The sequence below is a fragment of the Nonomuraea sp. NPDC001636 genome, from assembly GCF_040298265.1.
Taxonomy (GTDB): domain Bacteria; phylum Actinomycetota; class Actinomycetes; order Streptosporangiales; family Streptosporangiaceae; genus Nonomuraea.
The window spans coordinates 169,602-282,977 of sequence record NZ_JBEOZT010000005.1 but is presented as its reverse complement, the minus strand read 5'-3'; the positions used below and the strand labels follow the sequence as shown (position 1 = coordinate 282,977).

Below are 113,376 nucleotides of genomic sequence, written 5' to 3'. Positions count from 1 at the left end.
GCCGCGCTGGATGCGGCGGGCCGGGCTGGAGTGGGCGTTCCGGCTGATGAGCGAGCCCGGCCGGCTGGCGCGGCGCTACCTCGTGGACGACCTCCCCTTCGCGGTACGCCTGCTCGCCGGCTGCCTGCTGACCAGGCTCAGGCGGTGAGAGCCCGGACCCGGGCCGCCTCCGCCGGGGTGAGCCCCCGGGCCGCCGTGGCCAGCGCGTGACGGGAGTCCATCGGACGGAAGGCCGTACGGGACAACCCCGACCAGGCGAACGCCGGCGACCGGCGGGACGGCGTGGTGCAGGCCCGGACGATCCGGCGTTCGGCGGACGGTGACCACGGCAGCCCCGCATGGGCGTAGAGACGCCGGAAACCGGCGACCGGATCCTCGGCCAGCGACTCGTACGAGGCGACCAGGACGCCGGTCGTGGCGGCCAGCACCGACCGCGCGGCCCGCCACAGGGCGGCGGTCGTGGCCAGATCGTCGGCGGAGCCGAGCAGCCGATGCAGGCCCAGCAGCCCGGGATGGTCGCGGACGAGCAGCGGCTGGCCGAGCAGGTCGCCGACGTCGAACCGCCACCCCAGCCGGCGCCAGCTCGCCACGAACGACACCGGTTCGCGGACGAGGACGATGACCGCGCACCCCAGCCGCCGGGCGAACCAATCCGCCGACAACACCGCGAACGGGTCGTCGAGCAGCGCCCGGCGCCCGGCCAGGCGGCCGAACGCGAACGCGGTGCCGTAGCGCGCCAGACGGGCCAGGTCGTAGGGGGAGCGGTTGGCGCGCAGCTCGGCGAGCCAGTGGTAGCGCAGGGCGACCGTGTCGCGGAAGGCGGGCAGGAAGTCGGCGGCGTTGTCGTCGCAGATGTACTGGAACCGGTGGGCGACCTCGGCCCGCAGCACGCCGGGGCAGCGGCCGGGCGGGTGCTGCGGGTTGAGCGGCTCGTTGACGTAGACCAGGCCGCCCCCGGCGGTGAGCATCTTGCCGGCCCAGCTCGTGCCGCTCCTCGGCAGGCCGGTGACCAGGACGGGCGCGCTCACGCGGCCGCCGCCCAGGTGCGCGGGCGCAGGGCGGGCAGGGTGTGGCGGCCGAACGGGCGCAGGCCGTAGCGGTGGTGGAGCTGCCACAACGGCAGCAGGTTCTTCACGATCACCCCGCCCGACCAGCCGACGACCGCGCCGAACGCCCCTTGCGAGGGGATCAGGGCCAGGTCGAGCACGACCGTGCAGGCGACCGCGGCCAGCAGGTTGAGCAGGCTGGCCAGGGTGTGGCCGGCGGCGGTCAGGACGACGTCGACCATGCCGCAGGCGGAGGCCACCAGCATGGTCCCGGCCAGGACCAGGGCGATGGGGGCGGCGGCGCCGTACGCGGGGCCGAAGACGCGCAGCAGCCACGGCGCGAGGACGGCGTAGCCCAGCCACACCGGCCAGGTCAGCAGCACCAGCCAGATCGTGGTGGCCTGGTACAGCTCGCGCGCCCGGCCGAGCTCCCCGTCGGCGAGCGCCCGGACCAGCCGCTCCTGCACGGCCTGCGCCAGCCCCTGGTTGGCGAGCTGCCCGACGACCCGGAACCGGGTGGCGGCGGTGTAGACGGCGGCCTGGGCCGGCCCGCCGAGCAGGGCGACGACCACGATGTCCAGCCGCTGGAACACCGCCTGGATGGCGCCCGCGGCGGACCGCGGCGCGGTGTACCGCCACAGGTCACGCCCGGTCCCCGGCAGGTACGGCGTGCGCGGCGCCCGTCCGCGCAGGTCGGCGAGGGCCAGGACGAGCAGCGGCAGGAAGGGCAGCGCCCAGGCCGCCGGCAGCCACTGCGGCGCGTGCGCGAGCGCCGCCCAGGTGACGAGCACGAGCTGCGCGGCGGGCAGCAGCACGCCGTCCAGCAGCACGGTGGGCCGCATCGAGCCGAACCCGCGGGTGGCGGCCAGCGCGATGTCGCCGAGCACGATGACCGGCAGCGCCCAGGCCAGCAGCCCGATGCGCGGCTCCAGCAGCACCCCGGCCGCGCAGGCGGCCAGCGCGCACGGCACCATGGCCGCCCGGAAATAGCCGGAGATACCGCGATAGCCGTACGTCCTGGCCCGCGCGATGAAGTACACCAGGCCGTTGCCGGCGTCCAGTTTGGCGATGCCGGCCGCCATCAGGGCCAGGGCCGTCACGCTGAAGAACGCCCCCGCCTGCGCCGGGCTGAACGCCCTGGTCACCACCACGGCCATCAGGAACTGCGCCAGCGCGCTCACGCCGGCCCCGGTCAGCCCGGCGATCCCGCGCCGGACCATCACCGGCGCCACGACGGCTCACCGCCCAGCCAGCGCGTCAGCCGCGCGTCGTAGGGCTCGAAATGGTCCCTGAGCGCCTGTTCCAGCACCTGGGGCACGGGCCGGGGCAGCGGTCGGCCGTTGTGCCGCTCGAACGCCGGATAGCCCAGGTGCGGCACCGTCAGGAACTCCAGCACGCGGTCGTAGGCGGTCTCGGGCTCGGCGAAGAACCGATGGCTGTCGAGCACCAGGATCCGGTCGCGGCCGAAGAGCGGTTCGAGGCGGTCGAGCTGGTCGGCGTACCGGCCGCGGGCCAGGTAGGCGTGGTGGCGGTGGGAGTGGTGCTCGGAGAACGGCGACACGCGCAGGCTCTCCTCGGCCCCGGCCAGCCGCTCGGCCTCCAGCTCAAGGGCGGATTCGAGGTGCGACTCGGACTCGAAGCCCCTGGCCAGCTCGTGGGCGTGGGCCGAACAGGCCCGCTCGACCGGGTCGCGGACCAGGACGATCAGCTTGACCCCGGGCAGGTCGGCGGCGATCCGCTCACCGGCCAGCGGATGGAACAGGTAGTAGGGGGACGACTCGAACGCCTGGGTGCGGCCGCCGTACCGGTGGGCCAGCAGCGCCGCGCCCGCCCGCAGCGGGAAGTGCGCCTGGTACCAGGTCATCGGCCGGTGGTAGCCGACGTCGAAGTAGTGGACCCCCTTGTGCAGGACGGGCTTGAGCAGCAGCGGGTGCTGGGCCAGCGCCCGGTAGAGCGAGGTCGTGCCGCACCGCTGCGCCCCCACGATCAGGAACGACGGCAGCACCCGCGCGCCCGACGTGAACCGGCCCGCCAGGCGCGAGAAGGACAACACCGGCCGCTTCATCGTCCTCATGGCAGCAGCTCCTCGTGGTCGACGGCCGGGTTGAGCCAGGTCTCGGGCGGCCCGAGCGGGCAGTGGCCGTCGGCGGCGTGCCGGTCGGCCAGCACGATGAGGTAGCGCAGCGCCGTCCGCCTGGCCTCGGCCGACGACAGGCCGAGCGGGGCCAGCTCGCGGGGCGCCCTGGCCACGCAGGCGCGGGCCGCCGTGGGCGGGTCCATCCTGCGCAGGGCGCGCTGGAAGAGGTGGTGGGCGGCGTCGAGGCCGTAGGGGACGCCGGTCTCGTACCGCTCCCAGTCCCAGACGAGCAGCCGGCCGTCGGCGGAGGGGCAGATGTTCCACGGGGACAGGTCGCCGTGCCAGGCCGGGACCGGGCCGCCGGTGGCGGCGATCTCCATGATGGCGGCGTTCAGCAGGGCCGGCGGCACCCGGCCGCGCCGTACCGGCAGCGGCGAGAGCGCCAGCACGGGCAGGCCGCGCCACTCGCCGTGGTGCAGCACGTCGGGCACGACGACGGTCTTCAGCGGCGCCGCGGCCAGCCCGCGCAGCGCGGCCGCCTCGCGGCCGACCAGCTCGCGGGCGAGCGGGCTGTCGCCGACCTTCACGTACGCCAGCAGCCGCCCCCCGGTACGGGCCTCCAGGACGGGCTTGCGGTTGGGCCGCAACGCCGGACGCACGTGGAGCACGACCTCCACGGGCGCGTCGAAGACCTCGCCCAGATAGGCCGCGACCGACCCCTCCAGCGGCACGGTGACCGCGCCCCCCACGTGCCACCAGCGCCGCGGGGCCAGCCGGCGGGGCAGCACCCGGTGCGGCAGCACCGAGTACGGCCGCGGCGACCCGGTACCGGGGAACAGCAGGCGCACGGTCTCGCGGAGGTATCCGAGCCGCGCGGAGGCGTCCTTCATGCGTTTCTCCACAGCAGGGCGAACGAGATGAGATAGAGGCTCAGCGGCGTCACCAGGCCGTCGTAGACGAACATGTAGAGCAGCACGAGACCCATCACCAGCACCCCGGCCAGCCCGATCGGGGAGCGGTCGGCCCAGTGGCGGCGGATGGCGCCGAGGAAGAAGGCCACGTAGAGTGCGGCCCCGGTGAACCCCTGGGTGATCAGCAGCAGCCAGAGCTGCCCGTCGCTGCCGAGCGGCGGGTGCCCGCAGGCCGCGCACCACTGGGTCTTGCCCGTGGTGATCGAGCGGTGGTTGCCGAGCGAGTTGCGGGTGTTGCCGTAGCCGATGACCGGCGAGTGGCGGGCCGCGGCGACCGTGGCGGTCATCGTGAAGGCCCTGACGTCGTTGGAGTGCGGTTTGTCCAGCCGCTGGGCGAACACCGAGGCCAGCGGGCTGAGCGCGAACGCCACCAGCCCGGCGGCCACCGCCCCGCACAGCACGACCCTGGTCCGGCCCGCCACCCGCACGATCAGGTACGCCACGGCCAGCCCGAGCCCGATCCACAGGCCGCGGTTGAGCGAGTACACGACCGGGACCGCGGCCAGGGCGATCACCAGCACCGCCAGCACCCGGCGCCATCGCCCGCCGTACGTCCACCAGCCGACGACGAACCAGATCAGCAGCACCGACGCGTTGCTGCCCCACGCGTTGGCCCACTCGAAGGGCGCCTCCGGCCTGGGGGAGGAGTAGCCGAGCACCTTCTGGGTCTGGGCGGCCGTGGGATGGATGAGGTTCTGGACGAAGGAGTTCTCGCTGATCCAGCCGGGCAGCAGCAGCTCGACCGGCGAGGTGAAGGCGAAGTGCGGGACCAGGACGCCGAGCAGGCCGCCGGCGACCGTGGTCAGGAACAGCACGCCGAGCCAGCGCACCAGGCGCAGCTGCGGCAGCTCGCGCTCGGTCAGGTTGCCCAGGTAGAGCACCATGACCAGGACGGCCACGTACAGGGCCAGGCGCATGGCCCAGCCGATCAGGCGGCCGGCGCTGAACCCGCCGTACGTGCCGGGCGGCAGCTCGTCCAGCATCATCACGCTCAGCAGGTAGCCGGCCAGCAGCAGCAGCCACAGGCCGAACCCGTGGGGGACCCGGACCGGCCGCCGCCGCCACAGGATCACCGCCATCGGCACGGCCAGGACGATCACCGACAGGCCGCCGAACCCCAGCGCCCACCAGATCGGGTAGCCGAGCAGGAGCGCCGCGATCGGCCAGGCTGGTCCTGTCACGGCTGCTTGCGCTGCCGGTGGTGGAACGACTGCATGGGCGTGGTCTCGGCAGCCAGGCTCACCTCCAGCTCGCCGGTGGCGACGAGCTTGCCGAGCGAGGTGTGGGTGCGCGGCTCCAGCAGCGGGACGAACTCCGGCACCGCGTCGGTCGCCGTCACCACGCCGACGACCGGCACGTCGTGCCGCTCCAGATGGCGGGCGGCCGCCGTCACCTCCGAAGAGGTGACCCGGCCCAGCCCGACCAGCAGCAGCGCCGCGTCGGCCCGCGCCAGGTCGCGGACGTCGGAGCCGTCGAGCACCGACAGCGGCGCGCTGATGGCCAGCGGCTCGGCCAGTGAGGAGGCGTAGAGGTCGGCCGGCAGCGACCGGACCAGCAGCCGCTTGCCGGGGCAGGCCGCGACCACGGCGCAGGCCAGCTCGTGCAGCACGCCGTGCTCGCGGGAGGCGGACAGGTCGGTCAGCACGGGCAGCCCGGTCAGCCGCTCGACGTCGGCGGCCGTGCGCAGCCGGGTGTCGAGCCGGTCGCGGGCGTAGGCCGCCGCAGCGCCGAGCAGCAGGCCGGCCATCAGGCCGGTGCCGAGGTAGAGCGGCAGGCTGGGGGAGCTCGGCCGGGTCGGCGGCAGCGCCTCGCTGATGACCGAGCCGGGGGTCACCGCGACCGTGCGCAGCGCGTCGTACTTGAGCGTCAGGCTGGCGAGCTGCCGGTTGAGCACGCTCTGGCGCTGGGTGGCGATGGTGTGCTCGGCGCTGCCCTTGGGCAGGCGGCCGACCTCTTTGATGGCCGCGTCGAGGCCGGTGTTGACCTGCTTGAGCTTGGCCAGCACCGCCTGCTGCCGCTCGGCCATCGCGGCCTGCGCGCTCTCGCGCCTGTTGGCCAGGTAGGCGTCGGCGTAGGCCCGGGACTGCGCGGCGGCGGCGACGGGGTCGGCGTCGGTCACCGAGACCCACAACACGGCCGAGTTGGGCGGGACGGAGACCTCGACCGGCTGCGGCGCGGTGATCCGCAGGGCCTGGGCGACCCGCGCCGAGACGACCGCCGACTGGGCGATCTGGGCCTCGGTGTCGAGGTTGAGCGGCTCGCGCTGCCGGTTGCTCACCTGGTTGCCCTGGTCTTGACCGTCGACGGGGGTGACCAGGACCTGGGTGATCGCGGTGTAGGCCGGCGGGGTGGCCCGCAGCAGGGCGAGCCCGGCGGTGCCGCCGACCACGACGCAACCGACGAGCAGCAGCCACCGCCTGCGCAGCAGGGAGAGGTGCTCGTCCAGGTCGGCGCCCGGACGGCGCGCCTGGAAGTCCGGCGACGGGCTCATGGGGACGGTCTCCTGGAGGGGATGCGCGCTGTCGCGGGTGGGCAACGCTGCGTCACTCGGCGCAGTGTGCGCCCACTATAGGCCGGACGGATATTACCCAAGACGAATACTGAAGATTTTTTCCGGTACGGCCGCGAAGATGCCCCTTTTTAAATGGATATTTCCGCAAAATGTGGGTGGCGGGTCGGGTGCCATGAGCTGGGCAGACGAGCACACTGGCTGAAGTTCGAGGAATGGCATGGCAAGGTTCAGGTTTGATAGGCGGGGGTCCGTCGACAAGGGGGTTGGAAGGCGTTGCAGCTTCGGGGCTTTTCTCATTTCGCGTCTTTCGCGATGAAGTGTCACTTCGCGTCTTTCGCGACGAAAACCGCAATCACCTGCGCGGTGCTCGCCCTCCTGGCCGCCTGCTCGACGGCCGAGGGCACGCCCGCCCGGGTCGACACCAGCACGGCCGAGCTGGCCGGCGCGCCCTCCTGCGCGGTCACCGCCAGGCTCATCCCCTCCTGCGGCGCCTGGTGGGGCGTGGCGCCCGAGGTCTTCACCGGTGCTCCGGTGGCCGAGGCGCTGCGCGGGGCCGAGTCGCGCATGGGCGCCGGCGCCGACGTGCTGCACGTCTACCATCGCGGCAGCGAGCTGTTCCCCACCCCGCAGGAGATCGGCCTGGCCCGCGACCCGGGCCGTCCCCGGCTGCTCATGATCAACTGGAAGCCGTCGCTCGACCGCACCTGGGCCGACATCGCCGACGGGGCCCTCGACCGTCGGATCGACCGCCTGGCCGACCACCTGCGGCGCACCTTCCCCGAACGCTTCTTCCTCACCCTCCACCACGAGCCGGAGAACGACGTCGACGCCCGCTCGGGGTCGGGCATGCAGGCCGGCGACTACGCGGCGATGTTCCGGCACGTCGTGCTCAGGCTGCGCGAACGCGGCGTGAAGAACGCCGTGACGGTCATGACGTACATGGGGGCGCCCAACTGGGCGGCCAAGCCCTGGTTCGAGGATCTCTACCCCGGTGACGACGTGGTCGACTGGGTGGCCATGGACCCGTACGCCGACGACCGGGTGCGCGACTTCGACGGGCTGGTGAACAAGACCCGCAAGGAGTACGGGAGCTGGCCGGGCTTCTACCGGTGGATGCAGGCCCGCTTCCCCGGCAAGCCGGTCATGGTGGCCGAGTGGGGGGTGTTCGAGCGGCCCGCCGACCGGGCCTTCAAACGGCACTTCTTCGAGTCGGTGCTGAGACAGATCAAGCGGTATCCGCAGATCAAGGCGTTGCTGTACTTCGACTCGCCGCAGGCGCCGCGCGGCAACACGAGCTTCGACTCCGATCCGGGCGCGGCCCGCGCCTTCACCCAGCTCGCCCGCGACCGCTACTTCCGCTCGACCCGCGTGCCGCGGCCCTAACGCCGCGCTTCCTGGGGAGCCTCGACGGCCGTGGCCACGTCGCCGCGCCGGGCCAGGCCGCCGGCGCGCAGCCGCCAGCCGGCGAGGGTGACCGCGCAGGCGGCGACGAGCAGCCAGGCGGTGACGGCGTTGCCGACGTCCAGGAGCTTGAGCGCCGAGGCGAGCAGCACGATCGCCAGCAGGGCTCTGATCAGTCCGCCCGGGGCGCGTGCGGAGATCCGCGCGCCGAGGTAGATGCCGGGGATCGAGCCGATCAGCAGCGAGAGCGTGAGCTCCAGCTTGAAGTCGCCGAACATCAGGTGGCCGAGCGCGGCCGCCGCGACCAGGGGCACGGCCTGGACCAGGTCGGTGCCGACGAGCTGGTTGGCCTTGAGCGCCGGATAGAGCACGAGCAGGGCCACGATGATCAGCGAACCCGATCCCACGGAGGAGACGCCGACCACGAGCCCGCCTACCGTACCGACCAGTAGGGTCGGAATTGGGCGCACGACGATCTCGTGGGCGCTCGACGAGCCGCCCCGCGCGCCGAGCCAGCCCTTGACCGCCATGCCGACGACGGCCAGCAGCAGCGCCACGCCCAGCGCGTACTTGACGGCGTCCGTCACGGCGAACGCGCGGGCCAGGAACACCCCGCAGAACGCGGCCGGCACCGACCCGGCGCACAACCAGCCGACCAGCCGCAGGTTGACCGTGCCCCGCCGCAGGTGGACGACGCTGCCGACCGGTTTCATGACGGCCGAGGCGACCAGGTCGCTGGAGACCGCGGCCAGCGGCGGCACGTTGAAGAACAACATCATCATCGGGGTCATCAGGGCCCCGCCGCCCATGCCGGTCAGGCCGACCACGATCGCGACGACGAAGGACCCGGCGACCAGCGCGAAGTCGATCAACGTACCCACCCTCCGGACTGCAGCGCCCCCAGGACCTGGGAGACGGCCGCCTCGATCGAGATGTGCGTGGTGTCGATCACCAGGTCGGCGTCGTCCGGCTCCTCGTAGGGGTCGGAGACGCCGGTGAACTCGGGGATCAGGCCGGCGCGGGCCTTGGCGTACAGGCCCTTGCGGTCGCGCCGCTCGCACTCCGCCAGCGGCGTGGCGACGTGCACGAGCAGGAAGTCGGCCCCCACGGACTCGACCGTCTCGCGCACCTCCTCGCGGGTGGCGGCGTAGGGGGCGATGGGGGCGCAGATCGCCAGGCCGCCGTGGCGGGCGGCCTCGGCCGCGACGAAGCCGATGCGCCGGATGTTCAGGTCGCGGTCGGCCTTGGAGAAGGTCAGGCCCTTGGACAGCAGGTGGCGCACGACGTCGCCGTCGAGGTAGGTGACGGTGCGGGTGCCGAGCTCCAGCAGGGCGTCGCGCAGGCCGCGGGCGATGGTGGACTTGCCCGAGCCGGACAGGCCGGTGAAGAAGACGACCAGGCCGCGGCGGTGGGGCGGGCCGGGGAGCGTGACGGGCTCGGGGCCCGCGTAGTGCTCGGTGGCGCCGTAGGCGGTGGCGACGTGCTCGCGCAGTTCGAGGTCGATCTCCGGCTCCGCGCGCGGCGCCAGGGGGACCGGGACCACGAGGGTGCCCTCCGGCAGGTGCGCCTTGGCGCGCAGCGCGGCGCGGACGACGCCGGGGCCCGCCTCGCCGTACGAGAGGGGCAGCAGCACGATCACCGCGTCGAGCTCCTTCGCGGTGGCGGTGATCTCGGTGAGGTCGTCGAGCGGCCCGCGCATCGTGACGGCCAGCGCGGGCCGGCCGCCGAGCTCGGCCCTGACCTCGGCGGGCGTGCGGCGCAGCCGGGCGAACGGGCCGTGCTCGGGCGCGCCGAGCGCCTTGAGCGGGCCCGAGGTCAGGCCGTCGGCCTCGCGCGCGGTCACGGTGAGCACGGCCAGCGGCAGGCCCTCGGGGTCGAGCAGCCGCACCTCGTCGCCGGGCGAGACCTCGGCGGGCAGGTGGAGGGTGACCGGCGCGGGCCAGGGGGTGCCGTCGGCGAGGGTGCCGCGCTCGTGCACGGCGTGCACGTCGTCGTGGCCCAGGAAGCCGGTCAGCGGCTCGAACGCCCCGGACAGCAGCAGCTCAAGGTCGGCCAGCTCGTGCGCGTCCGGGGTCCACTCCACGGTTCCGACATCCCAACTATTCCGATTGAATTGGTAGGAAAGGAGTCTAGTCGCTCGGACCGTCCCGTCGCTAGAGCAGCCGGGCGAAGTGATGCTGGGGCTTCCTGATCACCATCGTGATCTCGTCGTGGGAGGCGGGGTAACGCCCGCCGCTCAGCCGGTCGACCAGCGCGACGGCGGCGGAGCCGAGCCGGCCGGCGCGGGCCGGGCCGCTGATCCGGCGCTCGTCGTCGGTGATCATCAGGCCGCGGCTGAGACAGAAGGCGTGCATGCCGTCGCTGGAGGCCAGCGGCTCGTAGACGACGGGCAGCGGGCCCGGCGTGCCGGGCGTGACCAGCGTGCGCCACAACGCCCGGCGCAGCCACGACGGCGTGAGGCGGTCGAGCAGCCCGTAGGCCGACTTCCTGTCGCGCATCCGCAGCAGCACCAGGCCGCCCGGCCGCAGCGACTGGAGCAGGCGGTCGAACACCAGCTCGGCGTGCTGGACGCGTTCGAGCAGGAACGACAGGTGGATCACGTCGTAGGCGCGGTGCTGGAGCGGCACGCAGCGCAGATCGCCGAGCGACCAGGCCACCAGGTCGGCGCGCTCCTCCACGACGTCTCTGATGACCGGGTGGTCGACGTCGGCGCCCGTGGCCCTGGCCTCCAGCGGCTCCACGTCGAGCGGCTCGTCGTGGGCGCACCCCGCGACGAGTATGTCGAGCCGCCGGCTGAACCGCCCGGCCCAGTGCTCGCGGATCCGTTGACCGAAGAGGTCGCCTCGCTGGGCGACTGATCGCACCTCAGACATGTCACCTACAGTAATCAATCGAGCCGTCTCGGTTAGGCACTTCCCTGCTAGCGTCCTGCCCCGTGGACGGGCAGGTTTACGTGGGGAACGCCAATATCGACGCGGCCGGCGACCGGGGCTGGGTGCTCGGTCACTTCAAACCCTTCGGCGACCCACGACACAGTGAAGAAGTCGAGATCAAGTGGGGCGTGCACCCGGCGGGCGACGAGCGCGCCCAGTGGGTCAGGGGCGAGGAGCGCACCGCCCTGCTCGTCCTGATCAGCGGCCGGTTCCGGGTGGAGCTGCCGGGGCGCGGCGTGCTGCTGACCGAGCCGGGCGACTACGTGGTCTGGGGCAAGGGCGTGGACCACTCGTGGGTCGCCGAGGCCGAGTCGGTGGTGCTCACCGTACGCTGGCCGTCGGTCCCCGGTTACCGGGTGCCGCACCCCGAGTAGGCTGGGTGGAGACCCCCGCGACCTGACCCGGCCGGGGGTAGTTGTGTTGCCGTCGTGGGGCTGTGGGCGTATCTGATGAGTCTTTCCGGATTGCTTGACCTTGTGGCCCTGGGGGCCGGGGCCGACCCGAAGCTGACCGCCGCGCTCGAAGAGGGCGGCGACGTCTCACTGATCGCGCCTTCGGCGTTGCGGCCGTTCGGCGTGGCCGCGCTGGCCGCGCACGATCAGCGCACCGTGCTGGCCGTCACCGCCACCGGCCGGGAGGCCGAGGACCTGGCGGCGGCGCTGACGAGCCTGCTCGAACCGAGCTCGGTCGCGGTGTTCCCGGCCTGGGAGACGCTGCCGCACGAGCGGCTCTCGCCGCGCAGCGACACCGTGGGCCAGCGCCTGGCCGTGCTGCGCAGGCTGGCGCACCCGGTCAAGGGCGACACCGCCGCCGGGCCGCTCGGCGTGGTGGTCGCCCCGGTCAGGGCGCTGCTCCAGCCGATCGTCAAGGGGCTCGGCGACCTGGAGCCGATCAGGCTGCGGGCGGGCGACGACGCCGACCTCGACGAGGTGGTCGAGCGCCTGGTCACCAACGGCTACCACCGGGTCGACATGGTGGAGAAGCGCGGCGAGGTGGCCGTGCGCGGCGGGCTGCTCGACGTGTTCCCGCCCACCGAGGAGCACCCGCTGCGGCTGGAGTTCTGGGGCGACACGGTCGAGGAGATCCGCTGGTTCAAGGTGGCCGACCAGCGCTCGCTGGAGGCGGCCGAGGACGGCCTGTTCGCGCCGCCCTGCCGCGAGCTGCTGCTGACCGGCGAGGTCAGGGCGCGGGCGCGGGAGCTGGCGCAGCAGCATCCGGCCCTCGCCGAGGTGCTCGACCAGCTCGCCGAAGGCATTCCGGTCGAGGGCATGGAGGCGTTCGCGCCGGTGCTGGCGGGGGAGATGGACCTGCTGCTCGACCACCTGCCGGCCAGGTCGGCGGTGTTCGTGTGCGACCCCGAGCGCATCAGGGGCCGGGCGGAAGAGCTCGTACGCACCTCGCAGGAGTTCCTGGAGGCGTCCTGGATCAACGCGGCGGCCGGCGGCGAGGCGCCGATCGACCTGGGCGCGGCGGCCTTCCGCTCGCTGGAGGAGATCCGCGACCACGCCGACGCGCTGGGCCAGCCGTGGTGGACGATGGCGCCGTTCGGCAACGGCGTCGAGCTCGACGCCCAAGACTCCGAGGCCTACCGGGGCGACACCGCCAAGGCGCTGGCCGACATCAAGGGCTGGCTGGCCGAGGACAAGGCGGTCGTGCTGCTCAGCGAGGGCCACGGGCCGGCCGAGCGCATGGTCGAGCTGCTCAAGGGCGTCGACGTGCCCGCGCGGTTGCAGCGTTTCCTGGACAAGGCGCCCGAGCCCAAGGTCGTGCACGTCTCGACCGGCCTGATCGAGCACGGGTTCATCACGCCGCGCCTGGCCGTGCTCACCCATCTCGACCTGGTGGGCCAGAAGGCGTCCACCAAGGACATGCGCCGGCTGCCCTCGCGCCGCCGCAACATGGTCGACCCGCTCCAGCTCAAGGTCGGCGACCACGTCGTGCACGAGCAGCACGGCGTCGGCCGCTACGTCGAGATGGTCCAGCGCACGGTCCAGGGCGCGACCCGCGAGTACCTGGTCATCGAGTACGCCAAGGGCGACCGCCTCTACGTGCCCACCGACCAGCTCGACGAGGTCACCCGCTACGTCGGCGGCGAGGCGCCCACGCTCAACCGCATGGGCGGCGCCGACTGGGCCAAGGCCAAGTCCAGGGCCAAGAAGGCGGTCAAGGAGATCGCCGGCGAGCTGATCAGGCTCTACTCGGCCCGCATGGCCTCGCCGGGCCACGCCTTCGGCGCCGACACGCCGTGGCAGCGCGAGATGGAGGACGCCTTCCCCTACGCCGAGACCGGCGACCAGCTCGAAGCCATCGACGAGGTCAAGCGCGACATGGAGCGCGGCGTCCCGATGGACCGGCTGATCTGCGGCGACGTCGGCTACGGCAAGACCGAGATCGCGGTGCGGGCGGCGTTCAAGGCCGTCCAGGACGGCAAGCAGGTGGCCGTGCTGGTGCCGACCACGCTGCTGGTGCAGCAGCACATGTCCACCTTCACCGAGCGGTTCTCCAGCTTCCCCATCGCGATCAGGCCGATCTCGCGCTTCCAGACCGACGGCGAGGTCAAGGGCACGATGGAGGGGCTGCGGTCGGGCGCGGTCGACGTCGTCATCGGCACCCACCGGCTGCTCAGCCCGGAGGTCAGGTTCAAGGACCTCGGGCTGATCATCATCGACGAGGAGCAGCGCTTCGGCGTCGAGCACAAGGAGGCCATGAAGCACCTGCGCACGCAGGTCGACGTGCTGGCCATGTCGGCCACGCCGATCCCGCGCACGCTGGAGATGGGCCTGACCGGCATCCGCGAGATGTCCACGATCCTCACGCCGCCGGAGGAGCGGCACCCGATCCTCACGTTCGTGGGGCCGTACGAGGAGAAGCAGATCGGGGCGGCGATCCGGCGCGAGCTGATGCGCGACGGCCAGATCTTCTTCGTGCACAACCGGGTGGCCTCGATCAACCGGGTGGCGGCGCGGCTGCGCGAGCTGGTCCCCGAGGCGCGCATCGCGGTCGCCCACGGCCAGATGAACGAGCACCAGCTCGAAAAGATCATGGTCGGCTTCTGGGAACGCGAGTACGACCTGCTCGTCTCCACCACGATCGTCGAGTCCGGCCTCGACGTGCCCAACGCCAACACGCTCATCGTCGACCGGGCCGACAACTACGGCCTGTCCCAGCTCCACCAGCTCAGGGGCCGGGTCGGGCGAGGCAGGGAACGCGGTTACGCGTACTTCCTCTACCCGCCGGAGAAGCCGCTGACGGAGACCGCGCACGAGCGCCTGGCCACCATCTCCCAGCACACCGAGATGGGCGCGGGCATGTACGTCGCGATGAAGGACCTGGAGATCCGCGGCGCGGGCAACGTGCTCGGCGCCGAGCAGTCGGGCTTCATCGCGGGCGTCGGCTTCGACCTCTACGTGCGCCTGATGGCCGAGGCCGTCCAGGAGCAGAAGGCCAAGCTGTCCGGGGCCGAGGTCCAGCAGGAGCAGCAGGACGTCAAGGTCGAGCTGCCCATCAACGCCCACATCCCGCACGACTACGTCACCTCCGAGCGGCTGCGGCTGGAGGCGTACAAGCGCATCGCGGCCATCACCGCGCCGATCCACATCGACGAGGTCCGCGACGAGCTCACCGACCGCTACGGCAAGCCGCCGGTGGAGGTGGAGAACCTGCTGGAGGTGGCCCGCTTCCGGATCAAGGCGCGCTCGGCCGGGCTGACCGACGTCACGCTTCAGGGGCAGAACATCAAGTTCGGCCCGGCGCGGCTGCGGGAGTCGCAGCAGGTCAGGCTCGACCGGCTGTACAAGAAGGCGGTCTACAAGCAGGCGGCCGAGACGCTGCTCGTGCCGGTGCCCAAGACCAAGCCGCTGGGCGGGCAGCCGTTGCGCGACCTGGATCTGCTCAAATGGTGCGGCGACCTGGTCGAGGCGATGTTTCTTGAGCCCGCGCGGGTAAGCTAAGCGCGGTTTTTGTTCGGAAAGGGACGCATGTGAAGTCGATTCGAGTGGCTGTGGCCGCCGGTGCGGTAGGACTCGCCGCGCTGACCGCCTGCTCTTCGCCCATGGAGGCCGGAGCCGCGGCCGTGGTCGGGAGCGAGCGCATCTCGGCCCGCGACCTGACCAAGAACGTTCAGGAGTACGAGGCCGCACTCAAGCGCGCCAACGTCTCGGCCGAGCAGCTCGGGGTGCCCGTCACCCAGTTCGTGCTCTACCGGATGGCGAACGAGAGCGCGTTCAGGCAGCTCGCGGCCAAGCACAACGTGCAGGTCAGCGAGAGCGAGGTCGACAACGCGCTCAAGGACCCGGGCCAGTACCAGTCGCCCGAGATCAACCTGATCGCCAGGGGCGTCAGCCCGGCCGACGCGCGTGGCTACCTGCGCGCGGAGCTGGGCGCGGTCAAGGTGCGCAACCAGCTCGGCGGCGCCCAGGACCAGGCCGCGCAGGAGAAGTTCGTCAAGGAGCTGACGAGCATCAAGCCGATCTACAGCCCGCGTTACGGCGAGTTCAGCCAGCAGGGCTTCGTCGATCCGGGCCGGTTCGGCAAGTCCTCCCAGCAGGCGCAGCAACAGCAGCAGGGCTAGCCCGATGCCGCTGATCGTCGTCACCACCTCGCCCAGGGTCGCGCCGGGCCTGCTGAGCGACCAGGCCTGGCAGGCGCTGCGCTCAGGGCCCGTGCTGACCGGCTCCGCCGGCCATCCGCAGCTTCCCTATTTGGCCGCCGCCGGGATCGAGGCGGAGGTCGTCGTGCCCGACGCGGTCGCGCTGTCAAGGCGGGCGGTGCGCGAGCGGGTGGTCTGGCTCGCCGGTGACGACGAGGACTTCATGCGCGCGATCGGGCGCGCGGCCATCGCGCTCGACGAGCCGCCGCTCATCGAGGTCGTGCCCGGTTCGTACGATCTGCCCGGCTCGCGGGTGCTCGACCTGGTCGCGGTGATGGACCGGCTGCGCACCGAATGCCCGTGGGACCGCAAGCAGACGCACGAGTCGCTGGTGCCGTACCTGCTGGAGGAGTCGTACGAGGTCCTGGAGACGATCGAGCAGGGCGACTACCCGGCGCTCCGCGAGGAGCTCGGCGACCTGCTGCTCCAGGTGGTCTTCCACGCCCGCGTGGCCGAGACGTTCGACATGGACGACGTCGCCGCGGGGATCGTCGAGAAGCTCGTCCGGCGGCACCCGCACGTGTTCGGATCGGTGCGGGCCGAGAGCGCGGACGAGGTCAACGACAACTGGGAGGCGATCAAGGCGGCCGAGCGGGCGGCCAAGGGCGGCGAGTCGTCGGTGCTCGACGGCGTCCCCATGGGCCAGCCCGCGCTCGCGCTGGCCGCCCAGCTGCTGCGCAGGGCCGAGCGGGCCGGTGCGCCCGAGGCGCTGGCGGCCGCGATCGGCCAGGGGGTGGCGCGCGAGCTGTTCGACCTCGTACGCCGGGCGCAGGAGGCCGGGCTGGACCCCGAGGCCGAGCTGCGCGCCGCGGCCCGTGCCTACCGCGACCGCGTACGCGCGTGGGAGTCCAACGCCTGACCGCCCTGGTTGTCGGAAGAAGTCACCCGATGCCAGGATCCTCGGGGGCTTGAACCGGCGAGCCGAGGGGGACTGGTGGTGGAGCTGAGACCGCTGCGCTCGGGGGAGCCGCGGGAGGTGGCGGGCTATCGCCTGCTCGGCCGGCTGGGCGACGGCGGCCAGGGGTCGGTGTTCCTGGGCCGCGACGCGGGCGGCGGCCACGCGGCCGTCAAGGTGCTGCATCCGCGCCTGCTCGGCGACGAGCGGGCCACCCGCCGGTTCCTGCGGGAGAGCACGACCGCCGCCAAGGTGGCCGGCGCGCGCACGGCGCGGATCTACGGCAGCGGGCTGGCCGAGGGGCGGCCGTACATCGTCAGCGAGTTCATCGACGGGCCGTCCCTGCACGACCTGGTCCTCGACGGCGGCCCGCTGACCGGCGGCGAGCTGGACCGGCTGGCGGCCGGCACGATCACGGCACTGACCGCCATCCACGGCGCGGGCATCGTGCACCGGGACTTCAAGCCGAGCAACGTGCTGATGGGCCAGGACGGCCCCCGCGTGATCGACTTCGGCATCGCCAAGGACCTGGACGTCTCCACCACGGCGAGCAGCATCGTCGGCACGCCGGGGTACATGTCGCCGGAGCAGATCGCGGGGGAGAGCGCGACGGCCGCCTCCGACGTCTTCAGCTGGGCGGCCACCGTCGGGTTCGCCGCCACGGGCGAGCCGCTGTTCGGCCGGGACTCGATCCCGGCCGTGCTGAACCGGATCCTGCACGCCGAGCCGGACCTGCGCGAGGTGCCCGAGCCGCTGCGCGGGGTGCTGGCGGCGTGCCTGGCCAAGGAGCCGCAGGCGCGGCCGTCGGCCGACGACGTGCTGGCGCGGCTGCTGGGCCGTACGGCGCCGCGCGGGCACGTCCGCGGGGACGTCCGCGGGGACGTCCATGGGCACGTCCGCGGGCGGGCGCGGCCTGGGGCGGGTGAGGTGCGGAGGGCGGCGGCACGCGGCGCGCGTCCGGTGGCGCGGCGGAGGTGGGCCGCCGCCGGGATCGGCGTGCTCGTCGCCGTCGGGGTGGTGGCCGGGGCGCTGTGGCGGAACGCCGGTCTGCCCTCCGGCGGCGGGGACGGCGGGCAGGCGGGGACGTTCGGCGTCGAGCTCGGCCCCGAGTTCGGGCCCGAGCCGGGAGCCCAGGTGGCGGCGCTGGCCATCGGTCACCACAAGGGCGCGCCCGTCGTCGTCTACGCCGAGCGGGCGGGCAACTCGATCGAGGTGTGGGACCCGCGGGCCGGCGAGCCGCTCGACCGGCTCGCGGACGCCGGCCCCACGCCGGTGCGCTCGCTGCTGCTGGTCCCGGTGGGCGGCCGGCAGACAGCGGTCTGGACGGGCACGGACGGGGCCGTGCGGCGCTGGCGCATCGGCGACGCCCGCCCCGGCACGTGGCACAAGGTGTGCCCGTCGGAGGCCCGCCTGGCGCCCGGCCAGTGGCGCAAGCAGCCCGCGGTCCTGATCGGCTGCCGCGACGGCCGGGTCGTGACGCTCGACCTGGCCTCCAACCGCGTCGTCGCCAGCGCCAGGCCGGCCGCCGGCCCGGTCACCGCCCTGGCCTGGGACGAGTCCGGCGGCAAGGCCCTCGTCGGCACCGGCCGGGGCCTGCTGGGCGCGGCCGGCGGGCTGCTCGGCGAGGGCAAGGGCGAGGTGCGCTCGGTCGCCGCGTTCGGCGACGGCCACGCCGCCGTCACCACGGGCCGCTCGACCGCCGTGTACGACCTGGCCAGCGGCGCCTACGTGCGCGGCTTCAGCACGGGGGCGGCGGGCGCCGGCGTCACGGCCGCGGGCGGCCGCCGGATGATCGCCGGCGGCGGCGACGGGGTCACCGTGTGGAACGCCGACCGCGGCGAGCGGCTGGGCGGCCTCGCGCCGGGCAGGAAGGTCACCGCCCTGGCGGTGGGCGACGGGCTGCTGGTCGCCGCGACCGGCGGCCGCCTCCGGGCCTGGAGCCTGTCCTCGACGGGCTGACCCACGACGGGCCTGGAGACTGTCCTCGACGGGCTGACCCGCTCCCGACGCCTCCTTCGACGGGCTGACCTGCTCCCGACGCCTCCTTCGACCGGCTGACCCGCGGCGGGCCCGACGCCCGGCAGTCAGACCGTGCCGTAACGGTGGCCCGGGGTACCGATAGGCTCTGATGGCATATTGCCTTTCGATTTAGGAGCGCAACCCGTGGCTACCATCGAGGTCGTTTACGCTCGCGAGATCCTCGACTCCCGGGGCAACCCCACGGTCGAGGTCGAGGTCGTGCTCGACGACGGCAGCAGCGGCCGCGCCGCCGTGCCGAGCGGGGCGTCCACCGGCCAGTTCGAGGCGGTCGAGCTGCGTGACGGCGGCAAGCGCTATGGCGGCAAGGGCGTGGAGAAGGCCGTGCTCGCCGTGACCGACGAGATCTTCGAGGAGATCAACGGGGTCGAGGCCGAGGACCAGCGCATCATCGACCAGATCATGATCGACCTCGACCGCACGCCCAACAAGGCCAAGCTGGGCGCCAACGCCATCCTGGGCGTCTCGCTCGCCGTCGCCAAGGCCGCGGCCGACAGCGCCGACCTGCCCCTGTTCCGCTACGTCGGCGGCCCCAACGCCCACGTCCTGCCCGTGCCGATGATGAACATCCTCAACGGCGGCGCGCACGCCGACACCAACGTCGACATCCAGGAGTTCATGATCGCGCCGATCGGGGCGGAGACGTTCCGCGAGGCCGTGCGCATGGGCACCGAGGTCTACCACGCGCTCAAGGGCGTGCTGAAGGAGAAGGGCTACGCGACGGGCCTGGGCGACGAGGGCGGCTTCGCCCCCAACCTGCCCTCCAACCGCGACGCCCTCGACCTGATCCTGGTCGCGATCGAGCGGGCCGGCTACGTGCCGGGCGAAGACGTGGCGCTGGCCCTCGACGTGGCCGCCTCCGAGTTCCACAAGGACGGCGTCTACACGATCGACGGCAAGGGCGTCTCGGCGCAGGAGCTCATCGCCTTCTACGCGGACCTGGTCGCCAACTACCCGCTCGTCTCCATCGAGGACCCCCTCGACGAGGAGGACTGGGCGGGCTGGAAGGCCATCACCGAGGCCCTCGGCGACAAGGTGCAGCTGGTCGGCGACGACCTGTTCGTCACCAACCCCGAGCGGCTGGCGCGCGGCATCGACGAGGGCACCGCCAACGCCCTGCTGGTCAAGGTCAACCAGATCGGCACGCTGTCGGAGACCCTCGACGCCGTCGACCTGGCCCACCGCAACGGCTACCGGTGCATGATGAGCCACCGTTCCGGCGAGACCGAGGACACGACGATCGCCGACCTGGCGGTGGCGGTCAACTGCGGCCAGATCAAGACCGGCGCCCCGGCGCGGTCCGACCGCGTGGCCAAGTACAACCAGTTGCTGCGCATCGAGGAGCTTCTCGACGACGCCGCCCGCTACGCGGGTCGCGCGGCTTTTCCGCGGTTCCGGCGCTAGTTTCGACTGACGGTCCGCGGCCTGGGAAGGTCTGACGGCCGCGGGCCGTACGTCGAAGGGGGTGTGCAGCATTGGCGAAGAGGCCGCAGCTGACCGGGCGGGCCGCCATCCTCGCGGTCGTGGTGTGCGCGATCGCGATGAGCCTGGCCTACCCTGTGCGCGAGTACATCAGCCTGCGCCGCAGCATCGCCGAGCTGCAGGCGGAGAAGGCCAGGGTCGAGGCCGAGCGGCAGACGCTGCTGGCCCGCGACCGGCAGAGCGACGATCCCAACTGGATCAAACGCACCGCCAAGGAGCGGCTGCACTTCTGCGGCCCCGGCGAGAAGTGCTATGTGGTGATGGAGCCCGAGCAGGGCAAGGAGCAGACGGCCGTGAAGCAGCCCGTCGAGGTGCCGCCGTGGTACCAGACGCTGTGGGAGTCGGTGGAGGCCGCCGACAAGGGCACGGGCCGCAGAGCGGTGGAGAGCAGCAGTGGAAAGTGACGACGTCGAGGCGGTCCAGCGGCAGCTCGGCCGGCCGCCCAGAGGGCTGCGCGGGGTGGCACACCGCTGCCCGTGCGGCAATCCCGACGTGGTGGAGACCGCGCCGCGGCTGCCCGACGGGTCGCCGTTCCCGACTTTGTACTACCTGACCTGCCCCAAGGCCGCCTCGGCCATCGGCACGCTCGAAGGCTCCGGCCTGATGCGCGAGATGCAGGCCAGGCTGGCGAGCGACCCCGACCTGGCGGCCGCCTACCAGGCCGCGCACGACGACTACGTCGCCAGGCGCGACAAGGCGGCCCACGATGAAGGCATGGAGCCGCTGCCCCGCGACATGCAGAGCACCGGCGGCATGCCGCTGCGGGTGAAGTGCCTGCACGCCCTGGTGGCGCACGAGCTGGCGGTGCCGGGGAGCAACCCGTTCGGCAGGGAGGCGCTCGACGCGCTCCCCGACTGGTGGAGTGACGGACCATGCGTGTAGCGGCCATCGATTGCGGCACCAACTCGGTGCGCCTGCTCATCGCCGACGTCCGCGACGACACGCTGCACGACGTCGAGCGGCGGATGGAGATCGTCCGTCTGGGGCAGGGGGTCGACCGCACCGGCATGCTGGCGCCCGACGCGCTGGAGCGCACGTTCAAGGCGATGCGTTCCTACCGGGAGCTGATCGACCGGCACGGCGCGGTCGCGACCAGGGTGGTGGCCACGAGCGCGACCCGCGACGCGGGCAACCGGCAGGAGTTCGCCGACGGCGTCCGCGAGATCTTCGGCGTGACGCCCGAGGTCGTGACGGGGGCGGAGGAGGCCGAGCTGTCGTTCAGGGGGGCGACCAGGGGCCTGCTGCGCATCTCGCCGGAGACCGAGATGCCGCAGGGCCCGCTGCCGCCCTACCTGGTGGTGGACATCGGCGGCGGGTCCACGGAGTTCGTGGTCGGCTCCGAGCACGCCGAGGCCGCCCTGTCGGTGGACATCGGCTGCGTACGGCTGACCGAGCGCCACCTGAGGGACGCGGGCGACCCGCCGCCGGCCCCGGCGCTGGAGGCCGTCGTCGCCGACATCGAGGCGGCCCTCGACCGGGTCGAGGAGGCGGTGCCCGTCGAGCGGGCGCACACGCTGGTCGGCCTGGCGGGCTCGGTGACCACGATCGCGGGCATCGCCCTCGACCTGCCGGCCTACGACTCCGAGCGCATCCACCACTCCAGGATCACCGCCGAAGAGGTTCACGAGGTGACGCGGCGGCTGCTGGCGATGACCCATGGTGATCGCGCGCGGGTGCCGGTGATGCATCCTGGGCGGGTTGACGTCATTGGCGCCGGTGCGCTAATTCTTGACCGGATCGTGCGCCGTTTTGCGTTTTCGCAGGTCGTCGTCAGCGAACACGACATCTTGGACGGAATCGCCTGGTCCCTCGCCGGCCGAGATAGCCAAATCCAGACATTTCAGGTCTATGACCCGTGTTGAGCGTGCAATCACTATTGTGATTAGGTAAAGGCGCAAAACGGGGGCTTTGCCATATTGCTGTGCACGGAAGGTGACGGCGTGGCGACCGTTCCCGAGCGCGTCTTTTCCCTCACGGAATGGAGCACTCTCACATGATGTCTGTTGGGTTGGCACGTAAGGCGGCGGCGTTCGGCGCCTCCGCCGCCGTGCTGGCCGCCATGGCAGCGGGCCTGGTAGCCAGCCCCGCTCAGGCGGCGACCTCGGCCGCGGCCGGCAAGTCCGGCACGGCCACCGCGGCCAAGTCCTCCAAGGTCTCGGTCACCGCACCGAAGGCCGCCGACCAGGACTACCAGGGTTCCTGCCCGGTCAAGGTCAACTTCTCGGCCAAGATCAAGGTCCCGGTCAAGGGCAAGACCGAGCTCGCCTACCGCTGGCTCCACGGTGACGGGTCCAAGGGCAAGGTCCAGGTTGTCAAGCTCAAGGGCCACGGCACCAAGTCGGTCACCGTCAAGGAGTCGGTGACCTTCAAGGGTGACGTCAAGGGCTGGGAGGCCGTCCAGGTCCTCGGTCCGAAGAAGGTCACGTCCAAGAAGGGCTACTTCTCGGTCTCGTGTGTCGACCTCGGTGGCGTCCGTACGGACAAGGACGTGTCGGTCTCGGCTCGCGCCTGGGCCAGCCCGTCGTCCTACGAGGGCCCCTGCACCCCGGGTGACAAGATCGACTTCACCGGTCTGATCAGCGTCAACCACCCGAGCTGGGTCCGCTACCGCTGGATCCTGAACGGCGAGGTCGTCGACCACGGCAAGGTCAAGGTCTGGAACAAGCGTAAGGTCGGCTTCGGCATCTCCCCGCGTCACAGCCAGCGTGGCTGGGCGCAGCTGGAGATCGTCGGCCCCGACGACGCCCTGTCCAACCGCGCCTACTACAAGGTGTGGTGCAAGGACTCGACCCCCGCTCCCGCGGTCAAGGTGTCGGCCACCAACCTGGTGACGGCCACCAACAACAACGGGTGCAAGGTCGGCGCGCACGCCACGGTCAGCGCGACCGGCGCCGCGCGCGTCCAGTACACCTGGGCGGTCAACGGCCAGTCCGTGGCCAAGGGCGAGAGCGTCTTCTCGGACAGCGGTTCCAAGACCGTCGAGCTCTCCGAGCAGGCGCTGACCGGCGAGGCCGCCAAGGGTGGCAAGATCACCCTGACGGTCACCGGCCCGAACAACAGCGACTCGATCACGCAGTCGTACGCGGCGTGCGAGGCTCCCAAGCCCACCGCGTCCGTGTCGGCCGTGTCGGTCTCCGGCACCCGTAACGACATGTGCAAGGACAACCGTGGTCCCGGCGTGGACTTCTCGGCCACCCTGCACAGCACCGGCCCGACCACCGTCAAGTACTACTGGGTGGTCGACGGTGTCAAGGACGTCAACGTCCTTGAGCGTCAGGTCAACGGCGACCTCGCCGTGACCTGGGGCGTCGGTGGCACGCACAACAGCAAGGAGACGAAGGGCACCATCGAGCTCGTCGTCGTCAGCCCGAACGCCGCCTCGTCGGGCGTCGCCAACTACTCGGCGACCTGCCCCCCGAAGGCCGACGCCTAAGCTGATCATGTGACCGGGCGGCACCCTTCCGGGAGCCGCCCGGTTCTCTTGTTGCCACTACTGCGCATAGCACAGTACTCTGCTTCGCGTGGATAGCAGCCAACTGCTCAAGGGCGTGCTCGACCTGGCCGTGCTGGCCGTGCTCGCCGAGCGCGACGGCTACGGCTACGACGTCGTGCGCCGGCTCAGGGAGGCGGGTTTGGAAGAGGTGGGCGACGCCTCCGTCTACGGCACGCTGCGCCGCCTGTTCAAGGCCGGCGCGCTCAACTCCTACGTCGTGGCCTCCGACGAGGGCCCCCACCGCAAGTACTACGGGCTCAACGAGGTCGGCCGCACCCTGTACGCCACCTCCGCCAAGCGGTGGGCGTCGTTCGCGGCCACCATGGATTCCCTGCTCAAGGAGGGCCACGCATGACCACGCCGGAACAGTACGCGCAGGCCGTCCGCGACGCCCTGGCCGGTCACCCCGACCGCGAGGAGCTGATCGAGGACCTCGACGACCATCTGGCCGAGATCGCGGCCGAGTCCGACCTGCCGCTGGAGGATCGGCTCGGGCCGCCCGCCGCGTACGCGGAGGAGCTGGTGGCCGCCTACGGAGGGCGTCCCCAGAGCCGCCGGAGTCGCCGTCCGCGGCCGCGCGCGTGGGCGGCGCGGGCCCATGCCGGGCTGCTGCGGCACAAGCCGTACCGGAGCTTCGTGGGCTTCCTGCCCGAGCTGCGGCCCGGCTGGTGGGTGCTGCGCGGCTACCTGCTGGCCATGCTGCTGCTGGCGATCACGGCGCGCGGCGGCGTCGTCCCGGGGAACCTGGCGGAGTGGGCGCTCGTGGCGGTGGCCGTGTGGGTCTCGGTGTGGTTCGGCCGGGCCCGCGGCGGGCGCTTCGCCGCGCTGCTGGCCACGGGCGTCAACCTGGTGGCGGGGCTGGCGCTGCTCGTCGGCATGGCGGCGGTCTCCGACCGGGACGACCAGTCGGTCGCGATGGCGGCGCCGGCCGACGTGATGCTGGTCGGCGGCGGCCTCGACGTCTACAACATCAAGCCGTACGCCAAGGACGGCAGCCCGCTGACCGACGTCTACCTCTACGACCAGGACGGCAAGCCGATCACGGTCAGCCCCGAGGAGCACGGCTACATGGTCGACCGGTCCTGCGGCGAGCCGGTGCTCAACCGCTACCCGCTGCCGCTGGTCCAGCAGCAGGAGATGATGGCCGACAACGGCATGCCCACGGCCGCGCCCACCGCGCCCGCCGCGTGCCCGACGGCCTCCACGGCGCCTCTGACCCCGTCGGCGACGCCCGTGCCGACCGCCACCGCCACGCCCGTGCCTGAGAGGACGAAGTGATCGGGCACCATCGGTGTCATGAGCTTCGTACCACCCGGCACCGGCTGGCCCGGCGATCCCGCCACCCCTGACACCCCGGTGGCCCACGACCCCGCGGACGTGCGCCGCCTCGCCTCCACCAGCGGCACCCTCGCGGAGCTCACGGCCGCGCAGTCCGTCTGCCGCGCCTGCCCGCGTCTGGTGGAGTGGCGCGAGGAGGTGGCGCGCGTGCGGCGGCGCGCGTTCGCGGACGAGACGTACTGGGGCCGTCCCGTCCCCGGGTGGGGGGCCGAGCGGCCGAAGGTGCTGCTGGTCGGCCTGGCCCCGGCGGCCCACGGGGGCAACAGGACGGGCCGCATCTTCACCGGCGACCGCAGCGGCGACTGGCTGTTCGCCTCGCTCCACCGCTGCGGCCTGGCGGCCAAGGCGACCAGCACGTACGCCGGCGACGGCCAGGAGCTCATCGACACCAGGGTGGTGGCGTCGGTGCGCTGCGCGCCTCCGGCCAACAAGCCCACGCCGGAGGAGAAGGCCGCCTGCTTCCCGTGGATGGCGCGCGAGGTGGCGATGGTGGCCGAGAGCGTACGGGCGGTGGTGGCGCTCGGCGGGTTCGCCTGGCAGGCCATGTGGCCCGCGCTCAAGGACGCCGGCTACGAGCTGCCGCGCACCCGTCCCCGGTTCGGCCACGGCGTCGAGGTCGAGGTCCGGCACGGCGCCGCCCCCGTCACCCTGATCGGCTGCTACCACCCCAGCCAGCAGAACACCTTCACCGGCCGCGTCACCGCCCAGATGCTGGACGACGTCTTCCTCCGGGCCAGGTCACTGGCGGTGTGACGCGTCCCACCATCCCCGGGTTGGACTCTGTGGAAGGGCCGGACGTAAGCTTGTGAATGCTTTCACAAGCATTCCACGAGGGATGGGGCCTCAGGATGAACAAGCACATCTTGATCGTCGGCGGCGGGTACGTCGGCCTGTACACCGCGCTCAGGCTGCAGCGCAAGCTCCACCGCGAGCTGCGCGCCGGCGAGGCGCGCATCACGATCATCGACCCCCAGTCCTACATGACCTACCAGCCGTTCCTGCCGGAGGCGGCGGCGGGCAACCTCTCGCCCAGGCACATGGTGGCCCCGCTGCGCCGGATCCTCCCCAAGGTGCGCATACTCAACGGCACGGTCACCAAGGTCGACCACGCCGAGCGCGTCGTCACCTTCCAGCCCGCCGAGGGCGAGCCGCGCCAGGTGGCCTACGACGTGATCGTGATGGCCGCCGGGTCGATCTCGCGTACGCTGCCGATCCCCGGGCTGACCGACATCGGCATCGGGTTCAAGACCGTCGGCGAGGCCATCGCGCTGCGCAACCGCGTGCTGCACCTGCTCGACGTGGCCGAGTCGACCGTCGATCCCGAGGTGCGGCGCAGGGCGCTCACGTTCGTCGTGGTCGGGGCCGGTTTCGCGGGCGTGGAGGCGCTGGCCGAGCTGGAGGACATGGCCAAGGACTCCACCCGCTACTACCGCAACATCACCCCGGCCGACCTGCGCTGGGTCCTCGTCGAGGCCACGAACCGGGTGCTGCCCGAGGTCGGCCCCGAGATGGGCAAGTGGACGCTGGAGCAGCTGCGCGAACGCGGCATCGAGGTCAAGCTGGACACCCGGCTGGAGTCGTGCGAGGGCGGCCACGTCGTGCTCAGCGACGGCACCGAGTTCGACGCCGAGACCCTGGTGTGGACGGCGGGCGTCAAGCCGAGCCCGGTCGTCAACGACAGCGACCTGCCCCTGGACGAGCGGGGCCGGATCAAGACCACCGCCGCCCTGACCGTCGCCGGCACCCGCGACGCCTTCGCCGCCGGGGACGCGGCCGGAGTGCCCGACGTGACGAACCCGGGCCAGTACTGCGCCCCCAACGCCCAGCACGCCGTGCGCCAGGCCAAGGTGCTGGCCGACAACATCGTCCGGCATCTGCGTGGCGAGCAACTGGTCGATTACCGCCACAAGTATGTCGGATCGGTCGCCGGACTGGGCCTGCATCAGGGCGTCGCCAATGTCTACGGCGTCAAGCTGCGCGGTTTCCCTGCGTGGTTCATGCACCGCACCTACCATCTGTCGCGGGTGCCGACGCTGAACCGCAAGGTCCGTGTCGTCGTCGACTGGACCCTGGCCCTGTTCTTCAAGCGAGAGACCATCTCGCTGGGTGAGATGGAGCATCCGCGCGACGGGTTCAGGGCCGCGGTGGCGACGACCCGCCGCTAGCCCAGGTACGGCAGCGCCCCGGCGAGCATCGCCGGGGCGTTTTCGGCACCCCTGGACGAAATGCGGAAGGGGTACCACGGGTGGGGCTCTCAGCGGTGACCGTGCTCGGCGTGGACCGGCCCGGCGTGATCGCCGCCGTCACCGGTTCGCTGGCCGACTGCGGCGCGAACATCCAGGACTCGACCATGACCCTGCTCGGCGGGTACGTGGCGATGATGCTGCTGGTCTCCGGCGACCTCGACCCCGCCGAGCTGACCAAGCGGCTCGGCGCGCCCGAGCTGGTGGTCTCCGCCTCCGCGATCGAGGCGCGGCGGCACTTCTGCGACGACGGCGGCGGCCTCGGCTACGTCCTGACCGTGCACGGCCCCGACCGGCCGGGCATCATCTCGGCCGTCAGCGCCGTGCTGGCCGCCGACGGCGGCAACATCACCGGCATGAGCACCCGGCTCACCGGCCGCCTCTACGTGCTCATCGCCGACGTCGAGCTGCCCAAGGACGTCGACGTCGCCGCCCTCATGCGCCGGCTGGCGGCGGTCGGGGCCGGGCTCGACTCGGAGATCACCTTCCGTCCCGTCGAGCCGGACCTGCTGTGACGGGCGCCAGAGGCACCCCGCGCCAGGTGCTCGGCGCGCCGCACCCGGCGCTGTCGGCCAGGGCCGAGCCGGTCGATCCGGCGGCCCCCGAGACCGTGCGGGCCGCGGCCGACCTCCTCGCCACCCTGCGCGGCGAGCCGGCCATGACGGGGCTGGCCGCCCCGCAGATCGGCCTGAGGTGGCGGCTGATCGCCTTCAACGCCTGGGCCCATCCTCGGGCCCGGTCATGGGCCGGGGAGCTCGTCCTGGTCAACCCTCGCCTCACGAGCGCCTCCCACTGGGACGGCGGGCGCGAGGGGTGCGCGTCCATCGCGGGGCTCACGGCCGACGTGCGCCGGGCGACGCGTATCACCGTACATGGGCATTTGCCGGGCACAGGGGAGCCGGTCGTCGTCGAGGCGGACGCCTTCGAGGCCCGCTGCATTCAGCACCAACTGGACCATCTGGACGGTCTACTCTTCTTGGACAGAGTGCCAGGGGCGCTATCACTTCACCGCAGACTTCACAGTTGTGACGCCTGATGCGAAGTTGTGCTCCTCGGAAGCATGGTCCGTTTCGTATGATTGCGGCGCCCCCGTAGCCCAATGGCAGAGGCAAACCCCTTAAAAGGGTTGTAGTGCGGGTTCGAATCCCGCCGGGGGCACCATTCTTAAGTGTCCCCGACCTGGGGTTTTCTCCGAGTGAAGCGCCTTGTCGCATCCGGTGGTTCACTACTGCTGTCAACCCGTCACACAATGCTTCCAGTCGTTTGCCGGGAAGACCCGGTGTGGTGAGGCATCGGGAAGATTCCGTTTTCATCACGAAACCCAACAGAAGCCGGTTTCCATTGGTTGCGACGCAGTTACTCGCCGCCCGGCCCCCGGCCCCGGACGGCCGTCCCGGCCTCGGGAACTCGTGCGGGGTCACGTTCGTTGTCCTCGCTGCCGAAGTCCCCCCGACGAACTTCGATCTGAGCGTGAGTTGACCTAGGTGCCGCCAGGCCCCGTAGGCTCGGCGCCACAGGAGGCAGCGATGGAGAGCAAGAACCCCGTATTCGGCAGGGCGCGCCAGCAGCGCGCGGGTTGGGCCGGCCCGGCGCCGTCCCCCGACACCCTGCGGAACATGTACGACGCCCCGTCGTACGCACCCCCGGCCCCGCCCGCCTACCGGGCGATGACCCTCGACGACGTCGTCGTCCGGGGCTTCCTCACCCTCGGCGCGCTCGTCGTGGCCGCCGCCGCGACGTGGGTGCTCAACGTCCCCCCGATGGTGGCCGTCGGCGCCGCCGTCGTGGCCCTCATCCTCGGCCTGATCGCCTCGTTCACCCAGAGCACCAACCCGGCGCTCATCCTGGGCTACGCGGTGTTCGAGGGCGTCTTCCTCGGCAAGATCAGCCAGCTGTTCGAGGGCGCCATCAGCGGCATCGTCTTCCAGGCGGTGCTCGGCACGGCCTTCGCCTTCGGCGCGGTGCTGACCGTCTACTCGCTGCGGGTCGTCCGGGTCACCCCCAAGCTGGTCAAGTACGGCATGGCGGCCGCCATCGCGGTGGTCGGGCTGGTGCTGGTCAACCTGCTGGTCGGCATCTTCAACGGCGTCGGGCTCGGCCTGCGCACCGACAGCCCGCTCGGCTACGTCTTCAGCATCGTCATGATCCTGATCGGCTGCTTCTTCCTGCTCCTCGACTTCGACTCGATCGAGCAGGGCGTGCGGCAGGGCGTACCGGACAAGTTCGCCTGGCAGTGCGCGTTCGGCCTCATGCTGAGCCTGGTCTGGATCTACCTTGAGGTGCTCCGCCTCATCAGCTATTTCACCGGCGACGACTGATCGTTCATCTCCTGGGGGCCTCGCCGTAACCGGCGGGGCCCTCTCTTTGTGCGACCGGAAATCTACCTGCCGTCACAGAATGATGCCTGGCCGGGGGGTTGCCATTCGCAGCGCGGTGTTGCAGTGTCGAGCAAAGGACCTTAATCCGCGGAGGTGCCCATGTCCTTGAACCACTCACCGGAGACGCAGACGAAGCTCATCGCAAGGGTCCCCACGATAACGGGACGCGAACTCCCCGAGTGGTTCCAAGCCATCGACAACGGCCCATCCTTCCTGAGGTGCGACGAGCGGGCCAACTGGCTCGCCGACGAGCACGGGCTGTCCCACGGCTACGCCGCCGCGATCGTGCTGGAGCACGAGCGGCACCGCCGTACCCGAATGGGCTTGATGTAGAGCCCTTCCCCCCCCGCGCCCGTGCTCCGAGCACGGGCGCGTCATCATGAACACATGGATCTGGACAAGGCGCTCGGCTTCATCGAGACCCACCACCACGCAGTCCTGCTCACCAGCCGTCGCGGAGGGCACCCGCAGATGTCGCCGGTGCTGGCGGGCGTGGCCGGCGGGCACATCGTCATCAGCACCCGCGAGACGGCGATGAAGGTGCACAACATCCGCCGGGATCCCCGCGTCTCGCTCTGCGTGCTCGCCGACGGCTTCTTCGGCGAGTGGCTCCAGGTCGACGGCACGGCCGAGATCGTCTCCCTGCCGGAGGCGATGGACCAGCTCGTCGCCTACTACCGGGACATCTCCGGCGAACACCCCGACTGGGACGCCTACCGCGAGGCCATGGTCAGCGAGCGGCGCGTCATCGTGCGCGTCACCCCGCTCCAGGCCGGCCCCGACCGTCAGGGCTGACGTCCGGGACGCGAACGGCCCCGCGCGGCCTGGAAGGCCGGACGCGGGGCCGCCGAGCACGATCTAGGACAGGCGCTCCAGCACCATCGCCATGCCCTGGCCGCCGCCCACGCACATCGTCTCAAGGCCGAGGCTCTTGTCGTGGTGGCGCAGGCTGTTGATCAGCGTCGAGGTGATGCGCGCCCCGGTCATGCCGAACGGGTGCCCGACGGCGATCGCGCCACCGTTGACGTTGAGCCGGTCGAGCTCGATCCCGAGGTCCTGGTACGACGGGATCACCTGCGCCGCGAACGCCTCGTTGATCTCTACGAGGTCGATGTCCTCGATCGCCATCCCGGCCCGGGACAGCGCCTGCTTGGACGCCTCCACCGGCCCGAGGCCCATGATCTCGGGCGAGAGCCCGCTGACGCCGGTGCTGACGATCCGGGCCAGCGGCGTGATGCCCAGCTCGGCCGCCTTGACGTCGCTCATGATGACCAGAGCCGCCGCGCCGTCGTTGAGCGGGCAGCAGTTGCCCGCGGTGACCGTGCCGTCGGGGCGGAAGACCGGCTTGAGCCCGGCCACCCCCTCGTACGTGGTGCCGGCCCGGGGGCCGTCGTCCTTGCTGACCACGGTGCCGTCGGGGAGCGTGACGGGGGTGATGTCCTTCTGCCAGAACCCGTCGGCCAGCGCCTTCTCGGCCAGGTTCTGGGAGCGCACGCCGAACTCGTCCTGCTCGCGGCGGCTGACGCCCTTGAGCTGGGCCAGGTTCTCGGCGGTCTGCCCCATGGCGATGTAGATGTCGGGGACGGCGCCGTCCTGGCGGGGGTCGTGCCAGGTGTGGCCGCCCTCGGCCGACTGCTTGGTGCGGGCCGTCGCGTCGAGGAAGAGCGGGTTGTGGGTGTCGGGCAGCGAGTCGGAGTTGCCCTTGGCGAAGCGGGAGACGGTCTCGACGCCGGCCGAGACGAACACGTCGCCCTCGCCCGCCTTGATCGCGTGGAAGGCCATCCGCGTCGTCTGCAACGAGGAGGAGCAGTAGCGCGTGACGGTCGTGCCCGGCACGGTGTCGAGCCCGAGCAGCACCGCCACCACCCGGGCCATGTTGAAGCCCTGCTCACCGCCCGGTAGGCCACAGCCGAGCATGATGTCGTCGATCGTGTTCGGGTCGAGCTGGGGCACCTTGGCCAGCGCCGCCTGGATCATCTGTACGGTCAGATCGTCGGGACGGATGTCCTTGAGCGACCCCTTGAAGGCTCGTCCGATCGGGGAACGCGCGGTTGCGACGATGACTGCCTCGGGCATGGCCCCTCCTTGTGTCCGGCGCTGATATTAGAACTATATTCCAGTCCTCCTCGCAAGCACCCCGGGGTCCCGCGTCAGCCGTACATGCCGGGGGCGGTGGCGGTGTGGTCGTTGACGGCGTGCACGGCGCCCTTCTCGTCGCGCCACAGGCGCCAGCCGTCCTGGCTGCCGGTGAACCAGGGCGGCGGGGCGTTCATGGGGGAGACGCGGGTGCCGGTGCCCAGGTCGTACTCGCAGACGGCGGCCGTGGAGTAGAAGCCGGGGGCCTGGCCGCGCAGCGGCAGCGGCTTGGGGTCGGTGACGCAGAAGGACCAGCCCCGCTCCTCGCCCACCTGCGCGGGCTTGCCCGAGGCCAGGTCGAAGGCGCTGCCCTTGGCGTCGTGCTTGAGGAAGCCCAGTTTGTCCATGCGGTCGGGGAAGGCCAGCCACCAGCCCGAGCCGGGGACGTCGGAGGCGGTGATCTGGCCGACCACCCGGCCGGTCTCGGAGTCGAGCCTGGCGAAACCGCCGTAGGCGCCCTGGCGGTCGACCGGGCGGACGACGGGCGCGTAGCCGGGGCTGCCACTGGGATAGACGCGCACGACCGAGGGACGCATCCAGTTGACCGTGCCGTCGCTGATCCTGATGGAGAACAGCCCGAAGGTGGAGACCTTCTTCGTCTGGGGGTTGGTGTAGGGGGCGACGTAGCCGACCAGGTTGTCGCCGGTCGAGCCGAACGCCCACCCGCCCGACAGGTCGATGCCGGGCCCGAGCGCCTGCTCGATCGGCTGCTGCCACTGCAGTTTGCCGGTCTTGACGTCGTAGGACTCGATCATGGGGTTGGCGGCCATCCGCAGCAGCAGGACCCGGGCCGGGTCGGACCACTCGACCTCGGAGATGCCGGGCAGCCGCCACATCACCCGGCCGGTCGCCGGGTCGAGCACGACCATCCGGGCGTGGGTCAGGGCGGTGTGCTCCGACACGCACACGTAGGGGCCGCAGCGCTGCGGGCCGAACGTGGAGTGCATGGGCCTGGCCCACTTCTGCGCCCCGGAGCGGGCGTCGCGGGCGATGAGGGTGGCGTTCCAGCGGCCCTTCTTCGCCGGGTCGAGGGCCACGACCACCCCCTGGCCCTTGGCCGTCTCCACGATCGCGGGGGCCGAGACGCCCATGCCGGGCAGGCGGCCCGCCATGGTCGCCGGGTACGCCCACAGGCGCCGGCCGTCTTCGAGGCCGAGCGCCACGGTCTCCAGTGTGCCGTCGGGCTTCATGGAGGTGGTGGTGACCACACCGGCCGCGGACACGATCCGGCTGACCGCGTTGACCTGGGTGTTCTGCCAGGAGGGGAAGTTCGCCGTGGCGGCGTCGCTGCCGGAGCAGGCGGTCAGGGCGAGGGTCCCCGCGAGGGCCAGGGAAGGTTTCATGAGGGGCCGGAGCACAGGCAATTCACTCCAAAAGAGGACGAGGAGTGACGGCTAAGGCTCGGAGGGTGACCGGATCAGGCGTCAGCGAACCCTCCGGCGCGCACGATCACGCGTCGGTGGGATCGTCGAGCCGCCCGCCGGGCGCGCTCACGCGTCGGTAGGCGTCTCGCCGAGCCGCCGGCGGAACAGCGTGGCCCACTTGCCGTGGAGCCCCGTGGCCCGCCCGTCGACCCGGGTCGCGGTGACCTCGGTGCCGGGCTCCTCCGCGGCCGTTGCCGCCGCAAGGTAGATCGGTTGCAGTCCTTCGCCCCGCGCGGGCCGCGGCTCAGGCCACAGCCCCAACGCAGCGCACACCGACGGTAGCACCGCGTAAGCGGCCTGCGCGTAACCTCGGTCAGATGGATGGAAACGATCCGGTCCGAACATTTCTGTCGGATTTGTATCGAATTCCGGCCCCAAGACGTCCGCGAACGCCACCGTACGGCCGCCCGCGTCGACCACGGCGACGGTCTGGGCCGCCGCGAGCTGACGGCTCCACCGCCGGGTCACCCAGCGCAGCGGCTGGGCGATGGGCCGCACCGTGCCCAGGTCGGGGCAGGTGCCGACGACCACCTCGACGCCCGCCTCGCGCAGCCGCCGCACCGCCTTGGCCAGATGGCGCACCGCCACGGCCGGCGGCGTCTGGGTGATGATGTCGTTGGCCCCCACGAAGATGACCGCCACGTCCGGGCGCATGGCGAGGGCGGCGTCCACCTGCTCGGGCAGCTCGGCGGAGGGGGCGCCCGACTTGCCCGCCACCAGCAGGTGCACCGGCCGCTCGGCCACCGCCGCCACGCCGTTGGCCAGCAGGACGGCCGGGGTGTGGCTGGGGTCGGTCATGCCCAGGCCCACCGAGGTGGAATCACCGAGCATGGCCATCTTGAGGGGTTTGCCGCGGAAATCGCCGTAGACGCCGTCGGAGGGCGGTCCGTCCAGACCGTGGGGGCGGCCGATGGCCTTGCGCGCGAGCAGCCCCTCGGCGATCAGCAGGCCGTACGCCGTGGCTCCCAGAGCCGTGAGCCCGCCACCTCCGAGCGCCGCCGCCATCGCGATCCGCCTGGCCGCGCGTGCCATGCCTGCTGCCCAGACCACGTAGTGTCCTCCCGGTCGAACTCGGCGGTAGCGTTTGCTTGAAAACTAGCCGAGGGCCTGCCACCCCCACTGGATCTCGGCCTCGGGCAAGCTGATCAAGCTTCGGCAAAGAAGGTGAACACCTCGGTGCGCGTTTACGATTCCCTGGTCGACCTCATGGGGAACACTCCGCTCGTCCGCTTGCACAAGGTCACGGCGGGGATCTCCGCCCAGGTGCTGGCCAAGGTCGAATATTTCAATCCGGGCGGCTCGGTCAAGGACCGCATCGCGCTGCGCATGATCGAGGCCGCCGAGGCCTCCGGCGCGCTGCGGCCGGGCGGTGTCATCGTCGAGCCGACGTCCGGCAACACCGGGGTGGGCCTGGCCATCGTGGCCCAGCAGAAGGGCTACCGGTGCCTGTTCGTGGTGCCCGACAAGGTGGCCCAGGACAAGATCGCGGTGCTGCGCGCGTACGGGGCCGAGGTCGTGGTCTGCCCCACCGCCGTCGCGCCCGACCACCCGGAGTCCTACTACTCGGTCTCCGACCGGCTGGCCCGCGAGATCCCCAACGCCTGGAAGCCCGACCAGTACTCCAACGTCAACAACCCCGACTCCCACTACCACTCGACCGGTCCCGAGCTGTGGGAGCAGACCGACGGCCGCATCACGCACTTCGTGGCGGGCATCGGCACCGGCGGCACGATCAGCGGCACCGGCCGCTACCTCAGGGAGGTCTCCGACGGCCGGGTGAAGATCATCGGAGCCGACCCCGAGGGCTCGGTGTACTCCGGCGGCTCCGGCCGTCCCTACCTGGTGGAGGGCGTGGGCGAGGACATCTGGCCGGCCACGTACGACACCGGGATCTGCGACGAGATCATCGCGGTGTCCGACAAGGACTCCTTCAACATGACCCGCCGCCTGGCCCGCGAGGAGGGGCTGCTGGTCGGCGGCTCGTGCGGCATGGCCGTGGTGGCGGCGCTGCAGGTGGCGGCCAAGGCGGGCCCCGACGACGTGGTGGTCGTGCTGCTGCCCGACGGCGGCCGCGGCTACCTGTCGAAGATCTTCAACGACGACTGGATGGCCGACTACGGCTTCCTGACCACCAGCTCGGACGAGGGCCTGGTCGGCGACGTGCTGGCGCGCAAGGGGCCGGGCCTGCCGGAGTTCGTGCACGCCCACCCGCACGAGTCGGTCGGCACGGCCATCTCGATCATGCGCGAGTACTCGGTGTCCCAGCTTCCGGTCATGAAGGAGGAGCCGCCGGTCATGGCGGCCGAAGTGGTCGGCTCCATCGTCGAGCGCGACCTCCTGGAGGCCCTTTACCACGGCAGGCTCGCCTCCGACGACCCGATCTCCGACCACATGTCGGCGCCGCTACCCACGATCGGCAGCGGTGAACCCGTCGCGCGCGCGGTCGAGGCGCTGGAGAAGGCCGACGCGGCCGTCGTCCTGGAGGACGGCAAGCCCGCCGGGCTGCTCACCCGGCAGGACCTGCTCGCCTTCCTCGCCAACCACTGATCAGGGTTTCCTGATCGACTCGATCACGGTGCCGAGGCCCTCGTGCCCGCGTCCCTCGGCGTCGGCGCGCTCGAACAGCTCCTTCAGCGCGTTCGGCACCGTGGTCTCCACCCCGGCCTCGGCCAGCGCGTGCACGACGTGGCCGAGGCCCACGGCCTGCATGTGCAGCGAGTTCAGCTCGCCGGGGTAGGTCCCGGCGGCGAACTCCTCGGCCAGGATCTTCGCGAACCCCATCACGCCGTCGCCGCCGAGCTGGGTGAAGGTCTCCCGCGCGTACGGCAGGAACTCCAGCGGGGAGACCCCGGCCGTGCTCAGCATCGCCATGGCGTGCATCTGGCCGGTCAGGCTCGACCAGAAGATCAGCAGCAGCGACTGGTAGTACATCATCGCCAGGCCCTCGTCCGCGCCGACGTGGACGACGTCGCCGAGGGCTTTGAGCGTCGCCGTGTGCCGGTCGAGCACGTCCTCGGGGCCGCTGTAGAAGGAGTACGCACCCGGCTGCCCGATGCCCGGGGGCGGGACCATGATTCCGGCGGTGATGAGCGTGCCGCCGCGCCCGGCCACCCAGCGGGCCGCCGCGCGCAGCTCCTCCGGGGTGCCCGAGCTGAGGTTGACCAGCACCTTCCCGTCGAGCCCCGCCTCGCCGAGGCTGTCGTACATCGCCTGGTAGCTGATCTGGCTGAACACCAGCAGGTCGCCGTCCGCGGCCGAGGCCGCGCGCCGGGCTCCCCGGGCGACCAGCGGTTCGGTCTTGCTCGCCGTACGGTTCCACACGGCCACGTCGAAACCCGCGCCGAGGAACGTCTCGGCCATCTTCGACCCCATCGGGCCGAGTCCCGCAACTGTCACCTGAGTCATGACAGGGAGCCTGCGGCACCGCCCTACGGAAATCCTTATGACCGGCTACGGGTTAGTCTCTGCATGGTGCGATTCGGGGTGCTCGGCCCGCTGACCGTCCGGACGGACGGCGGCGAGGAGATCCACGTCGCCGAGCCCAAGGTCCGCGCGCTGCTCGCCGCCCTGCTGGCGGCCGGCGGCGGCCCGGTCTCCGCCGACCGGCTGATCGATGACCTGTGGGGCGACCGGCCTGGCCGCAACCCGCTCGGCACCCTCCAGGCCCGCGTCTCCCAGCTCCGCCGCGCGCTCGGCGACCCGGCCATGGTCGTCCACGGCCCGGCCGGCTACCGGCTGGCCGCCCACGACTGCGACGCCGTCCGGTTCCGCGCGCTCGTGGGCCGCCGCGGCGCCGCCCCGCGTGAGCGCGCCCGCGAGCTCGACCAGGCGCTCGCCCTGTGGCGGGGCGCGGCCTACGCCGACTTCGCCGACGAGGGGTTCGCCCGTCCCGAGATCACCCTGCTGACCGAGCTGCGCCTGTCGGCCCTGGAGGAGCAGGCCGAGGTGCGCCTCGCGCTCGGCCACGACGTCGACCTCGCCGGCCTGGTCGCCCGGCACCCCCTGCGCGAACGGCTGCGCGCCTCGCACATGAAGGCCCTGTACCGGGGCGGCCGGCAGAGCGAGGCACTGGCCGCCTACGAGGAGCTGCGTGTCAGGCTCGCCGAGGAGCTGGGGCTCGACCCCTCGCCCGAGCTGGCCGCGCTGCACCGGGCCATCCTGCGCCACGACCCCTCGCTGGCCGCCCCGCAGCCCGCCGCCGACCCGGGACCGCTCACCAACCTGCCCGCGCCGCTCACCCCGCTGGTCGGCCGGGACGCCGACCTCGCCGATCTCGCCGCCCTGCTGGCGGACTCGCGGCTGGTGACCCTGACCGGGCCGGGCGGCGTGGGCAAGACCCGTCTCGCCCTCGCCGCCGCCCGCCGTCTGGCCTTCCCCGAGGGTGCCGCCGAGCCGCGGCGGGGCGGGTTCGCCGACGGCGTGTGGCTGGTGGAGCTGGCCGGGGCCGGGGGCGCCGACGTGGCCGAGGCGGTGGCGGCCGTGCTGGGCGTGCGCGACGACGACTCCGTGCCGCTGGCGTCCAGGCTGGCCGGGGTGCTGGCGGGCAGGAGCGCGCTGCTGGTCCTGGACAACTGCGAGCACCTGGTCGAGCAGGTCGCCGGGCTCGTCTCGGCGCTGCTGCGGGCCGCGCCCGGCCTGCGCGTGCTGGCCACCAGCCAGGAGCCGCTGGGGGTGTCCGGCGAACGGGTCCGGGTCGTGCACCCGCTGGCCGAGGCCGACGCCGTACGGCTCTTCGCGGCCCGCGCGGACGTCGAGCCCGGCCCTGCCGTGGCCGTCATCTGCCGGCGGCTCGACGGCATCCCGCTGGCCCTGGAGCTGGCGGCGACACGGGTGCGTGCGCTCGGCGTCCAGGAGCTGGCCGCCCGCCTGGACGACCGGTTCAGGCTGCTCAGCGCCGGGATGCGGGACGCCCCGGCCCGGCAGCGCACGCTGCGGGCCACCATCGACTGGAGCTGGGAGCTGCTGTCCGGCGAGGAACGCGCGGTGCTGCGGCGGCTGGCCGCGCACGCCGACGGCTGCACCCTGGAGGCCGCCGAGGCGGTCTGCGCCGAGCCCGGCGTGGACGTGCTCGACGTGCTGGCCAGGCTCGTCGACCGGTCGCTGGTCGCCGTGGCGCCCGGCCCCCTGGGACCCCGCTACCGGCTGCTGGAGTCGGTGACCGCCTACTGCCTCGAACGGCTGCGCGAGGCCGGTGAGCACGACCTGCTGCGGGAGCGGCACGCCCGCTACTACACCGACCTGGCCGTCCGCGCCGAGCTGCGCGGCCCGCGCCAGCACGAGTGGCTGGACCGGCTGGACGCCGAGACCGCCAACCTGCGGCTGGCCCTGTCAGGGCCGGAGCCCCTGCGCCTGGCCAACGCGCTCGCCTGGTACTGGATCCTGCGCGGCAGGCTGCGCGAGGCCCGCAGGTCGATCGAGGCGGCGCTGGCGGCGGGCGGCGAGGACGGCGCCGCCGCCCTGGCCTCGGTCTGGCTGGCCGGCATCGGGCTGCTGCTCGGCGAGCCCACCCCGCCGGTACGCCGCGCCGCGCTCGACCGGGCGGGGGCCGCGCTGGCCGACTGGTTCCTCAGCTTCGTGCGCTGGGCGTACGGCGACCACGCGGCGCACCGGGACGCGGCCGAACGGGCGCTGGCGGCGTACGAGGAGCTGGGGGACCGGTGGGGGGTGGCGGCGGCGCTGTGCCTGCGGGCCAAGCTCGCGGTGGGCCGCGGCGACCTCGCGGCGATGGAACGCGACGGCGAGCGCGGCCTGGCCCTCTTCCGCGAGCTGGGGGACGAATGGGGGCAGGTCGAGGCCATGGACGTCCTCGACCGGCTGGCCGAGATCCGCGGCGACTACGAGCGGGCGGCCCGGCTGCGGCAGGAGGCGCTGCGGCTGGCCGAGGGGCTGGGGTTCGACGTGTCGTTCAAGCTGGCCGCGCTCGGCCGGCTCGCGCTGCTCACGGGCGACTACGAGCGGTCCGACGACTACCACGGGCGGGCCAGGCGGCTGGCGGTGGCGCAGTCGTACCGGTCGGCGGAGGAGAACGCGCTGCTCGGCCTGGCCATGAGCGCCCGCAGGCAGGGGCGGTACGAGGAGGCGGAGTCGTACCTGCTGTCCGCGCTCGACTGGCTGCGACAGGTGCGGGGGACGCCCGGGACGGCGTTCGTCATGGCCGAGTGGGGGTTCGTGGCCGAGCAGCGCGGCGACGCCGAGACGGCGCTGGCGCGCCAGCGCGAGGGGTACGCGAACGCCCGCGCGACGGGCGACCCGCGGGCCGTCGCGCTGGCCCTGGAAGGGCTGGCGGGCGCGTTGTCGATCGCGGGCCGCGAGCACCAGGCGGAGGCGGCGCGGCGGATGGGACGGGCCGCGGCGCTCCGGCGATCCGTCGGCGCGCCCCTTCCGGCCGGCGAACGCCATGACGTGGACCGGATCACCGCCCGCCTGCGCGCCGCCCTGGGCGAGCCGGAGTTCGCCGGCTCCTTCGCCGCGGGGGAGCGGGATCCCGAGGTCTCGGGGCAGCGCGAACCCGGCGAGGCCGCGGTCGGCCGGTCGGCGGGGGCAGAGGAGCGCGAACCCGGCGAGGTCATGGTCGGCCGGGCGGGCGGGTCAGGGGAGCGGGAACCCGGCGAGGTCGCGGTCGGCCGGTCGGCGGGGTCAGGGGAGCGGGAACTCGGCGATCACTTCCCAGGGGCCCTCGGGGGACGGGCCCGCGTAGAGCCTGCCGCCCAGCGCCTCCACCCGCTCGGCCATGCCGACCAGCCCGAACCCGCCGCCCAGCCGGGACACCCGTGGATCTGACGCGACCGAGCCGAAGTTCCGCACCCGCAGCACGACCACCCGCTCGTACCGCCGCAGGTCGGCCTCCACCCACGCGGCCCGGTGAGCGTGCTTGCGCACGTTGGTGAGCGACTCCAGCAGGACCCGGTGCAGCGTCGTCATCACCTCGGGCGGCAGCGTCCGGTCGTCGATGCCGGACCCGATCTCGAACGCCACCCTCGGCCCCTCGACCGAGAACCGCTCGGTCAAAAGCCGCAGGTCGGCCAGCGTCGTGCCGGGCCTACGGTCGGCCTCGTCCTCGGTGCGCAGGACGGTGACCATGCGCCGCATCGAGGTCAGCGCCTCCGACCCGGCCGAGGCGATCGCGTCGAGCGCGGGCAGCACGGCCTCGGGCTTGTGCTCGGCGACCGTACGCGCGGCCTGGGCCTGGACGACGATGCCGGTGATGTGGTGGGCGACCAGGTCGTGCAGCTCCCTGGCCAGTTCGAGGCGTTCGGCCCGGCGTACGGAGTGCACCGCCTCGGTCCGGCGCTCCTGCTGGAACCGCAGGTAGCCGCCGATGCCCGCGGCCGTCGACCACCCCGCGAACAGCAGGAACGCGAACGCCAGCCCCGCCGTGGGGTAGTCGCGCCTGGCCGACTCGGCCATCAGCACGCCCAGTCCCACGAGCGACAGCACCGCCGCCCGCCGTACCGGCTCCACGTGCCGCAGCACGCCGATGAGGAGGATCAGCAGCGACCCCGTCTCGGCCATGCCGGGCGCGCCCAGCGCGCCGACCGACCCGATGACCACCGACGCGGCGAAGGACAGCCCCAGCAGCGCGCAGAAGCCCTCAAGCCGGTGGCGGCGGCGCAGGACGACCGCCGCGATCCCGGCCGCGCCGCAGAACGGCACGAACCACTGCAACCCTCCGACGCTGACGGCGATGGCCAGGTCGAGCATCAGCATCAGGCCGAGCCAGCCGAGCATCGCGATCTCGCTCAGCCGCCGGACCCAGTACGCGATGCCTTTCGAATCCCCCACGCCACGAGAGTAGGCCGGAAGTCGGACAACTCGTATCAACCGATCGGCCGACCCGGTCGCCGCCGGACCAGCCCTTCAGCGGAGGCGGCGGCGACGGCCCCTCGGCGATGCTGGAACACGTCGGAAGGGGGACAGGACATGGTTGTCATCGGGTTCGTTCTGCTGGGGTTGGGACTGGTCGTCACGGCGCTGCTCGCGCTGGCCGACCCCGTGCTGCTCTCGCGCATCAACGGTGAGGAGGCGGAGGGCGCCAGCGGCCGCCACATCGACGTGGAGGTCGTACGGCTCAGCGCCCCGGCCGTGACGGCCGCGCCGGCCGCGTCGGCCCGCGAGCCCCGGGCGGCCTGAGCCTTCGAGAACGTGGCCCGCGCGGGCATGGCCGCGCGGGTCCGGGCGGGCGCCGTCGGGGGACGGGCCCCGCCACCGGCCCGCGATCCGCTGGGGAACGGATCGCGGGCCGCTTTCCGTTAACGTGGGGCCTATGACCAACGGTTTTGAGACCCTGGCGATCCACGCAGGTCAGGAGCCCGACCCGCTGACCGGCGCGGTCGTGCCGCCGATCTACGCCACGTCCACCTACAAGCAGGACGGCGTGGGCGGCCTGCGTTCGGGATATGAGTACAGCCGCTCGGCCAACCCCACGCGGACGGCGCTGGAAGAGGCGCTGGCCGCCGTGGAGGGCGGCGCGCGCGGGCTGGCGTTCGCCTCGGGCCTGGCCGCCGAGGACACCCTGCTGCGCACGGTGTGCCGGCCGCAGGATCACGTGATCATCCCCAACGACGCGTACGGGGGCACGTACCGGCTGTTCGCCAAGGTGCACGAGCGCTGGGGCCTGCACTACGACCCGGTCCCGCTGCACGACCTCGACGCGGTGGCGTCGGCCATGACGCAGAAGACGAAGATCGTGTGGGTCGAGACGCCCACCAACCCGCTGCTCGGCATCGCCGACATCGCCGCCCTGGCGCAGCTGGCCCACGAGAACGGCGCGCTGCTGGTCGTGGACAACACCTTCGCCTCGCCGTACCTGCAGCAGCCCCTGGCGCTCGGGGCCGACGTGGTCGTCCACTCCACCACCAAGTACGTCGGCGGCCACTCCGACGTGGTCGGCGGCGCGCTGATCGCGCGGGACAAGGGCCTCGGCGACGAGCTGACCTACCACCAGAACGCGATGGGCGCGGTGGCCGGCCCGTTCGACGCCTGGCTGACGCTGCGCGGGCTCAAGACCCTCGGCGTGCGCATGGACCGCCACTGCGACAACGCCGAACGCGTCGTCGACCTGCTGCTCGCGCACCCGCGCGTGACCCAGGTGCTCTACCCGGGCCTGGCCGAGCACCCCGGCCACGAGGTCGCCGCCAAGCAGATGCGGCGCTTCGGCGGCATGGTGTCCTTCCGCGTGGCGGGCGGCGAGGCCGAGGCCGTGGAGGTGTGCAACCGGGCCAAGCTGTTCACGCTCGGCGAGTCGCTGGGCGGCGTCGAGTCGCTCATCGAGCACCCGGGCCGCATGACGCACGCCTCCGCGGCGGGCTCGCCCCTGGAGGTGCCGAACGACCTGGTGCGCCTGTCGGTCGGCATCGAGACGGTCGACGACCTGCTCGCCGACCTCACCCAGGCCCTCGGCTAGGACGCCGCAAGCCTCATCAAGGCGGTCGCGACCACCGTCAAGGCGTCGGGACGACCGTCAAGGCGTCGGGACGACCGTCAAGGCGTCGGGACGACCATCAGGAAGAGGATCACCAGCCAGATCACGGCCAGCAGGCCGCTGATCGCCGCGACCCGTCCGGTCTGCACCTTCGCGTCGTCCTCCGCGTTCTCGCTTTCGAGCGCGCGGAGGGCGGTGCGCAGGTCGCGGTCGATGATGACGAGCAACACGATCGCCACGATGAACAGCGTCATCGACGCCGTCATGTACCAAAGGCCGAGCACGCCGTTCCCGACGACGATGCCCAGGGCCACGCCGAACACCAGCACACCCAGGCTGGCCAGGCTGTAGATCCTCGTGGTGCGCTGGATGTTCCGCAGGACGGGCACGTTGTTGGTGCGGATGGCCCGCGGAGCCGCCATCGTCGCGGCGGTCAGCGGGCCGATCGTGAAGATGGCGAAGCCGATGTGCAGCCAGAGAAGCAGGGACATGCGCCTGAGACTAGTCCCCGACGATCTCGGTCGGCGGCTCGACACTCTCTTTAACCTGCGAGGAGCAACGCATGATGAGCTCCGTGGCGGCCACCGCTACGGCCATCAGGGTGATCAGCAGGATCGTGGCAATCATGGGCTCCCCTCCTTCCCCGTGTCGGACGTAAATATCGTCCGTAATGACTAGACGGACGTGCAACGGAATAAGTTCGCCACGGGTATGGTTGGTCACCGTCGCTTTATTCTTACCTTCAGGGCACAAGGGGGTGCCATCCGTGGCCATCAGGCATGTCGAGCCGTACACCGACGAGTGGCTGCAGCAGCCGGTGGGCTATGTGGAGCGCGTCGTCGACCTGCTCGGAGCCGAGGTGGCCGACTGGTGGGAGGGCCCCTGCGATCCGCGGCACGCCACGGTCAAGCTGACCGACGGCCACGCGCTGGTGTGGGACGAGGAGAGCGGCTGGCGGCTCGGCCGCTTCGTCTCCGGCGGGGCGGGCGCGCACACCGAGCTGACCGGCGTCCGCTACCTGGGCCACGGGCTGCTGCCCCGGCCGGAGCGCGTGCCGTCGGCATTGGTGGACGCGCGGGCGGGGGTGGGGGCCAGCTCGGCCTGGCGGCCCTGTTACCGGTCGCACCGCAACTGCCGCGACGGGTTCGACGTGGCCCTCGACTTCTACGCCCGCCTGATCGAAGCCTGACAGACCCCAGGACGAGCCCCAAAGGGCCTCCGCCCCGGGGCGCTGCGCGCCGAAGGGCTCCGGGCTCCGCTTCATCGGGGGAGCCGAGCTCCCCTGAACCCCCTGGCCCGGGGTCTCCCGACCCCCGGACCCCCGGAGGTCACCTGCCTCCTTCCTGGTCATGTGTTGGAGCAGTGTTCCTGCCGCCTCCGAGACGGCTTCTCTGACCGTCGCCCGAGACGCCTGCGGCAACCTCCTCCGCCTATCCGCGGGAAGACTGTCGGCCTCCTCGCGGCAATCTGACGAATCACAACCGGTCGTCGGCGACTCCCGCCGGACGAGGGAGCGTGCTCGACGAAAGAGGCCCTGTGCGTTGTGCCTGGAGCTCCGCCTGACGGGCGAGTTGGCCCCCCAAGTGGTCGGGGTCCACACCGACGAGCGAGTACAGCCGCCCTTGCCTGAAGTGCTCAAGGGTGGGCGGTTGCCGTCTCCAGGCGGCAGCGCCGTAGGGCAGGGACACGATGTGCCAGTCGTGCCCGTACCGGTGGTGGAGGTCCGCAAGGTTCATGACGGGCCCGCGACGTGTCCGAGGATCAGCTCGGCGGCCTCCTCCGGCAGTGCGGCCAGGCGCGGGAGAGGTCCGTCGGGAAGCGGAAGGCCGCCCACGTCCAGCTCCAGCACGTACTCCCCTGAGCGAGGGGCCATGCGGACGGTCGCGACGCGTCCGCCTTGGTCGGCGTAGACCACGAGTTCGGGCGGGTGCCGTTCCAGCCGGCTGCCGCAGCCTCGGCCCGCAGCCTTGAGAGTGAGCCTGTATCGCTCGTCGATGGCCAGAGTGCGAACTCTCCGTTTCGTCAGCAAGCGACGGAGTTCGTGCAAGGCGATGATGTGCCTGCCTGCCGTTCTGTCATTGATGGGGACGTCTCCGTCGCCCGGCCTTTCGGGCATCCGTTCCAAGAGCCTGCGTTTCACTGGTCGTCACCGTTCAGCTGTGTCTCCCTGGGGTGCACGGCCATGTTTGCCCTTCGTTTTTCGGCAGACCAGGCGGGGTATTCCTCACAGGAATAAGGCCCTACTGGCCAATACCTCTGCCGCTATACGCTCGGCTGGTGGACGTTCGGTCACTGCCCGTAGCCCTTACGGCGATCATGAAACAGCGCGGCTGGACCCAGCAGCAGCTCGGCCGTGAGCTGGGAGTGTCGCAGGCGTGGATCTCGCGCGTCTGCAACGGTGTCGCCGACACAGGTCTGGCGCGGGCGAAGGAGCTGCTCGCGCGTGTGGGGTGGGAGGTACGGTTTACACCCTCCGTGGAGGAGCCTGTGGAACGCCGGGAGTTCTTGTCGGCAGCCGCATCGGTCGTGTTCGTCGCGTCCGCCGCCGACTCCGATCCCTATCTCGACCCCGACTACGTGCGTGCCCTGTCCGACAGCCTGGCGCGCGGGCGCTACGAACTCGGCGGGCTGCCTCTCGCGGCCCGCGCCCTCGGGCACGTGAAGCGCGTCGCCCACCTGCAGATCGGCTCTGCGGGCCACGAGCTCCGAGGTGCGGCGTCCGACCTGATGTACCAGGCGGGCATCGCGCTGTACGACGCCGGTCGGCTGGCCCAGTCCGAACACGCGGGCACGATCGCCCTTGACCTCGCCCACCAGGCCGAGGACGCGCCAGCGCGGGCCCAGGCGTACGACGCCCTGAGCCGGGTCAGCCTCTATCGCGGCGATCCGCTGCGCGCGGTACGGCATGCCCAGCGGGGTCTGCGCATCCCGGACCTTCCGCCGAGCCGCCTGTCGAGCCTGCACATGCGGCTCGGCCGTGCCCTGGCCTGCGTCAACGGCAGCCAGCGGGAGGCCCGCGAAGCCCTCGATCGCGCCTTGGGCACGTCCGGCCTGAGCCCGTTCGCCGAGGCCGCTCTCGGCGGGGATGTCGCGATCGGGCTGAGCAGGCTGGGCCACTACGACCAGGCCGACCGCCTGCTGCGGGAAGCGGCGGCGGCCATGGCCCAATGGTCTCCGCTCTTCCGGGCCCAATATCTCGGCAGGCAGGTTCAGACGGCGGTGCGCGCGGATGAACCGGCGCTCGCGGTGCACCACATGCACAGCCTCACCCGGGCGCTACCGTTCGTCGGCAGCGCTCGGGTGAATGCTCGCGTCACTGCAATCATCACCGTGACCGCCAAATGGGACCGCATTCCGGAGGTCCGCACCGCGCGGGAGAACCTGCGCGCGACGTTGCCCGCCGGATCCTCTTCTGCCTGAGGCGATCAGCCTTCTCTTTGACGGCTGTGGACATGCGCTACGGCTGGTGCACCCGGAAAAGGGGACTTCCTGTTCATCCCTCTGTGGGCGACGGGTCGAAGAGGACGATGTATCCGTCCCGCGAGAAGGCTTCGCGATAGCCACGCTGCCGCAGCAGTTCGACATCCGCGGCCTGGGCCTGGATCGAAGCGAAGTGCGGCTGCTTGTCCTTCAGGTCGGCCAGGATCCATGGCGCGCGCTCCGGTCGCGCCGCCGTCTTGGCGGCCCAGGCCACGACCTTGGTGCGAGCCGAAATATTCGGGCCGACGGCGTTGGCCGCTTCGACGAGCACGCCGTCCGGAATCCGGCGCATGGCTTCCATGGCCGCGGCGGATCGGGCGTCAGCCGGGTACCAGCTCGGTTTGAACAGATTTCCCAGGGCGAAGAACGGCACGATGGCCACCGCCGCCACCGTCGTGACCGCCGCGAGGACGGTTGCGGACGGGAGGAATCGCCACGGCCGTCGTCCTCGTGTCGCCCGGTGAAGCCGTACCGCGCCGTCGACGGCGGCGCAGAACAGGGCCATCACGATCGCGGCGTTGTAGTGGTAGCGCGTCCCCCACCAGCCGGCCGCGCCCGGGTCGGTGGCGAGCATGCGCTCCGCCAGCAGCGCGAGCGGGGCCAGAGCGTACGGCGACAGCAGCGGCAGGAAGCACAGCGGGGCGAAGAGCAGCAGGAGCGTCCACAGCTTCGTGTCGGGGGTGGCGAGAACGTGCAGGATGTCCAGCGGCCGTGACAGCAGGTGCGTCATCGCCTCGGCCGGGTCGGCGCCCCAGCGGGTGTAGTACCAGTACCGGCCCGGATCGGCGCCGAAGGCCGGCATGATCACGTAGGTCGCCAGGCAGAGGAAGGCGACACCGCCCGCCAGCATCGCCGCGCCGGCGCGGCGCCACTCGCGGACGAACAGCAACCCTGCGCCGAGACCGACCACGAAGATCGCCATGTCCTCCTTGACCAGAAGCAGCACGCCTGCCGCCGCCAGTGCCTGCCATCGCCGCCCGGCCTGGATCCGCTCGAACAGCACCGCGGTGATCAAAGGCACGAAGGCGTACTCGTGGAAATGGAAGTTCACCGCCTCGGCGATCGGCCAGGACAGAAGATAGGCGACGGCCAGTGAATACGCGGCCCCGGCGCCGAGCGCGCGTCGGACGTAGACCCAGAAGGGCACCGCCGCGGCGGAGAAGAGGGCGGCCTGGGCCACGATGAGCGTCTCAGGGCCGTCGTGGGCCCAGTAGAGCGGGGCCAGCAACGCGAGCATCGGCGAGAAGTGGTCACCGAGCAAGGTGAACGCTGAACCGAGTTCCTGCCAGTTGCCCTTCACGAACGAAAGAGGCGCACCGAGGTGCGCGTAGCCTCTTACGCCCTGATCGAAGATGACAAGGTCGTAGATGCCGGTCCGGAAGGTGTGGAGCTTCACTAATCCGAGTGTCGAATAGGCGGCGCAAGCGATTACCGTGAGGGTCGCTAATAAATATCTGTGGGGCATGCGCCCGAGGTGGCGATATAAAGGCATGGCCTGAACTGTGCCAGGAAGAGATGGCCGTCATGCCGGCATTGCACTTTTTCGCCGCCGCTGCCCGGCGACGGAAAGCGACCGCCCCGGCAGCGCTACTCTCGGTATTCATTTCGTCGCGTTGGCCGATGTCCCGTGGGCGGGGCGTTCCAGGATCCGCCGCCCGCGGTGACATCGGTTCGTCGTGCAGGGTCAAGCGTCTTTTGTGCGGGCCGAACCGGCCGGCAGCGACAGGGGAATGAGTTTGCGCGCGTGCCGGCGAGCGCCTTTCTTTGTCAACGGGAGCGGCGGAGGCGGAGGAAGTCGCTGACGACGTATTCGCCGAGCCGGTCGGCGCTCGGGGAGAACACCCGGCCGCCGTTCCTGCGGGCCACCTCGTCCACGAACTCCTTCAGCCGGTCGTCGGCCGCCAGCATGAAGACGTTGATCGTCGCCCGTCGTCGCGTCATCTTGTCCACCTCGGCCAGCGTCAGCTCCAGCGTCTCGTGCGACGGCGGCCACTCGAAGGCCGACCTGCCGTTGCGCATGAGGTGGGCGGTCGGCTCGCCGTCGGTGACCACCAGCACCACCGGCTCGAAGTCGGGGTGGCGGTCGAGGTGGCGGCCGGCGATCAGGAGGGCGTGGTGGAGGTTGGTGCCCTGGACCATGTCCCAGTCGAGGCCGGCCAGCTCGTCGGGCTGCAGGACCCTGGCGTAGTTGGAGAAGCCGATGATCTGCACGGCGTCCTGCGGGAACTTGGAGGCCACGAGCGCCTGGAGGGCCAGCGCCGTCTGCTTGGCCGCGGCCCACGTGCCGCGCAGGGCCATCGAGTACGACAGGTCGACCAGCAGGCACACCGCCGCCGCGCTGCGGCGTTCGGTCTCGGAGACCTCGAAGTCGTCGACGGACAGCCGCACCCGGGCCCGCCCGTCCTGCGGGGCGGTCGCCACGCCGCCGCTGCGCACGCCGTTGACCAGCGTGCGGACGACGTCGATCGGCTGTTCGTCGCCGAAGCGCCACGGCCGGGTGGAGCCGGTGAGCTCGCCGGCCGAGCCCGCGTCGTGCTGGTCGTGGTCGCCGCGCCGGCCCGCGTCGAGGGAGGAGAACACGCGTCGCAGCGCGGTCTCGCCGAGCCGCCGGACCGCCTTCGGGGTCAGCTCCAGCTTGCCGCGGCGGCGCAGCAGGTAGCCCTGCTCCTCCAGCTCGCGTTCGATGCGCTTGAGCGCCTCCAGGTCGTCGACCGCGGCACGGCCCAGGGCACGGCGTACGGCGGCCTCGTCGATGTCGTCGAGCCGCGCGCCCGGGTAGTCCTGGCGCAGGGCGGTCTCCAGCTGGGTGAGGTCGGCCAGCTCCTCCAGGGCAGTGACGGCGTCGCCCATGGCCAGGGGCTCCTCGCCGGTCAGGCGCTCGGGGGCGTTCCAGGCCAGGTCGGGACGGCGGGCGTGCAGGGCCTCGCCGAGGCGGCGCATCTGGTCGGACAGGCCGGCCTGGTCGAGGGTCTGGTTGATGAGGCTGGACAGCTCCTCGCGCTGGCGGGGGGTCATCGAGGCCAGCATGCGCTGGGTGGCGGCGGCCCGCCGGGCCAGGATGTCGACGAGCTCCTCAAGGTTTCGCGGCGTTTCTGGGAACAAATCGCCATATTTCGCCATAAAGGCGTCAAAATCTTCTTGGGTGTGCTCGCCCCGGGTGTCCCTGTCCAGCATGTCGTTCAGATCGGACATCATCTGCCGGACGCGGGCCATGGCCTCGGGGTCGGGGTTGGCCAGTGCGTCGCGGAGCCCTCTGAACTGGCTGTCGAGCACCTCGCGCCGCAGCAGGTCGCGCAGCTCCTCGAAGGTCTGGCGGGCCGCCGCCGAACGCCACTCGTACGTGCTCAGCTCCTGGATGGCGCTCGCGGTGTCCTCCGGCAACCCGTCGAGCCCGGCCTCGCGCAGCCGCGCGTCGTCGGACGGGTCGGGGAACAGCTCGGCCCGCTCCTGCCCGATCGCCTTGTCCAGCAATGCCCGCGCGCGTTCGAGGGTGCCGTCGAGCCGCCCGCGCTCGCGCAGGTCCCTGCGCCGCCTGCGGACCTCCTTGAGCATGTCGTCGAGCCCCCGGCGGTCCTGGCTGCCGGGCAGCCCGCGCTTGAGCAGGTCGCGCAGCGCGTGGACCGGCGTCGAACCGGACAGGATCGCGTCGCCCATCTCGTCGAGGGCCGCGCGTACGTCGTAAGGAGGGGCCAGGGGGTCGGGGCCGTCGTGGTATTCGCCGTAGCGGAAGGCCATCACGCTTCCACGCTAACCCCAACCCGCCCCCGCCCGTCTACGGACGCCTGGCCACTTCCCACACCTCGACCGCGCTGTTCGCGTCGGGCGTATAACTCACCTGCACCTGCACCGCGCGCCCGGCACCCTTGAGCGCCTTGGTCAGATCGGCCGACTCGCAGGACAGCGTGCCGAGCCCGCGCTTGTCGACGCGGGCCGGCTTCCCGGACACCCAGCGGTCGCCGCAGCGGGCGGTGGCCCGGTAGAAGGACGTCAGGTACGTGTAGCCCAGCTTGAGCTGCTTGCCGCCGGTGCTGAACAGGACCGTCGCGTCGTCGACGCGCTTGACCGAGCCGCGCGCGGTGACCGGCTCCGGCCAGGCGTCCAGCAGGAACTCCTGGGCCTTCACGGCCTTGTCACCCTCGTACTCCACGCGCAGCGGGACCGCGCCCTCCCGGAGCCCGACGGTGAGCTGGGCGGGCTTGCACGACGTCCGGCCCAGGCCGTCGCGGTCCAGCGCGACCCGCCCCTCGGTCTCCTTTAGGTCGCAGGCCGTCGTCACCCGGCTGTAGGCGGCTCGGGTGTAGTCGAGCTTGAGCTCTTCGGCCCCCGGGATCGCGGTCAGCTTGTAGAGCACGTTGCCGCCGCGCCGCACCTTGGCGGGCTTCATGGGCACGATCCGCAGGCTGCCCTTGCCGTCGGCCCAGGCGTAGCCGTAGGCGGTCTTGGCGGCTGTCCTGGCGGGGGCGGCCTGCGCGGGGAGCGCGAGGCCACCCAGGACGAGGCCGACGGCGGTGGCATGGATGAGCAGGCGCATGGGCGGTTCCCCCCGGAGTCGTGATCAACCAAACACTACGACGCGGGAAACCGCCCGTTTGTTCACGTGCGGTAGATCGTGACCCCGTCGAGGTCTTCCTTTGACAGCCGTCGCATCAGGTAGAGACCTTCCAGCGCGAACTCCAGAGCCGCCGCGGCGTGCCCGGGGGACTCCTCGCCGGCGCCCATGCCGAGCCTGGACATGATCTTGGCCAGGCCGCTGACCGGCCCGATCCGGTGCAGCAGCTCGGCCGCGGCCACCATGTCGCCGGACTCCACCTGGTTGCCCTCGGCGAACTTGTCGGTCACCGGGGCCAGGTCCATGCCGCCCAGCCTGTTCCTGAACGTCTCGGCCGTGGCCCGGCGCAGCAGGTGGGCCAGGATCTCGGTCTCCCTGCCCTCCTCGCTGACCTCGAACTCCACCTTGCCGCGCAGGCTGTGGACGACGCAGGCCAGGTCGCAGACGCGCGTGACGGCCTGGTCCTCGCCCTTGATCGCGGACCTGCGCACGGCGGAGGCCGCGGCGGTCTCGGCGGCGGCGATCGAGAAGCGCGCCGACACGCCGGAACGGACGTCGACGGCCGTGGACTCGCGGACCAGCCGGGTGAACCTGGCGATCACCTCGATCAGGTGCTCGGGCACGTCGGCCCCGATGTCGGGCACCGACTCCTGGCGGATGAGGGTGAGCTCGTCCTCGACCGTGAGCGGGTAGTGGGTGCGGATCTCGGCGCCGAAGCGGTCCTTCAGCGGCGTGATGATGCGGCCCCTGTTGGTGTAGTCCTCGGGGTTGGCGCTGGCGATGAGCAGGATGTCGAGGGGCAGGCGCAGGTTGTAGCCGCGCACCTGGATGTCACGTTCCTCCAGCACGTTGAGCAGCGAGACCTGGATGCGCTCGGCCAGGTCGGGCAGCTCGTTGACGGAGAACACGCCGCGGTTGGTGCGGGGGACCAGGCCGTAGTGGACGGTCTCGGGGTCGCCGAGGGTGCGCCCCTCCGCGATCTTGATGGGGTCGACGTCGCCGATGAGGTCGCCGACGGAGGTGTCGGGAGTGGCGAGCTTCTCGCCGTAACGCTCGTCGCGGTGCTTCCACGCCACCGGCAGCTCGTCGCCCAGCTCGCGCGCCAGGGTCTTGCAGCGCGTGCAGGCGGGTGCGTACGGATGGTCGTTGATCTCGCAGCCCTCGACCACCGGGGTCCACTCGTCGAGCAGGCCGGTGATCGTGCGGATGAGCCGCGTCTTGCCCTGCCCTCGCTCACCGAGCAGGACCAGGTCGTGCCCGGCGAGCAGCGCCCGCTCCAGGTGTGGCAGGACGGAGTCGTCGAAGCCCACTATGCCGGGGAACCGGGGCTCGCCGGCCCGCAGCCTGGCCAGCAGGTTTTCCCGGACCTCGGCCTTGACGCTGCGATGAACGTGGCCGCTCTCCCGCAACTCGCGGAGAATACGTGGCTGATGCACGGGATCGAGACTACGTCCCCCGCGAGAAATGCGGCAGAGAGTTTCGCATCTGGCGGAGATTTCGGATCTTGACCTATTGCGTGACGGTTCGTACGCGTGCTTGTCCCTTTAGTGGGGAGAATCGGCCCTAGGGAACATGCACATGTCGAGGGAGGCGAGACGCGTGGCCTTGATGACAAGCCGCTTCGCCGACGGCCTCGCCGTGGGTTCCGACCTGGTGGAGGCCGCGGAGAGCGCCGTCGGTCAGGCACTGTCGAGGCTCAGCGGCCAGGCCGACCTGGTCTGCTTCTTCATCTGCGGCGAGGACCCCGAGGACGTCGCCAGAGCCGGCCAGGCCGCGATGAAGCTGGCGCCCGAGGCGCACGTGATCGGATGCAGCGCCACCGGTGTGATCGGCGACGGGCAGGGGGTCGAGCTGACGCCCGCCGTGAGCGCGTGGGCGGCCACCCTGGAGGGGGCCAGGCTCACCACGTTCGCCCTGGAGACGCTGGCGGCCGAGGACCGGTTCGTGGTCGTCGGGCTGCCCGAGCGCACGGGCGACGACCACGTGGCGATCCTGCTGGCCGACCCGTACACCTTCCCGACCGACGCGTTCGTGGAGCGTTCGGTCGACGTGCTCGGCGACCTGCCGCTGATCGGCGGCCTGGCCAACGGGCTGCAGGGCAGAGGGTCCGTACGGCTGTTCGCGGACGGCAAGATCTACACCGAGGGCGCGATCGGCGTCCTGCTCAGCGGGCCGATCAAGATCAGTACGGTGGTCAGCCAGGGCTGCCGCCCGATCGGCCCCAGCATGGTGGTCACGGCCTCGGAGGAGAACCTGCTGCTCGAACTGGCCGGTCAGCCCGCGCTGGCCCGGCTGGAGGACATCGTCAGCGAACTGGACGAGGACGACCGCGAACTGGTCGCCGCCGGCCTGCAGATCGGCGTGGCCATGGACGAGTACGCCGAACGCCACGAACGCGGCGACTTCCTCATCAGGGGCGTCATCGGCATCGACCCCGAACGCGAGGCCGTGGCCATCGGGGACATCGTGGAGATCGGCCGTACCGTGCGCTTCCAGGTGAGAGACGCGGCCACCGCCGACGAGGACCTGTACGACCTGCTCGACGCCCACCGCGAGGAGCTCGGCAAGGTAGACGGCGCGCTGCTGTTCTCCTGCAACGGCCGGGGCTCGGCGATGTTCGGCACCGCCGACCACGACCCGGTCGCCCTGCGCGACACGCTGGGACCGATCGGCGTCGCGGGCTTCTTCGCCGCGGGCGAGGTCGGGCCGGTCGGCGGCCACAACCACGTGCACGGGCTCACGGCGTCCGTGCTGGTCTTCTCCAGCGCCGCGGAGCCGGAGCTGTCGTGATCCTGGCGATCGACGTCGGCGGCACCAAGATGGCCGCCGGGCTGGTGGCTCCTGACGGCACCGTGATCACCTCCCGGCGCGCCGCCACCCCCCAGAACGCCGACGCCGAGACGCTGTGGCACACCCTCACCACCCTCATCGACCCCCTGTCGGCCCGCGCCGAAGGCGTCGGCGTGGGCTGCGGCGGCCCGATGACCTGGCCCGACGGCGAGGTCTCGCCGCTCAACATCCCCGGCTGGCGCGGCTTCCCGCTGCGCGCCCGGCTGACCGGCCGGTTCCCCGGCTTACCGGTACGCCTGCACAACGACGCCATCTGCCTGGCCGTCGCCGAACACTGGCGGGGCGCCGGCCAGGGCAGCGCCGACATGCTGGGCATGGTGGTCTCCACCGGCGTCGGCGGCGGCCTGATCCTGGGCGGACGCCTGGTCAACGGCGGCACGGGCAACGCCGGCCACATCGGCCACGTCGTGGTCGAACCGGACGGCGGCCCCCGCTGCGGCTGCGGCGGCCACGGCTGCCTGGAAGCGATCGCCCGCGGCCCCGCCCTCACCACCTGGGCCCTCGCCCAGGGCTGGACCCCCGCCGCCGTCTCCGAGCCCGTGGAGGCGTCCGAGGGGCCTGAGGCGTACCTGGAGGATCGGGCGGTCACCGGGCGGGCGCTGGCGGCCGACGCGCTCGCCGGGGACCCCGTGGCCGTGCTGGCGATGCGGCGGGCCGGACGGGCGCTCGGGATCGCGATCGCCTCCGCCACCCACCTGTGCGACCTGGACCTGGTGACGATCGGCGGCGGCCTGTCACAGGCCGGCGAACCGCTGTTCGGCCCCCTGGAGGAGGCGCTGCGGGACCACGCCCGCATGGGTTTCGCCCGCCGTCTCAAGGTCGTGCCCGCCGCCCTCGGACAGGAGGCCGGCCTGGTAGGCGCCGCCGCCCTCCTCCTGGCCGGCGACGCCTACTGGCCCTCCACCCGCGACTGACCCCCGCGACTCGCGGGATGGGCGCCGGGCGGGCGCGAGCCGAGGGTGCGCAGGCCGCGACCCGCCCGGGTTCCTGACCGGGCCTCCTCGTCGGAGGTCGGCCCGAGCCGGAGGTCAGCCCTGCTGGGTGTGCACGCCCGAGCCCTCGTCGCCGCCCGTTTCGGTACGGGTGCCGGAACGGTCGTCGTTCCGGTCGCCCGGCGGCGGGACGGGCATCGCGACCGGTTCGCACCGGGCCACCGCCCCCTGGACGACCTGCAGCGAGGTGGACACCGGCGGAGCCTCGGGCCCGCTCCTGTCCAGGGTGACCGCCAGCACCAGGGTCTGCCCCGCCGGGACCTGGCCCTTCGCGATCCGGAAGGAGATCCCGTCCCCGCTCCTGCCGATGCTCGCCTCGAAGCGCCCCTCGCCGCCCCCCTGACGCCCCCGCGGCTCCTTGCAGGTCTGGCCGTACGGCAGGTAGTCCACCACCGCCTTAACCCCCGCCGCCGCCAGCTCGGCCGCCAGCCCGCCGGGGTCCCGGAAGGCGTTGATCTCCACCGCGACCCCGCCGTCGGCCGTCCCGGTCACCGCGTACGCGGGCCCGGTGCCGAACAGGCCGGTGGCCGCCACCGCGGCGACCACGGCGACCCCGGCAGCCGCGGCGGCGAGCCCTGCGACCCTGCGCCGGGACCGCCGGACGACCGGAACCGTGACGGGCCGCGTCCCGGCCGCCATCTCCGCCTTGAGCGCGCCCAGCAACCGCTCCTCGAAAGTGTTCATGCCTGTCCCTCCACGTACACGGCCGACGGCGAAGCGACGTTCTCCAGGGCGCGTCTGGCCCGGTGCAGGCGGACCCGCGCGGTCACCTGCCTGATGCCGAGGGCGGCGGCCGCCTCGGAGACGGTGAGCTGGTCGATCGCCACGAGCTCCAGCACCGCGCGTTCGCCCTCCGGCAGGCCCGCCATGGCCTCCAGGGCGCCGCGCATCCCGCGCTCGGCGTCGATCCGCTCCTCCATCCGGACGAGGTCGTCGTCGTCCATCAGCCGCCGCCCCGCGATCCGGCCGGCCGCCCGCGCTTCCCTGGCCGACCTGCGGAGCTGGGCCGACACCACGTTGCGGGCCACGCCGTACAACCACGCGGTCTGGCTGCCCCGGCCCGGCACGTAGGTGTGGGCCGAGTCGAGGGCCGCCAGGAAGACGTCGGCGGTCAGGTCGGCGGCCAGGTGAGGATCACTCACCCGCCGGACCACGAACCGCATGACGACGTCGACATGGCGGCGGTAGAAGGCCTCGAAGGCCGCCGGGTCCTCGTTGAGGCGCACTGGCCTCGCTCCCTTCGTCGTTCGCCCTTACACCTGTACTTGGACCGGGCGAAGGAAAGCGTTTCGGCGCAGGTCAGGCGAGGGTGGGGCGGCGCGGCTGGAAGAGCCACGCGTCGAAGAGCGGGTCGAGGTCCTTGCCGGACAGCCGCTCGGCCAGGTCGACGAACTGCCGCGTGGTGACGTTGCCGTAGCGGTGTTCGGCGGTCCAGGTCTTGAGCAGCTTGAAGAACGTCGGGTCGCCGACCGCCTTGCGCAGGGCGTGCAGCGCCATGCCGCCGCGGGTGTAGACCGACTCGTTGAACAGGTCGGCGGGCTTGGCCCGGCCCGGCGGGTAGGACCACATCGGGTCTTTGGCGCCGCGGTTGTAGAAGTCCTTGAAGATGGTGTCGGCGGTCTTCTTGCCCCGGTGCTCCGACCACAGCCACTCCGCGTACGTCGCGAAGCCCTCGTTGAGCCACAGGTCCTTCCACCGCTTGATGGTCAGGCTGTCGCCGAACCACTGGTGGGCCAGCTCGTGGGCGATGATGCCCTCGTCGGGGTCGAAGCCGCCGTAGAGGGGCTTGGTCTGGTTCTCCAGGGCGTAGCCGGCCGAGTAGTCGTCGACGATGGCGCCGGTCGAGGAGAACGGGTAGGGGCCGAAGACCGTGCTCCAGTAGTCGGTGATCTCGCCCGAGACGTTGTAGACGCGGTCGAGGCCGGTCCTGAACTTCGGATCGACGGCCGCGTATGTCGGGATGCCGCCCGGCGACCGGCCCTGACGCACCTCGAACTTGCCGATCGTGGCCGTGGCGAGGTAGGTGGCCATCGGGTGCCGCTCGCTCCACCGGTAGGTGGTGCGGCCGCCCGCGGTGGACGGCGACGCGCTCTGCTCGCCGTTGGCCACGACGGTCAGGCCGGTGGGCACGGTGACCGTGAAGTCGAACGTGGCCTTGTCGGCCGGGTGGTCGTTGCTGGGGAACCAGGTCTTGGAGCCGTTGGGCTCGGAGGCCACGAACGCGCCGTCGGCGGTGGGGATGAACCCGTACGTGCCCAGGTTGGCGGTGTCCTTGGCGGGCGTGGGGCTGCCGGAGTAGGAGATCTCGGCGGTGAACGGCGAGCCGGCGCTGAGCCGCGCGGCCGGGGTCACGGTCAGCTCGCCGCCCTTGCGGGAGAAGCGCGCGGGCGAGCCGTCGACGCTGACCTTGGCGACGTCGAGGCCGGTGAGGTCGAGGTTGAAGCTCGACAGGTCCTGGGTGGCCTTGGCGCGGATCTTCGTCAGGCCGGTGAGCCGCTTGGTCGCCGGGGTGTAGTCGACGGTCAGCGAGTAGTGGGCGACGTCGTAGCCGCCGTTGCCGTCCTGCGGGAAGTCGGCGTCGCCGATGCCCGGGGCGCCCGTGTGGCGGCCGGCGGCCGAGCGGGGCGGCGGTTCGTCGGTGGGCGCGCACGCGAGCACGCTGATCAGCGCCACCAGCACGGCCGCGCCGCGTCTTCTGATCCGCATGGGTGAACCAGCCCCCTTCAGCCCGTGACCTGAATCTTACGCAGGGTCACGCGCTCCCGACGACTCGTCACCGTGGAGGGGGAAGAGCCGGAGGCGCCGGCGGCTCCCCGCCGCCGGCGCCTCATCAGCCCAGAATGTGGTGGTGGTCCCATAAAATCCAGATCACCCCCACTAAGTCGGGACAAACTAAAGGTTGCCCCTGCGTTCCTGCTCGCGCTCGATCGCCTCGAACAGGGCCTTGAAGTTGCCCTTGCCGAACCCGAGCGACCCGTGCCGCTCGATCAGCTCGAAGAAGACCGTGGGACGGTCCTGGACCGGCTGCGTGAAGATCTGCAGCAGGTAGCCGTCCTCGTCGCGGTCGACCAGGATCTTGCGCTTCTTCAGCTCCTCGATCGGCGCCCTGACCTGCCCGATGCGCTCGCGCAGCTCGGGGTCGTCGTAGTAGGAGTCCGGCGTGTCGAGGAACTGCACGCCCGCCGCGCGCATGTGGTCGACGGTGGTGAGGATGTCGTTGGTGGCCAGGGCGATGTGCTGCACGCCCGGCCCGCCGTAGAACTCCAGGTACTCGTCGATCTGCGACTTCTTGCGGCTGATCGCCGGCTCGTTCAGCGGGAACTTGACCTTCCGCGTGCCGTCGGCCACGACCTTGGACATCAGCGCCGAGTACTCGGTCGCGATGTCGTCGCCGACGAACTCGGCCATGTTCGTGAAGCCCATCACCCTGCGGTAGAACTCCACCCACTCGTCCATCTTGCCGAGCTCGACGTTGCCGACGCAGTGGTCGACCGCCTGGAACAGGCGTCCGGTCTTCGTCGCGGGCGGCGCGACGAGCGGCTCGGCCGGCACGTAACCGGGCAGGTACGGCCCCGCGTAGTTGGACCTGTCCACGAGCGTGTGCCGGGTCTCGCCGTAGGTGGCGATGGCCGCGAGCACCACCTTGCCGTGCTCGTCCTCCAGCGTGTACGGCTCCACCAGGCCCGTGGCCCCGTGGGCGATCGCGTAGGCGTATCCGGCCTCCACGTCGGGCACCTGGATGGCCAGGTCGATCACGCCGTCACCGTGCTCGGCGACGTGTCTGGCCATGTCCGTGCCGGGCCGGATCGAGGCCCTGAACTCGAAGGTGGCGCTGCCCGAGGTCAGGACGTAGGCGACCGCGTCGCGGCTGCCGTTCTCCGGCCCGCGGTAGGCCACCAGTCGCATGCCGAAAGCGGTCGAGTAGTAGTGGGCGGCCTGCCGGGCGTTGCCCACGGCGAACACCACGGCGTCCATGCCGTTAACCGGAAAGACATCAGTCATACCCCCAACTCTCGATTTAGCTGGACGAGTTGTGCAACAGTTACTTGAACGAGTGCACAATCTGTCCACCCATCTCGGGTCAGAGTCGGAGAACTTGTACAGCATGACGATCGACGAACTGGACGCCCGCCTGATCTCGCTGCTGACCGCCGAGCCCCGGCTGGGCGTGCTGGAGTGCTCCCGCCGCCTCGGCGTCGCCCGCGGCACCGTCCAGGCCAGGCTCGACCGGCTGGTGGCCAGGGGCGTGATCACCGGGTTCGGGCCCGACGTGTCGCCCGTGGCGCTCGGCTACGACGTGACGGCGTTCGTCACCATGGAGATCAGGCAGGTCTCCGGGCACGACCCGGTCGCCCATCGGCTGGCCCACATCCCCGAGGTGCTGGAGGTGCACACCATCACCGGCGGCGCGGACCTGCTGTGCCGGGTGGTCGCGCGGACGAATGCCGATCTGCAAAGGGTCATCGACCAAATCGTGGATGTTCAGGGGGTGCTCAGGACTTCTTCGATCATCGCACTCGACACCCCGGTTCCTTACCGAGTGCTGCCTTTGGTCGCCGATGTTCCGCGCCGCGGAGGGCGCTAGACGTACCATCGCTTAGGGACGAGGCACCGTTATCGATCGTTTACCCTTGACATTCGCCCAGCTGGCGGGGGTTGGGCGAGGGTGTCTCAGAGGGGGGTCTCGGATGCGGGGCGGTGGTGGAAAAGGCATGCGGAAACGGCGCGTACTCCGAATAGTGTTGATCTCTTTCGGCGCCGGAATCGCCGTGCTTGCCGGTCTTTTCGCTATTGCGTGGGCGATGACTCCCATTCCCGACAGCACGCAGGAATCGGCCACCGCCGAAGGCTCGGTGATCTATTACCGCGACGGCAAGACGGTGCTCGCCCGGCAGGGCGTCGACCGCAGGAACGTCGAGCTGGCCAAGGTGCCCAAGCACGTGCGCGACGCCGTCATCGCCGCCGAGAACCGCTCGTTCTACAACGACGGCGGCGTCTCGCTCAAGGGCACCGCGCGGGCCGTCTGGTCCACCGTCACCGGGCAGCAGCTCCAGGGCGGCTCCACGATCACCCAGCAGCTCGTGCGCAACTACTACAGCGGCCTCAGCCAGGAGCGCTCGGTCACCCGCAAGTTCAAAGAGATCCTCATCGCGATGAAGGTCGACCAGTCCAAGTCGAAGGACTGGGTCCTGGAGCAGTACCTCAACACGATCTACTTCGGCCGCGGCGCCAACGGCGTCCAGTCGGCCGCGCGCGCCTACTTCGGCAAGGACGTCGACAAGCTCACCGTCGCCGAGGGCGCGTACCTGGCGGCGGTCATCCAGCAGCCCAGCCGGTTCGCCGACCCCGAGGGCGCCGACCTCGACGCGGCCCGCTCCCGGTGGCAGGCCGTGATCAACGCCATGGGCCAGACGGGCGCGCTGTCGCGCCAGCAGGCCGCCGCCGAGCGTTTCCCGGTGCTCAAGGCGCCCAAGAAGCCGTTCGAGCTCAAGGGCCAGGGCCAGTACATGCTCGACCAGGTCACCGCCGAGCTCAACCGGCGCGGCTACTCCGACGAGACCATCAACAGCGGCGGCCTGAAGATCGTCACGACGTTCGACAAGAAGCTCATGACGGCGGCCGAGCAGGCCGTCAAGGACGTGCTCCCGGCCTCTACGCCGAAGAAGGTGCGCACCGGGCTGGCCGCCGTCGATCCGGCCACCGGCGAGGTCGTCGCCTTCTACGGCGGCCGCCACGACCAGGTCGGCGACTACGACAACGCGTTCTCGGCCAAGCGGATGGCGGGGTCGACGTTCAAGCCGTACACGCTGGCCGCCGCGCTCGACAACGGCTTCGACCTGTCCACCAGGGTCGACGGCAACTCGCCGCTGCGCGTGGCCTCGGCCGACAAGCCCATCCCCAACGACAGCGGCCGCTCCTACGGCCAGATCAACCTGGTCAGCGCCACCCAGAACTCCGTCAACACGGCCTTCGTCGACCTCGGCCAGAAGGTCGGCCTGAACAAGGTCGCGGAGGTCGCCGAGGCCGCGGGCATCCCCAAGGAGCAGTTGCAGGGGCAGCAGGCGTACGCCACCTTCCCGCTCGGCGTGTCCTCGGTCAGCGCCGTCCAGAACGCCTCCGGCTTCTCCAGCTTCGCCAACAAGGGCGTGCACATGGAGGCCCACGTGGTGAAGTCGGTCACCGACGGCAAGGGCGAGAAGAAGACGGTCAAGCCCGTCGCCACGAAGGTGGTGAGCGAGCAGGCCGCCGCCGACACCGTCTACGCGATGCAGCAGGTCGTCAAGTACGGCACCGGCACCGCCGCCCGCCTCTACGACCGCCCGGTGGCCGGCAAGACCGGCACCACCGACGACTCCAAGAACGTCTGGTTCAACGGGTTCGTCCCGCAGCTCGCCGTCGCCGTGAACATGTTCCGCAGCGACGACCAGACCGTCACCATCCCCGGCTACGGCACGCAGTTCGGCGGCCAGCTGCCGGCGCAGATCTGGCGGGCGTTCATGACGGAGGCCATGGCCGGCGAGCCCGTCGAGGAGTTCCCCGAGCCCTCCCAGTACGGCTACGAGTCGTCCTACTCGCCGCCCGACCGCGGCCGCGACGTCCGCGACCAGCAGTCGACGCCGCCCCCCGACCAGAACCAGTGGAACAACCCCGACGCCGGCCCCACCGATCAGCAGCCGTTCGGCGACCCGTCGGTCACCGAGGCGCCCACCGACGACGGCTCCGGCGACAACGGCAGGACCGGCCGCGACCGGCAGGACGAACGCCCCCAGGACGCGCCCACGGCCCCCTCCGACCAGCCTCAGGGGCCCCCGGACGAGGGCCGCGACACCCAGCGCGACAACCTCGGCCGGCCGTCAGGCACCGGCTAGCTCGGCCCGCAGCTCCTCCACCGTGGTGACCGGCAGCCGGCAGGCGAACCCCCTGCATACGTAGGCGGCCGGCGCGCCGCCGACGGGCCCGCGCCCCTCCAGCAGCGCGGGGAAGGGCTCGCCGCCGGCCTCGCCGTCGCCGGGCGCGACCACCAGGCCCGGCACGTCGGCCAGCAGCGCCTCCCGGTGCAGGGCGGCCGTACGCGGGTCGGCGGGGCTGCCGACGACCGCCACCTCCACGGGCCCGTCGAGCGCCGCGCGGGCCACGGCCAGCCCCCAGCCGGCGAACCTGGCGTGCCGGTCGGCCAGCACCGACACCGTGGCGAGCGCGGCCGCGGCGGCCTCCCGGTGCCGGGCCGAGCCGGTCAGCGCGCCGTAGGACAGCAGGGCCCCCGCGGCCGCGTACTGGCCGGAGGGCGTGGCGTTGTCGGTGGGGTCCTGTGGACGCTGGAACAGCCGTTCGGCGTCGTCAGCGGTGTCGTAGAAGCCGCCGGAGCCGTCGGAGAAGCGGTCGAGGACCGTGTCGAGCAGTGTCCCGGCCAGCCGGAGCCATCTCGTCGCGCCGGTCACGCCATAGAGGGAGATCAGGCCCTCGGCCACGTTCGCGTAGTCCTCCAGCACGCCCGCGTTGGCGCCCGCGCGTCCGTCGCGGGAGGTGCGCAGCAGCCGCCCGCCGGCCGTGTGCACGTCGGCGAGCAGCTCGGCCGCCGCCGTGGCGGCCTCGACCAGGTCGGGACGCTCGAACACCACGCCGGCCTCCGCGAGCGCCGCGACGGCCAGGCCGTTCCAGGAGGCCACGACCTTGTCGTCGCGGCCCGGACGCACCCGCAGCTCCCTGGCCGCCAGCAGCCTGCCGCGCACGCCGGCGTACCGCACCGGGTCCTCGGGGTCGCGCGGGAGCTGGAGCACCGACGTGCCGTGCTCGAACGTGCCGGTGACGTCGAACAGCCCGGTGGCCCAGCGGCCGTCGTCGTCCCCCAGGACCTCGCGCAGCTCCTCGGGCGTCCAGACGTAGAACTTGCCCTCCACGCCCTCGCTGTCGGCGTCGAGGGCCGAGGCGAGGCCGCCCTCGGGCGTGCGCAGCTCGCGCAGCATCCAGCCGGCCGTCTCCAGCGCCACCCGGCGGGCCAGGTCGCCGCCGCCCGCCTTCCACCAGTGGGTGTACACCCGCAGCAGCAGGGCGTTGTCGTAGAGCATCTTCTCGAAGTGCGGGACCACCCACGCGGCGTCGACGCTGTACCGCGCGAAACCGCCGCCGAGCTGGTCGTAGATGCCGCCGCGGGCCATGGCCTCAAGCGTCCGGCCGCTCATCTCGCGCTCGCCGGAGCGCAGCAGGAACTCCAGGACCATCGACGGCGGGAACTTCGGCGCGCCGCCGAACCCGCCGTTGACCGGGTCGAACGACTCCCGCAGGTTGGCGACGGCCCGCTCCAGCGTCTCCGCCTCCGGCGTGCCGCCGCGCGGGAACGCGGTGTTCTGGTTGAGCGCCTCGACCACCTTGGCGCCCTGCGCCAGCACCGACTCCCGGTCGCCGGTCCACACCCGGTGGATCTCGGCCAGCAGCCGCCGGAAGTGCGGGCGCGGGAAGTACGTGCCGCAGTAGAACGGGTGGCCGTCGGGCGTGGCGAACACCGTCATCGGCCAGCCGCCCTGCTGGGTCATGGCCTGGGTGGCGGTCATGTAGACCGCGTCGACGTCGGGCCGCTCCTCGCGGTCGACCTTGACGTTGACGAAGTGCTCGTTCATGAGGGCGGCCGTGTCGGCGTCCTCGAAGCTCTCGTGGGCCATCACGTGGCACCAGTGGCACGCCGAGTAGCCCACGCTGATCAGCAGCGGCACGTCCCGGCGCCGGGCCTCGGCGAACGCCTCCTCGCCCCACGGGTGCCAGTCGACGGGATTGCCCGCGTGCTGCAGCAGGTAAGGGCTCGTGGCGTCGTTCAACCGGTTCATCAGGACCTCCCTCGCTCACCCTAAACCGCGTCCCCGGGCCGGGCCGTCACCCCCGCGGCTGACTCGGGCGGGGCGGACGGCGTAGGTTACGGGCGTGGACATCGACTACGTCTGCGCCCACGCCGGCCGCCCGCCGGCCGCCGTCACGCGCAGGGACGTCGCCCGCGCCCTGCTGGCCGTGCCCTCGGGCGTGGCGCTGGTGGCGCTGCCCGATCTGCGGCGGGCCATGGTGGCGGCGGGCAACCCGCTCTCGCAGCCGTTCTGGGACTCCGCCAAGGCCACGCTGAGCTCCATCGAGGCGGGCGTGGCCACCGTCGGCGACGTGCAGCGCTGGGTCGAGTCCACCGGCACCGAGCCGATCCTCATGACGCCGAGCTACTTCGTCTGGCCCGAGGATGACGAGCGCGGCCCGGTCGCGGCCGAGATGTTCGGGCGCATGGTCTCCTTCCTGGAGGAGCGCGTCGCCGCCGGCGAGATCGACCCCGACGCGCTGGCCCAGGGCGACCACGCCGCCCGCCGGGCGTACGAGGAGCTCCAGGAGCACTGGCTGGCCACGCCGCTGCCCGACGGCCGGGTGCCCGGCTTCGCGGTCAGCGACGAGCAGGACGAGGAGCTGTTCGCCGCCCTCGACGAGGAGGAGGCGTTCGCGCTGTCGGAGCTGCGCCGCATCGTCGGCGAGCTGCCCAAGGCGCCCGAGCTGCCGCTGGTCGAGCTGGAGCTGGCCGCCGCGCGCCTGCGCGTGCTGCTGGACCTGCCCGGCTACCCGGCGAACGTGCTGCGCGCCTGCGCCGGGTTCGACGACCGGCCGATGCCGGACGACGACCGGGAGTTGTGGCTGGCGGTGGCGGCCGGCGTGGCCGGGCCGATCTCCGACCTGTCCGAGGCCGACGACGTGCCGGAGGAGTTCGCCGACCTGGAGGGGGAGCTCGGCCACGAGGACACCGCCCTGGCCAACCTGTGCGCGATCCAGCACGCCGACTGGCTGGCCGCGGTGGCGGCGCTGGCCCGCATGGGGCCCGGGGTGCCGGCCTCGCCGGAACGCCTGGCCCGGCTCATCGCCGAGTCCGACGACATCGAGTCGGGCGAGCAGGACGACGACGACCTCGACGCCACCGAGGGCCTGTTCGCCTCGGTGGTCAGCCTGTGGACCTACCTGGGCATCGTGGACGCCGACGAGGTGCTGACCCCGCTCGGCTGGTGGGGCCTGCCCAAGGCCCTGGAACGCGCCTGGTCACCCCGCGACTGACGGGTCGCTGTACTCCTTGAACTCGGGGTGACGCTCGATGTAGCGGGCCACGTACGGGCACAGCGGCACGATGCGCAGCCCGGTGTCGACGCTCGTGCGCAGCGCGTACTCCACCAGCCTGCTCGCCAGGCCCTGGCCCTCGTAGGCGGGCAGCACCTCGGTGTGCGTGAAGACGACTTTCGTGGGCAGCAGTCGATAGTCGGCGAACCCGGCGACCTTGCCGTCGACGAGGATCTCGAAGCGGCACTCCGTCGAGTTGTCGACTACTTCGATCGGCATCTATTCGGCTTTCTTGTCCGTGTCGCCCTCGTGCGGAACCTGGATCTTCGACATCTGCTTGTTCATCGACTTGATGAGGATGTAGAGGGCCAGCCCGATGAGGGCGACGACGGTGAAGCCGAGCAGACCCGGACTGACATCACCAGCTGCGAGAACTGTCACACCTTCAGTCTGCCACCCGTATGCCGTGGTCCGGTCAGTGGCAGGCGGGTGAGACGTCCTCGGCGTGGATGCCGGCGAACAGGTCGTCCTCGGGCAGTTCGGTGTCGACGAGCGAGCGCGCCAGGTGGTAGTCCTCGGTCGGCCAGATCTCCTGCTGCAGCTCGCGCGGGCAGACGAACCAGAAGCCGTCGGGGTCGACCTGGGTGGCGTGCGCGAGCAGCGCCTCGTCGCGGATCTGGAAGTACTCGCCGCACGGCACCCGCGTCGTCACCGGCCACTTGGCGGGCCGGTCCTCCCAGCGGGAGATCCAGTCGGAGTACGGGGAGCCGAGCCCGCGCTCGGTCATGGCCTCGTGCAGCGCCTCGAAGCGCTCCTTGGTGAAGCCCATCTGGTAGTAGAGCTTCATCGGCTGCCACGGGTCGCCGGTGCCGGGGTAGCGGTCGGGGTCGCCGGCCGCCTCGAACGCCTCGACGGAGACCTTGTTGGTCATGATGTGGTCGGGGTGCGGGTAGCCGCCGTCGTCGTCGTAGGTGATGATCACGTGCGGGCGGAACTCGCGCACGGCGGCCACCAGCGGGGCCGAGGCGTCCTCAAGCTTCTGCAGCGCGAAGCAGCCCTCGGGCAGCTCCTCCTCCTCGCTCTCCGGCAGGCCGGAGTCGACAAAGCCCATGAAACGCTGCTGGACCCCGAGGATCTCGCGGGCCCGCTCCATCTCCGCCCGGCGCACCTCGCCGATGTTGGCCACGATCTCGGGCCGGTCCATCTTCGGGTTGAGCACGGAACCCCGCTCACCGCCCGTGAGGGTACAGACCAGCACTTCCACGCCTTCGCGCACGTAACGCGCCATCGTGGCGGCGCCCTTGCTCGACTCGTCGTCGGGGTGGGCGTGGACTGCCATCAACCTCAGGGGTGCACTCACGGGCGCGTTCTCCTCACAGGGTCTCCTCGGTGGAGGACCGGTCACTCGTCCAGAGAGGTTAGTTTCTGCTGGGCGGTCGCGAGGGCACGCCCCCCGCGGGCGACAATTGTCTCGGATAACGCTCAGGGAGTGCAGGGAGATTCCGCCATGGTCACCGAAGATGTCGGGAACGGACCCGTTCTCGGCACACCCGACGACTTCCCCGACCGTCCGAAGAGAGGCGGCCGGCTGGTCGTGCATGTCGTGATCGGCGTGCTGGTGGCCATCGTCGCGGGTGGCTGGGGATGGGTGATGTGGTCGATGACGGCCGGCGGCGGCTCGGAGGCCCCGGCGCAGGTCGTCTCGTTCAGCATCGACGCGCCCGGGCGCGCGGAGATCACCTTCGAGGTGTACAAGCCCGACGATAGAGTGGCCGTCTGCCGGATCAGGGCACTGGACGTCTACCACGCGGAAGTCGGTAGCAAGGAAGTAAGAATCCCGGCTGGTCAGGGTAGTAAGCAGCTCAAGGAGAGCCTCGACACCAGTGGTCAGGCCACTTCCGTCCACATCCAGTACTGCAATCTCGTATAGTGAGACATTTGGGGAAGCGTCCGGCCGGTTGAGTTGTTAGCCTTTCGCAATTCGACCGTCCACATCCTCAAGTGATCTCAGGGCCCCCTAGGCAAGCAAGGAGAACCCGTGGCCGACTCTCGCGATGAGAACGTCACATGGCTGACGCAGGAGGCGTACGACCGCCTGAAGGCGGAGTACGAATATCTCTCTGGCCCCGGGCGCGTCGACATCGCCAAGAAGATCGAGGCCGCCCGTGAGGAGGGCGACCTGAAGGAGAACGGCGGCTACCACGCCGCCAAGGACGAGCAGGGCAAGATGGAGGCCCGGATCTTCCACCTCCGCCAGATCCTCGACAACGCCAAGGTGGGAGAGGCCCCCAAGACCGAAGGCGTGGTCGGCCCCGGCATGACCGTGACGATCCGGTTCGTCGGCGACGACGACGAGGTCACCTTCCTGCTCGCCTCCCGCGAGGAGAGCGGAGCGCCGATCGACGTCTACTCGCCCAAGTCGCCGCTCGGCTCGGCGATCAACGGCAAGAAGATCGGTGAGAAGGCGACGTACTCGATGCCCAACGGTCGCCAGAACACCGTCGAGATCCTCGAGGCTGTGCCGTACATCGGCAACTGACCCCCGCAGATCCTGACCGCCGGGCCCCCGTCGGCCCGGCGGCGTTTTCGCGTTCGCCGGGAATCGCCCAGGACCTCAGCTTCCTGGTGAAGACGCGGAAACGGCGAGACTTATCCAGGCTCGTCCCCTTCATCGTGGTGATGCTGGTGGCCGTGCTCACCACCGACGTGCTGGTGCTGGTCCAGACGGGGGAGGAGCAGGCGCCGGTCGAGGTGGTGCGGGCGCGGCCGGTGCCGAAGCAGACGCTCATGGCCCAGTCCCGTGCCGACCAGCCCGTGGCGCCGCTGGGCAGGCTGCGCAAGCCCAACCTCTTCGTGCTCACCCGCAAGCCGTTCACCGACGAGCTGCTGCGCAAGGTGGCCAAGCTGCGCGGCGTACGGGCCCTTGAGCTGGCCGACGCGGCCTCCATCTCGCTCGACGGCAAGCGGGTGCAGACGCTCGCGGTCAACCCGTCCACGTTCCGGGCCTACACCCCCAAGGTGACGGCGTCCTCGGACGCCCTGTGGCAGAACGTGGCCTCCGGCGACGTGGCGGTCTCGTTCGTGCTGGGCAACGACGGCGGCCTCGCGCTGCACAGCCGCGTGAGCGGGCCGGCCGGGCCGCTGCGCATCGGCGCGTACGCCACCACCGGGTTCGGCGCGGTCGACGCGGTCGTGTCCAAGGAGACCGGGCGCAGGCTGCGCCTCCCGCGCGACAACGCGCTCATCGTCAGCGCCCCCGGCGCGAACTCCGACGCGCTGCGCCGGGCCATCCTGGCCGCGATGCCCAAGGGCACGCAGGTGGCCACCGTCAACCCGGTCCAGCCGCGGCCCAGGGCCGACACCCCGAAGAACTGGCCGTCCGGGTCGTTCATGACCGTGGAACAGCTCACGACGGCGCTGAAGGCCGCGGTGTCCAAGCTGGGCCGGCCGTACGTGTGGGGGGCCGAGGGGCCCGACACGTTCGACTGCTCGGGGCTGGTGCAGTGGGCGTACGGGCAGGCGGGCGTGCGGATGCCGCGGGTGACCCACCAGCAGTGGGTGGCCGGGCCGCAGGTGCCGCTGGCCCAGGCGCAGCCGGGCGACCTGATCTTCTGGCGCAACGACCCGACGAACCCGGGTTACATCTCGCACGTGGCGATCTACTGGGGCAACGGGAAGGTGCTGCAGGCGCCGCGCACCGGTGACGTCGTCAAGATCTCTCCGCTGAGCACGCGGAACCTGGCCGGCGTCGTCCGGGTCAGCCCCGTCGCGGCCGCCCGCGTCCGCTGAACGAACCTTCGCACGAACCGGGGTCCGGCTCGTGCATTTCGCGCGCAACTGTGTAATCGTGATTACATGTCAACAGATGATATGAGCGCGCAGGTCCGCGGCTGGTTCACCGGCCGGCTCCCCGAGGGGTGGTTCACCGGGGCCCCCGAGATCGTCCGTGACCGCGAGGAGATCGCGGTGCTCGGCACGCTGCCCGACCCGCCCGCCGACACGCCCGAGGCCGAGCGGCTCGCCCTCATCGAGGGGCTGGCCCGCCGGTTCCGTGAGGAGACCCGCGAGCGGCGGATCGAGATCGCCCGCGAGGCGGAGCGCCGGTTCCGCCAGAAGGTCTCCTGGGGCGTGCGGTGCGGGGGCGAGACTGTGATGTTCACCACACTCTCCGTGCCCGTGATGACGCGTCTGCGTCAGTCGGAGCGTCAGGTGCTCGACACACTGGTCGCCGCCGGGGTGGCCAGGAGCCGCAGCGACGCGCTCGCCTGGTGCGTGCGCCTGGTCGGCAAGAACACCGACACCTGGCTGGCCGAGCTGCGCGACGCGCTCCAGCACGTCGACAGAGTGCGCAACGCGGGCCCCGACGTCAATTCCTGAGAACACCGGCGGAAACGGCTCGGTAAATTGGACTAAACCACTGCGGTAATTGGTTTAGACCACGCGAATTGGCCTGGACCGGCCCTGCGGAATTCCTCTTTTAAATCTCGGATACCTGGGTAGGCTCCCCGGATCGTCAGGGCCGCTGCCTGCGGCGACGGTCGCGCCAACAGGTCTATGCCAATTGGCCTTCATGCGCCTTCGTCGTTAATGATGACTGGGCCCTGAGAGAGTGGAGGAGTCGCAGTCGTGTCCGTTTCCGTGGAAGTGCCCGCGCCGACGAGCAATCGCGAATTGGTCGCGTGGGTGAACGAGATCGCAGCCCTGACCCAGCCCGACCGGATCGAGTGGTGCGACGGCTCGGAGGAGGAGTGGACGCGCCTGACCAACCTCCTCGTCGAGCAGGGCACGCTCACCCGGCTCGCCGCGCGCCCGAACAGCTTCTACGCCAAGTCCGATCCCAGCGACGTGGCTCGGGTCGAGGACCGCACCTACATCTGCTCGGAGCGCGAGGAGGACGCAGGCCCGACCAACAACTGGATCGCTCCAGCGCAGATGCGCCAGACCTTCTCCGAGCTCTTCGCGGGCTGCATGCGCGGCCGCACCATGTACGTCGTCCCGTTCTGCATGGGCCCGCTCGGCGGCGAGATCTCGCAGCTCGGCGTCGAGATCACCGACTCCGCGTACGTGGCCGTGTCGATGCGGATCATGACGCGCATGGGCGACCGGGCCCTGCGCCTGATCGAGCAGCGCGGCGGCTTCGTCAAGGCCGTCCACTCCGTCGGCGCCCCGCTGCGGCCGGGCCAGTCCGACGTGGCCTGGCCGTGCAGCTCCACCAAGTACATCAGCCACTTCCCCGAGACCCGCGAGATCTGGTCCTACGGCTCGGGCTACGGCGGCAACGCGCTGCTCGGCAAGAAGTGCTACGCGCTGCGCATCGCCAGCGTCATGGCCCGCGACGAGGGCTGGCTGGCCGAGCACATGCTCATCCTCAAGCTCACGCCGCCCGACGGCGAGACCCGTTACGTCGCCGCCGCCTTCCCGAGCGCGTGCGGCAAGACGAACCTGGCCATGCTCCAGCCCACGATCCCGGGCTGGAAGGTCGAGACGATCGGCGACGACATCGCCTGGATGCGCTTCGGCGACGACGGCCGCCTGCACGCCATCAACCCGGAGGCCGGCTTCTTCGGCGTCGCGCCCGGCACCGGCCAGGTGACCAACGCCAACGCGATCAAGACCCTCTGGGGCAACAGCATCTTCACCAACGTCGCCCTGACCGACGACGGGGACGTGTGGTGGGAGGGGCTCACCGAGGAGCCCCCGGCGCACCTGACCGACTGGAAGGGCCGCTCCTGGACGCCCGACAGCGACGAGCCCGCCGCCCACCCGAACGCCCGCTTCACCACCCCCGCCTCCCAGTGCCCGACCATCGCACCGGAGTGGCAGGACCCCAAGGGCGTGCCCATCTCGGCGATTCTCTTCGGCGGCCGCCGCGCCACCGCCGTGCCTCTGGTCACGGAGTCGCTGAGCTGGGAGCACGGCGTCTTCCTCGGAGCCAACGTCGCCTCCGAGAAGACCGCCGCGGCCGAGGGCAAGGTGGGCGAGCTGCGTTACGACCCGTTCGCCATGCTGCCGTTCTGCGGCTACAACATGGGCGACTACTTCGGCCACTGGCTCGACATCGGCCGGGTCAAGGGCGCGAAGCTGCCGCGCATCTACTACGTCAACTGGTTCAGGAAGAACGACGAGGGCAAGTTCATCTGGCCCGGCTTCGGCGAGAACAGCCGCGTGCTCAAGTGGATCGTCGACCGCCTCAACGGCGAGGCCAAGGCGAACCCGACGGCGATCGGCCTGCTGCCCGCCGAGCTCGACACCGACGGCCTCGACCTGTCCGAGGAGGACCTGCGCACGCTGCTGTCGGTCGACCGCGACGTGTGGCGCGAGGAGGCGGCCCTGATCCCGGCCCACTTCGAGAAGTTCGGCGACCACCTGCCGAAGGAGCTGTGGGACGAGTACGACGCCCTGCTCGACCGGCTCGGCTGAGCGGGCGCGCGCGGTGCGGCGGTGCTGGCCGCCGCACCGCGCGGGGGCGATCTGATCGCCCGGAACCTTTATGCCTCGCTTATACGTCTTCCCGGTACGCGGCCCGATGGGCCGCACGAGGGGAGGGCGTATGGATCTGTTCCTTCTCATCCTCGCGGTGGCGCTGGCCGTGACGGCCGGGCTCACCGTTCTGGCGGTCCGGCGCGAGCACGCCGCCATCCGGGGGGCCGCCGTCGAGCCCCGGCCGCACGATCTCGGCCTCTACGAGCTGGCCTTCCTGGCGGGCGGAGCCAGGCGCGTCGCCGACACCGCCGTCGGGCTGCTGGCGGCGTCAGGGGCCGTACGCGTGTCCCGCGACGGACGGGTGCACCGGGTGGCCGGCGCCCGGAGCACCGGCGAGCCGGTCGAGGACGCCGTCCTGGACGAGGTCGAGCGCAACCCCGGCGCGTGGGCGAGCACGATTCGTGAGCGCGTGAGCCAGGGCGAGACCCTGGACGCCCTCAGGCACCGGCTGGGCAGGATCGGCGCGGTCCACCCCACCGGCTCCTTCACCCAGGTGGACCGGCTGATCGTCCGGTTACGGGTGCTGGCGGTGCTGGCGCTCGCCGGGGCGGCCGTGGAGGCGCTGTCGGTGGCCGTCGAGGGCACGTCGCCGCTTCCCCTGGCCGCGCTCGGCGTCCTGGCCGGGACGGTCGTGGGCGCGCCGAGCGCCATCGCCGGACACCGCCGCACGTTCCCCACCGATCTCACCGCTTCCGGGCAGGCCGCGCTCGACCGGGCCAAGCTGGACCACCCGCCGGGCACGTCCAGCGGCCCGGTGGCCGTCGCGCTGTACGGCCTCGGCGAGCTGAACGACGCCAACCTCGTCCTCGCGCTCGACGGCTCCCCGGCCCGTACGGTCGCCACCAGGCGGCGGCGCGGCGGCGACCAGTCGCACAGCGCCGGCGCGGGCGGCTGCGGCGCGGCGGGATGCGGCGGCGGGAGCGGCTGCGGCGGCGGGAGCGGCTGCGGGGGCGGCGGCTGCGGCGGCGGGGGGAGCTGACATGCCGTACATGCCGGACCTCGGGGTGGGCATCGGGTGGCGGCCGGAGCTCGACCTGACGATCGAGCGGATGGCGGGCGTCGGGTTCGTCGAGGTGGTGGCCGAGAACATCGACCCCGGCGACCTGCCCGAGTCGCTGCGCGTGCTGCGGGCCAGGGGCGTGCCAGTGATCCCGCACGGCGTCTCGCTGGGCGTCGGCGGCGCCGAGCCGCCGGACCCGGCCCGGCTCGCCCACCTCGCCGCCTGCGCGCGGGCCCTGGACTCGCCGCTGGTCAGCGAGCACCTGGCGTTCGTCCGCGGGGGCGGCGTGGAGGCGGGGCACCTGCTTCCGGTGCCGCGGACGCGGGAGTCGCTGGAGGTCGTCGTGGAGAACGTGCGGCTGGCCCAGGAGGCGCTGCCCGTGCCGCTGGCCCTGGAGAACGTGGCGGCGATCTTCGGCTGGCCGGACGACGAGCTGACCGAGGCCCGCTTCCTGGCCGAGGTCGTGGAGCGTACCGGGGCGGGGCTGCTGGTGGACGTCGCCAACCTGTACGCCGCCCAGGTCAACCTGGGCCTGTCGGCCGTGGCCGCGCTGGACGCGCTGCCGCTGGAACACCTGGCGTACGTGCACGTCGCCGGCGGGCACGAGCACCACGGGATCTGGCACGACACGCACACCGCCGCCGTGCCGCCGGCCGTCCTCGGCCTGCTGACCGAGCTGTGCGCCCGGACCAGGCCGCCCGGCGTGCTGCTGGAGTGGGACGACGACTACCCGGGCGACGCCGTGCTCGCTGGCGAGCTGACCCGCATCCGGGCCGCCATGTCCTCAGTGGAGCAGACCGTGGGCGGGCGCGGTGAGTGAGGGGGCGCGGGCGCGGCTGGCGGAGGCGCAGGGGCGGGTCGTCGCGTGCCTGGTGGCCGGGGCGGATCCGCCGGCGGGCTTCGACGCCGGGCGGCTGCGGGTGCAGGCGTCCGCGCTGCTCGTCAAGCGGCGCGGCGTGGTGGCCAGGCTCCGCCCGGACGCCGCCCGTGCCGCCGGGCCCGCTCTGGCCGCGGAGTTCGCCGCCTACGCGGCGGCCCGCGCCGTCCCGCCGCCCGGTTACCGGGCCGACGCCGACGACTTCGCCGCCTGGCTGCGCGCCCGCGGCCTCATGCCGGCCGCGCGGCCGCGCGGGTGGGCTCGCCTGTTCCGCCGGGATCGCGGTTAAGCTGCTCGTAGCAAGCGCTTGGGAGGCGGTACGGCATGCGCATCGTCAACATGGGCGACTGGCCCCTCGGAGAGCAGGACGAGCAACTCCACCAGCCGGGCGACGACCCGCTGTGGAACGAGTCCCACTACCTCGACTTCGTCGCCGCCGACGGCGAACTGGGCGGATACGTCCGCATCGGGCTCTATCCCAACTGGAAGCGCACCTGGTTCTGGGCCCGGCTCGTCCGGCGCGGCGGCGGCCTGGTGGAGATCACCGACCACGAGGCCCCGCCGACCGGCCTGACGATCTCCGCCGAAGCCTACGAGGCCGACCTGGCCGCGACCGACCCCCTGCGCACCGCGCGGCTGCGCCTGGCCGCCCCCGGCCTGTCGCTCGACCTCGAATGGCACACCCGCGGCGGCGTGTACGGCTACCAGCTCACCCCCCGCTACGAGATCCCCTGCGAGGTCACGGGGACGGTGGACGGCCGGCCCTTCCACGGCCACGGCGAGCGCGACCACAGCTGGGGCGTCAGGGACTGGTGGTCGCTGTCCTGGACGTGGAGCAGCGGCCGGCTCTCCGACGGCACCCACCTGCACGGCACCCAGGTCAACCTGGGCATGCCGCTGCCGTGGCCGGCGTTCACGGTGCCGCCCGGCGGCGCGATCGAGCACGCGGACGGCTTCACGGCCGGCACCCGGTTCGACGGCGACCGCCCGGCCGAGACGCTGCTGAGCTTCCCGGGCCGCGCGGTGACCGTGCGGCCGGTCGCGTTCGCCCCCGTGCGGCTGGTCTCACCGGACGGGGCGGTGGCCGAGTTCCCGAGGGCGCTGTGCGAGCTGGAGTCCGACGACGGCGGCACCGGCTTCGGCTGGACCGAGTGGCACCAGCCGCCGGGCTGGCGTCAGCACGGTTGGCACCCCTTGCTCTGAAATATCGAGACATCCTAGGTTTGGGGGGTGATTGTCGATGCGCACCAGCACTTCTGGGACCTCGAAACCGGCGACTACCCCTGGCTCACCCCCGAGACCGGCGTGCTCTACCGCACGTACGCGCCGGACGACCTGGCCCCTGAGCTGGCGCGGGCCGGTGTGGACCGGACGGTCCTGGTGCAGGCCGCCGACTCGTGCGCCGAGACCGACGCCCTGCTGGCCCTGGCCGACGCCCACGACTTCGTCGGCGCGGTGGTCGGATGGATCCCGCTGCTACGCCCGGACGAGGCCGCCGAGGCGATCGCCCGGTACGCCGCCCACCCGAAGTTCCGCGGCGTCCGGCACCTGATCCACGACGAGCCCGACCCCGACTGGCTGGTCCGCGACGAGGTGCTGGAGTCGCTGGGCCTGCTCGCGGCGGCCGGGCTGACGTTCGACGTGGTCTCGCTGCTGCCCCGGCACCTCGACCACGTGGTCACGCTGGCCGCGCGGCACCCGTCCCTGAAGATCGTCATCGACCATCTGTCCAAGCCGCGCATCAAGGACCGCGAGTGGGAGCCGTGGGCCGGCGGGCTGGCCCGCGCCGCCCGCTTCCCCAACGTGTACGCCAAGGTCTCCGGCCTGGTCACCGAGGCCGACCACCGGAACTGGACGGTGGAGGACCTGCGGCCGTACGTGGAGCACGCCGTCGAGCTGTTCGGCCCGGACCGGCTGATGGCCGGCAGCGACTGGCCGGTGGCCCTGCAGGCGGCCGACTACCGGACGGTCTGGGAGGTCACCGGCGCGCTGCTCGGCGGAACCGACCGGGACCTGGTGCTCGGGGACACAGCCAGGGGTTTCTACGGGTTTAGCTGACTTGGGGCCGGAAACGGGGAAGGGCGTGGGGGGACTACGCTGTGTCGATGGATCGTACCTGACCGTCACGCCCGTTGCGTGCACGGACACCGTCGGCACGCCGTACGAGATCACCCTTGAGCTCCACCGCGACGGCACGCCGTACGGCAGCGTGGGAGAGCGGTGCGGCTGGCTGCTCGCGCGCCTGGCGCGCGGGGTCGACGAGGCGCGGCAGGGAAGGGGGGCGGCCCGGCGGTGGAACGACCCCGACGACCGCTTCCCCGACGAGGAGCCGGAGAGCGAGCTGTTCTCCTTCCGCTACCGCACCCGGTCGGGGCTGGTGGGCGGCGGCGAGTTGCGCTGCCAGCTGCGCACCATCCCCATCTGGCAGCCGGCGCCGGGTCAGTGGCGGCTGACCCGCAGGGCCTACGTCGAGGCGTGGGGGGCCACCGGCGTGGGCATGAGAGCCGTTCTGACGTCCGCGGAGTTGTCCGAGTTCGTCCGCGAACTGGTCCATGAAGCCGAGGGGTGTCTCGGTGGAAGAGATCTCGCCAGGAATCCCATTGGGGGAGCAGGCACGGGCGAAACGCGGTGATAATTGCCTGTTGGGTCATTCGACCAAAGGCACAGCACCGCTGGGGAGGCACTCCGTGGGCCTGCGCGACCTGGTCTACCGGCTGTACGAACACAGGCTGGAGACCAAGCTGTCCAAGGACAGCGTTCCCCGGCATGTCGGGGTCATCATCGACGGCAACCGCCGCTGGGCGCGCGCCATGGGCATGCGCGACGTGGCGACCGGCCACCGCAAGGGCGCGGACAAGATATCGGAGCTGCTCGGCTGGTGCCGGGAGACGGGCGTCGAGGTCGTCACCGTCTGGATGTTGTCCAACGACAACCTCAACCGGCCGCGCGAGGAGCTGGAGCCGCTGCTGCGCATCATCGAGGACGTGGTCCAGGAGCTCGTGGACGAGGGCTGGCGGATCAGCCCGGTGGGGGCGCTCGACCTCCTCCCCGACCACACGGCCAATGTCCTGAAAAATGCAAAAGAAGCGTCATCACACCGTCCGGGCCTGATTGTGAACGTTGCAGTTGGGTATGGAGGAAGACGTGAGATTGCCGATGCGGTGCGCTCACTCCTCCAGGAGCATGCGAGTAAGGGCGCCAGCATCGAGGACCTCGTGGAGGTCCTCGATGTCGAACACATCGCGGAGCATCTCTACACTCGCGGCCAACCCGACCCGGACCTCCTCATCCGTACGTCGGGCGAGCAGCGTCTGTCCGGATTCATGTTGTGGCAGAGCGCTCACTCCGAGTTCTACTTCCACGAGGCTTACTGGCCGGACTTCCGCAGGGTCGATTTCCTGCGGGCGCTGCGCGATTACGCTGCGAGACACCGGCGTTACGGTTCTTGATGCGACATTCGGGTATCCAGGACGTAACGTTGGAAGTGTCCGGCCACAGGCCGGGCATCCCGGAGAGGGCCCGCCTTTGCACCGACATCTGCTGAGGGGGGCCGGAGTCCGGCTCCGCCGGCAGGTTGCGGTCGGGGACGCGGGTCCGGTCCGGTTCCCACCTCGTCTGCAGGGTGCCCGCACCTATGGGCGCCCGGGGGAGAACGTGTGGCAGTGTCCTCGAGCAACCCTACTCACCAGCCGGCCAAGCGCACGTACGTGCTCGACACCTCGGTCCTGCTGGCCGACCCGGCGGCATTGACGCGCTTCGCCGAGCACGACGTCGTCCTTCCCATCGTGGTCATCACGGAGCTGGAAGGTAAGCGGCACCATCCCGAGCTCGGCTACTTCGCGAGGAAGGCCCTGCGCTACCTCGACGACCTGCGGGTTCAGCACGGCAGGCTCGACGAGCCGATGCCGACAGGGGATGGAACGATCAGGGTTGAGCTCAACCACAGCGATCCGTCCATCCTGCCCGTCGGGTTCCGCCTGGGCGACAACGACACGCGCATCCTGACCGTCGCGCGCTCGCTCGCGGCCGAGGGCTGCGACGTCGTGCTGGTCTCCAAAGACCTGCCCATGCGGGTCAAGGCGGCCTCGATCGGCCTGGCGGCCGAGGAGTACCGCGCCGAGCTGGTGGTCGAGTCCGGCTGGACCGGGATGGCCGAGCTGCAGGTGACGGCCGAGGACGTCGAGACGCTCTTCGACAAGGGCGTGGCCGACCTGGAGGAGGGCAGGCAACTACCCGCGCACACCGGCCTGCGGCTGCTGTCGGCCAAGGGATCGGCGCTCGGCAGGGTCGCGCCGGACAAGTCCGTCCGGCTGGTCCGCGGCGACCGCGAGGTCTTCGGCCTGCACGGCCGCTCGGCCGAGCAGCGCATCGCGCTGGACCTGCTGATGGACCCGGAGATCGGCATCGTCTCGCTGGGCGGCCGGGCCGGCACCGGCAAGTCGGCGCTGGCGCTCTGCGCGGGCCTGGAGGCGGTCCTGGAGCGCCGCCAGCACCGCAAGGTGGTCGTCTTCCGCCCCCTGTACGCCGTCGGCGGCCAGGAGCTCGGCTACCTGCCGGGCACCGAGGGCGAGAAGATGGGCCCGTGGGCGCAGGCGGTCTACGACACGCTCGGCGCGATCACCTCGCCCGAGGTGATCGAGGAGGTGCTCGACCGGGGCATGCTGGAGGTGCTCCCGCTGACGCACATCCGCGGCCGGTCGCTGCACGACGCGTTCGTGATCGTGGACGAGGCCCAGTCGCTGGAGCGCGGGGTGCTGCTCACGGTGCTGAGCCGGATCGGCGCCAACTCCCGGGTGGTGCTCACGCACGACGTCGCCCAGCGCGACAACCTGCGGGTCGGCCGGCACGACGGCGTGGTGGCGGTGGTGGAGAAGCTGAAGGGCCACCCGCTCTTCGCGCACGTCACGCTCACCAGGTCCGAGCGGTCCCCGATCGCCGCCCTGGTGACGGAGATGCTGGAGGACATCACGATGTGAGCCGCGGCGGGCTCACCTGAGCTCGCCGCAGGTGTACGGCCGCCCCTCCGCCTTGGCGGGGCGGCCGTCGTTCTCCCGGACGATCTTGACCTGCTCGAACGCGGCGTCCTGCTGCGCGGTGCAGACGATCTGGGCCTTGCCGAGCCGGCTCAGCGGCCGGTCGCCCTTGAAGTAGACGGTCAGCGTGGAGGTGCGCGGGAGCTGCATCTCGTCGCGCTGCACGGGGTCGAGCGAGTCCTTCATGCCGACGTACTCCAGGCCGTGCAGCTCGGTGGTGCGGTCGCCGAGCGGCTGGTCGGAGGCGGCGAAGAGGGCGCCGAGCAGGCTGCCCACGGTGCCGTTCTCGACGTCGGCGGGTTCGAGTGTGAGCTGCTTGTTCCTGATCAGGTAGATGGTCTTCGAGGGCGGCGGGAGCTTGATGGTGGGCGCGGCGCCCTTGGTCTGGACGTCGGTCGGCGAGATGCCGCAGGCGGCCACGGCCAGCAGGGCCGCGGCGGCGACGAGCACCCGGCGCACGGTCCTCGGTGCTGTCACCAGTACTGTCCTCGGTGCGGTCCTCGGTGCGGTCATTGGTGCGGCAGCCAGACCGTGAACAGGGTGCCCGGCTGCTGGGCGCGTACTGAGATCGTGCCGCCGTGCAGGTGCACGTTGGCGCGGGCGATGGCCAGGCCGAGGCCGCTGCCCTGGCTGCGGGCCCGGCCCGCGCCCGCCTTGAAGAACCGGTCGAAGACGTGCGGCAGCGCCTCGGCGGGGATGCCCTTGCCGTGGTCGCGCACCTTCACCTCCAGGCCGTTCTCGGTGCCGCGCGCGGTGACCTCCACCGGGGGCAGGCCGTGCTTGAGCGCGTTGCCGACCAGGTTGGCCACGATGACGTCGAACCTCCTCGGGTCGAGATTGACGGTCAGGCCCTGGGAGGCGGTCACGTCCACCTCGTCGCTCCAGCCGCGCACCTCCAGGCAGTCCAGGATGGCGTCGGCGACGTTGACGGGCTCCACGTTGAGCGTCGCGGTGCCCGCGTCGAACCTGCTGACCTCGATCAGGTGCTCGACCAGCTCGCGCAGGCGCCCGATCTCGCGCAGCACCAGCCGCACGGCCTCCGCGGGCGCGTCGGGCAGCCGGCCGGCCTCCTCCGAGAGCATGTCGGCCACGGCCGTCATGGCGGTGAGCGGCGTGCGCAGCTCGTGCGAGACGTCGGCCACGAACCTGCGGGACATGGCCTCCAGCGAGCGCAGCTCCGACACGCTGAGCTCCAGCGCCGCCGCCGCGTCGTTGAACCTGGCGGTCAGCTCGGCCAGCTCGTCCTGGCCGTGCACCGGCAGGCGGGTGTCCAGCCGGCCCTGGCCGAGCGCCTGCGCCGCCGCGCTGAGCCGCCGTACCGGCAGCAGCACCTGCCGGGCCGACAGCAGCGCCACCACCAGCGCGATCAGCACGATCACCGCGCCGCCCTGGGTGAGCGTGTTGCGCAGCGTCGAGAGCTGGCTCTCCTCGTCGTGCAGCGGGAAGAAGACGAACGCGCGCAGCCCGGTGGCCTCGGGTGCGACGCCGGGCTCGTACCGGTGGACCTCGGCGCCGACGATGAGCCACAGCTCGTTGCCGATCACCTTGCGCTGGGTGACGACGTTCTGCTTGGCCCGGCCGTACAGCTCGTTGGGGACGTCCTTCATGGTCATCGGGCCGTCGGCGGACAGCAGGTTGCCGTACTCGACCAGGACGCTGCGTCCGGGGCTGGACAGCGTCCGGACGACCTGGTCGAGCTCCTTCATGGACGGCGCCGCCTCGCCCGGCCTGAGCTTGCCCACGGGGAAGGTGATCCGGCCGAGCTCGCGGGTCACCAGGTCGAGGGAGGTGGTCTCGGCCCTGGTCACGAGCGCGGTCTTGGCCAGCTCGAAGCCGATGGTGGCGACCAGCGTCGACGCGGTGACCGCGACGAGGGTGAAGGTGATGACCAGGCGCGCCCGCAGCCCGGTGGGCAGCGGGATCACGGAGGGCTGAACCGGTAGCCGAACCCGCGCACGGTGTGGATGAAGACGGGCTCGGCCGGCCTCGGCTCGATCTTGGCGCGGACGCGCTGGACGCAGGCGTCCACCAGCCGCGAGTCGGCGACGTGCGTGTGGTCCCAGACGACCCGCAGCAGGTAGCGGCGGTTGAGCACCTGGCCGGGATGCCGGACCAGCTCCAGCAGCAGCCGCAGCTCGGTCGGCGTCAGGTGGATCTCCTTGCTGGCCAGCGTGACCTTGAGCGCCCCTCGGTCGATCACCAGGTCGCCGAAGGTGATGCGGTCGGAGGTCGCGGACTCGGCCCTGCGCAAAATGGCCCGGATGCGGGCGTCGAGCACCCGCGGCTCGACCGGCTTGACCACGTAGTCGTCGGCGCCCGCCTCCAGGCCGACCACCACGTCCAGGTCGTCGCCGCGGGCGGTGAGCAGGATGACGGGGAGCTGGTCGAGCTTGCGGATGCGGCGGCAGACCTCGACGCCGTCGATGCCGGGCAGCATGACGTCGAGGATCGCGATCTCGGGGCGGCGGGCGCGGATGTGGTCCAGAGCCTCCTCGCCCGTCGCGTAGGACGTGACGGAATGTCCCTGTCGCGTCAACGCCAGCTCCAAGGCTGTGCGGACGGAGGGATCGTCTTCTACAAGGAGGATGCCAGCCACGCGCACATTATTATTCCATGTCCCCTATACCCGGGTTGTGTCATCAAACTGTGACCGGGTGCGGATCAGATCCTGAAGATGGGGCGGAAGCCTGAAAGCGGCCTCCCTTCGGTGCGGGCGCTCGAAGGGAGGCGCCCAACAGCCTGTGACGAAACTCACAATTTTTCGTGAAAAAGGTTGTTACCTGCTGGTTGGCCAAGAGAACGTCAACCGAATCCCGCGTTCCGGTTGCGGACCACCCCCCATGACAGGGCAAGCTCATGGATCGTGAGCCCCGGTCCGCAGTTGAGTGAGCGCCCCCCGAAGGATGACCTTCGTTCGGCGCGCCGCCGGCCTTCGCGTTTCACCCCCAAGCGCATCGCCGTCGCCGTCGTGTCCTTGGTGGCGGTCGTGGGCGGTGGTGGTTACGTCGCCTACCGCGCCGTCGACAACGCGAGCAAGCCGCCGGTCGACCCGTTCACGGCCGAGCAGCTCGGCGCTCTCGCCGGAGGCAACCTGTTCGCCCCCGACCCCGAGACCGACGCGCTGAAGAACGCCGCCGAGCAGGCGTACCGGGCCGACCAGCTCAAGAAGGGCCGCGGCGGCACCGCCAAGAAGCTCGACTGGGTCGTGCCGAAGAAGGCGCCGGGCGGCAACGGCTTCCCGCCCGCCAACTTCCCGCCCGGCAGCAACCCCTCGCCGGGCAGCAACAAGGCCGTCGCCAAGTCGATGCTCGCCGCCAAGGGCTGGGGCGCCGACCAGTGGGGCTGCCTGGAGCTGCTCTGGCAGAAGGAGAGCGGCTGGAACGAGCGGGCGATGAACCGCTACTCCGGCGCGTACGGCATCCCGCAGGCCCTGCCCGGCAGCAAGATGGCCAGCGCGGGCGGCGACTGGCAGACCAATGCCGCCACCCAGATCGCGTGGGGCCTCGGCTACATCAAGGGCCGTTACGGCACGCCTTGTGGCGCGTGGGGGCACTCACAGTCCACAGGATGGTACTAACAGGTCAACTCTTCTTCTGTAATCGGCAAGCCGTCTCACCCGATCGTGTATGAGCGGCGCACGCTGGCCGCATGGGTGTGAAGGTCAGTGTGATCGTCAATGTCCACAACCCGGGTGACACCGCGGACGCGTGCATCCGCTCCGCGCTGGAGCAGACGTTGCCCGCCGCCGACTACGAAGTGATCTTCGTGGACGACGGGTCCACGGACGGCATCGGGGAACGGCTGGACACCATCGCCGGTCTGCGCGAGAACGTCCGCGTGCTGCACCTGCCGCACACCGGGTCGCCCTCTCGCGGCCGCAACATGGGCGTGGCCACGGCCGAGGGCGATTACGTCTACTTCCTCGACCAGACCGACCGGCTGGCCCGCGACGCGCTGGCCCGCATGCACGAGCGCGCGGTCGAGACCGACGCCGACGTGCTGATCGGGCGGCTGGCCCGCGACTACGGGCCGCCGATGGTGGCGTTCGAGCGCAGCAGCGCCCGCGCCGACATCCTGCGCGAGCGCCTGATGACGCTGCTCGTCCCGCAGCAGCTCTACCGCCGGGCCTTCCTGGAGGAGCACGAGCTGGGCTTCGCGATGCCCGGCGGCCGGCTGGCCGAGCAGGCGTTCGTGATGCGGGCCTACCTCGCGGCCAAGGTGATCGCCGTCCTGGCCGAGGAGGTCTGCTGCCAGCTCGGGCCGCGGCCCGAGGCGCCCGAGGAGGACCCCCGGGTGATCGTGGCCGGGCTGAGCACGCTGCTCACCGACATCGACACCTACGTCGGCGCCGGCCGCCAGCGCGACCGCATGTACGCCTACTGGTTCCGCTCGGCCTTGCTCCGGCCGCTGCTGACCGCCAGGTTCGCCGACTCCTCGGTGGACCGGGGCATGCACTTCCGGGTCGTCCAGGAGCTCATCGGCGAGCGTTTCCCCGAGCGGATCGACCGGTACCTGCCGGTCCAGCTGCGGGCGGTGGCCGCGTTCGTCCGGCGCGGGCGCCTGGACCAGATCGTCATGTTCGCCAACTCCACCCGGCGCGCGGGCCTGCGCGCCGAGCTCACCGAGATGCGCTGGGACGCCCACATCCTGGTGCTCGGCCTGACCGTGGAGGTCATGTCCGGCGACGGCCTGCCCGACCGCTACCGGGTGGACGGCGAGCGCCTGCACTGGATCCCGCCGCGCTCGGTCGACACCAAGCTGCTGTCCGACGACGTCACCGACATCACGGCCGACGTCGAGCGGGCCCGCATCGACGTCTACGTCCGGCACAGCGTGACCGGCGTGGTGCACTTCCTGCCGGTCACCCAGCACGTCGAACGTCTTCCCGACGGCCGCCGCCGGGTCCGCGTGCAGATCAGGGGCGAGGTCCGCCTGGACGTCACCAGCGCGGCGATGGGCCAGCCGCTCAGCCCCGGGCAGTGGGAGGTGCACGTCCGCATGTTCAGCGGCGCCAACCAGGCCAGGAGCCGGGTCGGCCGGGCCGAGGGGCCGCTGAACTGCCTGGGCGTGCTGGCCCAGCGGCCCAGGATGCGGCTGGTGGTGCCGTGCTGGTCGGACAAGGGGGAGCTGGGCCTGGCGGTCGAGCCGCGCTCGTTCTCGGAGTCGATCGCGCTGGTGTCGCCGGGGGTGACCGTCCGCCAGCTCGACGGTCACGTGTACGTCGTGCTGCCCGTCCCGTACGTGCCGCCGAGCGGCGGGCCGCCCCTGGAGCTGGTGCTGCGCAGCACCGGCCGACGGGAACGCGAGGTGTGCGCGCCCGCGCTGGTCGAGGCCGGGGTGCCGGGCAAGCTCGCCGGCCAGCTCGTCGCCAAGATCCCGGTCAAGCGGCACATGCCGAGCGAGGAGCAGCTCGGGCCGGGCGCCTGGCTGTCGTCGCTGCGCTCGTCCGACGAGGAGATCGGGCTGCGGTTCGGCCTCCAGGTGCGCCGCGGCCGGGTCGAGACGCGCCCGGCCGTCGCGGTGACGCCCCAGCGGCGCTCGCCCATGGGCCGCGACACCGCGCTCCACCGCCTCGGCAGGCGCCTGCCCGGGGCGCGGCACATCGTGCGCTGGGCGCGCGCGGGCAGGCATCGCTACCTCAAGGAGTGACCCAGCCCTCCAGCTCCTGGAAGGCGTCCCTGAAGGCCGGGAGCATGGGCCTGAGCCGGTCGGGATAGACGTCGACGAGGCTGTCGAGGTGGTTGCCGCCCTCGATCCGGTGGTAGCGGAACGGGCGGTGCGGGCCGACCATCCTGGCGTAGACGTCGGAGTCGCGGGAGATCGGCAGCAGCGAGTCGAGCGTCCCGTGGATCGTGATCAGCGGCTTGGTGATCCTGCCGGTCAGCCCGATCCTGGCCATCGCGGCGTACGGCCGGCGCGCGTCGTAGTCGTAGTCGGCCGCCGCGCCCGTGTAGGACGGGTCCAGCTCCTTCTGGTAGAGCTGCTGGGTGAGCTCCCAGTAGTACTGCCGGTGGAAGGGCCACAGGAACTCCGAACCCGGCGCGAACCCGGCCGCGCGCACGCCCGCCTCGTCCGGGTACGCCTTCAGCGCGGGCGGCAGGAAGTTCAGCAGGTTGTCGCCCTTGACCCGGAAGAGCGTGCCCTCCCAGTCCACGCCGCCGTCGTAGAGCCAGCCGCGGTTCTCCAGCTGCCACCTGACCAGGTAGCCGCCGTTGGACAGGCCGGCCATGAACGTACGGGCCGGCGGGCGGCCGTACCGCTGCCTGACCACGGACTTGGCGGCCACGGCGAGCTGGGTGACGCGCTCGTTCCACTCGGCGATGGCGTCGCCGGGGCGGCGGCCGTCCTCGTGGAAGGTCACGCCCACGTTGCCCTTGTCGGTGGCGGCGAACGCGTAGCCCTTGGACAGCACCCAGTCGGAGATCGTGTAGTCGTTGGCGTACTGCTCCCGGTTGCCCGGGGTGCCGCTGACGACCAGGCCGCCGTTCCACCGGTCGGGCAGCCTGATCACGAACTGGGAGTCGTGGTTCCAGCCGTGCGTGGCGTTGCCGGTGGAGGTGTCGGGGAAGTAGCCGTCGAGCTGGGTGCCGGGCACGCCGGTCGGGTTGACGGTGGCCTTGGAGTGCAGGCCGGCCCAGTCGGCCGGGTCGGTGTGGCCGGTCAGCGTGGTGCCGGCCGTGGTCAGGTCGTCGAGGGTGGCGCTGATCAGCTTCTCCGCGCCGGGCACGGTCAGCTCGCCCGCGGCGGGGGCGGTGAGCAGGCTCGCGACCAGAGTGAGGGCGACGAGCATCAGACCTCCTCCAGGTGCTCGGCCAGCAGGCGGCCGAACTCGGCGGGCCGCTCCAGATGGGGGCTGTGGCCGCAGTCGTCCAGCACGACCTCGCGGTAGCGGCCGTAGCGGTCGAGCACCGCCCTGGTCTGGGTCACCATCGGCTGGGCCGGGGTGCCGGGGGAGCCGGGCACGACGCCGATCGCGCCCAGATGGGCCAGGTCGAACAGCGAGGTGTCGGAGACGATCACGTCGTCGGCGCCCCTGATCCACAGGACGGGCGGCCTGGGGCCGATCTCGTGCAGGTCGTCCAGGCGGAAGTGGGTGGGGGCGCACGCGTTGAGCACGCCGTGCTTGCCGGGGGCCACGCCGGGCCAGGCGGGGGAGCCGGCGGCGTCGCCCGGGTAGTTGGCCTCGCCCACGCGGGTGGTGAGCATGGACCGCAGGTAGAAGTCCTCGTCGGGGATCCGCGGGTGCTTGACGTAGCCGGTGCGGAGCACGTTGCGGGGGGACGTGGGTGATTCGTCCGACATGTCGCCCGCCTTGAGCCGGGCCACGAAGTCCGGGTTCGCCGCCCCGGCGCCCGATCCCGCGCCGTCGGGGTGGGTGAGCGTGCCGTCCGGGCCCTCGGTGCCGCCGAAGCCGTACGGGGAGATCGGGTTGACCAGCGTGACGCTCCTGACCAGCGCAGGACGGTCGCGCAGCAGCTGCAGGACGACGCCGCCGCCGAGGCTCCAGCCGACCAGGTGCACGCCGTCGAGCCCGAGCGCCTCGACCAGCTCGGCCAGGTCGTCGGACCAGTCGCGCAGGCCCCTGGTGGCGTCCACCGGCTCGGGGTCGGTGCCGCCGAAGCCGCGCAGGTCGGGGGCGAGCGGACGGTAGCGGGCGGGCAGCGCGGCCATGCTGTCGCGCCAGAAGGCGCCGGAGGAGACGTTGCCGTGCACGAACAGCACGGGCTCGCCGGACGTCCGGCCCTCGACGGTCAGGACGTGCTGCGTGAGGCGGGGGGTGGTGACCTTCATCGCGCGTGGATCCTCTCGGCCAGGTCGCGTCCCTGGGTCTCGCGGGCGGTGTAGACGGCGACCAGCGTGAGCACCGCCGCCAGGCCAAGGTAGACCGAGATGGGAACGCTGCTGGAGTAGCTCTTGAGCAGCGCCACCGCGATCAGCGGGGCCAGCGCGCCGGCCACGATCGCCGAGAGCTGGGCGCCGATCGACACGCCGGTGTAGCGCGTCCTGGTGCCGAACAGCTCGGAGAAGAAGGCCGCCTGCGGGCCGTACATCATGCCGTGGAAGAGCAGGCCGACGGTGACCGCGAGGGTGATCGCCAGGAAGTTGCCGGTGTCCACCAGCGGGAAGAAGGCGAAGATCCACACGCCGATCCCGGCGGCCCCGGCCAGGTAGATCGGACGGCGGCCGACCCGGTCCGACAGCGCGCCCCACATCGGGATCGTGACGAAGTGGATCGCCGAGGCGACCAGCACCGCGGTCAGCACCGTCGAGTTGTCGATCTTGGCGTTCTTCGCGTACGTGATGACGAACACCGTCAGCAGGTAGAACGAGATGTTCTCGGCCAGCCGGGCGCCGATGGCGGTGAGCACGTCCTTCCAGTGGTGCCGCAGCACGCCCACGATCGGCGCGGTCGGCTCCGGCTCGGCCTGCTGGAACACCGGCGACTCGCTGATCGTCAGCCGGATCCACAGCCCGACCATCACCAGCACCCCCGACAGCAGGAACGGGATCCGCCAGCCCCACGACAGGAACGCCTCGTCGGACTGCCAGGCGGCCAGCACCGCCAGCACGCCGGTGGCCAGCAGGTTCCCGCCGGGCGCGCCCGCCTGCGGCCAGGAGGCCCAGAACCCGCGGCGCTTCGTGTCGCCGTGCTCGGACACGATCAGCACCGCGCCGCCCCACTCGCCGCCGAGCGCGAAGCCCTGCACGAGCCGCAGCGCGGTCAGCAGCAGCGCCGCCGACGAGCCGAGCGTGGCGTACGTCGGCAGGCAGCCGATCAGGAACGTGGCGGCGCCCATCATCAGCAGGCTGACCACCAGCAGGGTCTTGCGGCCCACCCGGTCGCCGAAGTGGCCGAAGACCAGGCCGCCGAGCGGGCGGGCGACGAATCCGACGGCGTAGGTGAGGAACGACAGCAGCGTGCCGGTCAGCGGATCGGACTCGGGGAAGAAGAGTTTGTTGAACACGAGAGCGGCTGCCGAGCCGTACAGGAAGAAGTCGTACCACTCGATGGTGGTGCCGATCAGGCTCGCGGCGACGATCCTCTTGATGGAAGTAGCCATGCCGGTCACGGTAAGGAGTGACCGGCGTCACTTATATGGGGGCGGGACCCACAGTCTGCGGGGAGGATGTGTGGCCGAGCCGGTGCAGGCGGAGGGCGAGCTGGATCTCCAGCGCGCGCTCGGGCTCCAGCCAGCCGTCGCCCAGCAGCTTGCCGATCCGGTCGAGGCGCTGGGTGACGGTGTTGACGTGGATGTGCATGGCCTCGGCCGTACGGGAGGGTGAGCCGCCCGTGCCGAAGTAGGCCGACAGGGTGTCGGTGAGCGCGGTGCCGCGGCGGGCGTCGTAGTCGATCACCGCGCCGACCACGCGGCCGACGAAGCCGCGCACGTCGCGGCCGTCGCCCACGAGCAGCCCGACGAAGCCCAGCTCGGCGGGGCTCGCGCCGTCGCCGGCCCGGCCGAGCGCGAGCAGCGCCTCGGCGCACCGCCGCGCCTCCTGATACGCCTCCGCGACGTCCCGCGCGCCCGCCGATCCGCCGGTTGCGCCGCCTCCCGATCGGCTTGTCGCGCCGCCTCCTGAGCCGCCCGTTGAGCCGCCCGCAGAGCTGACCGGCGGCGCGCCCGGCGGGCCGCCGGGTGAGGCTTCGGGGAGGCGGGCCGGTGAGGCGCCCGCCGTCGCCGGGCTGTGCAGGGACGCGCTCAGCTCGGCCGCCACCCGCTGGGCGAGACCGCCCGCGTCCACGCCCGGCAGCAGCAGCACCACCTCGTCACCGCGCCCCGCCGCCAGCCCGTGCCGGACCGTGGCGTGCGAGGAGGCCCAGAACGCCGCCCGCTCCCGCTGGCCGCCGTGCCTGGCCACCACCACGACGTGCGGCGCGCGCAGGTCCACGCCGAGCCGCCGGGCCCGGTCGGCCAGGCCAGGCGAGTCCGGCCGCGAGATCAGGTCCTCCAGCAGCTCGCCCCTGACCCGGCCCTCGGCCTCGGCCACGCTCCGCCTGAACAGCAGCAGCAGCGCGCACACCAGCGCCGCCCGCTCCAGGATGCGCTCGTCGGCGTCGTCGCTGCGCAGGACCAACGTGCACAACGGCTCGCCGCCGACGTCCACCGACGCGATCAGCTGGTCGCCCCTGCGCACGGTACGCCCCAGGGCCCTGGACGCCTGCGCCGCCTCGAACACCCCCGCGTCCAGCTCGCCCACGTCGCCCGTGATCGGCCGGCCCAGGTCGTCGAGAACGGCCAGCGACCCGCCGAGCACCTCGGTCACCACGGCGGCGACGTCCTCGATGCCGCCGCCGCGCAGCACCAGCGAGGTCATCCGGTCGTGGGCCAGCGCGGCCCGCTCGACGGCCTCGCCGTGCGCCCTGGCGGTGCGGTGGGCCTGGGAGAGCTCCTCCAGGGCGTTCCTGGTCTCCTGGAGCAGCCGGGCGTTGTCGATGGCGACGGCGGCGTGCGCGGCCAGGCTCGCCAGCAGCGAGACCTCCTCCTGGTGGAAGGGCCTGGCGCTGCGGTTGGCCGCCATCAGCACGCCGATCACCCGCTGGCCCAGCCGCAGCGGCACCCCCAGGATCGCGACCAGGCCCTCCTCCTTGACGGCCTCGTCGATGTGACCCTTGTGCCGGAACCTGGCGTCGGCGAAGTAGTCGGCGGTCGCGTACGGGGTGGCCGTCTGCGCGACCAGCCCGCCCAGCCCGGCGCCCATGGCCAGCCTGAGCGCCCGGAACTTGGCCGAGATCGACCCGTCGGTGACCCGCATGTACGTGTCGCCCTGCTCGGGGTCGTGCAACGTCATGTACGCGATGTCGGTCGCGAGCAACTGCCTGGCCCGGTGGACGATGGCTTCGAGCACGGCGTCGAGGTCGCGCAGCGCGGCCAGGTCGCCGGCGGTGTCGTACAGCGCCGACAGCTCGGCCTCCCGCCTGGCCCGCCGCCTGAGCAGCGCCCTGACCTTCAGCGCCTCGACCTTGGCCTGCTCCAGTTCCTCGATCGTGGCCGGATCGGCGCCCTGCGCCCTGGCCTCCACGATCGGCCCCTCGAACTCGACCGCCGACGCCTCCCGCGCCAAAAGCTCCAGAAAGTGGGTGCTCACTAATGGGCCGTCCAGCCGCCGTCTACGGGGAGGGAGGTGCCGGTGATGAAGGAGCCGTGCGGGCCGCAGAGGTAGGCGACCAGTTCGGCGACCTCCTCGGGCTCGATCAGCCGCTTGATCGCGGCCGGCTGGAGCATGATGTTCTCGACGACCTCGTCGCTGCCGATGCCGTGCACCCGCGCCTGGTCGTCGATCTGCGCCTCGACCAGCGCCGTGCGCACGTACGCCGGGCACACGCAGTTGGACGTCACCCCGTGGGCCGCCCCCTCCAGCGCGACGACCTTGGAGAAGCCCTCCAGCGCGTGCTTGGCCGTCGTGTACGCCGCCTTGTACGGCGAGGCCCGCAACCCGTGCACCGACGACATGTTCACGAAGCGTCCCCACCCCCGGGCGTACATGCCGGGCAGCACCCGCCGCGCGATCAGGAACGGCGCCTCCACCATCACCCGCATCATGGCGGAGAACACCTCCGGCGGGAAGTCCTCCACCGGCGCCACGTGCTGGAACCCGGCGTTGTTCACCACGATGTCCACCGGCTCGTCGGGCAGCGACGCCGCGAAGGCAGGATCGCTCAGATCGGCCACCACCGCGACCCCGCCGACCTCCGCGGCCACCTTCCCGGCCGCCTCGCCCTGCCTGTCGACCACCAGGACCTTGGCCCCCGCGGCGGCCAGTCGCCGGGCGCAGGCGGCGCCGATGCCGCCCCCAGCCCCCGTCACCAGCGCGGTCCGCCCAGTCAGCTCCTTCGCCATGCTCGAAACCCTAGGCGCTCGCCGCGCCGGGACGCATGGGTTCGGCCGACATAGATCCGAGCCGACCTATGTGGATCACCCCTCCGTCGGCGGCCGGGTCATGGACAGCACGTCGAGGGCGGCGTCGAGCTGCTCCTCGGTCAGCGTGCCGTCGGCGACGTGGCCGCGCTCGACGACGACCTCCCTGATGGTCCTGCGCTCGGCCAGCGCCTGCTTGGCTATCTTGGCCGCCTCCTCGTAGCCGACGTGCCTGTTGAGCGGGGTGACGATCGAGGGGGAGGACTCGGCGTACTCGCGCAGGCGCTCGACGTTGGCCGTGATGCCGGCCACGCAGCGGTCGGCCAGCAGCCTGGACACGTTCGCCAGCAGCCTGATCGACTCCAGGATGTTGCGCGCGATGACCGGGAGCTGCACGTTCAGCTCGAAGCTGCCCGAGGCCCCGGCGAAGGTGATCGCCGCGTCGTTGCCGATGACCTGCGCCGCGACCATGGCCGTGGCCTCCGGGATCACCGGGTTGACCTTGCCCGGCATGATGGACGAGCCCGGCTGGAGGTCCGGCAGGTTGATCTCGCCGAGCCCGGCGCGCGGGCCCGAGCCCATCCAGCGCAGGTCGTTCGCGATCTTGTTGAGCGACACGGCCACCACCTTGAGCTGCCCGGACAGCTCCACGATGGAGTCTTGAGCGCCCTGGGCCTCGAAATGGTCGGCGGCCTCGCGGAAGGGGATGCCGGTCGCCTCGGCCAGCTTCGTGATCGCCCGCTGCGCGAAGCCGGGCGGCGTGTTGATGCCCGTGCCGACCGCCGTCCCGCCCAGGGGCAGCTCCAGTACGTGGTTCAGCGCCGTGCGCACGCGGGTGCCGCCGAGGTCGATCTGGGCGGCGTACCCGCCGAACTCCTGGCCGAGGGTCACCGGCGTGGCGTCCATCAGGTGGGTCCGGCCCGACTTGACCACCTGCGCGAACTCGGCCTCCTTGGCGTGCAGCGTCTCGGCCAGGTGGGTGAGCGAGGGCAGCAGGTGGAAGGTCACCTCGATCGCGGCCGCCACGTGGATCGAGGTCGGGAAGACGTCGTTGGACGACTGGGAGGCGTTCACGTGGTCGTTGGGGTGCACGGGCCGTCCCAGCCGCTCCTCGGCCAGCGTTGCGATCACCTCGTTGGCGTTCATGTTGGACGAGGTGCCCGAGCCGGTCTGGAAGACGTCGATGGGGAAGTGGGCGTCGTGCTCGTTGTCGGCGACGTCCGCGGCGGCCTGCGCGACGGCCTCGGCCAGATCTTTGTCGATCACGCCCAGCTCGCCGTTGACCTCGGCGGCGACCGCCTTGATCAGGCCGAGCGCGGCGATGTGGGACGGTTCGAGCGGCCGTCCCGAGACCGGGAAGTTCTCCACCGCCCGCTGGGTCTGGGCCCGCCACCGCGCTCCCGCCGGCACCCGGACCTCGCCCATCGAGTCATGTTCGATTCTGAACTCGCTCATGAGTCCAGTCTGTCCCACGGCCGGGCGATCAGTCCGGGGCAGGCCCGTCCCGGGCGGGGACGGGCCGTCGTACCGAAGACGAGCTCGCTCAGCTGGAGATGAGCGCCACGATGAGGACGGCGATCACGACCGCGGCGGCCGCCGCCACGGCCATGAGGACGAGCATGCCGTTGCGGTTGCCCGCCTGCGGCTTCTCGGGCGGCCCTGCGATGGCGAACAGGTCGGTCCCGAGGCCCTGGCCCTGGTGCGGGCCGGCGGGCGGCACCGGCTGCCCGGGCCGGTTCTGCCCGGGCCCGCCCGGCACCGGCCCGCCCTGCTGCGGACGCCCCGGACCCTGCTGTGCCGGACCCTGCTGCCCTGGACCCTGCTGCCCTGGACCCTGCTGTCCCGGGCCCTGCTGCCTCGCGGCGTGCGGCGGTTGCTGCGCCGGCGGGTAGACCTGCTGGCCGGGGGAGCCGCTCCGCGGCGTGGCGATGTGCCTGGTCGTGACGGTCCCCTCGTCGTCGGGGGGCTGCGGCGAACGGTCGCCGCCCTGCTCGGGCCCCGGCGGGAACGGCCCCTTGGGACGCATGACGCTGACCGTCCGGTCGGGGTCGAAGCCGCCCTCGTCGCCGGCGTCGCCCGGCTGCGGCGGTCGCGCGGCCTGCGGCGGCCGGCCGGGCGCGGTGCTCTGGGGCATCGTCGGCGCCCCCAGCGGGCTCCGGGCGGGCTCCTGCGGCCCTGAAGGCCCCTGCGGCGCCGCCGCACGCCCTCCGGCCGCGCCGGACCTCTGCGCGCCGGACGGCACGGGCCCCGCCCCCTGAGGCCCTGAAGGCCGCCCCCCGGCGGGACGCGTCGGCTGCGGGCCCGGGACGGGCGGCGCGCCCGCCCCGTACGCCTCCTGAGCCCCTGAAGGGCGCCCCTGAGGGCCGGCGGGACGCCGTGGGCCGGAGTCGGTGAAGGGGTCGGGCAACGCGGCCTCCTGGGCCATCAGGGCTTCCGCCGTGAGCGCCGGCATCTCGCTCGTGGGCGTGTCGGCGACCATCCGCATGAGGGTCTCCGCCTTGGCGGCGCTGAGCCGCTGCCGGTAGTCCTTGTTGAGCAGCCCGTTCAGCACCGGCCGCAGCCGACCGGCCTGCGTGGGCGGGTCGGCGCTCTCGCTGAGCAGCGCCGCCAGCGTCTCGGCGATCGTGGCCCGCTCGTACGCCGGCCGCCCCTCGACCGCGAAGTACAGCGTCGCGCCCAGCGACCAGATGTCGGACTCGGGCCCGGTGTACTCGCCCCTGGCGCGTTCCGGGGCCGTGTAACCGGGCGAGCCGATCACCATGCCCGTCTTGGTGAGCCGTGAGTCGCCCTCGGCCTTGGCGATGCCGAAGTCCGTCAGGACCACCCGGCCGCTCTCGGTGATGAGCACGTTGCCCGGCTTGACGTCGCGGTGCGTGATGCCCTGGGAGTGCGCGGCGCGCAGCGCGCCGAGCAGGTCGACGCCGATCTCGGCCACGAGCCGCGGCGGCAGCGGGCCCTCCTCCTCGATCACCTGCTCCAGGGAGCGCGCCTCGATGAGCTCCATGATGATCCAGGGGCTGTCGTCCTGGATGAGCACGTCGTGGATGGCGGCGACGGACGGGTGGTTGATCCGCGAGGCGATGCGGCCCTCGCGGACCATGCGCTCGCGTAGCTCGGCCCGCTGGTCCTCGGTGAGCCCCTGGTCCTGGCGGATCTCTTTGACCGCCACCTCGCGCCCGAGCGCGCGGTCGCGGGCGCGCCACACGGTCCCCATCGTGCCCCGGCCGAGCGGGGCGATGAGCTCGTAGCGCTCCGCGAGCAGGCGTGTCTGCTGTTCCGGCATGAGAAGAAGATATCGATTCTCGCTTGGGAAGTGCTTTACCCTCGCTTGCGAAGTTCTCTTGGCCAGAACCGCCGAGGAAGGAACAACTTTATCACCGCAGCCTTGAAACGGACATAAGTGGACGGACTTGGACGTGGTTCGACCCGCTTGCGGTGGACGCCCTCACCCGGCCTGCGCTCCTGGCGCGGCGGCGGGACCGACAGCGCGGCGGCGGTGGCCTCCGCCCTGTGCAGCCCGCGGTGCGCGGGCCTGCGTGCGAAAGGGGGTGAGGTCACCACGGGAACCGGGCGTACGGGCCGGCGCGGGGCCAGCGGCTCCTCCGCCGAGCCGCCCGCGGCCACCCGGGCCAGCATGAGCGAGGCCCGTACGGAGTCGAGCCGGGTCTGTGGATCGATCCTGAGCAGCGCGTCGAGCACGGGGGCCAGCGGGCCCGCCTTGCTCATCGGGATCGGCTCGCCACTGGTCAGCGCGGCCAGCGCGGCGGCGGCCGTACGGCGGCCGTGCAGCCCGCGGCCCTCGACGGCGGTGTAGAGGGTCGCGCCGAGCGACCACAGGTCGCCGGCGGGGCTGGCCTTGGAGCCGAGCACCCGTTCGGGGGCGATGTAACCGGCCGAGCCGAGCACGATGCCGGCCTGGGTGATGGAGACGTCGCCTTCGAGCGCGGCCAGGCCGAAGTCGGTGAGCACGGCGCGGTCCTCGGTCACCAGGACGTTGCTGGGCTTCACGTCGCGGTGCAGGATGCCCTTGGCGTGGACGGCCCGCAGCGCACCGAGGATCTGCCGGCCGATCTCGGCGGCCCGGCGCGGAGGGAGCGGTCCGTGCTCCTGGATGAGCTGCTCCAGGGACTTGGCCCGGAGCAGCTCCATCACGATCCAGGGACGGTCGTCCTCGGTCACGACGTCGAAGACGGTGATGACCGACGGATGGGCCACCATCGCGGTCGCCCTGCCCTCGCGCTCGGTGCGGGCGCACAACTCCGCGCGCAGCTCCTCGTCGAGGACGGTGGGCAGCCGTACTTCCTTCACCGCCACGTCGCGGTCGAGCAACTCGTCATGCGCCCGCCAAACGGTGCCCATGCCGCCGCGACCAACCGGCTCCACAAGCCGATAGCGCGCGGCGAGAAGGTAACCGGAGGGCGCACGCATGCCAGGCAGCTTACCTATTTGTGTAAACCGACCAGTAGAGGCGGGGCCGATAAATTGTTGCGAACTTAAGTCAACCCGCCTGACTCGTTACGTCAGCGAACCTCCGGGCCACATCTGCCCAGTTGACGAGGCCCCACAGTTTCTCGACGTAGTCCGGACGGACGTTGCGGTACTGCAGATAGTAAGCGTGCTCCCACGCGTCGAACACGAGAAGCGGCGTGGTGTTCATTCCGACGTTGCCGTGGTGGTCGTAGATCTGCTCGACCACCAGCCGGCGGCTCAGCGGCTCCCAGGCCAGCACGCCCCACCCCGAGCCCTGGACCGACGCCGTGGCCGTGGTGAGCTGCTTCTGGAACGCCTCGAACGTGCCGAAATGCTCGTCGATGGCGGCCCTGAGCGCGCCGTCGGGGCGGTCGCCGCCGTCGGGGGAGAGGTTCTCCCAGAAGATCGAGTGCAGGACGTGGCCGGACAGGTTGAAGGCGAAGGTCTTCTCCAGGCCCACCAGGCCGGCGAAGTCGCCGCCGTCGCGGGCCTCGGCCAGGCGGTCGAGCGTGTCGTTGGCGCCCTTGACGTAGGCCGCGTGGTGCTTGGCGTGGTGCAGCTCCAGGATCTCGCCGGTGATGGCGGGCTCCAGCGCGCCGTAGTCGTACGGCATGTCCGGAAGGGTGTAGTCCCCCATGGGTCCGTCCTCTCGAAGTAGATCTCTGGAGGACACTATTGCAAGTAGTTCGCAAGTGCATCAGACTTGCGACCTAGGTCTCGCCTTGGCATCGTGGCGAGAGTCAGTTGGGTCCAGTTTGTGCGCGGACGGCATGAGCCGTCCGCGCACAGGCGTCCTGTGGGGTTTTCTTGGGGTGGGAATTACCCAGGTCAGGGCGCTGTTGTACCTGTTTGTACGCGACGGCAGGGCAGCCGTGTCGAGGCGCCCCCGCAGATTGTCGTCATCACCCATCGCAGGATTCACACCTGTGACCCGCCGTGCCTCATGCGCGGACGGTGAGCAAAGGAGCACCCCCCGATGGCCAAGCACGCCATGATGACCACGTCCCAGATCGCCAAGCTCGCTCTCGGCGCGACCATCGCCGCGAGCGCACTCGGCGCCACTGCCGCCGTCAGCGCCGCGACCGCGAACCGGACCGACGCCCAGACCGCCGCGCAGCAGTCGGCCGCGCAGGGTTCGGCCCAGGGCCGGGTGAACGTCACCGCCGCCCAGGTGCTGGCCACGGCCCGCGCCCAGGTCGGCACCTCCGAGGACGCCAACGGCGGCGGCACCAAGTTCCAGAAGTGGTACGCCGACTCCCAGCGCGCCGCCGAGACCGTCGCCCGCGACGGCGGCAGCCGCCAGGACTACCTGAACGCCGCCTGGTGCTCGATGTTCGTCTCCTGGGTCGGCGAGCAGACCGGCGCCCGCCCGCAGGTCGGCTGGGACGCCTACACCGTGACCCACGCCAAGTGGTTCGCCGCCAACGACCGCTGGGGCACCGAGGCCAAGCCGGGCGCCGTCGTCTTCTTCTCCTGGAGCGGCAGCAAGAGCCTGAGCGACATCCAGCACGTCGGCTTCGTCGTCAAGGACAACGGCGACGGCACGATCTCCACGATCGAGGGCAACACCGGCAACGGCAAGGTCGAGGAGCGCGTCCGGCCGACCTCGCAGGTCGTCGGCTACGGTTACCCGTCCTACGCCGCCTGACACATCGACACAGCGCGCATTCCTGCCCGGGATGCGCGCTTTGTGGTATTACCGCACGTCAGGGCTACTGTGACGTTCGGCACACCCCTCTCCCCGATAAATGTGCATGATGCCTAGTAGGGCACTTTCCGGCGTACGGCAGGCTGAATGACAGGAACCATGGCACGCCGTCAGCAAGATGTAAGGGTGCCGAAAGGGGACGGGGGCATGGTTAGGACATGAGACCAGGCGAGAACCCGCGAGCGACTGAAACTGTCGGTGCCGGCCCTGAGACTGGGTAGGACGCCGACGTCCCACCACTGACGACAGAAGTTGAAGGACGTGATGGAGATGCGCCAGACACAGGTTCGCCGCCGGCCGAGGAAGCCGGTCGGCGCCACCCTGGACCTTCGCACGCCGTCGGGGCGACAGTTGCCCTTTTGAACATCAGGAAGCAGGAGCGCCATCTGAGAGGTGCGCGATGATGTGCAGTCACTTTCCCGTATGCCCCAGTGCGGACTCGCCCGACCGTGAGCGTTCGCACGTGATCTCGGCCCACCCCGACCAGGGCTGGAGCCTCCTCTGCAACGGCGTGGTGCTGTTCGAGGACACGGGTCTGCTCCTGCCTGACGGCAGCGTCGTCGCCCCCCACCGAGCCCCCGTCGCGGCCTGAGACGCCCGAGGGCAACCCCCCGTCGTCGTCCGGTGCCGAGGGGCTGCGACCGCCGCCCGGCACCCTTCGACGCGCTCGGGCCCTACCTGCGCCCGATGCTCAGCACCGGCCCGGTGCGGTCGGTGAAGAAGTCCTCACCCTTGTCGTCGACGACGATGAAGGCCGGGAAGTCCTCGACCTCGATCTTCCACACCGCCTCCATGCCCAGCTCGGGGTATTCGAGCACCTCCACCTTCCTGATGCAGTCCTGGGCCAGCCGGGCCGCCGGGCCGCCGATCGAGCCCAGGTAGAAGCCGCCGAACTTCTGGCACGCCTCGGTGACCTGCTTCGACCTGTTGCCCTTGGCCAGCATGACCATCGAGCCGCCCGCCGCCTGGAAGCGCTCGACGTAGGAGTCCATGCGGCCGGCCGTCGTGGGGCCGAACGAGCCGGAGGCGTAACCCTCGGGGGTCTTGGCCGGGCCGGCGTAGTAGACCGCGTGGTCCTTGAGGTACTGCGGCATCTCGCCGCCGTCGTCGAGCAGCTCGGCGATCTTGGCGTGCGCGATGTCGCGGGCGACGACGAGCGGGCCGGTGAGGGAGAGCCGCGTCTTGACGGGGTACTTCGTCAGCTCGGCCAGGATCTCCGGCATCGGCCTGTTGAGGTCGATGCGGACGACGTCGTCGGACAGGTGCTCGTCGGTGGTCTCCGGCAGGAAGCGGGCCGGGTCGGTCTCCAGCTTCTCCAGGAACACGCCCTCGGCCGTGATCTTGGCCAGCGCCTGGCGGTCGGCCGAGCAGGACACCGCGATGGCCACCGGGCAGGACGCGCCGTGCCGGGGCAGGCGGATCACGCGCACGTCGTGGCAGAAGTACTTGCCGCCGAACTGGGCGCCGATGCCGAGCTTCTGCGTCAGCTCGAAGACCTTGGCCTCCAGCTCCAGGTCGCGGAAGCCGTGCCCGGAGGGCGAACCCTCGGTGGGGATGGAGTCGAGGTAGCGGGCGCTGGCGTACTTGGCGGTCTTGAGCGCGAACTCGGCGGAGGTGCCGCCCACCACCACGGCCAGGTGGTACGGCGGGCAGGCCGCGGTGCCCAGCGAGCGGATCTTCTCCTCCAGGAAGGCCAGCATGCGCTTCTCGTTGAGCACCGCCTTGGTCTCCTGGTACAGGAACGACTTGTTGGCCGAGCCGCCGCCCTTGGCCATGAACAGCAGCTTGTACTCGTCGGCGTGGCCGTGGGGGTCCTCGGCATAGAGCTCGATCTGGGCGGGCAGGTTGTTGCCGGTGTTCTTCTCCTCCCACATGGTCAGCGGGGCCATCTGGGAGTAGCGCAGGTTGAGCTTGGTGTAGGCGTCGTAGACGCCCTTGGAGACGTGCTCGGCGTCGCGGCCGTCGGTCAGCACGTGGCGGCCGCGCTTGCCCATGACGATGGCGGTGCCGGTGTCCTGGCACATCGGCAGCACGCCGCCGGCCGAGATCGAAGCGTTCTTCAGCAGGTCGAGGGCGACGAACCGGTCGTTCCCGCTGGACTCGGGGTCATCGACGATCTTGCGCAGCTGCGCCAGGTGCGACGTGCGCAGGAAGTGGGAGATGTCGTGGACCGCGGTCTCGGTGAGCAGCCGCAGGGCCTCGGGGTCGACCTCCAGGAACGTACGCCCGGCCGCTTCGACCTTCCGCACCCCCTCCGACGTGATCAGACGGTACTCGGTCTCATCGGCGCCCAGGGGAAGCAGATCGGTGTAGTCGAAGTCCATGTCCATAGAGGGTACGCCCCCCGTCAGGTGGTCATCCCGGGGCCGGCACGGGCTCCGGCGAGCGCCGCGCGGTGAGCCCCACCAGGATGCCGACGATCACCAGACCGGCCCCCGCCAGGTCGTAGACGCTCGGCGTCGCGATGCCGAGCACGAGCCCCGTCACGATCGCGCCGACCGGGATGAGCCCGGCGAACAGCCCGGCCGTCCCGGGGCCGAGCTTGGGCAGCGAGGTGTACCAGAGGAAGAAGGCCACGACCGTGACCACGACCGCCAGGTACACGAAGCCCAGCGTCTCGGCCGCGGTCGGCGTCCTGAACATGGCCGAGCCCTCCTGGACCAGGCCGACCACGGCCAGCATGGGCACGGCCAGCGCCGTCGAGTACGCCGACACCCGGATCGCCCCCAGCTTCGGCAGCAGGGGGATGGCCAGCATGGAGAAGCTCACCTCGCCTGCCAGCGCCCCGAGCGCCCACAGCAGGCCGGTCGGGTTCCCGCTGCCCAGCCCGGTCGCCAGCGTCGCCCCGGCCACCACCACCGACGCCCCCATCAGCAGGCGCGGCGCCGGACGCCCGCCGGCCAGCGCCAGCGCCAGCGGCACGGTGCCGAGGACGGTGCCCACCAGCGCCGGCCCCGAGGCCCGGGTGGACTCGACGACGCAGACGTTGAAGACCACCAGCCCGAGCAGGGTGAGCCCGCCCAGGTACAGCGTCTCGCGCCCGGTCAGCCGGACGAACCGCAGGCCGAGCGCCCTGGTGACGACCAGCAGGATGACCGCGGCGGCGAGGTAGCGCACGGCCTGGCCGCCGTACACGGGATAGGAGCCGATCAGGCCGGACACTCCGGCCAGGGTGCCCACCAGGAACATGGCGGTGGCGGCTCCGGCGATTCCGTTTCTCATGTGCAGGATCGTAGGGAGACAATGGTTCAGGTAAACAGTCCAATAGGCCGCTATATGACAGGACCAATATGGCTGACCTACACATCCAGATAAATCGGGATGCGGGAGGGATCGCTGGGCAGATCGCGGCCGAGCTGCGCGACGGCGTGCGCCTCGGGCGGCTCGTGCCCGGCACCCGCCTGCCCGCCACCCGCGACCTCGCCGCCGACCTCCAGGTCTCCAGGGGCGTGGTGGTGGAGGCGTACGAGCAGCTCGTGGCCGAGGGCTTCCTGGTCTCGCGGGTGGGGGCCGGGACCGAGGTGGCCCCGCTGGGCGCCGTCCGGTCCGCCCGTCCCTGGCCGGTGGCCGACGGCGGCGCCTGCGGGCCGTACCGCGGGCATCGGGCCACGTCCCCCGACCTCGGGCACTTCCCCCGGGAGCGGTGGTCGGCGGCCGTCCGGCACGTGCTGGCCACCGTGCCGTCCGACGCGCTCGACTACGGCGACCCCGGCGGCGTCCCGGAGCTGCGCGAGGAGCTGGCCGGTTACCTGCGGCGGGTCAGGGCGGCCGACGTCCATCCCGACAATCTGGTCGTCGTGGGCGGCGTGGCGCAGGGGCTGAGCCTGGCGCTGCACGTCCTGGCCCGGCGCGGCGGCCTGCGCCTGATCGTCGAGGACCCCACCAGCCGCCGCCAGGTCCCGCTGCTGGAACGGGCCGGGGCCCGCCTGGTGCCGGTGCCCGTCGGCTGCGAGGGCCTGGTCACCGGCGCCATGGAGGGCGACGCGGCGCTGGTCACGCCCGCGCACCAGTACCCGACGGGCGTCGTGCTCTCCCCAGCCAGACGGGCCGCGCTCATGGAATGGGCCTGCGCGGGCGACCGCACGATCCTGGAGGACGACTACGACGCCGAGTTCCGCTACGACCGCGACCCGGTCGGCTGCCTCCAGGGGCTGGCCCCCGACCGGGTGATCCTGACCGGCAGCGTCAGCAAGTCGCTCGCGCCCGGCCTCCGGCTCGGCTGGGTGGCTGCCCCCGCCCACCTGGCCGAGGCGATCCGCCGCGCCCGGAGCGAGCTCGACCTGGGCTCCCCGGTCATCGAGCAGTACGCGCTGGCCCACTTCCTGCGCACCGGCGGCTACGACAAACACCTGCGGCGCATGCGCAGGGAGTACCGCCGCCGCCGGGACGCCCTGGTCAGGGCGCTGGCCGAGGAGCTGCCGGAGATCCGCGTCCGGGGCATCCAGGCCGGGCTGCACGTCTACCTCGACCTGCCGGACGGCTGGGACGAGCTGCGGCTCGTCCGCGCGGCCGAGGAGGTCGGCCTGGCCGCCGAGCCGGTCGCGCCGATGCGGTTCTCGCCCGGCCCGCCGGCGGTCGTGGTCGGGTTCGCCCGGCTGCCGGTGCATCAGGCGGTGGAGGCCGTGCAAGGCTTGAAAGTCCGTATGTCCGGACATATCAAGGACTGAGGCGGAAAGCGGCATTGGAGGCGGCATGCGGGTGGGACTGCTGGGCCTGGGCCGGATCGGCGCGTTCCACGCCGCGAACCTGGCCGCGCACCCCCTGGTCGACGAGCTGATCGTGGCCGACCCGGTCAGGACCTCGCCGTACGGCAGGCCGGGCGACCCGTTCGAGGCCGACGCCGTGGTCATCGCCACGCCGACGAGCACGCACGCCGAGCTGCTCATCAGGGCGTGCGAGCTGGGCGTCCCCGTCCTGTGCGAGAAGCCGGTGGCGGGCACGGTCGCCGAGACGGTCAAGGTGCTGGAGGCGAGCGCGGGCCGGCGGGTGTTCGTCGGGTTCCAGCGCAGGTTCGACCCCGGTTACCGGGCCGCCCGCGCCGCGCTGCGGGCCGGCGAGCTGGGCGAGCTGCACCGCGTCCACCTGGTGACGGCCGATCCCGCGCCGCCGCCCGCCGGGTACGTCCCGCTGTCCGGCGGGCTCTTCCGCGACTGCCACGTCCACGACTTCGACGCCCTGCGCTGGGTGACCGGGCGTGAGGTCGTCTCCGTCCACGCCGTCGGCGCGAACCGGGGGGCGGCGTTCTTCAAGGAGGCCGGCGACGTGGACAACAGCGCCGCGCTGCTCGTCCTCGACGACGGCACGCTGGCCACCCTTCAGGGCTCCCGCTACAACGGCGCCGGCTACGACGTGCGCATGGAGCTGGCCGGCACGAAGGGCACCCAGGTGGCCGGGCTCGGGCCGCGCGCCCCGCTGCGCAGCGCCGAGGGCCTGCAGCCGCCCGGCCCGCCCTGGCCCGACTTCGCCGCCAGGTTCGGCCCCGCCTACGCGGCCGAGATCGACGCCTTCCTGCGCGGCGGCGAGGGTCTGTGCCCGGTCGAGGACGCCCTGGCCGCCCTGTACGTCGCCGAGGCCGCCGACCTGTCGCTGCGCGAGTCGCGTCCCGTCCAGGTGGCCGAAGTGCGCGGCTGAGCCGGCGGCACGCCCGAGCGCGTCACACCCGAATGCGGCTCGCCCGAGCGGGTCACGCCTGCGCGGCGGCCCGCCGGGGCGCGAAACCCGGCGCGAGCGCGATGATCACGCCCGCCAGCAGCAGCGGCGCGACGAACGCCACCCGCCAGTCCGTGGCGTCGGCGATGCCGCCGATCAGCGCGGCTCCCACGATGAAGCCCACGTAGTTGAAGAGGTTCACCCGGGCGATGGCCACCCCGGTGCCCGCCGGGTCCAGCTTGCCGGCCGCCGAGAACGACTGCGGCGCGACCACCGACAACCCCAGCCCGGTCAGCCCGAACGCGACGATCGCCAGCGGCTGGTTCGGGGCCACCACGACGCCGAGGAAGCCCAGCGTGGCCAGCGCGCCGCCGAGCCGGACGATGGCGGCCGGGCCGTAGCGGCGGACCGCGACGTCGCCGCCGAGCCGCACGGCCAGCGTCGCGCCCTGGTAGACGCTGTAGGCCAGCTTCGCCACGCTGTCCTGGGCCAGCAGGGCCTTGCCCATGAAGACGGTCGCGAAGTTCGACACCGCCGCGTCGCCGATGTAGAGGAAGCCCATGGCCAGGCAGAGCGGGATGATCGGCCGCCAGGGGAACTTGCCGGTCGCGGCCTCGACGACGTTCTCGACCTTCTCCTCGGCGATCGTGCACAGCTTCGGCCCGGCGTAGATCGAGCCGGCCACCGCCAGGACCATGGGGATCGCCATCGTGACCGCCAGCGAGACCCGGCCGGCCGCGAACACCGCCCACAGGGCCCCCGCCAGGCTGAGGACGCTCCACACGCTGTGGAAGCCGTTCAGCACGGCGGTGCCGTACCGGCGTTCGACGGCCACGCCCTGCATGTTCATGCCCGCGTCCACCGCGCCGACCGCCAGGCCGAACAGCAGCAGGGCGGGCACGGCCAGCGGCACCGAGGGCGCGAGGCCGGTGAGCACCACGGCGAGGGCCACCGCGGGCTGCGCGACCCGCAGGAGCAGCTTGCTGCCGTACCGGGCGGCGAACGTGCCCGCGCCGACGCTGCCCACGCCGGCGAAGACGGGCACGATCAGCAGCAGGAGCGTGAGCGCCCCGTCGGTGAGCTCCAGCTCGGCCTGGAGACTGGCCACCTGGACGAGCAGGGTGGCGAAGGAGAGGCCCTGCACGCCGTACACGACGTACGTGGCGGTACGGGCCTGGCGATCACGCGGGGACGGCACGACGGCCTCCTGATCGGGGGGGAATCAAACGTGAGGCGGAGTCAGGTTAGCGGCTGGTCAGGGCCGTACGCCAGCGTCAGATCCGGCGGCGGATAGGGTGCCGGGGTGAAACGGGGCTACGCGACCGGCGAGGCGCGCAAGGAGCGCATCCTGGCGGTGGCGCTGCTGGAGTTCGCCGAGCACGGCTACCGCGGCGCCTCGCTGGCCCGCATCGCCGAGCGGGTGGAGCTCTCCCAGGCGGGGCTGCTCCACCACTTCAGGAGCAAGGAGCGTCTGCTCGTCGCGGTGCTCGACTACCGCGACGAGCTCGACCGGCGCAGGTTCGGGCCGGGCCGCGACGCCCACGACGGCGGCGCCGCCGCGCTGCGCGCGCTGGCCGACGTCGTCGACCACAACGCGCGGGTGCCGGGGCTCGTCCAGCTCTTCTCGGTGATCAGCGGCGAGGCGGTGACCCCGGGCCACCCCGGCCACGAGTGGGCCAGGCGGCGCTACCGGCGGCTGCGCGCCGACGTGGCCGCCGCGCTGCGCGCGGGCGCCGAGCGCGGCGAGTTCCGGGCCGGCCTCGACGCCGAGGCCCACGCCGACCGCCTGATCGCGATGATGGACGGCCTGCAGACCCAGTGGCTGATCGACCCCGCCCAGGTGGACATGGCGGCCGTCTTCCGCGGTTACGTGGAGGACCTCATCGCCGCTCTACGGCCCGCCTGACCGCCCGCACCGGCTCGGCCTCCGCCAGCCGTCCGGCCGCCCAAACCCCGAGGGCCAGCAGCGCGGCCACCTCGGTCACCGCCAGCCCCCGTTCGACCAGGCCGAGGGGCACCACCCGGTACCACGGCAGCCCGTGGCGCGCGCCGATCAGCACCGCCGCGCCGATGCCCACGACCCACAGCGCCGAGCACACCCCCAGCCCGAACGCCATCGTCGCCGACCTGCGACGTTCCCGTTGCCGCCAGGGCCGGGCGATGACCAGCGCGGCGAGCGGCAGGCTGAGGAAGGCCACGAAGCTGCCGACCCGGTGGATGCTGCCGCTCGTGCTCGGGCCTACCGCCCAGTCGTGCTTCTGGAACGAGGCCGTCAGCAGCAGCCCCACGCTCCAGGCCATGAGCGCGACCGTGCCGACCGCCCCGGCCAGCCGCTTGCGCGCCAGCGAGACGGCGATGGCCGCCGACCCGGCCGCGAGCAGCCCCACGGCGAGCCCGAAGATCCATCCGTCGGGGCCGAGACCGTGCTCGCTGATCGTGCGTCTGAACGGGTTCGTCTCGTCGAGGCTGGTCAGGTCCAGGCCCGCGAGCACGGCGATGCCCACCCCCGCCGCACCGAGCCCCCATCGCGCCGGTTGGTGCACGCCCGCCTCCCGGGATCAGCGGTCAGAAGCCTGTCGCGTGGATCAACGGCGGAAAACGCCGGACGATTCCGGCGTAAGACCATCGGCACCCCGACCGGACGATTCCGACGTACGGCCACCGGCACGCCGAGGCGAACGGAGAGCCGGCTCGGGAGATCGGCGTGTTGCTCGGGCGGATTCGCCGATGTGCGCCCTGTTGGTCCGCTCTTGGGCGAGCGAATACCCGGGCCGCCGGATATCGTCAGAAGTGTGAACGAACGCGCGGGATCGTGGTTGCCGAAGCTGCAGGAAGTCGGAGAGCGGCTTGCTGAGGAGTTCGTGACGTCCCGGCGCGCATCGGCCGCGCCCGGCCTGCCGAAGCCGCACGAGCTGCGCGCCTCCGACGCCGACCGAGAACGCATCGCGCAGGTGCTCCAGGACGCCCACGCCGACGGCCGGCTCGACCTCGTCGAGCTGGAGGAGCGGCTCGGCGTCGTCTACTCCGCGCGCACCCTCGGCGACCTCGCCGGGCTCACCGCCGACCTGCTCCCGGCCGAGGAGCAGCCGCTGAACCTCGACGGCCGGCCGGTGTCGGCCATCTTCAAGAAGGAGCAGCGCGGCGGGCGCTGGGTGGTGCCCGCCGAGCTCGACGTCACGGCCATGTTCGGCACGACCAAGCTGGACTTCCGCGACGCGATCCTGCAGAACAGCCGGATCGTCATCAACGCCACCCTGGTCTTCGGCGGCCTGGAGATCCACGTGCCGGAGGACCTTGAGGTGATCAGGGTCGCCAAGGGGGAGACCGTCCGCCTGACCAGGCAGCCGGTCGAGCCCGGCGGGCCCGTGGTCGAGGTGCGCACCACGAACTTCGCCGGCGACATCAAGGTCAAGGAACCGCCCAGGCGCAGACGCCGCCGCTGAGCCGGGTCAGCCGGCCGTGTCGAAGTTGATCGCGCTGTAGGCGCGCAGCTTCCAGAGCTGGTGCTCGCTCTCGATCTTCCTGATGGTCCCCGACCGGCCGCGCATCACCAGCGAGCTGGTCACCGCCGCGCCCGACCTGAACCGCACGCCCTGCATCAGCTCACCCTGGGTGATGCCGGTCGCGGCGAAGAACACGTCGTCCGACCTGACCAGGTCGTTCGTGGTGAGCACCTGGCTGAGGTCGTGCCCGGCGTCCACGGCCTTGGCGCGCTCGGCGTCGTCGCGCGGCCACAGCCGGCCCTGGATCACGCCGCCCAGGCACTTGAGCGCGCACGCGGCCACGATGCCCTCGGGCGTGCCGCCGATGCCCAGCATCAGGTCGATGCCGGTGCCCGCGCGGGCCGCCATGATCGCGCCGGCCACATCGCCGTCGACGATGAACTTGATCCGCGCGCCCGTCTCCCTGATCTCCTTGACCAGCTTCTCGTGCCGCGGCCGGTCCAGCACGACCACCGTGACGTCGGACGGCGAGCAGTGCTTGGCCCTGGCCACGGCGTTGATGTTGTCGGCCACCGACGCCTCGATGTTCACCACGTCGGCCGCCTCCGGCCCGGTGACCAGCTTCTCCATGTAGAACACCGCGGACGGGTCGTACATCGAGCCGCGCTCGCTCACCGCGATCACCGACACGGCGTCCGGCATGCCGAGCGCCGTCAGCCTGGTCCCGTCGATCGGGTCCACCGCGACGTCGCAGTCGGGGCCGCTGCCGTCGCCGACGCGCTCGCCGTTGTACAACATCGGGGCGTGGTCCTTCTCGCCCTCCCCGATGACCACCACGCCGTTCATCGACACCGTGTTGATCAGCTGGCGCATGGCGTTGACCGCCGCGCCGTCGGCGCCGTTCTTGTCGCCGCGGCCCACCCAGCGGGCCGCGGCCATGGCGGCCGCCTCCGTCACGCGTACCAGCTCCATCGCCAGGTTGCGGTCGGGGGCGTGCTCGCCCGTCGCGAGCGCTGCCGGTACCGACGTCTGATCGGACATGATGAGCCTCCTCGTTGAGAACTCTCTCGATCGTAGTTGCCGGTCTATTCCCGGTCAGAGGGGGATAATCTGCCCAGTCCGCCTCAGCTCTCTGCACAAGGGCCGCCACGCGATGGTCAGGGACCGGCGAAAAGGGATATCTATATGGGTGCCCCGCATGACGGAGACCGGATTTTGCGCCATATCGCGTGCGCGTAGGAGATCTCGCCTCCACCATGGACATGCGCCCCCGCCGTGGAGGAGATCGAATGAGCGAAGTGGAACACGCGGTGACCCAGCCTCGCACGTCCGAGCGGGGGGCTGCGACGCGGAGCTCGCTGCTGGCCGCCGCGCGGGAGGTCTTCGTCTCCAAGGGGTTCGCCGAGGCCGGCGTGACGGACGTCGTCGCCAGGGCCGACGCCAGCGTGGGCAGCCTCTACCACCATTTCTCCGGCAAGGCCGACCTTTACCTCACGTTGTGGGAGGAATGGCAGGCCCGCCAGGCCCAGCGCACCAAGCAGGCCGCCCGTACGGCTCGCGCCGCCGGCGAGGGCGACCCCATGCGGGTGTTCATCGACGCCGCCCGCGCCTACCTCGAAGGCTGCCTGGAGGAACGCGAGCTGGCCGCCCTGTTCCTGCGCGGCGACGGCCCGCCCGGCTTCGAGGTGGTCATGCGCGACCGCCTGCGCACGTGGGCCCAGCGCAACGCCGCCCTGTTCGAGGACGAGCCCGCGCTCGTCGTCGTGGTCACCGGCGCCCTGGCCGCGGCCGTCAGCGAGATCGTCTTCTCCGGCGACCGCGCGATGGTCGACGACGTGCTGGCGATCATCGGCCAGATCAGGCCCGCCGCTTCGGCGACCGCACCCTCCAGCGGGTAACCTCGCCAAGTGTGCGACGGTTCAGCCAAAGTTTCTACGGCTACGCGGTAGCCCTCTTCGTGTGCCTGGCGGGCGTGGGGCTCTTCATGCTCGTCGCCCCGCAGAGCCGCGAGGAGCACATCCCGCGGCTCGACTACTCCATCACCGTCGCCAACTTCGGGCACGACGTGCCCTACCAGGTGTGGTCCCCGCAGAAGGACCCGGCTGGCTGGGTGCCCAACAGCAACAGGATCGCCAAGGGCGAGAACGGCGCTCAGGTGCTCTACCTGGGCTACGCCACGGCCGAGCGGCAGCACGCCATGTTCGCCCAGAGCGACGAGAAGCCGGCCGCCGAGTTCGCCAACCGCATGACCGGCATCGCGAAGCCGTCCGGCAGCCAGCAGGTGGGCGGGGTGACGTGGGAGAAGCGGTTCCGCGAGGACAAGAACCAGCGCTCGCTCGTGCGGGTGCTCCCCGACGTCACCCTCGTGATCACCGGCACGGCCGACTGGCCCGAGCTGACCGAGCTGGCCGGGCTCCTGCAGCAGCGCGCCCAGGGGTGACCCTGGCCGGGCGCGGCGGCGTCTAGGGTGGTGGCCGTGGCAGACGAGAAGACACCTTCGTACGAGCAGGCCCGCGAGGAGCTGACCGAGGTGGTGCGCCGCCTGGAGACGGGCGGGCTCACCCTGGAGCAGTCGATCGAGCTCTGGGAGCGCGGCGAGCGGCTCGCGGCCGTCTGCGAGGAGTGGCTGCAGGGCGCCCGGGTCAAGCTCGCCGCCGCCATGGCGAGGCGCTCGGAGCCGGGCGCCGACGACGCCCCCTTCTGATCCGTCAGGAGGCGGTGCGGTTGAGCGCCACCACGGGGATGCGGCGGGTGGTCTTGGCCTCGTACTCCGCGAAGCCGGGGGCGATCTCGACCATGCGGGCGTAGAGCCGGTCGCGCTCGTCGCCCTCGACGAAGTCCGCCTTGACCTCGAACGTCTCGGTGCCGATCTCGGCGGTCGCCGTGGGGTTGGCGCGCAGGTTGTGGTACCAGGCCGGGTGGTTGTCGGCGCCCGCGTTGGAGGCGATGATCACGTAGCGGTCGCCGTCGGGCAGGTACATCACCGGCGTGGTCGTCGGCCGGCCGCTCTTGGCGCCCGTGGTCGTGAGCAGCACCAGCGACGCGCCCTCGAACGGGCCGCCCACCCGGCCCTCGTTGGCCCGGAATTCGTCAATGACCTGCTGGTTGAACGAGTTGGTCATCCTCAGCTCCTCATAATCGGAGAGTTCTCCGATTCGGAGGATACCGGAGAGCTCTCCGTTCACCGCGGAGTTATGCTCCAGGCGTGTGCGCACGTCCCCTGCTGCCCGTCGTCGGGCAGCCCCAGCCCGAGCGGGCCGACGCCGCGCGCAACCGCCGGAAGATCATCGAGGTGGCCGCCGCGATGATCGCCGAGCGCGGCGCCGACGAGCTCTCGCTCGACGAGGTGGCCAAGGCCGCCTGCGTCGGGGTGGGCACCGTCTACCGGCGCTTCGGCGACCGCGCGGGGCTCGTCCTCGCGCTGATCGACGAGCGGGAGCGGCGCTTCCAGGCGGCGTTCCTGAGCGGCCCGCCGCCGCTCGGGCCCGGCGCGCCGCCCGCCGAGCGGATCACCGCGTTCCTGCACGCGCTGGTCGATCGCATCGTCGAGCAGCAGGACCTGTTCCTGCTGCTGGAGAACGGGCCGGGCAAGGCGCGCTACAGCGGGCCGTACAAGGTGCACCAGGTGCATCTGGCGAGCCTGCTCGCCGCGGCCCGGCCGGAGGCCCACGCCGCCTACCTGGCCGACGCGCTGCTCGCGCCGGTCACCGCCTGGCTGATCAAGTTCCAGCGGGAGGAGCGCGGCATGACGGTGGAGGACGTCAAGGCCGGCCTCGCCGACCTGGCCGCCGCCGTCGTGCGGGGATCCTAGTCCTCCGTACGGACCGTGAGCCGGTCGTCGCTCAGCCTGATCGTCAGCGGGGAGCCCGGCGGCACGTCCTTGGCCAGGCGCACGACCTCGCCCGACGGATGTTGCACGATCGCGTAGCCGCGCTCCAGCGTGGCCGCGGGCGACAACGCGACCAGACGGGCCCGCAGGTGCGTGAGGTCGTCGGCGGCCCGGTCGAGCGAGCCGGTCAGCGACCGCCTGGCCCGCTCCCGCAGCGCGTCGACCTGCTCGGCCCGGCGTTCGAGCTCGCGCACCGGATCGGCCAGCGACGGCCGCGAGCGCACCGACGTCAGCCAGGACATCTCGCGGTCGAGCCAGCCGTTGAGCACCCGCCGCCCGCGATCGCGCAGCTGACGGATCAGCGCGAGCTGCTCGCCCACGTCGGGGACGACCTTCTTGGCGGCGTCGGTGGGCGTGGAGGCGCGTACGTCGGCCACCAGGTCGAGCAGCGGGCTGTCCTGCTCGTGGCCGATCGCGCTGACCACGGGGGTGCGGCAGGCGGCCACCGCGCGCACGAGCGTCTCGTCGGAGAAGGGCAGCAGGTCCTCCAGCGAACCACCGCCGCGGGCCACGACGATCACCTCGACCTCGGGGTCGGCGTCGAGCTTGCGCAGCGCCTCGGTGACCTCCCCGACCGCGTACGGCCCCTGGACGGCCACCTCCTCCACCTTGAACCGCACGGCAGGCCAGCGGCGGCGGGCGTTCTCCAGCACGTCGCGCTCGGCGGCCGAGTCGCGCCCGCAGACGAGCCCGATCGTGCCCGGCAGGAACGGCAGCCGGCGCTTCCTGTCGGCGTTGAACAGCCCCTCGGTGGCCAGCAGCCGGCGCAGCCGCTCCAGCCTGGCCAGCAGCTCGCCCACGCCGACCGGCCGGATCTCCATCGCCGTGAAGGCGAACGAGCCCTTGTTGACCCAGAAGTCCGGCTTGACGTGCACCACGACCCGCGCGCCGTCGGTGGGACGCGGCTCGGCGGCCTCGTAGACGCCGCGCGGGGCCGTGACCCGGGCCGAGACGTTGGCCACCGGGTCACGCAGGGTCAGGAACACCGTGCCGCCGCGCGCGCTCAGATCGGTGATCTGGCCCTCGACCCACACCGTGCCGAGTCTGCCGATCCAGCCGCCCACCATCTGCAGGACCGTGCGGATCGGCAGGGGAGACTCGGGTGTGGTCTTCGAGGTCATGGCGGAAGACTACGGGTTCGCCGCGACTACTCCCCGGTCTGCAGCTTGGCCAGCCGGTTCTCGAACATGCGGACGACCTCGTCGCGGGCCTGGGTGGCGCGCTCGTAGGCGAGGTAGTCGCCGATCTGCTCGGCGGACTTGCCGCGCATCCTGGCCCGCAGCGAGGCCACGGTCAGCTCGGAGTAGCCGGGCAGCGGCTCGGCCAGGTCGTCCGGGACGACCTTGGGCTCCGCCACGGGGGCGGCCGGCTCGGTGACGGCCTCCGCGGCGGCCTTGAGCACGCCGTCCTGGGACGCGGCGGCGGCCGCGGGCTCCTCGGTGACCTCGGTGACCTCGGTGACGGCGGCGGGCTCGGCGGTGGCCTTGGCGGCCTTCGTCGCCTTCGCGGGCTTGGCGGTCGTGGTGGTCGCGGCGGCCTTCGTGCCCTTGGCGGTCTTCGTGGCCTTGGCGCTCTTGGCGGGCTTCGCGGCGGGCTCGGCGGCGGGCTCGGCCTCCGTCGGCGCCTCGGCCTTGACCTCGGCCTTGGCCGGCGTGCCGGCCTTCGCCGGGGCCTCCGTCGCGGCGGCGGCCTCCGGCTCGGGCTCGGACGTCGCCTTGGCGCCGGTCGACGGCTTGGGCTCGGACGTCGCCTTCGGCTCGGTCTCCGGCTTGGGCTCGGTCGACGGCTTCGACTCGGTCTCCGGCTTGGCGGCGGTCTTGCCCGCGGGAGCGAAGATGACCGGGTCCGGCTTGCTCTTGGACGACCCGTTGGGCGCGGCCTCCGGACGCGGCGTGAAGATCACCGGCTCCTTGCGCGCCGGCTTCTCCTCCTCGGCCGGGGGAGCGGCGACCTGCGCGGCGGCGGAGGGACGGGACTCCTGCTCCTCCTCCTGCTCCTCCTTCGTGCCGAGCCCCTTGATGGAGTTCTTCACCCGGTCCACCACCAGCAGCGCCTGCCCGGCCGCGCTGAGCGTGGTCTGGACGACGAGCAGCGGCAGATCCTTGGCCTTCTCCTTGAGTTCGTCCTTGTTGGTAACGGTTCTGGCGATGTTGCGTATCACGTCGCTGAGGGACATGACGTCTCCCTGGGAGGTCTGTATTGGACGGCCAGTCTGGCAAACGGCGGGCGACCACGCACGCGCAGCCCTGATGGCCGCTCCACGTAGCATAAGAAGTATGGAGCCCCAGACCCCCACTTCCCGCCGAGTACTCGTAGCCAAGCCGCGCGGCTACTGTGCCGGAGTCGATCGAGCCGTGGTAGCGGTCGAGAAGGCTTTGGAGCAGTACGGCGCGCCGGTCTACGTCCGCAAGCAGATCGTGCACAACACCCACGTCGTCAAGACGCTGGAGGCCAGGGGCGCCATCTTCGTCGAGGAGACCGAGGAGGTGCCCGAGGGCGAGATCGTGGTGTTCTCGGCCCACGGCGTCTCGCCGGCCGTGCACGAGGAGGCCAGGCAGCGGGGCCTGCGCACCATCGACGCCACCTGCCCGCTGGTCACCAAGGTGCACAACGAGGCCAAGCGGTTCGCCGCCCAGGACTACGACATCCTGCTCATCGGGCACGAAGGCCACGAAGAGGTCGAGGGCACCTCGGGCGAGGCCCCCGACCACATCCAGCTCGTCGACGGCCTCGACTCGGTCGAGAAGGTCCAGGTGAAGGACCCCGACAAGCTCGTGTGGCTGTCGCAGACCACCCTGTCGGTCGACGAGACCACCGAGACGGTCGCCCGCCTCAAGGAGCGCTTCCCCACCCTGATCGACCCGCCGAGCGACGACATCTGCTACGCCACCCAGAACCGGCAGGTCGCGGTGAAGGAGATCGCCGCCGAGGCCCAGCTCGTGATCGTGGTCGGGTCGGAGAACTCGTCCAACTCCAAGCGCCTGGTCGAGGTGGCCAAAGACTACGGCGCCGAGGCCGCGTACCTGGTGGACAACGCCGGCTTCATCCAGGACGAATGGCTCGACGGCGTCACCACGGTCGGCGTGACCAGCGGCGCGTCGGTGCCGGAGGAGCTGGTCGACGAGGTGCTCGCGCGGCTGGCCGGGCACGGCTTCGGCGACGTGCGCGAGGTCGAGTCGGTGCCGGAGAGCATGCGCTTCGCGCTCCCGCACGAGCTGCGCAAGGACCTTCGCGTCGGCTAGTCGTCGCCGCGCGGGGTGCCGTAGACCTTGGGCTCGAAGTAGCCTTCCGGCTCGGGCACGAACGGCTGGCGCGGGCGCGGCATCTCCGCGCCCGCCTTCAGCTCCTCGCGCAGCTCCCGCACGTTGTCGCGCAGGCCGCGCCGCCAGGCGACGGCCAGCACGACCGCCGAGCCGGCGAACAGCCAGGGGGCGCCGCGGGTCAGTGAGCCGTACAGGCCGAGGGCCAGCGACTGCATGATCGACACCGAGCCGAACGCGCGCCCGAGCTCGACGAAGAGCGTCGCGCAGAAGAACACCAGCGGCGGCGTGACCACCAGCGACAGCAGCTCGCGCTTGTTGACCAGGAGCACGCCGAGCAGGCTCGACACCACGAACGCGGCCCCCACCAGGTAGGACAGGCCGAGCACCGCGCTCAGGACATAGCCCGCCAGGGTGGCGACCAAGGTGAGCGCGATGGCGCCGCGAGCGGTCAGCCTGACGCCAGAACGCCTGCCCTTCTCTGCCACTGTCCCACCCCCGTTTACGGCGACCCGCCTGCCAACTTACCGTTCGAGTGCGAAATCAGAGACGTGGTTTCGAGCAGTTCGGGCGAGGCCAGGGGTCTCGGCAGCCCTTCGAGCATGTCCGGGGCGTCCAGGTCGCCGTCCACGACGCCCAGATCGTTAAGTTTGCGTGCGGTGACCAGGACGCGGCTTTCGAGCGACCCGACCGACTTGTTGTACGCCTCCACCGCCCGCGTCAGCGCCTTGCCCAGCGACTCCACGTTCCTGCCGAGGGACGACAGCCGCTCGTACAGCTCCTTGCCCAGCTCGAACACCGCCCGCGCGTTCTCGCTCAGCGCGGCCTGCTGCCAGGCGTAGTGGGCGGTGCGCAGCATCGTGATCAGCGTCGTCGGGGTGGCGATGTGCACCCGCCGCGCCATGGCGTACTCCAGCAGCGCGGGGTCGCGTTCGAGCGCGGGCGCGAGGAACGCCTCGCCCGGGATGAACAGCACCACGAACTCCGGCGTGGGGTTGAACCCCTGCCAGTACGCCTTGGCCGCCAGCCGGTCGACGTGCTCGCGCACGTGCCTGGCGTGGGCGTCGAGCCGGACGGTGGCCAGCGACTCGTCGCCCGCCTCGGCCGCCTCCAGGTAGGCCGCGAGCGAGACCTTGGAGTCGACCACAATGTTCTTGCCGCCGGCCAGCCTGACCACCATGTCGGGACGCATCGCGCCCTCGACGACCTGCTCCTCGAAGTCGCAGTGGCGCTGCATCCCGGCGATCTCGGCCACCCGGCGCAGTTGCAGCTCGCCCCACCGTCCGCGGGCCTCGGGCCGCTGCAGGGCCCTGACCAGCGCGGTCGTCTGCGAGC

Annotated in this window: 107 protein-coding genes, 1 tRNA gene and 2 pseudogenes (2 of these 110 running past the window's edge); 59 read left to right on the top strand and 51 right to left on the bottom strand. The window is 71.7% G+C overall.

The annotated features are described in order from the left end of the window. A protein-coding gene (locus ABT158_RS13465; RefSeq protein WP_352353024.1) for a WecB/TagA/CpsF family glycosyltransferase crosses the window boundary here: on the top strand, positions 1-148 show its final stretch. The gene continues 845 nt to the left of window position 1, outside the view; only the last 148 of its 993 coding nucleotides appear in the window; its start codon lies beyond the left edge, outside the window; its stop codon occupies positions 146-148. Here the strand turns inward: ABT158_RS13465 and ABT158_RS13460 are convergent. From ABT158_RS13460 to ABT158_RS13435, 6 genes are read right to left on the bottom strand one after another with little or no spacing between them, the layout of a single operon-like run. Then, on the bottom strand, positions 138-1,028 hold the full coding sequence (locus ABT158_RS13460) for a sulfotransferase (RefSeq protein WP_352353023.1): 891 nt from the start codon (positions 1,026-1,028) through the stop codon (positions 138-140). The genes ABT158_RS13465 and ABT158_RS13460 overlap by 11 nt on opposite strands. Then, positions 1,025-2,278, bottom strand: coding sequence for a lipopolysaccharide biosynthesis protein (locus ABT158_RS13455; RefSeq protein WP_352353022.1), 1,254 nt, complete (start codon positions 2,276-2,278; stop codon positions 1,025-1,027). The genes ABT158_RS13460 and ABT158_RS13455 overlap by 4 nt, the downstream gene beginning before the upstream one ends. Beyond that, positions 2,266-3,120 carry a sulfotransferase domain-containing protein gene (locus ABT158_RS13450; protein WP_352353021.1) on the bottom strand — a complete coding sequence of 285 codons (855 nt, stop codon included), beginning with the start codon at positions 3,118-3,120 and terminating at the stop codon, positions 2,266-2,268. Before ABT158_RS13450 ends, ABT158_RS13455 begins: the two co-directional genes overlap by 13 nt. Beyond that, positions 3,117-4,013: a hypothetical protein gene (locus ABT158_RS13445; protein WP_352353020.1), complete on the bottom strand. Its 897-nt coding sequence runs from the start codon at positions 4,011-4,013 to the stop codon at positions 3,117-3,119. Before ABT158_RS13445 ends, ABT158_RS13450 begins: the two co-directional genes overlap by 4 nt. Continuing rightward, complete coding sequence (locus ABT158_RS13440) at positions 4,010-5,275, bottom strand: O-antigen ligase family protein (protein WP_352353019.1); 1,266 nt, start codon at positions 5,273-5,275, stop codon at positions 4,010-4,012. The genes ABT158_RS13445 and ABT158_RS13440 overlap by 4 nt, the downstream gene beginning before the upstream one ends. Further along, positions 5,272-6,585 carry a Wzz/FepE/Etk N-terminal domain-containing protein gene (locus ABT158_RS13435; RefSeq protein ID WP_352353018.1) on the bottom strand — a complete coding sequence of 438 codons (1,314 nt, stop codon included), beginning with the start codon at positions 6,583-6,585 and terminating at the stop codon, positions 5,272-5,274. Before ABT158_RS13435 ends, ABT158_RS13440 begins: the two co-directional genes overlap by 4 nt. A gap of 384 nt (positions 6,586-6,969) precedes the next feature. Here ABT158_RS13435 and ABT158_RS13430 point away from each other — a divergent pair, with 384 nt between their 5' ends. Then, entirely contained in the window at positions 6,970-7,989 is a 1,020-nt protein-coding gene (locus tag ABT158_RS13430; RefSeq protein WP_352353017.1) for a glycoside hydrolase family 26 protein, read from the top strand. Here the strand turns inward: ABT158_RS13430 and ABT158_RS13425 are convergent. The 3 genes from ABT158_RS13425 to ABT158_RS13415 form a co-directional block, all read right to left on the bottom strand. Beyond that, the gene (locus ABT158_RS13425; RefSeq protein ID WP_352353016.1) at positions 7,986-8,888 is read right to left on the bottom strand and encodes a sulfite exporter TauE/SafE family protein; all 903 of its coding nucleotides are present in this window, start codon (positions 8,886-8,888) and stop codon (positions 7,986-7,988) included. The two genes, ABT158_RS13430 and ABT158_RS13425, sit on opposite strands and share 4 nt — an antisense overlap. Continuing rightward, on the bottom strand, positions 8,876-10,090 hold the full coding sequence (gene cysC, locus ABT158_RS13420) for an adenylyl-sulfate kinase (protein WP_352353015.1): 1,215 nt from the start codon (positions 10,088-10,090) through the stop codon (positions 8,876-8,878). Before cysC ends, ABT158_RS13425 begins: the two co-directional genes overlap by 13 nt. Positions 10,091-10,160: 70 nt before the next feature. Next, positions 10,161-10,880 carry a class I SAM-dependent methyltransferase gene (locus tag ABT158_RS13415; protein WP_352353014.1) on the bottom strand — a complete coding sequence of 240 codons (720 nt, stop codon included), beginning with the start codon at positions 10,878-10,880 and terminating at the stop codon, positions 10,161-10,163. Between the two features lie 62 nt (positions 10,881-10,942). Here ABT158_RS13415 and ABT158_RS13410 point away from each other — a divergent pair, with 62 nt between their 5' ends. The 20 genes and pseudogenes from ABT158_RS13410 to ABT158_RS13315 all read left to right on the top strand — a co-directional run bounded on the left by ABT158_RS13410 (position 10,943) and on the right by ABT158_RS13315 (position 30,249). Beyond that, entirely contained in the window at positions 10,943-11,314 is a 372-nt protein-coding gene (locus ABT158_RS13410) for a cupin domain-containing protein (RefSeq protein ID WP_352353013.1), read from the top strand. A gap of 75 nt (positions 11,315-11,389) precedes the next feature. Beyond that, positions 11,390-14,890 (top strand): transcription-repair coupling factor, encoded by a 3,501-nt coding sequence (gene mfd / locus ABT158_RS13405; protein ID WP_352353012.1) that lies wholly within the window; start codon positions 11,390-11,392, stop codon positions 14,888-14,890. Positions 14,891-14,913: 23 nt separating this feature from the next. Further along, positions 14,914-15,510 (top strand): annotated as a pseudogene (locus ABT158_RS13400) (SurA N-terminal domain-containing protein); the annotation flags it as partial. A gap of 4 nt (positions 15,511-15,514) precedes the next feature. Beyond that, positions 15,515-16,447 (top strand): nucleoside triphosphate pyrophosphohydrolase, encoded by a 933-nt coding sequence (locus tag ABT158_RS13395; protein ID WP_352353011.1) that lies wholly within the window; start codon positions 15,515-15,517, stop codon positions 16,445-16,447. A gap of 75 nt (positions 16,448-16,522) precedes the next feature. Continuing rightward, on the top strand, positions 16,523-18,442 hold the full coding sequence (locus tag ABT158_RS13390) for a protein kinase domain-containing protein (protein ID WP_352353010.1): 1,920 nt from the start codon (positions 16,523-16,525) through the stop codon (positions 18,440-18,442). Between the two features lie 204 nt (positions 18,443-18,646). Continuing rightward, positions 18,647-19,924, top strand: a complete 1,278-nt coding sequence (gene eno / locus ABT158_RS13385) for a phosphopyruvate hydratase (protein WP_352353009.1) — start codon at positions 18,647-18,649, stop codon at positions 19,922-19,924. Between the two features lie 71 nt (positions 19,925-19,995). Continuing rightward, on the top strand, positions 19,996-20,406 hold the full coding sequence (locus tag ABT158_RS13380; RefSeq protein ID WP_352323568.1) for an FtsB family cell division protein: 411 nt from the start codon (positions 19,996-19,998) through the stop codon (positions 20,404-20,406). Continuing rightward, positions 20,396-20,884, top strand: a complete 489-nt coding sequence (locus tag ABT158_RS13375) for a DUF501 domain-containing protein (protein WP_352323567.1) — start codon at positions 20,396-20,398, stop codon at positions 20,882-20,884. Before ABT158_RS13380 ends, ABT158_RS13375 begins: the two co-directional genes overlap by 11 nt. Then, positions 20,875-21,864 carry a Ppx/GppA phosphatase family protein gene (locus ABT158_RS13370; RefSeq protein ID WP_352353008.1) on the top strand — a complete coding sequence of 330 codons (990 nt, stop codon included), beginning with the start codon at positions 20,875-20,877 and terminating at the stop codon, positions 21,862-21,864. The genes ABT158_RS13375 and ABT158_RS13370 overlap by 10 nt, the downstream gene beginning before the upstream one ends. Before the next feature lie 146 nt (positions 21,865-22,010). Beyond that, the gene (locus ABT158_RS13365; protein WP_352353007.1) at positions 22,011-23,435 is read left to right on the top strand and encodes a hypothetical protein; all 1,425 of its coding nucleotides are present in this window, start codon (positions 22,011-22,013) and stop codon (positions 23,433-23,435) included. 88 nt (positions 23,436-23,523) lie between these two features. After that, positions 23,524-23,850 carry a PadR family transcriptional regulator gene (locus ABT158_RS13360; protein WP_352323564.1) on the top strand — a complete coding sequence of 109 codons (327 nt, stop codon included), beginning with the start codon at positions 23,524-23,526 and terminating at the stop codon, positions 23,848-23,850. Continuing rightward, a complete protein-coding gene (locus ABT158_RS13355; RefSeq protein ID WP_352353006.1) occupies positions 23,847-24,773 on the top strand; it encodes a hypothetical protein in 927 nt (308 codons plus the stop codon). Before ABT158_RS13360 ends, ABT158_RS13355 begins: the two co-directional genes overlap by 4 nt. A gap of 18 nt (positions 24,774-24,791) precedes the next feature. After that, positions 24,792-25,586 carry a uracil-DNA glycosylase gene (locus ABT158_RS13350; protein ID WP_352353005.1) on the top strand — a complete coding sequence of 265 codons (795 nt, stop codon included), beginning with the start codon at positions 24,792-24,794 and terminating at the stop codon, positions 25,584-25,586. Positions 25,587-25,681: 95 nt separating this feature from the next. Further along, on the top strand, positions 25,682-26,998 hold the full coding sequence (locus ABT158_RS13345; RefSeq protein ID WP_352353004.1) for an NAD(P)/FAD-dependent oxidoreductase: 1,317 nt from the start codon (positions 25,682-25,684) through the stop codon (positions 26,996-26,998). Positions 26,999-27,078: 80 nt separating this feature from the next. Next, a complete protein-coding gene (locus tag ABT158_RS13340; protein ID WP_352353003.1) occupies positions 27,079-27,591 on the top strand; it encodes a glycine cleavage system transcriptional repressor in 513 nt (170 codons plus the stop codon). Then, positions 27,588-28,112 carry a peptide deformylase gene (locus tag ABT158_RS13335; RefSeq protein ID WP_352353002.1) on the top strand — a complete coding sequence of 175 codons (525 nt, stop codon included), beginning with the start codon at positions 27,588-27,590 and terminating at the stop codon, positions 28,110-28,112. The genes ABT158_RS13340 and ABT158_RS13335 overlap by 4 nt, the downstream gene beginning before the upstream one ends. Positions 28,113-28,161: 49 nt before the next feature. Continuing rightward, positions 28,162-28,237 (top strand) — tRNA-Leu (locus ABT158_RS13330). Positions 28,238-28,602: 365 nt separating this feature from the next. Then, on the top strand, positions 28,603-29,394 hold the full coding sequence (locus ABT158_RS13325; RefSeq protein ID WP_352353001.1) for a Bax inhibitor-1/YccA family protein: 792 nt from the start codon (positions 28,603-28,605) through the stop codon (positions 29,392-29,394). A 159-nt stretch (positions 29,395-29,553) separates the two neighbouring features. Next, complete coding sequence (locus ABT158_RS13320; protein WP_352353000.1) at positions 29,554-29,787, top strand: DUF4287 domain-containing protein; 234 nt, start codon at positions 29,554-29,556, stop codon at positions 29,785-29,787. 54 nt (positions 29,788-29,841) lie between these two features. Continuing rightward, positions 29,842-30,249, top strand: a complete 408-nt coding sequence (locus ABT158_RS13315; protein WP_352352999.1) for a PPOX class F420-dependent oxidoreductase — start codon at positions 29,842-29,844, stop codon at positions 30,247-30,249. Between the two features lie 63 nt (positions 30,250-30,312). On the opposite strand, the gene ABT158_RS13310 is transcribed toward ABT158_RS13315, so the two are convergent. From ABT158_RS13310 to ABT158_RS13300, 3 genes are all read right to left on the bottom strand, one after another. Then, entirely contained in the window at positions 30,313-31,530 is a 1,218-nt protein-coding gene (locus ABT158_RS13310) for an acetyl-CoA C-acetyltransferase (protein WP_352352998.1), read from the bottom strand. 74 nt (positions 31,531-31,604) lie between these two features. Next, the gene (locus ABT158_RS13305; RefSeq protein WP_352352997.1) at positions 31,605-32,933 is read right to left on the bottom strand and encodes an outer membrane protein assembly factor BamB family protein; all 1,329 of its coding nucleotides are present in this window, start codon (positions 32,931-32,933) and stop codon (positions 31,605-31,607) included. 147 nt (positions 32,934-33,080) lie between these two features. Next, positions 33,081-34,064, bottom strand: a complete 984-nt coding sequence (locus ABT158_RS13300; RefSeq protein WP_352323552.1) for an SGNH/GDSL hydrolase family protein — start codon at positions 34,062-34,064, stop codon at positions 33,081-33,083. Positions 34,065-34,190: 126 nt separating this feature from the next. Here ABT158_RS13300 and ABT158_RS13295 point away from each other — a divergent pair, with 126 nt between their 5' ends. Next, entirely contained in the window at positions 34,191-35,561 is a 1,371-nt protein-coding gene (locus tag ABT158_RS13295) for a cystathionine beta-synthase (protein WP_352352996.1), read from the top strand. Here the strand turns inward: ABT158_RS13295 and ABT158_RS13290 are convergent, their stop codons facing one another. After that, positions 35,562-36,410, bottom strand: coding sequence for an NAD(P)-dependent oxidoreductase (locus ABT158_RS13290; RefSeq protein WP_352352995.1), 849 nt, complete (start codon positions 36,408-36,410; stop codon positions 35,562-35,564). A gap of 72 nt (positions 36,411-36,482) precedes the next feature. On the opposite strand from ABT158_RS13290, the gene ABT158_RS13285 reads away from it, so the two are divergent. After that, complete coding sequence (locus tag ABT158_RS13285) at positions 36,483-39,794, top strand: AfsR/SARP family transcriptional regulator (RefSeq protein ID WP_352352994.1); 3,312 nt, start codon at positions 36,483-36,485, stop codon at positions 39,792-39,794. Positions 39,795-40,079: 285 nt separating this feature from the next. Here ABT158_RS13285 and ABT158_RS13280 read toward each other — a convergent pair. Continuing rightward, positions 40,080-40,421 (bottom strand): annotated as a pseudogene (locus tag ABT158_RS13280) (histidine kinase); the annotation flags it as partial. A gap of 513 nt (positions 40,422-40,934) precedes the next feature. Here ABT158_RS13280 and ABT158_RS13275 point away from each other — a divergent pair. Beyond that, positions 40,935-41,144 carry a hypothetical protein gene (locus ABT158_RS13275; RefSeq protein WP_352352993.1) on the top strand — a complete coding sequence of 70 codons (210 nt, stop codon included), beginning with the start codon at positions 40,935-40,937 and terminating at the stop codon, positions 41,142-41,144. Positions 41,145-41,277: 133 nt separating this feature from the next. Further along, positions 41,278-42,417 (top strand): cystathionine gamma-synthase, encoded by a 1,140-nt coding sequence (locus tag ABT158_RS13270; protein ID WP_352352992.1) that lies wholly within the window; start codon positions 41,278-41,280, stop codon positions 42,415-42,417. Between the two features lie 77 nt (positions 42,418-42,494). On the opposite strand, the gene ABT158_RS13265 is transcribed toward ABT158_RS13270, so the two are convergent. Together ABT158_RS13265 and ABT158_RS13260 are read right to left on the bottom strand one after the other, a co-directional pair. After that, the gene (locus ABT158_RS13265; RefSeq protein WP_352352991.1) at positions 42,495-42,926 is read right to left on the bottom strand and encodes a DUF2269 family protein; all 432 of its coding nucleotides are present in this window, start codon (positions 42,924-42,926) and stop codon (positions 42,495-42,497) included. 10 nt (positions 42,927-42,936) lie between these two features. Further along, positions 42,937-43,062 carry a hypothetical protein gene (locus ABT158_RS13260; RefSeq protein ID WP_352326121.1) on the bottom strand — a complete coding sequence of 42 codons (126 nt, stop codon included), beginning with the start codon at positions 43,060-43,062 and terminating at the stop codon, positions 42,937-42,939. A gap of 139 nt (positions 43,063-43,201) precedes the next feature. Here ABT158_RS13260 and ABT158_RS13255 point away from each other — a divergent pair, with 139 nt between their 5' ends. Then, the gene (locus ABT158_RS13255) at positions 43,202-43,624 is read left to right on the top strand and encodes a DUF6292 family protein (protein ID WP_352352990.1); all 423 of its coding nucleotides are present in this window, start codon (positions 43,202-43,204) and stop codon (positions 43,622-43,624) included. 543 nt (positions 43,625-44,167) lie between these two features. Here ABT158_RS13255 and ABT158_RS13250 read toward each other — a convergent pair. Then, a complete protein-coding gene (locus ABT158_RS13250) occupies positions 44,168-44,308 on the bottom strand; it encodes a hypothetical protein (protein ID WP_352352989.1) in 141 nt (46 codons plus the stop codon). A gap of 404 nt (positions 44,309-44,712) precedes the next feature. On the opposite strand from ABT158_RS13250, the gene ABT158_RS13245 reads away from it, so the two are divergent. Continuing rightward, on the top strand, positions 44,713-45,855 hold the full coding sequence (locus tag ABT158_RS13245) for an NsdA family TPR-like regulatory protein (protein ID WP_352352988.1): 1,143 nt from the start codon (positions 44,713-44,715) through the stop codon (positions 45,853-45,855). Between the two features lie 73 nt (positions 45,856-45,928). Here ABT158_RS13245 and ABT158_RS13240 read toward each other — a convergent pair whose 3' ends face one another. The 4 genes from ABT158_RS13240 to ABT158_RS13225 all read right to left on the bottom strand — a co-directional run bounded on the left by ABT158_RS13240 (position 45,929) and on the right by ABT158_RS13225 (position 51,900). Beyond that, complete coding sequence (locus tag ABT158_RS13240) at positions 45,929-47,311, bottom strand: DUF2079 domain-containing protein (protein ID WP_352352987.1); 1,383 nt, start codon at positions 47,309-47,311, stop codon at positions 45,929-45,931. A gap of 371 nt (positions 47,312-47,682) precedes the next feature. Further along, positions 47,683-49,650, bottom strand: a complete 1,968-nt coding sequence (locus ABT158_RS13235) for a vWA domain-containing protein (protein ID WP_352353143.1) — start codon at positions 49,648-49,650, stop codon at positions 47,683-47,685. A 37-nt stretch (positions 49,651-49,687) separates the two neighbouring features. Beyond that, entirely contained in the window at positions 49,688-50,446 is a 759-nt protein-coding gene (locus ABT158_RS13230) for a hypothetical protein (protein ID WP_352352986.1), read from the bottom strand. 62 nt (positions 50,447-50,508) lie between these two features. Continuing rightward, positions 50,509-51,900, bottom strand: coding sequence for a sigma 54-interacting transcriptional regulator (locus ABT158_RS13225; RefSeq protein WP_352352985.1), 1,392 nt, complete (start codon positions 51,898-51,900; stop codon positions 50,509-50,511). A 172-nt stretch (positions 51,901-52,072) separates the two neighbouring features. Between ABT158_RS13225 and ABT158_RS13220 the strand changes: the two genes are divergently transcribed. Together ABT158_RS13220 and ABT158_RS13215 are read left to right on the top strand one after the other, a co-directional pair. Beyond that, positions 52,073-53,254: an FIST signal transduction protein gene (locus ABT158_RS13220; RefSeq protein WP_352353142.1), complete on the top strand. Its 1,182-nt coding sequence runs from the start codon at positions 52,073-52,075 to the stop codon at positions 53,252-53,254. Then, positions 53,251-54,228: an ROK family protein gene (locus ABT158_RS13215; RefSeq protein ID WP_352352984.1), complete on the top strand. Its 978-nt coding sequence runs from the start codon at positions 53,251-53,253 to the stop codon at positions 54,226-54,228. The genes ABT158_RS13220 and ABT158_RS13215 overlap by 4 nt, the downstream gene beginning before the upstream one ends. Positions 54,229-54,342: 114 nt before the next feature. Here ABT158_RS13215 and ABT158_RS13210 read toward each other — a convergent pair whose 3' ends face one another. The 4 genes from ABT158_RS13210 to hppD form a co-directional block, all read right to left on the bottom strand. After that, complete coding sequence (locus ABT158_RS13210) at positions 54,343-54,990, bottom strand: hypothetical protein (RefSeq protein ID WP_352352983.1); 648 nt, start codon at positions 54,988-54,990, stop codon at positions 54,343-54,345. Beyond that, positions 54,987-55,532 carry an RNA polymerase sigma factor gene (locus ABT158_RS13205; RefSeq protein WP_352352982.1) on the bottom strand — a complete coding sequence of 182 codons (546 nt, stop codon included), beginning with the start codon at positions 55,530-55,532 and terminating at the stop codon, positions 54,987-54,989. The genes ABT158_RS13210 and ABT158_RS13205 overlap by 4 nt, the downstream gene beginning before the upstream one ends. Before the next feature lie 73 nt (positions 55,533-55,605). Then, complete coding sequence (locus tag ABT158_RS13200) at positions 55,606-57,012, bottom strand: M1 family metallopeptidase (protein ID WP_352352981.1); 1,407 nt, start codon at positions 57,010-57,012, stop codon at positions 55,606-55,608. A 186-nt stretch (positions 57,013-57,198) separates the two neighbouring features. After that, positions 57,199-58,308, bottom strand: coding sequence for a 4-hydroxyphenylpyruvate dioxygenase (gene hppD / locus ABT158_RS13195; protein WP_352352980.1), 1,110 nt, complete (start codon positions 58,306-58,308; stop codon positions 57,199-57,201). A 103-nt stretch (positions 58,309-58,411) separates the two neighbouring features. Here hppD and ABT158_RS13190 point away from each other — a divergent pair, with 103 nt between their 5' ends. Together ABT158_RS13190 and ABT158_RS13185 are read left to right on the top strand one after the other, a co-directional pair. After that, positions 58,412-58,891, top strand: coding sequence for an Lrp/AsnC family transcriptional regulator (locus ABT158_RS13190; protein WP_352323250.1), 480 nt, complete (start codon positions 58,412-58,414; stop codon positions 58,889-58,891). Between the two features lie 217 nt (positions 58,892-59,108). After that, the gene (locus tag ABT158_RS13185; RefSeq protein ID WP_352352979.1) at positions 59,109-61,175 is read left to right on the top strand and encodes a transglycosylase domain-containing protein; all 2,067 of its coding nucleotides are present in this window, start codon (positions 59,109-59,111) and stop codon (positions 61,173-61,175) included. Here the strand turns inward: ABT158_RS13185 and ABT158_RS13180 are convergent. After that, positions 61,161-63,125 carry a thioredoxin domain-containing protein gene (locus tag ABT158_RS13180; RefSeq protein WP_352352978.1) on the bottom strand — a complete coding sequence of 655 codons (1,965 nt, stop codon included), beginning with the start codon at positions 63,123-63,125 and terminating at the stop codon, positions 61,161-61,163. The genes ABT158_RS13185 and ABT158_RS13180 overlap by 15 nt on opposite strands. A gap of 94 nt (positions 63,126-63,219) precedes the next feature. On the opposite strand from ABT158_RS13180, the gene ABT158_RS13175 reads away from it, so the two are divergent. Beyond that, complete coding sequence (locus ABT158_RS13175; RefSeq protein WP_352352977.1) at positions 63,220-64,371, top strand: hypothetical protein; 1,152 nt, start codon at positions 63,220-63,222, stop codon at positions 64,369-64,371. On the opposite strand, the gene ABT158_RS13170 is transcribed toward ABT158_RS13175, so the two are convergent. Genes ABT158_RS13170 through mca form a run of 3 tightly spaced genes read right to left on the bottom strand, consistent with a single transcriptional unit; the run spans position 64,357 to position 65,731 of the window. Then, the gene (locus ABT158_RS13170) at positions 64,357-64,650 is read right to left on the bottom strand and encodes a GNAT family N-acetyltransferase (protein WP_352352976.1); all 294 of its coding nucleotides are present in this window, start codon (positions 64,648-64,650) and stop codon (positions 64,357-64,359) included. The genes ABT158_RS13175 and ABT158_RS13170 overlap by 15 nt on opposite strands. Continuing rightward, the gene (locus ABT158_RS13165) at positions 64,651-64,812 is read right to left on the bottom strand and encodes a hypothetical protein (RefSeq protein WP_352323255.1); all 162 of its coding nucleotides are present in this window, start codon (positions 64,810-64,812) and stop codon (positions 64,651-64,653) included. Positions 64,813-64,846: 34 nt separating this feature from the next. Further along, on the bottom strand, positions 64,847-65,731 hold the full coding sequence (gene mca / locus ABT158_RS13160) for a mycothiol conjugate amidase Mca (RefSeq protein ID WP_352323256.1): 885 nt from the start codon (positions 65,729-65,731) through the stop codon (positions 64,847-64,849). 147 nt (positions 65,732-65,878) lie between these two features. On the opposite strand from mca, the gene ABT158_RS13155 reads away from it, so the two are divergent. The 13 genes from ABT158_RS13155 (at position 65,879) to phoH2 (ending at position 77,707) form a co-directional block, all read left to right on the top strand. Continuing rightward, positions 65,879-66,301: a DUF4307 domain-containing protein gene (locus tag ABT158_RS13155; RefSeq protein WP_352352975.1), complete on the top strand. Its 423-nt coding sequence runs from the start codon at positions 65,879-65,881 to the stop codon at positions 66,299-66,301. 108 nt (positions 66,302-66,409) lie between these two features. Continuing rightward, positions 66,410-66,910, top strand: a complete 501-nt coding sequence (gene greA / locus ABT158_RS13150) for a transcription elongation factor GreA (protein WP_352323258.1) — start codon at positions 66,410-66,412, stop codon at positions 66,908-66,910. A gap of 140 nt (positions 66,911-67,050) precedes the next feature. Further along, on the top strand, positions 67,051-68,160 hold the full coding sequence (locus ABT158_RS13145) for a C40 family peptidase (RefSeq protein WP_352353141.1): 1,110 nt from the start codon (positions 67,051-67,053) through the stop codon (positions 68,158-68,160). 66 nt (positions 68,161-68,226) lie between these two features. Continuing rightward, complete coding sequence (gene abmR, locus ABT158_RS13140) at positions 68,227-68,748, top strand: ATP-binding transcription factor AbmR (RefSeq protein WP_352352974.1); 522 nt, start codon at positions 68,227-68,229, stop codon at positions 68,746-68,748. Between the two features lie 249 nt (positions 68,749-68,997). After that, positions 68,998-70,791 (top strand): phosphoenolpyruvate carboxykinase (GTP), encoded by a 1,794-nt coding sequence (locus ABT158_RS13135; RefSeq protein WP_352352973.1) that lies wholly within the window; start codon positions 68,998-69,000, stop codon positions 70,789-70,791. A gap of 130 nt (positions 70,792-70,921) precedes the next feature. Then, positions 70,922-71,833 (top strand): TIGR04222 domain-containing membrane protein, encoded by a 912-nt coding sequence (locus tag ABT158_RS13130; RefSeq protein WP_352352972.1) that lies wholly within the window; start codon positions 70,922-70,924, stop codon positions 71,831-71,833. A 1-nt stretch (position 71,834) separates the two neighbouring features. Beyond that, complete coding sequence (locus tag ABT158_RS13125) at positions 71,835-72,674, top strand: MbnB/TglH/ChrH family RiPP precursor modification enzyme (RefSeq protein WP_352352971.1); 840 nt, start codon at positions 71,835-71,837, stop codon at positions 72,672-72,674. Next, positions 72,667-73,020 (top strand): SCO6045 C-terminal-like domain-containing protein, encoded by a 354-nt coding sequence (locus ABT158_RS13120; protein WP_352352970.1) that lies wholly within the window; start codon positions 72,667-72,669, stop codon positions 73,018-73,020. Before ABT158_RS13125 ends, ABT158_RS13120 begins: the two co-directional genes overlap by 8 nt. 35 nt (positions 73,021-73,055) lie before the next feature. After that, positions 73,056-73,934, top strand: a complete 879-nt coding sequence (locus tag ABT158_RS13115) for a DUF7064 domain-containing protein (protein ID WP_352352969.1) — start codon at positions 73,056-73,058, stop codon at positions 73,932-73,934. A gap of 27 nt (positions 73,935-73,961) precedes the next feature. Beyond that, positions 73,962-74,789, top strand: coding sequence for an amidohydrolase family protein (locus ABT158_RS13110; RefSeq protein WP_352352968.1), 828 nt, complete (start codon positions 73,962-73,964; stop codon positions 74,787-74,789). Positions 74,790-74,814: 25 nt separating this feature from the next. Continuing rightward, a complete protein-coding gene (locus ABT158_RS13105) occupies positions 74,815-75,363 on the top strand; it encodes a hypothetical protein (RefSeq protein WP_352323267.1) in 549 nt (182 codons plus the stop codon). A 55-nt stretch (positions 75,364-75,418) separates the two neighbouring features. Next, positions 75,419-76,180, top strand: coding sequence for an isoprenyl transferase (locus ABT158_RS13100; protein ID WP_352352967.1), 762 nt, complete (start codon positions 75,419-75,421; stop codon positions 76,178-76,180). Positions 76,181-76,387: 207 nt separating this feature from the next. Continuing rightward, positions 76,388-77,707, top strand: a complete 1,320-nt coding sequence (gene phoH2 / locus ABT158_RS13095) for an RNA 5'-3' helicase PhoH2 (protein ID WP_352352966.1) — start codon at positions 76,388-76,390, stop codon at positions 77,705-77,707. A gap of 12 nt (positions 77,708-77,719) precedes the next feature. Here phoH2 and ABT158_RS13090 read toward each other — a convergent pair whose 3' ends face one another. From ABT158_RS13090 to ABT158_RS13080, 3 genes are read right to left on the bottom strand one after another with little or no spacing between them, the layout of a single operon-like run. Further along, the gene (locus ABT158_RS13090; protein WP_352352965.1) at positions 77,720-78,241 is read right to left on the bottom strand and encodes a hypothetical protein; all 522 of its coding nucleotides are present in this window, start codon (positions 78,239-78,241) and stop codon (positions 77,720-77,722) included. Between the two features lie 32 nt (positions 78,242-78,273). Then, the gene (locus tag ABT158_RS13085) at positions 78,274-79,689 is read right to left on the bottom strand and encodes an ATP-binding protein (protein WP_352352964.1); all 1,416 of its coding nucleotides are present in this window, start codon (positions 79,687-79,689) and stop codon (positions 78,274-78,276) included. Then, positions 79,686-80,360, bottom strand: coding sequence for a response regulator (locus ABT158_RS13080; RefSeq protein WP_125636689.1), 675 nt, complete (start codon positions 80,358-80,360; stop codon positions 79,686-79,688). The genes ABT158_RS13085 and ABT158_RS13080 overlap by 4 nt, the downstream gene beginning before the upstream one ends. Before the next feature lie 372 nt (positions 80,361-80,732). Here ABT158_RS13080 and ABT158_RS13075 point away from each other — a divergent pair, with 372 nt between their 5' ends. Together ABT158_RS13075 and ABT158_RS13070 are read left to right on the top strand one after the other, a co-directional pair. Continuing rightward, positions 80,733-81,341, top strand: a complete 609-nt coding sequence (locus ABT158_RS13075; RefSeq protein ID WP_502911524.1) for an aggregation-promoting factor C-terminal-like domain-containing protein — start codon at positions 80,733-80,735, stop codon at positions 81,339-81,341. Between the two features lie 71 nt (positions 81,342-81,412). Then, a complete protein-coding gene (locus tag ABT158_RS13070; RefSeq protein WP_352352963.1) occupies positions 81,413-83,413 on the top strand; it encodes a glycosyltransferase family 2 protein in 2,001 nt (666 codons plus the stop codon). Here the strand turns inward: ABT158_RS13070 and ABT158_RS13065 are convergent. The 9 genes from ABT158_RS13065 to ABT158_RS13025 form a co-directional block, all read right to left on the bottom strand. Further along, positions 83,403-84,554: an alpha/beta hydrolase family protein gene (locus ABT158_RS13065; RefSeq protein WP_352352962.1), complete on the bottom strand. Its 1,152-nt coding sequence runs from the start codon at positions 84,552-84,554 to the stop codon at positions 83,403-83,405. The two genes, ABT158_RS13070 and ABT158_RS13065, sit on opposite strands and share 11 nt — an antisense overlap. Next, the gene (locus tag ABT158_RS13060; protein ID WP_352352961.1) at positions 84,554-85,555 is read right to left on the bottom strand and encodes an alpha/beta fold hydrolase; all 1,002 of its coding nucleotides are present in this window, start codon (positions 85,553-85,555) and stop codon (positions 84,554-84,556) included. Before ABT158_RS13060 ends, ABT158_RS13065 begins: the two co-directional genes overlap by 1 nt. Beyond that, a complete protein-coding gene (locus ABT158_RS13055; RefSeq protein WP_352352960.1) occupies positions 85,552-86,826 on the bottom strand; it encodes an MFS transporter in 1,275 nt (424 codons plus the stop codon). Before ABT158_RS13055 ends, ABT158_RS13060 begins: the two co-directional genes overlap by 4 nt. A 31-nt stretch (positions 86,827-86,857) precedes the next feature. Beyond that, on the bottom strand, positions 86,858-88,852 hold the full coding sequence (locus ABT158_RS13050; RefSeq protein WP_352352959.1) for a helix-turn-helix domain-containing protein: 1,995 nt from the start codon (positions 88,850-88,852) through the stop codon (positions 86,858-86,860). Further along, positions 88,852-89,604 carry a 3-hydroxybutyrate dehydrogenase gene (locus ABT158_RS13045; RefSeq protein ID WP_352352958.1) on the bottom strand — a complete coding sequence of 251 codons (753 nt, stop codon included), beginning with the start codon at positions 89,602-89,604 and terminating at the stop codon, positions 88,852-88,854. The genes ABT158_RS13050 and ABT158_RS13045 overlap by 1 nt, the downstream gene beginning before the upstream one ends. Positions 89,605-89,679: 75 nt before the next feature. Beyond that, positions 89,680-91,077: a class II fumarate hydratase gene (locus tag ABT158_RS13040; protein ID WP_352352957.1), complete on the bottom strand. Its 1,398-nt coding sequence runs from the start codon at positions 91,075-91,077 to the stop codon at positions 89,680-89,682. Between the two features lie 88 nt (positions 91,078-91,165). Beyond that, entirely contained in the window at positions 91,166-92,905 is a 1,740-nt protein-coding gene (locus ABT158_RS13035) for a serine/threonine-protein kinase (protein WP_352352956.1), read from the bottom strand. Positions 92,906-92,940: 35 nt separating this feature from the next. Continuing rightward, entirely contained in the window at positions 92,941-93,981 is a 1,041-nt protein-coding gene (locus ABT158_RS13030; RefSeq protein WP_502911523.1) for a serine/threonine-protein kinase, read from the bottom strand. Between the two features lie 139 nt (positions 93,982-94,120). Continuing rightward, a complete protein-coding gene (locus ABT158_RS13025) occupies positions 94,121-94,729 on the bottom strand; it encodes a superoxide dismutase (RefSeq protein ID WP_352330694.1) in 609 nt (202 codons plus the stop codon). A gap of 339 nt (positions 94,730-95,068) precedes the next feature. Here ABT158_RS13025 and ABT158_RS13020 point away from each other — a divergent pair, with 339 nt between their 5' ends. Next, positions 95,069-95,740, top strand: coding sequence for a CHAP domain-containing protein (locus ABT158_RS13020; protein WP_352352954.1), 672 nt, complete (start codon positions 95,069-95,071; stop codon positions 95,738-95,740). A gap of 463 nt (positions 95,741-96,203) precedes the next feature. Beyond that, the gene (locus ABT158_RS13015) at positions 96,204-96,392 is read left to right on the top strand and encodes a DUF5999 family protein (protein WP_352327892.1); all 189 of its coding nucleotides are present in this window, start codon (positions 96,204-96,206) and stop codon (positions 96,390-96,392) included. Between the two features lie 82 nt (positions 96,393-96,474). Here ABT158_RS13015 and ABT158_RS13010 read toward each other — a convergent pair whose 3' ends face one another. Together ABT158_RS13010 and ABT158_RS13005 are read right to left on the bottom strand one after the other, a co-directional pair. Next, positions 96,475-98,124, bottom strand: coding sequence for a fumarate hydratase (locus ABT158_RS13010; RefSeq protein WP_352352953.1), 1,650 nt, complete (start codon positions 98,122-98,124; stop codon positions 96,475-96,477). 31 nt (positions 98,125-98,155) lie between these two features. Continuing rightward, the gene (locus tag ABT158_RS13005) at positions 98,156-99,022 is read right to left on the bottom strand and encodes a DMT family transporter (RefSeq protein ID WP_352352952.1); all 867 of its coding nucleotides are present in this window, start codon (positions 99,020-99,022) and stop codon (positions 98,156-98,158) included. 68 nt (positions 99,023-99,090) lie between these two features. Between ABT158_RS13005 and pdxR the strand changes: the two genes are divergently transcribed. Together pdxR and ABT158_RS12995 are read left to right on the top strand one after the other, a co-directional pair. Beyond that, positions 99,091-100,467: a MocR-like pyridoxine biosynthesis transcription factor PdxR gene (pdxR, locus tag ABT158_RS13000; protein ID WP_352352951.1), complete on the top strand. Its 1,377-nt coding sequence runs from the start codon at positions 99,091-99,093 to the stop codon at positions 100,465-100,467. A gap of 25 nt (positions 100,468-100,492) precedes the next feature. After that, on the top strand, positions 100,493-101,431 hold the full coding sequence (locus ABT158_RS12995) for a Gfo/Idh/MocA family protein (RefSeq protein ID WP_352352950.1): 939 nt from the start codon (positions 100,493-100,495) through the stop codon (positions 101,429-101,431). A 52-nt stretch (positions 101,432-101,483) separates the two neighbouring features. Here ABT158_RS12995 and ABT158_RS12990 read toward each other — a convergent pair whose 3' ends face one another. Next, positions 101,484-102,647, bottom strand: a complete 1,164-nt coding sequence (locus ABT158_RS12990; RefSeq protein ID WP_352352949.1) for an MFS transporter — start codon at positions 102,645-102,647, stop codon at positions 101,484-101,486. A 105-nt stretch (positions 102,648-102,752) separates the two neighbouring features. Between ABT158_RS12990 and ABT158_RS12985 the strand changes: the two genes are divergently transcribed. Next, the gene (locus tag ABT158_RS12985) at positions 102,753-103,355 is read left to right on the top strand and encodes a TetR/AcrR family transcriptional regulator (protein WP_352352948.1); all 603 of its coding nucleotides are present in this window, start codon (positions 102,753-102,755) and stop codon (positions 103,353-103,355) included. On the opposite strand, the gene ABT158_RS12980 is transcribed toward ABT158_RS12985, so the two are convergent. Beyond that, positions 103,330-103,992, bottom strand: a complete 663-nt coding sequence (locus tag ABT158_RS12980) for a DUF998 domain-containing protein (RefSeq protein ID WP_352352947.1) — start codon at positions 103,990-103,992, stop codon at positions 103,330-103,332. The genes ABT158_RS12985 and ABT158_RS12980 overlap by 26 nt on opposite strands. A gap of 249 nt (positions 103,993-104,241) precedes the next feature. Here ABT158_RS12980 and ABT158_RS12975 point away from each other — a divergent pair, with 249 nt between their 5' ends. Next, complete coding sequence (locus tag ABT158_RS12975) at positions 104,242-104,892, top strand: DUF1707 SHOCT-like domain-containing protein (RefSeq protein WP_352352946.1); 651 nt, start codon at positions 104,242-104,244, stop codon at positions 104,890-104,892. Between the two features lie 6 nt (positions 104,893-104,898). On the opposite strand, the gene glpX is transcribed toward ABT158_RS12975, so the two are convergent. Further along, positions 104,899-105,933, bottom strand: coding sequence for a class II fructose-bisphosphatase (gene glpX, locus ABT158_RS12970; protein WP_352325444.1), 1,035 nt, complete (start codon positions 105,931-105,933; stop codon positions 104,899-104,901). 248 nt (positions 105,934-106,181) lie between these two features. Here glpX and ABT158_RS12965 point away from each other — a divergent pair, with 248 nt between their 5' ends. Genes ABT158_RS12965 through ABT158_RS12955 form a run of 3 tightly spaced genes read left to right on the top strand, consistent with a single transcriptional unit; the run spans position 106,182 to position 107,596 of the window. After that, entirely contained in the window at positions 106,182-106,790 is a 609-nt protein-coding gene (locus ABT158_RS12965) for a TetR/AcrR family transcriptional regulator (protein WP_352352945.1), read from the top strand. A gap of 11 nt (positions 106,791-106,801) precedes the next feature. Beyond that, the gene (locus tag ABT158_RS12960; protein ID WP_352352944.1) at positions 106,802-107,332 is read left to right on the top strand and encodes a DUF4245 domain-containing protein; all 531 of its coding nucleotides are present in this window, start codon (positions 106,802-106,804) and stop codon (positions 107,330-107,332) included. A 36-nt stretch (positions 107,333-107,368) separates the two neighbouring features. Next, positions 107,369-107,596, top strand: coding sequence for an exodeoxyribonuclease VII small subunit (locus tag ABT158_RS12955; protein WP_352325447.1), 228 nt, complete (start codon positions 107,369-107,371; stop codon positions 107,594-107,596). Positions 107,597-107,600: 4 nt separating this feature from the next. On the opposite strand, the gene ABT158_RS12950 is transcribed toward ABT158_RS12955, so the two are convergent. Next, positions 107,601-108,014 (bottom strand): nitroreductase family deazaflavin-dependent oxidoreductase, encoded by a 414-nt coding sequence (locus ABT158_RS12950; protein WP_352352943.1) that lies wholly within the window; start codon positions 108,012-108,014, stop codon positions 107,601-107,603. 83 nt (positions 108,015-108,097) lie between these two features. Between ABT158_RS12950 and ABT158_RS12945 the strand changes: the two genes are divergently transcribed. After that, complete coding sequence (locus ABT158_RS12945) at positions 108,098-108,703, top strand: TetR/AcrR family transcriptional regulator (protein ID WP_352352942.1); 606 nt, start codon at positions 108,098-108,100, stop codon at positions 108,701-108,703. Here ABT158_RS12945 and xseA read toward each other — a convergent pair. Together xseA and ABT158_RS12935 are read right to left on the bottom strand one after the other, a co-directional pair. After that, entirely contained in the window at positions 108,700-109,902 is a 1,203-nt protein-coding gene (gene xseA, locus ABT158_RS12940) for an exodeoxyribonuclease VII large subunit (protein ID WP_352352941.1), read from the bottom strand. The two genes, ABT158_RS12945 and xseA, sit on opposite strands and share 4 nt — an antisense overlap. Positions 109,903-109,928: 26 nt before the next feature. Further along, positions 109,929-110,957 carry a DUF8129 domain-containing protein gene (locus ABT158_RS12935; RefSeq protein WP_352352940.1) on the bottom strand — a complete coding sequence of 343 codons (1,029 nt, stop codon included), beginning with the start codon at positions 110,955-110,957 and terminating at the stop codon, positions 109,929-109,931. A 100-nt stretch (positions 110,958-111,057) separates the two neighbouring features. On the opposite strand from ABT158_RS12935, the gene ABT158_RS12930 reads away from it, so the two are divergent. Further along, positions 111,058-112,023, top strand: a complete 966-nt coding sequence (locus tag ABT158_RS12930) for a 4-hydroxy-3-methylbut-2-enyl diphosphate reductase (protein ID WP_352352939.1) — start codon at positions 111,058-111,060, stop codon at positions 112,021-112,023. Here the strand turns inward: ABT158_RS12930 and ABT158_RS12925 are convergent. Together ABT158_RS12925 and ABT158_RS12920 are read right to left on the bottom strand one after the other, a co-directional pair. Next, the gene (locus ABT158_RS12925; protein WP_352352938.1) at positions 112,020-112,529 is read right to left on the bottom strand and encodes a DUF6542 domain-containing protein; all 510 of its coding nucleotides are present in this window, start codon (positions 112,527-112,529) and stop codon (positions 112,020-112,022) included. The genes ABT158_RS12930 and ABT158_RS12925 overlap by 4 nt on opposite strands. Positions 112,530-112,543: 14 nt before the next feature. Then, a protein-coding gene (locus tag ABT158_RS12920) for a DNA recombination protein RmuC (RefSeq protein WP_502911522.1) crosses the window boundary here: on the bottom strand, positions 112,544-113,376 show its 3' portion. It continues 424 nt past the right edge of the window; the window shows 833 of its 1,257 coding nt (coding positions 425-1,257); the start codon falls outside the window, past its right edge; the stop codon is at positions 112,544-112,546.

What these genes read in the sequence shown, in the direction of transcription:
- ABT158_RS13450 (WP_352353021.1), bottom strand. Translation starts at nt 3,120, where the DNA reads ATGAGGACGATGAAGCGGCCGGTGTTGTCCTTCTCGCGCCTGGCGGGC.
- ABT158_RS13445 (WP_352353020.1), bottom strand. Translation starts at nt 4,013, where the DNA reads ATGAAGGACGCCTCCGCGCGGCTCGGATACCTCCGCGAGACCGTGCGC.
- ABT158_RS13435 (WP_352353018.1), bottom strand. Translation starts at nt 6,585, where the DNA reads ATGAGCCCGTCGCCGGACTTCCAGGCGCGCCGTCCGGGCGCCGACCTG.
- ABT158_RS13415 (WP_352353014.1), bottom strand. Translation starts at nt 10,880, where the DNA reads ATGTCTGAGGTGCGATCAGTCGCCCAGCGAGGCGACCTCTTCGGTCAA.
- mfd (WP_352353012.1), top strand. Translation starts at nt 11,390, where the DNA reads ATGAGTCTTTCCGGATTGCTTGACCTTGTGGCCCTGGGGGCCGGGGCC.
- ABT158_RS13395 (WP_352353011.1), top strand. Translation starts at nt 15,515, where the DNA reads ATGCCGCTGATCGTCGTCACCACCTCGCCCAGGGTCGCGCCGGGCCTG.
- ABT158_RS13370 (WP_352353008.1), top strand. Translation starts at nt 20,875, where the DNA reads ATGCGTGTAGCGGCCATCGATTGCGGCACCAACTCGGTGCGCCTGCTC.
- ABT158_RS13355 (WP_352353006.1), top strand. Translation starts at nt 23,847, where the DNA reads ATGACCACGCCGGAACAGTACGCGCAGGCCGTCCGCGACGCCCTGGCC.
- ABT158_RS13350 (WP_352353005.1), top strand. Translation starts at nt 24,792, where the DNA reads ATGAGCTTCGTACCACCCGGCACCGGCTGGCCCGGCGATCCCGCCACC.
- ABT158_RS13345 (WP_352353004.1), top strand. Translation starts at nt 25,682, where the DNA reads ATGAACAAGCACATCTTGATCGTCGGCGGCGGGTACGTCGGCCTGTAC.
- ABT158_RS13325 (WP_352353001.1), top strand. Translation starts at nt 28,603, where the DNA reads ATGGAGAGCAAGAACCCCGTATTCGGCAGGGCGCGCCAGCAGCGCGCG.
- ABT158_RS13320 (WP_352353000.1), top strand. Translation starts at nt 29,554, where the DNA reads ATGTCCTTGAACCACTCACCGGAGACGCAGACGAAGCTCATCGCAAGG.
- ABT158_RS13315 (WP_352352999.1), top strand. Translation starts at nt 29,842, where the DNA reads ATGGATCTGGACAAGGCGCTCGGCTTCATCGAGACCCACCACCACGCA.
- ABT158_RS13310 (WP_352352998.1), bottom strand. Translation starts at nt 31,530, where the DNA reads ATGCCCGAGGCAGTCATCGTCGCAACCGCGCGTTCCCCGATCGGACGA.
- ABT158_RS13305 (WP_352352997.1), bottom strand. Translation starts at nt 32,933, where the DNA reads ATGAAACCTTCCCTGGCCCTCGCGGGGACCCTCGCCCTGACCGCCTGC.
- ABT158_RS13285 (WP_352352994.1), top strand. Translation starts at nt 36,483, where the DNA reads ATGGTGCGATTCGGGGTGCTCGGCCCGCTGACCGTCCGGACGGACGGC.
- ABT158_RS13275 (WP_352352993.1), top strand. Translation starts at nt 40,935, where the DNA reads ATGGTTGTCATCGGGTTCGTTCTGCTGGGGTTGGGACTGGTCGTCACG.
- ABT158_RS13270 (WP_352352992.1), top strand. Translation starts at nt 41,278, where the DNA reads ATGACCAACGGTTTTGAGACCCTGGCGATCCACGCAGGTCAGGAGCCC.
- ABT158_RS13265 (WP_352352991.1), bottom strand. Translation starts at nt 42,926, where the DNA reads ATGTCCCTGCTTCTCTGGCTGCACATCGGCTTCGCCATCTTCACGATC.
- ABT158_RS13260 (WP_352326121.1), bottom strand. Translation starts at nt 43,062, where the DNA reads ATGATTGCCACGATCCTGCTGATCACCCTGATGGCCGTAGCGGTGGCC.
- ABT158_RS13250 (WP_352352989.1), bottom strand. Translation starts at nt 44,308, where the DNA reads ATGGCCCCTCGCTCAGGGGAGTACGTGCTGGAGCTGGACGTGGGCGGC.
- ABT158_RS13235 (WP_352353143.1), bottom strand. Translation starts at nt 49,650, where the DNA reads ATGGCCTTCCGCTACGGCGAATACCACGACGGCCCCGACCCCCTGGCC.
- ABT158_RS13230 (WP_352352986.1), bottom strand. Translation starts at nt 50,446, where the DNA reads ATGCGCCTGCTCATCCATGCCACCGCCGTCGGCCTCGTCCTGGGTGGC.
- ABT158_RS13220 (WP_352353142.1), top strand. Translation starts at nt 52,073, where the DNA reads ATGACAAGCCGCTTCGCCGACGGCCTCGCCGTGGGTTCCGACCTGGTG.
- ABT158_RS13210 (WP_352352983.1), bottom strand. Translation starts at nt 54,990, where the DNA reads ATGAACACTTTCGAGGAGCGGTTGCTGGGCGCGCTCAAGGCGGAGATG.
- ABT158_RS13200 (WP_352352981.1), bottom strand. Translation starts at nt 57,012, where the DNA reads ATGCGGATCAGAAGACGCGGCGCGGCCGTGCTGGTGGCGCTGATCAGC.
- hppD (WP_352352980.1), bottom strand. Translation starts at nt 58,308, where the DNA reads ATGACTGATGTCTTTCCGGTTAACGGCATGGACGCCGTGGTGTTCGCC.
- ABT158_RS13190 (WP_352323250.1), top strand. Translation starts at nt 58,412, where the DNA reads ATGACGATCGACGAACTGGACGCCCGCCTGATCTCGCTGCTGACCGCC.
- ABT158_RS13185 (WP_352352979.1), top strand. Translation starts at nt 59,109, where the DNA reads ATGACTCCCATTCCCGACAGCACGCAGGAATCGGCCACCGCCGAAGGC.
- ABT158_RS13180 (WP_352352978.1), bottom strand. Translation starts at nt 63,125, where the DNA reads ATGAACCGGTTGAACGACGCCACGAGCCCTTACCTGCTGCAGCACGCG.
- ABT158_RS13170 (WP_352352976.1), bottom strand. Translation starts at nt 64,650, where the DNA reads ATGCCGATCGAAGTAGTCGACAACTCGACGGAGTGCCGCTTCGAGATC.
- ABT158_RS13155 (WP_352352975.1), top strand. Translation starts at nt 65,879, where the DNA reads ATGGTCACCGAAGATGTCGGGAACGGACCCGTTCTCGGCACACCCGAC.
- ABT158_RS13145 (WP_352353141.1), top strand. Translation starts at nt 67,051, where the DNA reads ATGCTGGTGGCCGTGCTCACCACCGACGTGCTGGTGCTGGTCCAGACG.
- abmR (WP_352352974.1), top strand. Translation starts at nt 68,227, where the DNA reads ATGTCAACAGATGATATGAGCGCGCAGGTCCGCGGCTGGTTCACCGGC.
- ABT158_RS13130 (WP_352352972.1), top strand. Translation starts at nt 70,922, where the DNA reads ATGGATCTGTTCCTTCTCATCCTCGCGGTGGCGCTGGCCGTGACGGCC.
- ABT158_RS13125 (WP_352352971.1), top strand. Translation starts at nt 71,835, where the DNA reads ATGCCGTACATGCCGGACCTCGGGGTGGGCATCGGGTGGCGGCCGGAG.
- ABT158_RS13115 (WP_352352969.1), top strand. Translation starts at nt 73,056, where the DNA reads ATGCGCATCGTCAACATGGGCGACTGGCCCCTCGGAGAGCAGGACGAG.
- ABT158_RS13070 (WP_352352963.1), top strand. Translation starts at nt 81,413, where the DNA reads ATGGGTGTGAAGGTCAGTGTGATCGTCAATGTCCACAACCCGGGTGAC.
- ABT158_RS13065 (WP_352352962.1), bottom strand. Translation starts at nt 84,554, where the DNA reads ATGCTCGTCGCCCTCACTCTGGTCGCGAGCCTGCTCACCGCCCCCGCC.
- ABT158_RS13060 (WP_352352961.1), bottom strand. Translation starts at nt 85,555, where the DNA reads ATGAAGGTCACCACCCCCCGCCTCACGCAGCACGTCCTGACCGTCGAG.
- ABT158_RS13055 (WP_352352960.1), bottom strand. Translation starts at nt 86,826, where the DNA reads ATGGCTACTTCCATCAAGAGGATCGTCGCCGCGAGCCTGATCGGCACC.
- ABT158_RS13045 (WP_352352958.1), bottom strand. Translation starts at nt 89,604, where the DNA reads ATGGCGAAGGAGCTGACTGGGCGGACCGCGCTGGTGACGGGGGCTGGG.
- ABT158_RS13040 (WP_352352957.1), bottom strand. Translation starts at nt 91,077, where the DNA reads ATGAGCGAGTTCAGAATCGAACATGACTCGATGGGCGAGGTCCGGGTG.
- ABT158_RS13035 (WP_352352956.1), bottom strand. Translation starts at nt 92,905, where the DNA reads ATGCCGGAACAGCAGACACGCCTGCTCGCGGAGCGCTACGAGCTCATC.
- ABT158_RS13030 (WP_502911523.1), bottom strand. Translation starts at nt 93,981, where the DNA reads ATGGGCACCGTTTGGCGGGCGCATGACGAGTTGCTCGACCGCGACGTG.
- ABT158_RS13025 (WP_352330694.1), bottom strand. Translation starts at nt 94,729, where the DNA reads ATGGGGGACTACACCCTTCCGGACATGCCGTACGACTACGGCGCGCTG.
- ABT158_RS13020 (WP_352352954.1), top strand. Translation starts at nt 95,069, where the DNA reads ATGGCCAAGCACGCCATGATGACCACGTCCCAGATCGCCAAGCTCGCT.
- ABT158_RS13015 (WP_352327892.1), top strand. Translation starts at nt 96,204, where the DNA reads ATGTGCAGTCACTTTCCCGTATGCCCCAGTGCGGACTCGCCCGACCGT.
- ABT158_RS13010 (WP_352352953.1), bottom strand. Translation starts at nt 98,124, where the DNA reads ATGGACTTCGACTACACCGATCTGCTTCCCCTGGGCGCCGATGAGACC.
- ABT158_RS13005 (WP_352352952.1), bottom strand. Translation starts at nt 99,022, where the DNA reads ATGAGAAACGGAATCGCCGGAGCCGCCACCGCCATGTTCCTGGTGGGC.
- pdxR (WP_352352951.1), top strand. Translation starts at nt 99,091, where the DNA reads ATGGCTGACCTACACATCCAGATAAATCGGGATGCGGGAGGGATCGCT.
- ABT158_RS12995 (WP_352352950.1), top strand. Translation starts at nt 100,493, where the DNA reads ATGCGGGTGGGACTGCTGGGCCTGGGCCGGATCGGCGCGTTCCACGCC.
- glpX (WP_352325444.1), bottom strand. Translation starts at nt 105,933, where the DNA reads ATGTCCGATCAGACGTCGGTACCGGCAGCGCTCGCGACGGGCGAGCAC.
- ABT158_RS12965 (WP_352352945.1), top strand. Translation starts at nt 106,182, where the DNA reads ATGAGCGAAGTGGAACACGCGGTGACCCAGCCTCGCACGTCCGAGCGG.
- ABT158_RS12950 (WP_352352943.1), bottom strand. Translation starts at nt 108,014, where the DNA reads ATGACCAACTCGTTCAACCAGCAGGTCATTGACGAATTCCGGGCCAAC.
- xseA (WP_352352941.1), bottom strand. Translation starts at nt 109,902, where the DNA reads ATGACCTCGAAGACCACACCCGAGTCTCCCCTGCCGATCCGCACGGTC.
- ABT158_RS12935 (WP_352352940.1), bottom strand. Translation starts at nt 110,957, where the DNA reads ATGTCCCTCAGCGACGTGATACGCAACATCGCCAGAACCGTTACCAAC.
- ABT158_RS12930 (WP_352352939.1), top strand. Translation starts at nt 111,058, where the DNA reads ATGGAGCCCCAGACCCCCACTTCCCGCCGAGTACTCGTAGCCAAGCCG.